This is a genomic window from Chromobacterium sp. LK11 (assembly GCF_001043705.1).
In the GTDB taxonomy this organism is placed as follows: Bacteria; Pseudomonadota; Gammaproteobacteria; order Burkholderiales; family Chromobacteriaceae; genus Chromobacterium; species Chromobacterium alkanivorans.
In genome coordinates this window covers 1-110786 of sequence record NZ_LDUR01000039.1, presented here as the reverse complement: position 1 = coordinate 110786, position 110786 = coordinate 1, and the positions used below count along the sequence as shown (strand labels likewise).

Here is a 110786-nt window from a genome sequence, read left to right as displayed (position 1 = left end):
GTGTTGCGCTGGCTGCTGCGCGACGACGCGCCCTTGCTGTTCCGGCCGCGGCTGGACACGCGGCAATGGCGCTGGGGCCTGGATTTCCTGCGCGAATGCCTGCCTGGGCGCAGCGAGCGCAATATGCGCCAGATGGTGGCGCTGGGCCTGTACAGCCGCGATACGCTGCGCGGTTTGCGCCAGGAGCTGGGCATAGACTACCAGCAGTTGCAGCGGGGCATCCTGACCCTGCTGTTCTCCGACGCCGAACTGGCCCAGGCCCGCGCGGGCTGCGCGCAGCTGCGAAAGCTGGGCGTGGAGAAAAGCCTGCTGACGCCGTTGCAGGCGCTGGAGCGGGAGCCGGCCCTGGCGCGCATCCTGCCCGAACTGAGCGGCGCCTGCTGGAGCCCGGACGACGAATCCGGCAATGTGCATCTGTTCACCGTCGCGCTGGCCCAGGCCTGCGCGCTGCGCGGGGTGGAGTTCCGCTTCCAGACCCGGATCAACGCCTTGGAGCGCGTGGACGACGCGGTGAGCGGGGTGTCGGTCACCACCGCCGACGGCGCGTACGAGCGCATCGAGGCCGACGCCTACGTATTGGCGCTGGGCGCTTATTCCCCGTTGCTGGCGGCGCAGGCCGGCTTGCGCCTGCCGGTGTATCCGGCCAAAGGCTATTCCGCCACGCTGCCGATTCTGGACGCCGCCGCCGCGCCGCTGACCAGCATTACCGACGAAGCCCACAAGGTGGTGGTGTCGCGGCTGGGCGACGAGCTGCGCATCGCCGGCACCGCCGAGCTGTCCGGCTATTCCACGCATTTGGAGCCGCGGCGTTGCGATTTGCTGCTGCAGCGCGGCCGCGCCTTGTTCGGCGACGCCTGCGACTGGGAGCGCGCGCGTTTCTGGAGCGGCCTGAGGCCGGCCACGCCGGGCAATGTGCCGCTGATCGGCCCCAGCCGGCTGCGGCGCTTGTATCTGAACACCGGTCACGGGACCTTGGGCTGGACCGAGGGCGCCGGTTCCGGCCGCGCGCTGGCGGAGATCGTCAACGGCGACACGCCGGCGCTGGATTTCGCGTTCTGCCGCGCTTGAGCGATAGGTTGAACTGAAGCGAGCCGATGCCCGGCGCATGGTAAAATCGCGCCGATTCGGATTCCCATCGTCCGCCGTCGGCGGGCCAAGCCATTCATTTCCAGGAAAAATCGTCATGCGTATCGGAACGCCGCAAAGTCGCAGTGCCGTCAGGGTGATGTTGTTGGGCAGCGGGGAGCTGGGCAAGGAGGTGGTAATCGCCTTGCAGCGGCTGGGCGTGGAAACCATCGCCGTGGACCGCTACGCCGGCGCGCCGGCGATGCAGGTGGCCCACGCCAGCCACGTGATCGACATGTCGGACGCCGCGGCCTTGCGCCGGCTGGTGGAGCAGCTGCGGCCGCATCTGATCGTGCCGGAGATCGAGGCCATCGCCACCGAAGAATTGCTGCGCATCGAGGCGGACGGCCTGGCCGAGGTGATTCCCACCGCGCGCGCCGCCCATCTGACGATGAACCGCGAAGGCATCCGCCGGCTGGCGGCGGAAGAGCTGGGCCTGCCCACTTCGCCGTACGCGTTCGCGTCCAGTCTGGAAGCGCTGCAAGCCGCCATCGACGACGGCATCGGCTACCCCTGCCTGGTGAAGCCGGTGATGTCGTCCAGCGGCAAGGGCCAGTCGCTGCTGCGCGGGCCGGAGGACGTGGCCAAGGCCTGGCAATACGCCGCCAGCAGCGGCCGGGTGGACAAGGGCAGGGTGATCGTCGAGGGCTTCATCGATTTCGATTACGAAATCACCCAGTTGACCGTGCGCGCGGCGGACGGCGCGGGCGGCATCGCCACGCATTTCTGCGCGCCGGTCGGCCATCTGCAGCGCAGCGGCGATTACGTGGAGAGCTGGCAGCCGCAGCCGATGAGCGAGCTGGCCTTGCTGCGCGCGCGCGAAGTGTCCAAGGCGGTGACCGACGCGCTGGGCGGCCGCGGCCTGTTCGGCGTCGAGCTGTTCGTCAAGGGCGATCAGGTATGGTTCTCCGAAGTGAGTCCGCGGCCGCACGACACCGGCCTGGTGACGCTGGCGACCCAGCGCTGGTCCGAGTTCGAACTGCACGCGCGCGCCATCCTGGGCCTGCCGGTGGACGCGACGATGTTCAGCGCCGGCGCGTCGGCGGTGATCTACGGCGGCCTGGACGAGGCCGGCATCGTTTTCGACGGCGTGGACGAGGCCCTGCGGGTGCCGGGCGCGGACCTGCGTCTGTTCGGCAAGCCGGAAAGTTATTTGAAGCGCCGCATGGGCGTGGCCCTGGCCACGGCGGAGACGGTGGAACAGGCTCGCGAGCGGGCCAGAACAGCGGCCGCGCTGGTGCGGCCGACGACGGGGAATGAAGCGTGAGCGATGAAGTGCGGGAAATGACGCCCTATCAATTATTGGGCGGCGAAGGCGTGGTGCGTTGGTTGAGCGACCGTTTTTACGACATCATGGACAGCGATCCGGCGGTCAAGCCGCTGCGCGACATGCATCCGCAGGACCTGGCCGGCTCGCGCCAGAAGCTGTTCATGTTCCTGTCCGGTTGGCTGGGCGGCCCGTCTTTATACATGGAGGCCTTCGGCCATCCGCGGCTGCGCATGCGCCATATGCCGTTCGCGGTGGACGAGGCGGCGCGCGATCAGTGGATGTCCTGCATGCGCCGCGCGGTGGACGAGCTGGTGGCCGAGGATTGGCTGAAGCAAAAGCTGATCGAGGCCTTCCACAACACCGCCGACTTCATGCGCAATCAATAAAAAACTTGCGGCCGGCGCGCCAATGTCCATGATGAGAGAAGGTTCTCGCATTTCATCCGGCGGAGATGGAGCGCATGGCATGCAAGCTGTTGATGTTGTGGCTGGGACTGGCGGTGTGCGCGGGCGCCATGGCGACGTGTTTGCCGCAAGCCTGGGCTTGCGCCTCTCCGGCCGACGCGGGGGCCAAAGCCCTTCCTCGGGACGTCGACAGGGACATCACCCTAGGCGGGCTGCGCTTTGAGCGCGAAGCGGTCAGCAACCGCCTGTCCTTGTCCCCGGTGCTGGACCTGAACAAGCAAGCGCAACTGTCCTTGCGTTTGACGCCCAAGCAGTTCGGCCTGCGCTTGAAAGTGAACACCGACTGAGACCGGGCGCAAGGCCCGGCGCCGCTTCAGCTCCCGGGCGGAGGCGGAATCGAATAGGTGCCGGTGACGTGGGCCACCGGCTCTTCCAGCCCCGCAGACAGCAGCAAGACTTCCCCCACCGCCAGCCGTTTGCCCAGCTTCAGGATGCGGCCTTCCGCGATCACGTCCGCCGGCGGCGGCTTGCGCAGGAAGTTGATGTTGAGGCTGGTGGTCACCGCCAGTTCCACTCGACCTATCATGCCCAGCACCACCGCGTACAGCGTGGCGTCGGCCAGCGCCATCAAGGCGGGCCCGGCTATGGTGCCGCCCGGCCGGATCAGGTCCGGGTTGAAATGCATGCGCAGCACCGCGCCGCCGTCGGCGATGGATTCGGTCCGGATGCCGAACAGGCGGACCAGGGGCAGCTCCTGATCGATCAGGCTCTGGAATTCCGGGACGGATAGGCGAGGCATGGGGCGCTCCGGCGCTGTGACCTTGACATCATCGAGCGCCGGGGCGCGGGCGTCAATGCCCGGCGGCTTGGGCTCAGCGCGGGCGGTGGCCGCGTTCGATCAGCACGCCGACGCGTTTGACGCCGGGCAGGATGCCCAGCTTGGTGACCGAGACGCGGGCCCAGGGCGCGCCGAAGTCCTCGCGGATCACCTTGGCGATGTATTCCGCCAGCGCCTCCAGCAGCAGGAAGTGCTGCTCCGACAGCGCCTTGCGCAGCCGCTCCACCACCACGCCGTAGTGTATGGTGTCGCCGATATTGTCGCTGTGACAGGGCGCTTCGCTGGGAATGCCGATTTCCAGGTCGATTTCAATGGTTTGCGGGGCTTTCCGCTCCCATTCGTAGACACCGATAATGGTGTCGGCGCGCACTTCGCGCAGGAATATGATGTCCATCAGTTTGTCTGGGAGTTGGGGTTTGCCGCCCGATACCGTAAAATCCGAAGCCTTCTATTCTAATGGATACACCATGACCACGACAGCTTTTGCCTTTGTTGTTGCGGCCTACCTGATCGGCTCGCTCTCTTTCGCGGTGATTGTCAGCAAGGCCATGGGCATGGCCGACCCGCGCAGTTACGGTTCCGGCAACCCCGGCGCCACCAATGTGCTGCGCAGCGGCAAGAAGCTGGCGGCGGCGCTGACCTTGCTCGGCGACGGGGTCAAGGGCTGGGTGGCGGTGGCGCTGACCGCCTGGTTCGGACCGCAGTACGGGCTGGGCGAGCAGGCGATCGCGATGTCGGCGCTGGCGGTGCTGATCGGCCACATGTGGCCGGTGTTCTTCGGCTTCAAGGGCGGCAAGGGCGTGGCCACCGCGGTGGGCGTGCTGCTGGGCTTCAGCCCGTGGCTGGCGCTGGCGGCGCTGGCCACCTGGCTGTTCGTCGCCTTCGTGCTGAAGATTTCCTCGCTGTCCGCCCTCATCGCCTGCGTGCTGACGCCGGTGTACGCCTATTTCATCGTCGGGCCGCAGAGCGTTTACTTCGGCAGCTGCATCGTCATCGCCATTCTGGTGGTGCATCGCCACAAGTCCAATCTGATCAAGCTCTTGACCGGTCAAGAGGACAAGATAGGCGGCAAGAGCTCGGACAAGAGCTCCTCCTGAGCTTGGCTCCGCCAATGAAAAGGCCGTCGCTTGCGACGGCTTTTTGTTTTGGCGCGGCTCGGATCAGCCGTCGGACAGCACCCGCAGGTGAGCGGCCACGCTGCGGCCCAGCGCAGACAGGTCGTAACCGCCTTCCAGCACCGAGACCACGCGGCCGTCGGCGTAGAGATCGGCGATCTGCATCAGGTGGCGGGTCACCCACTCGTAATCGGCCTCCACCAGCCCCAGCGAACCCATATCGTCTTCGCGGTGCGCGTCGAAGCCGGCGGAGATGAACAGGATCTGCGGCTGGAAGTCATGCAATAGCGGCAGCCAGACCGTCTCCACCGCTTCGCGGAACTCGCGGCCGCCGCTGCCTGCCTTCAGCGGCACATTGTGCATGTTGGGGCCCAGCGGCGCGTCGCCGCAATAGGGGTAGAACGGATGCTGGAAGACGGACACCATCAGCACCCTGGGATCGTCGCGCAGGATTTCCTCGGTGCCGTTGCCGTGATGGACGTCGAAGTCGATCACCGCCACCCGTTCGAACTGATAGTGGGACAGCGCGTGGGTGACGCCGATGGCCAGATTGTTGAAGAAACAGAAGCCCATCGCCTTGCCGCTTTCGGCGTGGTGGCCGGGCGGGCGCACCGCGCAGAAGGCGTTGGGCGCCTTGTCCTCGGCCACCAGCTCCACCGCCTTGACCACGGCGCCGGCGGCGCGCCGCGCGGCTTGCAGCGTGCCGGCGGACATCGCGGTGTCCGGGTCCACGCGAAAAGTGCCTATGCTGGGAGAGCAGGATTCCAGATATTCGAGATAGTGCGGCGGATGCACGCGCGCCAACTGCTGTTCGGTGACTTCCGGCGCTTCGATCTCCTGCAGCCCGTCCAGAATCTGCGAGGCCATCAGCTGGTCGCGGATGGCGATCAGGCGCTCCGGGCATTCCGGGTGGCCCACGCCCATATTGTGCTGCAGACACTCGGGGTGGGTGATGTAGGCGGTGAGCCCTGAGCGTTGCAAGCGATTTTTCAGCCAGGTCAACACGTGCGATTCCTTGTTGCGTACAATGGGCGCGGGATATGTGATATCGATAAATAGTGCGCGTAAGCGGGTGCAAATGCAATCTCTCTCCATTGCGTATCGTCAACTGAATCAGCTGATCCTGGGCAAGCCGCAGGCGATTCGCCTGGCCTTGACCTGCTTGATCGCCCGAGGCCATTTGCTGATCGAGGACGTGCCCGGCGTGGGCAAGACCACGTTGGCCCATGGTCTGGCCGGCGTGCTGGGCCTGGAATATCGTCGGGTGCAGTTCACCAGCGATCTGCTGCCCTCGGACATCCTCGGCGTCAACATCTACCAGCGCGACTCTTCTTCCTTCCACTTTCATCAAGGCCCGGTGTTTTCGCAGGTGCTGCTGGCCGACGAGATCAACCGCGCCTCGCCCAAGGTTCAGTCCGCCTTGCTGGAGGCGATGGAGGAGCGCCAGGTTTCGGTGGACGGCGCCACCTATCCCTTGCCCGAGCCCTTCTTCGTCATCGCCACCCAGAACCCGGCGGAACAGGCCGGCACCTTCCCCTTGCCGGAGTCGCAGCAGGACCGTTTCCTGATGCGCATCTCGCTGGGCTATCCGCCGCGCGAGGCCGAGCTGGCCTTGCTGCAGGGCGAGGACCGTCGCCAGTTGCTGGCCAAGCTGGTGCCGGCCTTGCGTCCCGGCGAATTGATCGCGCTGCAGCGCCAGGCCGCGCAGCTGACGGTCAGCCCGGCCTTGGCCGGCTATGTGCTGGCCTTGGTCGAGGCCACGCGCCGGGACAGCCGCTTCGCCTCGGGGCTGAGCCCGCGCGCCGGCCTGGCGCTGGCGGCGGCGGCGCGCGCCTGGGCCTTGCTGGAAGGGCGCGATCACGTGCTGCCGGAGGACGTGAAGGCGGTCTTCCCCAGCGTGGCCGGCCATCGCCTGCTCGGCGGCAACGGCGGCGACGCCGCCAGCGGGCTGCTCGCCCATGTTCCCATTCCTTGACCCGCGCCGCCGGCTGCGGCGATGGATGCTGCGCCGCGCGACGCCCCAGCCGCATTGCCGGCTGGAGCAAAACCGCATTTATCTGCTGCCCACCCGCTTCGGCCTGACGCTGGGCCTGGTGGCGCTGGCGGTGTGGATAGGCGCCTTGAACTACGACGTCAGCCTGGCCTACGCGCTGTCGTTTTGGGTGGCCGGCTTGCTGCTGGTGGCGGTGCTGCTGGCTTACCGCCAGTTGGCCGGCCTGCAGTTGCGCGCGCTGGACGCGGAGCCTGTCTTCGCCGGCGACGCCGCGCGTTTCCGCGTGTTGCTGCGGCATGAGGACGACGGCGAGCGTCAACTGAGCCTGGCGCTGGAAGACGGCGCGGAAACCCGGATTGACCGCCTGCCCGGCGGGGAGGAGTTCGAGCTGCTGCTGAGCGTTTGCGGCAGCCGGCGCGGCTATATGGCCTTGCCGGCCTGTCAGGTCTGGAGCGAGGCGCCGTTCGGTCTGGTGCGCGCCAGCGCCTGGGTCAGGCTGACGGCCCAGGCGCTGTTGTTTCCCGCGCCCTTGCAGGACGGCCAGCGCGGCCGCAGCCTGGGCGGCGGCGATCAGCCCAGCGATCAGCCGGGCGAGGAAGAGGACTTCTCCCATCTGGACGCGTATCGCGTCGGGGATTCGCCGCGCCGCATCGCCTGGAAGGTGCTGGCGCGCCGCGGCGCGCTGGTCAGCAAGCAATTCGCCGGGGAAGGGCGCGCCGGCTTGCTGGCTTTGGACTGGCAGGATTACGGCCGCGGCGGCGACGTGGAGCTCAAGCTGTCGCGTTTGGCCTGGCGCGTCGAGCAGTGCGAGCGCCTGCGTCAGCCTTATGTGTTGAAGCTGCCGACACGCAGCGTGGGCCCGCAGCCGCAGCAGCGCTTGTTGGCGCTGACGGCCTTGGCCTTGTACCTGGAGCGCGGCGATGAGCGTTCCTGAGCGCGGCAGGACCTGGCCGGCGCTGGCGGCGGTGGCCTTGAGCGCCGCGCCGCTATGGCTGCATCTGCCGTTCTGGCTGGTCGCCCTGGCCTTCGCCTTGTTGCTGGGCAAGGCGGTCCTGGTCTGGCGGGGCCGGGCGCCTCCGGCCTTCTGGTGGTTGCTGCCGCCCTTGCTCCTGGCCGCCTGGCTGTGCTGGCGCACGCTCGGCACCCTGGTGGGGCGCGAGGGCGGCGTCGGCATTTTACTGCTGCTGCTGGGCTTCAAGGCGCAGGAGTGCGCGCAGCAGCGGGACTGGCGGGTGTTGATCGCGCTGGGGGTGTTTCTGGCGGCCATGCCCTTGCTGTTCGATCAGTCGCCGGCGGCGGCGGTCTGGCTGGCTTTGAGCCTGTTGGCGCTGACCGGCGCGATGGCGGCGCTGGAGGGCGCGCCGTGGCGCGGCAGCCTGCGTTCGGCCGCGTCGGCGCTGGCCCTGGCGCTGCCCTTGATGCTGGTCTTGTTCGTGGTCATGCCGCGCTTGTCCGGTCCGCTGTGGAGCATGCCCAGCGAACCGGGCAGACAGGCGGTCAGCGGCTTGGGCGACAGTCTGGAGCCGGGCAGCGTCAGCCAGCTGATTTTGAGCCGGGAGCCGGCTTTTTCCGTGGTGTTCCCGCAGCGCTCGCCGCCGCGGGCGCAGATGTACTGGCGGGTCTTGCTGCTGGACCGTTTCGACGGCAGCCGCTGGAGCGGCGGCGAGACGCGCGGCGCGGCTGCGGAGGGCGTCAGCGGCGGCGACACGGTGGAGTATGCGATCACGCTGGAGCCGGACAAGGGGCGTTTGCCGGCGCTGGATGTGCCGCAGCTGGGCGAGGACGCGTCGCGATTGCGATACGGCATGGTGCTGCGCGGAGACGGCAAGGACAGGAGGACTCAGCGGTTTTACGCCGTCAGCCGGCTCGGCGCGAGCTATCGGGCGGCTTTGTCCGACGCCGAGCGCGCGTTTTACCTGCGCTTGCCGCCCGGCAATCCCCGCGCGCGCGCCTGGGCGCGGGAGCTGGCGGCGCGCGGGGAGGGCGCTTTCGCGCAGGCCGCCTTGCAGGCCTTCCAAAGCCAGGGCTTTCGCTACACGCTGAATCCGCCGCTGCTGGACCGGCAAGACGAGATCGATCAATTCCTGTTTTCCAGCCGGCAAGGCTTTTGCGAGCATTACGCGTCGGCATTGGCGTTCCTGGCGCGGGCCGCGGGCATGCCGGCGCGGATTGTCGTTGGCTATCAGGGCGGCGAATACAATCCGGTGGGGCGTTTCTGGCAGGTGAAGTCGTCCGACGCGCACGCCTGGGTCGAGATCTGGCTGGCGGAGAGCCGGCAATGGCTGCGCGTCGATCCCACCGGCGCGGTGGCGCCGTTGCGGCTGGCGGACGGCGCGGAGCAAAGCGTGCCGGCCTTGAGGGAGCGCGGGGTGGCGGGTTTGCCGCCGGCCTGGCTGCGCGATTTGCGCCAGAACTGGCAGGCGGCGGGCTTCGCCTGGCAGCAATGGGTGGTGGGCTACGACGCCGCGCGGCAGCGGAACGTGTTTCAACGCTTGGGGCTGGGCGAGAGCGTGAGCGCGGCCAGCGTGTTGCGGGCTTTGTTGGTCGGCGTCTTGCTGGCGGCCCTGCCCTTGGCTTGGTGGTGGCGGCGGGGCCGCGGGCGAGAGGAGCCGCTGACGCGGGGCTGGAGGCTGCTGTTGGCCGAGCTGCGTCGGCGCCGGATCGAGGCGGGCCCATGCGACGGGCCGTTGGAGCTGTTGCGCCGCGCCAAGCCGGGGCTGGCGGAGGCGGAATACCGGCAGTTGAAGGCGCTGGTGCAGGATTACGTGGCTTTGCGCTATCGCGCGCGCGAGGTGGACGCCGCCCGGCAGCGGGACTGGCTGCGCCGCAGCCGCCGTTTCCGGCTGGCGCGCAAATGACGAAGCCCCCGGGGGACCGGGGGCTGCTGGCGGCCGACGCTGCCGCGGCTTACAACAGGAAGTCCTTGGAGATGCCCTTGCGGCGCAGGATGCGGCGCAACTGCTCCAGGCCCTCGATCTGGATCTGGCGCACGCGTTCGCGGGTCAGGCTCAGCGCGGCGGCCAACTCCTCCAGCGTGCAGATCTCGTAGCCGTTCAGACCGTAGCGGCGCTCGATCACCAGTTTCTGCTTCTCGTTCAACTGGCCCAGCCATTCGTGGACGAAGTGCTCCAACTGGCTGTTGTGCAACTGGATTTCCGGCTCGTCATGCTGCTCGTCCGGGATGGACTCGCCGATCGACAGCATCGGGTCGATGTCCAGCGGCGCGTCCAGCGAGGCCATGCGCTCGTTGAGGTTCATCACCTTGCGCACATCGTCCACCGGCTTGCCCACCAGGTGGGCGATTTCGTCCAGCGTCGGCTCGCGGCCGATCTGGCTTTCCAGGTGGCGCGAAGCGCGCAGATAGACGTTGAGTTCCTTGATCACGTGCACCGGCAGGCGGATGGTGCGAGATTGGTTCATGATGGCGCGTTCTATGCTCTGGCGTATCCACCAGGTGGCATAGGTGGAGAAGCGGAAGCCGCGCTCCGGATCGAACTTCTCCAGCGCGTGCATCAGACCGATATTGCCTTCCTCGATCAGATCCAGCAGCGCCAGGCCGCGGTTGATGTAATGCTTGGCGATGTTCACCACCAGCCGCAGATTGTGCTCGATCATCTTCTGCCGCGCTTCGAACTCTCCAGCCACCACGCGGCGGGCCAGAGCCAGTTCTTCCTGCGGCGTCAGCAGGGCGTTGTTGCCGATATCGTTGAGGTAGATTTGGGTGACGTCGGCAACTTCTTCGTATACCGGCTGCGCTTCGCCGACTTCCTCTGCCTCCACTTCGGCAACGGCTTCCTCATTGCTTTCCTCGTCGAGAATTTCTTGCTCTTCGAGAATGTCGAGTTCGCTACTCATGTTCTACCCCCGTCTCTTTCTGATCCTGGACGGGGGCCCCGGCCGCCCGTCAGGACTTATGGTCAAGGTACTGCATCGGATCCACCGGCTTGCCGAGGCGGCGGATTTCAAAGTGCAGTTTCACTTGGTCGGCGTCGGAATTGCCCATTTCGGCAATCTTCTGCCCTCGCTTGACAGACTGGCCCTCCTTTACGAGCAACTGACTATTGTGGGCGTAGGCCGACAGGAAGGATTTATTGTGCTTGATGATGATCAGCTTGCCGTAGCCACGCAGGCCGGTGCCGCTGTACACCACTTTGCCGTCTCCCGCCGCCAACACCGGCTGGCCGCTGCGGCCGCTGATGTCTATGCCCTTGCTGCTATCGGAATAGCCCCGGATCATCTTGCCTTCGGTCGGCCACAGCCACGGCACCGCGTCTTCGTCCGTTTTCGCCGCCGGCTTGCTGGCCTCGGGCTTGCTGGACGGCGTCGCCGCCGGGGCTTCGGCCTTGGCCGGAGCGCTTGCCGCCGCCGGCGCGCCGGCGGAGCTGATCGGAGCTTGAGCGTTTTTGTTGTTGCCCGGTCCTCCCTCGCTCTGGGCGGACAGGGTTTTTGCTGCTTCTGCGCTGTAAGGCAGTTTCAGGGCTTTGGGGTAGGCCTTGACACCGCCAGCTTGGACAGTTGCGCTTTCCACCGGCGCGCTTGGCTGGGCCGGCGCGGCGGCCGCCGTCGGCTGACCGGCGCTGGTCGCCGCGGGGACGTCGTCGCCGGGCGGGGTCAAGCGCAATACTTGTCCTACTTTGATATTGTTGTCCGGCAGGTTGTTCCAGGCCGCGACATCCTTGTATTTCAGGCCGTTGTTCAGAGAGATGCGGAACAGGTTCTCCCCCGGCTGAACCACATGGGTCTTTTCTTTTGTTGTTGCGCCCGCCGCCGAGGCGGAGCCTATCGGCGCGGCGGACACTCCTCCGTTATCCTGGTACGGCGTGGTCACCGCCGCACTGTTGCCGGTGGTCGCGACGGGCGCCGAAGGCGGCGCGCTGCGGGTGACTGCCGGCGTTGCGCTTTCCACGGGGGCCGGCTGCTGGGCGATGCTGCTGCATCCGCTCAGGGCGATGCCGATCGAGGCCGTGAATATATATGCATAGCTGCAATGCATTTTTAGCATACTTTTGTTTTTTATAGTCTGTTTAAGTGATTTGATAAATTGTCGGACAAAGAAACTGTTGTGTTTTTGCAGTTTTAACTGCGTCCGGCAAGCAAGGGTACGAACTTCACCGGGTCCAGCCGGCTTTTCTGCAGGCCTTGCGCGGTTTTCTCTATCAGCCACAAGTACTGTTCCTCTTCGCCTATCGGCATGATCATGCGGCCGCCGTCGTTGAGTTGTTCGACCAGGGCCTGGGGAATGTTGCGCGCGGCGGCGGTCATGATGATGCCGTCGAAGGGCGCGGCCTCGGCCAGGCCGAAATGGCCGTCGCCGTGAACCAGGCGGGCGTGCACCAGCTTGGCGGCGCGCAAATTGCGTCTGGCTTTGTCAAGAATGGCGCCCAAGCGTTCAATGGAGTAGACCTCGGCTCCGGTCTTCAGCAGCACCGCTGTCTGGTAGCCGCAGCCGGTGCCGATCTCCAGCACCTTGCCCGGTTTCTTGCCATTCAACAGGATTTCCGTCATCCGCGCCACGGTGAAGGGCTGGGAGATGGTCTGGCCGTGTCCTATGGGCAGGGACACGTCGTCATAGGCGCGGGTGGCCAGCGCCTGGTCCACAAACAGATGACGCGGCACGTCCGACATCGCGGTCAGCACGCGCTCGTCGGCCACGCCGTTCTGGCGCAGGCGCTCGACCATGCGGCGTCGGGTGCGGTCGGAAAGCATGCCGTAGGCCGGCTGGCCCGGCGTCAGCTGTGGTGTAGCCATGTCTTGATTCCGTCTAGTTGGCCGTAGGCGGTTAAATCCAGCATCAGCGGCGTCACTGAAATGTCGTTGTTGGCCAGCGCGCCGAAGTCCGTGCCCGCGCCGGCGTCCTGCACATTGCCGACCGGTCCTACCCAGTATATCGTCTCGCCGCGCGGATTCTGAGACTTGATCACCGGCTGCGCGCAGTGGCGGCGGCCCAGGCGGGTAACGGTCAACTGGCCCAGCGCTTCCGGAGCGATGTCGGGCACGTTGACGTTGAGCAGCACCGGCTCGCGGAAGGGGTTGCGCTTGCAGCGTTCCACCAGTTGATCGACGACCAGGCCGGCGCTGGCGAAGTGCTGGCCGCTATAGCCGGCCAGCGACACCGCGATGGAGGGGATGCCCAGCATGAAGCCTTCGGTGGCGGCGGCCACGGTGCCGGAGTACAAGGTGTCGTCGCCCATATTGGGGCCGTGGTTGATGCCGCTGAACACCATGTCCGGCTTGAAGTCCAGCATGCCGGTCACGGCGAGGTGCACGCAGTCGGTGGGGGTGCCGTTGACGTAGTGGAAGCCGTTGGCGGCCTTGCGCACGGTCAGGGGGCGGTCCAGGGTCAGGGAGTTGCTGGCGCCGCTGCGGTCCCGCTCCGGCGCGACAACGACGACTTCGCCGTGGCGGGACAGGGTTTGCGCCAGCATGGCCAGTCCGGGAGCGAAATAACCGTCGTCGTTGCTGATGAGAAACTTCATGCTGTCTTTCTATTGTTCTTGCCGGCAAAGGTGGCCCGGCTGATTGTATCGCTCCAACGATGACGCGGAAAAGTCCGGCGTGGAAGAGGGACAAACAAAACCCGCCGGTGGGCGGGTTGGGGCAGGCGGTTCAGGCGTAATAACGCTGGCTGAATTCCAGCATGCGCTCGATCGGCAGCCGCGCCGCGTCCATCTGTTCCCGGCTCAGGTAGTCGATGTGCAAGCCCACGCCCTGCTGGGCGCGCTTGACCGCTTCTATGGTGTTCATCTTCATGTACGGACAGGAGTTGCACTGGCAGCCGGCGTAGATCGGCGCCTGGCGCAGATCCAGGTCCGGACGGGCCAGGCCCATGTTGTAGAGGATGCCGTCTTCGGTGGCGACGAAGATCACCGCGTCGGGGCTGCCGGAGAATTGCTTGACCCAGTTGAGCATGCCGGAGGTGGAGCCGACGTAGTCGGCCTTCTTCAGCACCGGCAGCGGGCTTTCCGGGTGGGCGATCAGGTATTTCTCCGCACCGGCGACCGCGAAGGCTTCGTCCAGCGCCGCCTCGTTGAATTTGTCGTGCACTTCGCACACCGCCGACCACAGCGGCATGTCGTAGCCGTACTGGTAGTTGAGGTAGCCGCCCATATTGCGGTCCGGCGAGAAGATCACTTTTTTGCCTTCGGCGTACAGGTGGGCAATGATGTCGTCGACATTGCGGCTGGTGACGATCCAGTCGGACAGCGCTTTGTGCTCGGCGCTGGAGTTGATGTAGGACACGTGCACGTGGTCCGGATGCTGCTTGCGCCATTTGGCCAGCGCGGCGACGTCGGTCTGGGTGACCAGCGAACAGGTGGAACCGGCGTCGGGCAGAATCACTTCCGCCTGCGGGTTGAGGATTTTCGCGGTTTCCGCCATGAAGCGCACGCCGGCGAAAACGATGATGTCGGCATTGGCTTCCTTGGCGTACAAAGAAAGCTCCAGGCTGTCGCCAACCTTGTCGGCCATTTGCTGGATTTCAGGCTGGGTGTAGTAATGGGCAAGCGTGACGACGCGTTTCGTCATGATGGATCGACTCCCGCCGCCATCCGACCTCTGTTGGTGCAAGGGCGCGTGGCGACTTTGTGCGGTGCAGTAAAGAGCTATTGCTAAACAGCAAAGATTAACAATATTGTAGTGTCCGCGCCAGTCCATTCTCGTTAGGCGCTTGCGGCGGAGCGGGACGCGATGGACTCGGCTTGCCGGAGGTCAAGATGACGTCAAGATTCAGTCTGCATGATGATGGCTCGGCGGGCGGCGAGCATGACGACGAGCACGATTACAATCATCCGCATCGCCACCCCCATGGCGGAGTGACGGGCGCGGCGGCGCGGGCCGCCAGCATGCGCGCCTTGCGCTGGGTGGCGCTGCTGACGATAGGCTTCGCCTGCGTGGAGGCGGTGGGCGGCTGGGCGACGGGCTCGCTGGCGCTGTTGTCCGACGCCGGCCACATGCTGACCGATTCCATGTCGCTGCTGCTGGCCTTGTGGGTGGCGCATATCGGCCGCCGTCCGGCGGACGAGTCGCATTCTTTCGGCCATGGCCGCGCGGAAGTGATAGGCGCCTTTCTGAACAGCTTGTTCATGTTTGGGGTCATCGTCTTCATCGCGGTGGAGGCGGTGCGGCGTTTGCTGGAGCCGCAAGCGGTCAACGGCCTGGGCGTGATGGGCATCGCGACGGCGGGTTTGCTGGTGAACGTGCTGGCCGTGTGGATTCTGAGCCGCGGCGCGCACAGCCTGAACAGCAAGGCGGCGCTGCTGCACGTGATGGGGGATTTGCTGGGCTCGCTGGCGGCGATCGCTTCCGGGGCCATCGTGTTTTGGACCGGCTGGACGCCGGCGGACCCGATCTTGTCCATGCTGGTGGCTTGCCTGATCCTGTCGTCGACTTGGCGGCTGCTGCGCAAATCGCTGGCGGTGTTGATGGAGGAGGTGCCGGCGGAGCTGGACTTCAACCGCATCGGTCGCGCCCTGGGCGGCATCGCCGGGGTCAGGTCGGTGCATGATCTGCATATCTGGACCATGGCCGCGGACCGCGTGGCCTTGTCCGCGCATTTGCAGCTGGGCGCGCCGCAGGATTGGCCGCGCATCCTGGCGGCCTGCCAGCGCATGTTGTCGCGCGAGTTCGGCATCGATCATGTGACTTTGCAGCCGGAGTGGCCGTTGCCGCCGCCGGCGGGGAAAACCGTGCCGGTTACCATTATTTCCGAGGATAAGCATCAATGAGGCCGCATTACCTGACTCCGTTGTTTTCGCCGCGCAGCGTCGCCGTGATAGGCGCCAGCGACACGCCGGGCTCGATCGGGCAAGCGGTGTTCGCCAATCTGCTGGCGGGCAACTTCCAGGGCAAGCTGTTTCCGGTCAACCTCAATCACAAGGTGGTGGCCGGGGTACCGGCGGTGGCCTCGGTGCGCCAGATCAGCGAGTCCGTGGACCTAGCGGTGGTGGTGACCGCCACCCGCACCTTGCCGGCGATCATGAAGGACTGCGGCAAGAAGGGCATCAAGGCGGTGCTGCTGGCCAAGGAGTTCGCCGACAGCGAGCAGCTGGAGCGGGAGATCATCAACGAGACGCTGTCGATCAGCCGCCATTTCGGCATCCGCATCCTCGGCCCCAACGTGCTGGGCCTGATGCGGCCGGTGGCCGGCTTCAACGCCAGCAACTACACCAGCAAGGTGAGGCCGGGCAATCTGGCGCTGGTGTCGCAGTCGTCTGCGCTGTGCACGGCGATGCTGGACTGGGCGGACAGCAAGGGCATAGGCTTTTCCAGCGTGATTTCGGTGGGCAACGCGCTGGACGTCGGCTTCGGCGAAATTCTGGATTACCTGGTGGCGGACAACTTCACCCAGGGCATTCTGTTGCATGTCCACCACATCCACGACGCGCGCCGCTTCATGTCGGCGCTGCGCGCCGCGGCGCGCACCAAGCCGGTGGTGGTGATCAAGTCCGGCCGCTACGAAGACGCGGTGACCGGCGTTACGCACTCAAGCAATCTGGTGGAAAGCGGCGACGTGTTCGACGCCGCGCTGGCGCGCGCCGGCGTGTTGCGGGTGGACACCATCGCCCAGTTGTTCACCGCGGCCAAGGTGCTGGCCGCCAATTACCGGGTGGGCGGCAAGCGGCTGGCCATCGTCACCAACGGCATCGGCCCCGGCGTGCTGGCCGCCGACAGCGCCTATTCCAACCGGGTGGAGCTGGCCAAGCTGTCCGAGCCCACGCTGGAGTTGCTGAATGGCGTGTTGCCGCGCAACTGGTCGCGCGGCAATCCGCTGGACATCATCGGCGACGCCAGCCCATCGCGTTTTCGCACCGCGGTGAAGGCCTGTCTGGACGACCCGAACGTGGACGGCGTGATGGTGGTCTTCACGCCGCAGGCCGGCACCGATCACCTGACCACCGCGCAGCTGATGATAGGTTTGCAGCGAGAGTCCAGCAAACCGCTGTTCCTGTCCTGGCTGGGCGACGCCAAGGTATCGGAAAGCCGCGAACTGTTTTCCAAGGCCAAGTGCGCGCATTTCCGCGCGCCGGAGTACGGCATCGAGGTGTTCCGCAATCTGGCGGCCTACCAGCGCAACCAGCAATTGCTGCTGCAGACGCCGGGGCCGCTGGAGGGCAAGCGCGCGGATCCGGACGTGGCCAAGGCGCGCAAGGTGATCGCCTCGGCCTTGAAGGAGGGCCGCGACATCCTGTCCGAGCGCGAATCCAAGGAGGTGCTGGCCGCCTTCCACATCCCGGTCAACCCCACCCGGCTGGCGCGAACCGCCAACGAGGCGGTCAAGCAGGCCGACAAGATAGGCTACCCGGTGGTGTTGAAGATCGATTCGCCGGACATCATTTATAAGTCCGACGTCGGCGGCGTGGAACTGAACATCAGCAACGAGGCGACGCTGCGCGAAGCCTTCGACGCCATCATCGGCCGCACCCGGCAGGCGCGGCCGGAGGCGCGCATAGACGGGGTGTCGGTGCAGCCTATGCGCAAGCGCCGTTTCGCTCGCGAAGTGATGGTGGGCGTCACCCACGACGAGGCCTTCGGGCCGGTGATCACCTTCGGCGCAGGCGGCATCGCGGTGGAGGTGATGCACGACCGCGCGCTGTCGCTGCCGCCGCTCAACGGCTATCTGGTGGCCAGCATGATCCGCCATACCCGCATCGGCCAATTGCTGGGCGCGTTCAAGAACCTGCCGGCGGTGGATCAGGACGAGCTGGAGGACGTGTTGCTGCATGTGTCGGAAATGGTGTGCGAGCTGCCCGAGCTGCGCGAGATGGACATCAATCCGCTGGTGGCCGACGAGCAGGGGGTGATCGCGCTGGACGCCCGCATCATCGTCCGGCCGCGGCGGCCGGATTTGAAGCGCTACGGCCATATGGCGATCATGCCTTACCCCAGCCACATGGTGGTGTGCGCCAAGCTGAACGACGGCACCAATGTGATGGTGCGGCCGGTGCGGCCGGAAGACGCGGACATGCAACAGGAGTTCGTGCGCAATCTGTCCGAGGAAAGCCGCTACAACCGCTACCTGTCCAGCATCAAGCAATTGTCGCAAAGCATGTTGGTGCGTTTCACCCAGCTGGATTACGACCGCGAAATGGCGCTGGCGATGACGCGTGAGCACAAGGACGGCGAGGAAATGCTGGCGGTGGCGCGCTTCATCACCGATCCGGACAACGAAGGCTGCGAGTTCGCGCTGGAGGTGGCCGACCGCTGGCAAGGCAAGGGCATAGGCTATCTTTTGATGAGCGCCTTGTTCGACGCGGCGCGGGAGCAGGGCCTGAAAGTGATGCGCGGCGAGGTGCTGGCCGGCAACAAGGGCATGCTGAAACTGATGCACAAGTTGGGCTTTTCCGTTGAGCCCCACCCGGAAGACCGGGCCCTGACCATGGTGTCCAAGAGCTTGTAACGACGGGCTTGACAGCCGTCTTGCATTAAGCGCTTGCAAGATAAGGGAAAACTGACCTAAAATCGTGGGCTTTTCTACATACCGTATTTATTCAAGGACAATCGACAATGGTAGTGATTCGTCTGGCACGTGGCGGCGCCAAGAACCGTCCGTTCTACAACATCGTGGTGACCGATTCCCGTAACCGTCGTGACGGTCGCTTCATCGAGCGCGTTGGCTTCTACAACCCGGTTGCCAACGAGAAGCAAGAGCGCGTTCGTTTCACCATGGACCGCCTGAACCACTGGGTAGGCGTTGGCGCTCAAGTTTCCGACGCCGTTGCCAAGCTGCTGAAAGAGCAGAAGGCCGCTGCCTAAGCGTTCGTTGACACATCAACTGACGGACTAGGCGCATGCGCAGCGAAGATCTCGTAGTGATGGGGTTTGTGCGTGGCGCCTTTGGTGTCAAGGGCTGGGTGAAAGTCCAGGCCGACACCGAATACGCTGACGGTCTGTTCGACTACCCGGTCTGGTGGCTGGGCAAGGAGAACGACTGGAAGCCGTACACATTTGAAAACGGCGCTCTCCAGCCCAAGGCGCTTGCCGCCAAGCTGGAAGGCGTGGAAGACCGCGACGCGGCCGAAGCCTTGCGCGGCATGCAGATCGCCGTGCCGCGCGCAGAGTTGCCGGCCGCCGAGGAAGGCGAATACTACTGGGCCGATCTGATCGGTCTGGAGGTCGTCAATCAGCAAGGCGAAGTGCTGGGCAAAGTCAGCGAATTGATGGAAACCGGCGCGCATGATCTGTTGGTGGTGCAGGGCGCGGACAGTCAGCGCATGATTCCCTTCGTGGATCAGTATGTGCTGGAAGTCCAGCTTGCCGAAGGCAAGATCCAGGTGGACTGGGGTCTGGACTACTGATGCAGATCGACGCGGTAACGCTGTTTCCGGAGATGTTCGATTCCATCGCCCGCTTTGGCGTCAGCCAGCGGGCGCTTGATTTGGGCATTTGGGGTTTTCAGGCCTGGAATCCTCGCGATTTCACGCATGACAACTATCGTCGGGTGGACGACCGGCCTTATGGCGGCGGCCCCGGCATGGTGATGCAGATCGAGCCCCTGGCGCAGTCGATCGCGGCGGCCAGGGCGAGGCAGGCGCAAGCCGGAGCCGAGCGCAGCCATGTGATTTATCTTTCGCCGCAAGGCCGTCCGCTGACGCACGCGAAAGCGGCGGAGCTGTCGCAACGAGCGGGCCTGATCCTGCTGTGCGGCCGCTACGAGGGCGTGGACGAGAGGTTGATCCAGCGCGAGGTCGACGAGGAAATCTCCATCGGCGACTACGTGCTGTCCGGCGGCGAGCTGCCGGCCATGGTGTTGATGGACGCGGTGGTGCGTTTGCTGCCCGGCGTCCTGAACGACGCGCAGTCGGCTTACGAAGATTCATTTGTGGACGGGCTTCTTGATTGTCCGCACTATACCCGACCCGAAGACTATCAGGGCATGCGGGTGCCGGACGTGTTGTTGTCCGGTAATCATGCGCTGATCGCTAAATGGCGGCTGAAACAGGCTCTGGGCAGGACGATGCAACGTCGCCCGGATTTGCTGCAAGGCCGTATTTTGACAAAACAGGAATCTCGGCTGCTGGCGGAGTACCAGCAGGAACAAGATCTCCAGAAAAACCAGGAGTAAATCATGGATCTGATCCAGAAACTCGAGCAAGAAGAAATCGCCCGCCTGGGCAAAACCCTGCCGGAATTCGCCCCGGGCGACACCATCGTCGTTCAGGTGAAGGTTAAGGAAGGCAACCGCGAACGTCTGCAGGCTTACGAAGGCGTGGTTATCGCCAAGAAAAACGCTGGCCTGAACAGCGCTTTCACCGTGCGCAAGATGTCCGCCGGCGAAGGCGTAGAGCGTACTTTCCAAACCTACTCCCCGCTGGTGGCTGCTGTTGAAGTGAAGCGCCGCGGCGACGTGCGTCGCGCCAAGCTGTACTACCTGCGCGGCCGTACCGGCAAATCCGCACGCATCAAGGAAAAACTGCCGGCTCGCAAGCAAGGCTAAGCCTTGTCGAGTCAGGCTTAGGCTTGATGACGGTTCAAAGCGCAAGGCGATGCCTTGCGCTTTTTTATTATCGGGACGCCGGAGGCGGACAATGGAATACAGCGCGGTGATCGATGCGCCGTTCGGGCAGCTGGGCATGCTGTGTCTCGACGGCGCGCTGGTGAATCTGGAGTTCCTGGCCGCACGGCGGGCCCTCAGGCCGCCGGCGCCGCGCAGCCTGGAGCAGGAGGTGGCGGAACAGCTGCGCGCTTATTTCCTCGATCCGCGCTTCGGCTTCAGCCTGCCTTATCGTCTGCTGGGCAGCGAGCACCAGCTGCGCGTCTGGCGCGAGATAGAACGGATTCCCTGCGGGAGGATGACGCGCTATCAGGATATCGCCACGGCGCTGGGCTCGTCGGCGCGGGCGGTGGGCAATGCCTGCGGCCGCAATCCGGTGCCCATCATCGTGCCTTGCCACCGCGTGGTGGCCCGCCGCAGCCTGGGCGGTTTCAACCGCTCATTGGGCCGGGAAACCGTGGATATCAAGCAGTGGCTGCTGGCGCATGAGTTCGGCTGCTGATTCGCGCCGATGCGCGCGCAAGGCGGCCGTTCCGCGCTTTTGACGCGTCGGCCGGGCCGACGAGGGAATGTTTTGCCGGCGAGGCGGACAAAGACTGAAGATTATTCAGTATGGGTGCGCCGCGCGGGCGGCGGCCTGACCGGCTATCAGCGGACGACGACAATGGATGCGAGCAGCGAAGAGATGAAGGCGGCCGAAGAGGCCATCGACGCGTTTTTGGACCAGCTATGGTTGAGCGACGGCTTGTCCAAGAACACCCTGGCCGCGTATCGGCGCGATCTGGGCAAGCTGGCCGCGCGTCTGGGCGACGACGGCGTGGGTTTGACGGAGGCCGGCCCGGAGCAGTTGGAGCAGGCGCTGTTGCTGGGGGTGGACCGCGAGAAGCCGGCGACCCGGGCGCGCATGGTGTCGGCGATGAAGCGCTTCTATCAATACCTGGCGCAGTCGGGCGTGCGCGGCGACGATCCCTGCGCGCGGCTGCGCGCGCCCAAGCAGGGGCCGCGCCTGCCCAAATCCCTGTCCGAGCGGCATGTGGAAGCCTTGCTGGAAGCGCCGGACGTGGGCACGCCGCTGGGCCTGCGCGACCGGGCGATGCTGGAGCTGCTCTACGCCAGCGGCTTGCGGGTGTCGGAGCTGGTGGGCCTGAGCTTGCAGCAGGTGAACCTGCTGGACGGCCTGGTCAAGACCATGGGCAAGGGCAATAAGGAAAGGCTGGTGCCCTTGGGCGAACTGGCGCAGGAGTGGCTGCAGCGCTATCTGGCCGAGGCGAGGCCGCTCTTGCTGGCGGGGGCGGTCTGCGATACGGTGTTCGTGACCCAGCGCAAGGCGGGCATGACGCGGCAAATGGCCTGGCATCTGATCTCGCAGTACGCCAAGCGGCAGGGCTTGCCGGCGGTGAGCCCGCATGTGCTGCGCCACGCCTTCGCCACCCATCTGGTCAACCACGGCGCCGATTTGCGCGTGGTGCAGCTGTTGCTGGGGCATTCGGACATCTCCACCACCCAGATCTACACCCATGTGGCGCGCGAGCGCTTGAAGCAGTTGCACGCCAAGCATCATCCGCGTGGTTGAGAGATGAAAAGAAAAACGCCCGCGTCAGCGGGCGTTGCGTATTGCGGAAGCAGGATCAGGCCGGTTCGGGCGTCAGCGCCTGGTGGTCGAACTGCAGTTCCACCTTGTCGTCCACCACGGTGACGGTGACCTCGCCGCCGGTGACCAGGCGGCCGAACAGCAACTCGTCGGCTAGCGCCTTGCGCAGCGTGTCCTGGATCAGACGCGCCATCGGGCGGGCGCCCATCAGCGGATCGAAGCCGTTCTTCGCCAGGTAGCGGCGCAGCTCGTCGGTGAAGTGGATGTCCACCCGCTTCTCCGCCAACTGCTGTTCCAGCTGCATCAGGAACTTGTCCACCACTTGCAGGATGATCTGCTCGTCCAGCATCTTGAACGGGATGATGGCGTCCAGGCGGTTGCGGAACTCCGGGCTGAACTGCTTCTTGATGTCGCCCATCTCGTCGCCGGCCGCCTTGGTCTGGGTGAAGCCCAGCGTCGGCTTGGACAAGGACTCCGCGCCCGCGTTGGTGGTCATGATGATCACCACGTTGCGGAAGTCCGCCTTGCGGCCGTTGTTGTCGGTCAGCGTGCCGTGGTCCATCACCTGCAGCAGCACGTTGTAGATGTCCGGATGCGCTTTTTCGATCTCATCCAGCAACACCACCGCGTACGGATGCTTGTTGACCGCCTCGGTCAGCTGGCCGCCCTGTTCGAAGCCGACGTAGCCCGGAGGCGCGCCGATCAGCCGCGACACCGCGTGGCGCTCCATGTATTCGGACATGTCGAAGCGGATCAGCTCCACGCCCAGGATGTAGGCCAGCTGGCGCGCCACCTCGGTCTTGCCGACGCCGGTGGGGCCGGAGAACAGGAAGGACCCGATCGGCTTTTGCGGATTGCCCAGGCCGGAACGCGTCATCTTGATGGCGCTGGCCAGCCCCTCGATGGCTTTCTCCTGGCCGAACACCACGTTTTTCAGATCGCGCTCCAGGTTCTTCAGCACGTTCTTGTCGTCGGACGACACGGTCTTGGGCGGAATGCGCGCGATCTTGGCGACGATGTCCTCGATCTCGGTCTTGTTGATCACCTTCTTCTGCTTGGACTTGGGCAGAATCTTCTGCGCGGCGCCGGCCTCGTCGATCACGTCGATGGCCTTGTCCGGCAGGTGGCGGTCGTTGATGAAGCGCGCCGACAGCTCCGCCGCGGTGGACAGCGCGGATTGGGTGTACTTGACGCCGTGGTGGGCCTCGAAGCGCGATTTCAGCCCCTTGAGGATTTCCACGGTCTGTTCCACCGTCGGCTCGTTGACGTCGATCTTCTGGAAACGACGCGACAGCGCGTTGTCTTTTTCGAAGATACTGCGGTATTCGTTGTAGGTGGTCGCCCCGATACAGCGCAGGCTGCCGTTGGACAGCGCCGGCTTCAGCAGGTTGGACGCGTCCAGCGTGCCGCCGGAGGCCGCGCCGGCGCCGATCAAGGTGTGGATCTCGTCGATGAACAGGATGGCGTTGCTGTCATCGGTCAATTGCTTGATCACCGCCTTCAGCCGCTGTTCGAAATCTCCGCGGTATTTGGTGCCGGCCAGCAGCGCGCCCATGTCCAGCGCGTAGACGGTGGACTTGGCCAGTATCTCCGGCACTTCGCCGTTGACGATGCGGCGCGCCAGGCCTTCGGCGATGGCGGTCTTGCCCACGCCGGCTTCGCCCACCAAGAGCGGGTTGTTCTTGCGGCGGCGGCACAGAATCTGCACGGTGCGCTCAAGCTCGGCCTCGCGGCCGATCAGCGGGTCTATCCTGCCGTCGCGCGCCTGTTGGTTGAGGTTCTGCGTGTAGTTTTCCAGCGCTCCGCCCGGACCGGAGGCCTGCTCCTCGCTCTCCGCTTCGCCGCTGTTGTCGCGGGGCTCCTGCGGCGGCTGCTGCGAGCGCTGCTTGGTGATCCCGTGCGAAATGAAATTCACCACGTCCAGCCGAGAAATGCCTTGCTGGTGCAGATAGTACACCGCGTGGGAATCCTTCTCGCCGAAGATGGCCACCAGGATGTTAGCCCCGGTCACCTCCTTCTTGCCGGAGGACTGCACGTGCAGGATCGCGCGCTGTATCACGCGCTGGAAGCCGAGTGTGGGTTGAGTTTCCACCTCCGCCTCTCCTGGCACGGTGGGGGTGTGCTCATCGATGAAATCTCCCAGCTGTTTTTTCAGCTGGTCGATATTGGCTCCACATGCGCGCAGTACTTCGGCGGCCGACGGGTTGTCGGTCATCGCGAGTAACAGATGCTCCACGCTGATGAACTCGTGGCGCTTGCGCCTTGCGTCCATGAACGCCATGTGCAGGCTTACTTCAAGCTCCTGGGCAATCATCAGTTTTCCTCCATAACGCACTGGAGCGGATGCTGGTGCGCTTTCGCATATTGCAACACCTGCTCGACCTTTGTTGCAGCCACGTCTTTGGTATAAACGCCACACACGCCGTGACCTTGCGTGTGGACTTGCAGCATGATGTGAGTGGCCTTTTCGCGGTTCATGTAGAAGAACTGCTGGAGGACCTGGATCACAAAATCCATCGGGGTAAAATCATCGTTCAATAACAAGACCTTATACATCGGGGGTGGGTTTTCCCTAACCCGGGACGCCTCTTGTATGGCATCGTCCTTGAACTGCGTAGACATGTCGGCTTTCGTGGAATCTGCGTCTTACTTCAATTTGGGTTCCCCAAGAGTTTTTTTCAAGGGGACTGGCACTTTTCCTCTACGACTTGACGATGGGCGGCGGGTTGCGTAGAAATGCAGCTGGTGCTTGGCTTAACTGTTTGGCATTTTTTTGCGCTAGGCAAGCCAGACAACTCTTATTAAGCTCTAAGTTGGTCGGCTTCACCAGCCTTTTTTTGCAAGGAAGTAAGAATGGCATTAGGTACCGTTAAGTGGTTCAATGACGCTAAAGGCTTTGGTTTCATTACTCCGGACGAAGGCGGCGAAGACTTGTTCGCTCACTTCTCGGCCATCAACATGCAAGGCTTCAAAACCCTGAAAGAAGGGCAACGTGTAAGCTTTGAAGTGGTGTCCGGTCCGAAGGGCAAGCAAGCGTCCAACATTCAGAACGCGTAATACCGGTTTGACTGTCTGTTTGCCGCAAGGCAAACAGCCCAGCTGATTGATGAAAAGCCCGCCATCCGGCGGGCTTTTGTTGTTGTCAGGCCGCTTGTTTGGCCGCCCTCGGCGCGGCCGCGCCGAACTGGCGCGCCAGCGCGATGAAGGTGAGCGCGCCCGCGGCGGCCAGCAGCAGCCAAGGCAGGCCGGCCTGATGCCGGCTTTGGGCCAAATCGTACAGCCAGCCGCCGGCGAGGAAGCCGCCGCCGCCGCCCAGGGCCAGCCCCAGCCGGCTGGCACCCATATAGCTGGCCCTGGCTTCCGGTCGGGCCAGGCTGGCCACCAGGGTTTCCCGCGCCGGCTCGGTGATGAGGGTGCCGAGAAAGAACGCCGCCAGGATGACGAAGGCGGCCAGCGGCTGCCGCACCGCGGCCATGCAGGCCAGGCTGAGGCTCATCAGCGCAATGCCGGCCAGCATCCTGGTCTCCAGGCGGAAATGACGCTCGCCCAGCCGCGCCAGCGGGTAGAGCAGGCTGAGCGACAGGGCGGTTTCCAGGCCGTACATCCAGCCGACGGCCTGGGCGGTGCCGGTCAGCTGCTTGATGGCGATGGGCAACAGCAGCATGATCTGCACGCTGAGCAGGTAGTAGCCGCTGAGGGTGAGCACCAGCTTCAGGAAGCGGCGGTCGTTCAGCACGATGCGGATGGACGCCAGCGCCGGCGCGCGCCGGGCGGCGACGCGATAATTCGGCAGCAGGCAGGCGTTTGCCGCCGCCGCCGCCAGAAACGCGACGGCGCCGCCCAGGCAGACCCAGCGGAAATCGAACTGCAGCAGCCAGGAGCCGAACAAGGCGCCGCCCACCGCGCCGGCGCTGTCCTGCATCATCAGCAGCGAGTAGAAGCGGTTGCGTTCGCGCGGCCGCGTCAATTTGGCCACCAGCGCGGAGCGCGGCGGATCGAACAGGGTGCCGCCCAGGCCGGAAAGCAGGCAGGACAGCCAGAGCTGCCACGGCGAGTCCGCCAGCGCCATGGCGGCGAAGCCGGCGGCGCGCAGCAGCATGCCGGCCACGATCAGCGGCTTGGCGCCGAAGCGGTCGGCCAAGGAGCCTCCGAACAAGCCGAGCCCTTGCTGGGTGAGCTGGCGCAAGCCCAGCCCAAATCCCACCGCGGCGGCGGTCCAGCCTAATTGATCGACGAAATGCAGGCTGATCAAGGGAAAGACCATGAAGAAACCGAATACCACGATCAGGTTGTCCAGCAGGATGAAGCCTTTGCCCAAGGTCCGGGCCCGCGCTAGCAATGCCATGAAATCTCCTTATTTTCATGTCATTTTAGGAGCGGTCCTGATATTCTGTAACTGACTAATCTGTAATAGTTAATATTGGATTTTCTTATGTCTATCGTCCTCTCCGATTTGCGCCTGCTGCTGGATATCGCCGAATTGGGCAGTTTTAGCCAGGCCGCGGCCAAGCGCGGCTGGTCGCAGCCGCAGGTCAGCCAGCGGGTGCAGGCGCTGGAGCAGGAATTGGGGACTTACCTGTTTCATCGCCATCGCCGTGGCGCGGAGCCCACAGCGGCCTGCCTGGCCTTTTTGCCATCGGCGCAGCAGGCGGCGTCGGCGCTGGAGCAGGGGCGGGAAATCCTGCAGGGCACGCCGGCCTTGCCCTGTCTGCGGCTGTCTTGCCTGCCCTCGCTGACCTCGGCGGTCTTTGGGCCTTTGCTGTTGGACCTGGCCGAGGCGCCGCTGGAAATCCGCTGCGACACCGATCACTCGCCGCTAATCATGCAGAACCTGTTGTCCGGCCTGGTGCAGGTGGGCTTTGTGCTGCGTTGCCCGGCGATGGCCGGCATTCAGATGGAAACGCTGTGGCGCTCTCCCATCGTGGCGGTGGCGGCGGCCGGGCATCCGCTGGCGGAGCGCCGGGAGCCGATATCGCTGGAGGAGGTGGCCGCCTACCGCATCGCCCCCCAGTACTGGGGCGTGGAGTGCGATGAGTTGATACGCCGGCTGCGGCTGGCGCGCACCGTGGCCCAGCCCATCCATGCGGTCCAGCCGGCGTCGGCGGCCAGGGAATTGGCGCTGCGCCACGGTTTCCTGTGTTTCATGCCGGAATTGTCGATTCAGTCCGATCTGGCCGACGGCGTTTTGCGACGGCTGAGCGTTGTCGACCTGCCGGCCTGGCACTGGGAGGTCACCATGGCCTGGCGAGCCGGCAAGCGCAGGGACGGGGGGAAGGAATTGGTGCTGGACGCCGCCCGGGCTTTGGCCGGGCGGTGGGCGTCAATGGCGTCCGGCTAGCGACTCGGCCGCACTTTGCGCCAGCTGGCTGTATTGCTGGCCGAATTCGGCCACCATCTGGCGCAATTTGGCGGTGTCGCGGGCGATGATGGTCTTGAGCAGGTTTTCCAGGAAGAGCTGGGTCTGATCCATCTGGCTCTTGCCGGCCCGCAGAATGGCGAACAGACAGCGCTGGGTCAGCGGCAGCAAGTCTTTCAGCGTGTGTTCCAGATAGCGGTTGCCGGCGTAGCGGTACAGGGTGTCGAGGAAATCGACGCCGTGCTCGTAAAAGCCGTGCAAATCGTCTTTGCGGTTGCAGTCGGCCAACTGGGTGGTGACTTCGAAGAAGTGGGCCAGATCGTCGTTCTGCCACGAGGTGGCGAGATTACAGACCGCTTGATCCAGCAACAGAAACCACAGCTCGAAGAAATGGCGCACATCCTGGCCGGTGATGCTGGATACCACCGCGCCGCGGCGCGGAAAAATCTCCACCAGATGGCGGCGTTGCAAAATCAATAAAGCTTCGCGCACGGACCCGCGGCTGACGTCCAGTTCCGACGCAATGCGCAACTCCTGGATGCGATCTCCTGCCTGCATCGTGCCTTGTATGATTTGTTTGCCCAGGTATTGGGCGATTTGTTCGGTCAGTGAGTCGTTCGCTTTGAACGTCATCTTGCTCTCCGGAATAGAATATTATTATTTTCCTATGTTTGATATGCGACGGCAATCAAACTGCAACGTTTGTCTGGCAGTAGTTTGTCCGACAGATTGTTGTTATCAAAACATTATCAGCGGTTTTGGCGCGGACTGTTGTCAACTTGCCGCACTAGACCTGCGTCCGGAAGGTTTTTCTTGCGCATTCATCATATCAATCGTACGATTAAAACGCTTGTTTGAAATGGCTGACACGAGAGGGGCTATCAAAATGGGCGAGAGGCGTCGGAGAGGCATTTCCGCCGCCTTGCGGACCCGGCCGGCGGCCGGCCCGCGCGGGAACAGCAGCCTCGCAGGCGACGAACGGCGCAAGTCGAACGCCGCCGCAAGCGGGCCGTCCCGCGAGGGCGTCGAAGCCGGCGCGGCGTTCGCGAACTTTAGCGGGTTGTGTCCGGTGTGGAACCGGGAGTGTGATTCAGGCCTTCGCCTTCGGCGAAGGCCTTTTTTCTTGCCGCTTATTCGGGACGGCGGCAGGCCATCAGATAGTTGACCGCTGTGTCGTCGCCCAGCGCATAGATGCGGGTCAGCGGGTTGTAGCTCATGCCGCGGACGGCGTCCAGTTCCAGACCTGCGTTGCGGGCCATGCGCGACAATTCCGAAGGCTTGAGGAAGCGCGCGTATTCGTGAGTGCCGCGCGGCAGCATGTTCAGCACGTATTCGGCGCCGACCACCGCCAGCAGATAGGACTTGGCGTTGCGGTTGAGCGTGGAGAAGAACACCCAGCCGCCGGGCTTGACCAGGCTGGCGCAGCTGCGCACCACGCTTTGCGGGTCCGGCACGTGCTCCAGCATTTCCATGCAGGTGACCACGTCGAAGCTGGCCGGCGCTTCCGCCGCCAGTTCCTCCACCGCCACGCAGCGGTAGTCCACCGTCACGCCGGACTCCAGGCTGTGCAATTGCGCCACTTTCAGCGATTTCTTGGCCAGGTCTATGCCGGTGACGGCGGCGCCGCGCGCGGCCATGCTCTCCGCCAGGATGCCGCCGCCGCAGCCCACGTCCAGCACTTGCTTGCCGGCGATGGCCGCGCGTTCGTCGATGAAGCCCAGGCGCAGCGGGTTGATTTCATGCAGCGGCTTGAATTCGCCGCTCATGTCCCACCACTTGTGCGCCAGCTGGCTGAATTTGTCGATTTCGGTTTCGTCTACATTGATCATGATTATTTCGCCAGGATGCGGTGACGCCAGTCTTCCGCGCGCGCCTTGAGCGCGGCTTCGTCCAGAGTCTTGAGTTGGCGTTGTTCCAATAGGGCCTGGCCTTTGACCCAGACGTGGCTGACTTGTTCGCGGCCGGCCGCGTAGACCACGTGGGAGATCGGATCGAAGGCCGGCGCGGTTTCGATGGCGGACAGGTCGATGGCGATCAGGTCGGCCTGCTTGCCGGCCTTGATCGAGCCGACCTTGTCGGCGATGCCCAGCGCGCGCGCGCCGTTCAGCGTGGCCATGCGGATGGCGGTGGCGGCCGGAACCGAGGTGGGGTCCAGCGTGCCCACTTTGGCCAGCAGCGCCGCCAGCCGGGTTTCCGCCAGCATGTCCAGCTTGTTGTTGGACGCGGCGCCGTCGGTGCCTATGCCCACTGCGATGCCGGCCTGCAGCATCTTGGGAATCGGGGCGATGCCGGAAGCCAGCTTCATATTGGACGAGGGATTGTGCGCGACCGACACGCCGTGCTTGGCGGCGATGTCGATTTCCTCGTCGTTCAAATGCACCATGTGGGCGGCGATCAGGCGCGGCGACAGCAGGCCCAGCTGTTGCAGGCGGGCCAGCGGGCGCTGGTGGCGTTCCTTGACGCTATTGCTCACTTCGTCCGCGGTTTCGTGGATGTGGCAATGGATCAGCATGTCTTCCTGCTCGGCCAGCGTCACCACCTTGGCGAAGGTGTCGTCCGACACGGTATAGGGCGCGTGCGGGGCCAGCGTGAAGGTGATCAGCTCTTCGCCCAGAAACTGGCGGCGCTCGGCCAGGGACTTGCTGATGTAGTCGTCGGCGTTGCTGGCGTAATTGGTGGGGAATTCCAGGATGGAACAGCCGACGAAGGTGCGCATGCCGGAGGCCAGGCCGGCGCGCGCCATCGCGCCGTGATAGAAATACATGTCGTTGATGGTGGTGGTGCCGCCGCGGATCATTTCCCCCATCGCCAGCAGCGCGCCGTCGAACACGAAGTCGTCGCGCACATGTTTGCCCTCGGCCGGCCAGATATGGTTGGTCAGCCAGTCCATCAGCGCCTTGTCGTCGGCCATGCCGCGCAACAGCGTCATCGCGGAGTGGCCGTGCAGATTGATCAGGCCCGGCATCAGCACGTGATTGGGCAATTCCACGCGTTGATCCGCCTCCAGCGCGCCGGCTTGGTCGGCTGGAATAATCGCGGCAATCCTGCCATCCTTCAAAGCAATGGCGTGGTTTTCCAGGATTTCGCCGTCTTCCTCGACGGTAATGATCCAGCGGGCGGAGATAATTTTGTCATAACGGGACTGGGACATGGGGCAATCCTGGCGCGATTTTGAAGTGTGGTGGATTGTAGGCCGAGGCTAAATGCAAGGCAATGACGGAGCGCGGGAAGCGGCGCCGGAGCGCGCCGGCGCAAGGCTTGCCGGAGCCGGGCTTGACAAGGCGATGACTAGTGAATATTCCAGCATTTTGCCGCGATTATCCGGTGTATACTTTTGAAAATATGAACAACTGACGCATGGGCTCAATTGCCTGCGGCTAATGGCGAGCGATAATAAACGCAAACATGGCACACCACGCTGACGATAAATCCACAGCCAGTACCGGCCTTTCCCTTAGGGCTGTTTTTCTCATCGCCGTGGTGCTGGGCTTGCTGATTCCCGCGTCCATCATCAGTTATCTGAGTTTCAATATTCAACGGGACGCGCTGACCGCCCAGTTGGAAACCGATCAAAAACGCCTGCTGGACATTGTCGCCCTGGGCATGCAGGAGCCCTTGTGGAACCTGAGCCGCCAGGCCGGCAACCCCTTGATCGCTTCGGTGATGGAGGACGCGAGGGTGGTTTCCATCCGCGTCACCGATACCCAGTCCAATCAGATTTTCCTGTCCTCGGTGCGCGCGGAACGCCGCATCGGCAGCGTGTCCTTCGTGGAAAAACCGGTGATCTACCGCGGCGAGGAAATCGGCCAGGTGACGCTGGAGTTCGACAACGAGCATCTGGCCATCGCGCTCAACAACCAGATCAAGAACATCCTGATGATTCTGGCGGCGCAGCTGGTGTTGTCCATCCTGCTGATCATGAGCATTCTGCATTCGCGCTTCCTCAGCCCGATGAAGGCCCTGACCGAGCAGGCGCGCTTGTTGGCCGAACTCAAGCTGGACCGGCCGTTCGAATGGCAGCGCCGCGACGAGATCGGCCATCTGGGCAAACATCTGGAATGGACCCGCGCCGAACTCAAGCGCCTGCTGGACGAGTTGCGCGCCAAGACGCTGGCGCTGGAGGCGGACATCTCCCGCCGCCGCGAGGTGGAGGACGCGCTGCGCCGCTCCGAGAACAAATACCGCGAGCTGTTCTGGTCCAATCTGGACGGCATCGTGATCAGCTCGCTGGACGGCCAGGTGATAGACGCCAACCCCGCCTTCCTCAATCTGATGTGCTACAGCCTGGACCAGCTCAAGCTGCAGAATTTCTGGACTCTGGTGGGGCCGGAGAGCGAGGCGCTGGAACGCTTCAATCTGGACAACAAGGTTTTGCGCTTCGGCTACTGCGACGAGTTCGAGGCCACCTACATCAACCGCTTCGGCAATCCGGTGCCGGTCAGCGTCAAGACCGTGGCGATGCGCGACGCTTTCGGCCGCATCAACGCGGTGTGGCGCATGGTGCGCGACATCTCCGAGAAGCGCGCGGCGGAGGAGAGGGTGCAACTGGCCGCCAAGGTGTTCGAGAACACCGTGGAAGGCATCATGATCACCGACGCCGACAAACGCATCCGCAGCGTCAACCGCGCCTTCACCGAAATCACCGGCTACACCCAGCACGAGGTGCTGGGCCAGAAGACCAGCGTGTTGTCCTCGGGCCGCCACGACCAGCCGTTTTACGAGCAGATGTGGCAGTCCATCGCCGATCACGGCTCCTGGCAGGGCGAGCTGTGGAACCGCCGCAAGAACGGCGAGGTGTTCCCGGAATGGCTGGCGATCAACGCGGTGCGCAACAGCCTGGGCGAAATCACCCATTACGTGGCCATCTTCAGCGATCTGACCGAACGCAAGGCGGCCGACGAGCGCATCCAGTTCCTCGCCCACTTCGACGTGCTGACCAGCCTGCCCAACCGCGTGCACATGCAGGACCGGGTGGAGCTGGCGATCCACAACGCCGGCCGCGACAACGAGCGGCTGGCGCTGTTGCTGCTGGACCTGGACCGCTTCAAGACCGTCAACGAATCGCTGGGCCACACCGCCGGCGACACCCTGCTGCAGGTGGCGGCGGACCGCATCAAGGGCGTGCTGGGGCCGGGCGAGATGCTGGCGCGCCAGGGCGGCGACGAATTCATCGTATTGCTGCCGGTGATTTCCGATCCCGGCGAGGCGGCGCTGGCGGCGGAGCGCATCCGCGACGCCTTCTCCGCGTCGATCGAGCTGCACAACCATGTGATCACCATCACGCCGTCCATCGGCATCAGCGTCTACCCGGACGACGGCCGCGACTACGAAACCCTGGTGCGCAACGCCGACGCGGCGATGTACCACGCCAAATCCTCGGGCCGCAACAGCTACAAGTTCTACACCGCCGACCTCAACGCCCGCGCGCGCGAAATCCTGGCGATCGAGAGCCAGCTGCGTTTCGCCTTGGAGCGCGAGGAATTCGTGCTGCATTACCAGCCGCAGGTGGAAATGGCCAGCGGCCGCATCATCGGCGCCGAGGCGCTGATCCGCTGGAACCACCCGTCGCTGGGCGTGCTGGGGCCGGTGCGCTTCATCGAGGTGGCGGAAGAGCGCGGCTTCATCGTGCAGATCGGCAACTGGGTGATAGGCGAGGCCACGCGCCAGCTGGCCGCCTGGCGCAGCCAGGGCCTGCCGGAACTGACCCTGGCCATCAATCTGTCCGCCTTGCAGTTCCGTCAGTCCGATCTGGCGGACCAGATCACCTCGGCGCTGGCCACCAACGGCCTGCCCGGCCACGCGCTGGACATCGAGGTGACCGAGAGCGTGGTGATGGAGGACGCGATGGCCACCATCCAGGCCATCGACAATATGAAGAACATGGGGCTGAAGCTGTCCATCGACGACTTCGGCACCGGCTATTCCAGCCTGTCCTATCTGAAGCGTTTCAAGGCGGACAAGCTGAAGATCGACCGTTCCTTCGTGCGCGACATCCCGCACGACGCCGACGACACCGCCATTGCCCGCGCCATCATCAATATGGCCAAGAACCTGAACATGAAGGTGGTGGCGGAAGGGGTGGAAACGATAGAGCAATGGCACTTCCTGCAACGCGAGGGCTGCGAGTACGTGCAAGGCTATCTGATCGCCCGGCCGCTGCCGGCGGACGAGTTCGTCAAACTGCTGGCGCAGGACAGCCTGTTGCCGCAGGAGTGAGCTGACCCAAGGGCTGGGCGGGAGCGCGCTGATGACTTTCAGGATTGGCGACGAGGCGGTGGATGTCGGCAAGGAGGTGCTGTCGCGCAGCCTGGACTTCGTGCCCATTCCCATCCTGATTTCGGAGTCCGACGCCAAGTTGGACCAGCCCGGCCGGCGCGTCCATCGCTATCTCAACCGCGCTTTCCTGCAACAGATAGGCTATACGCTGGAGCAGATGCCGGACATGGAGGCCTGGTTCCGGCTGGCTTATCCCGACCCGGCCTACCGCCTGGAGGTGGAGCAAAGCTGGCTGCAGGCGGTGAAGGACAGCCTGGCGCTGGGCCGCAATCTGGCGGAGATGACGGTGCGGGTCTGTTGTGCCGACGGCCGCTTGCGCTGGTTCATCGTCACCGCGCAGCTGCACGCCGACCTGCTGCCCAACTGGCACATCGTTACCTTTCGCGACGTGGACGACCTCAAGTGCATGATGGACGAGAACGCCCGGCTGTCGCGCACCGATTTTCTCACCGGACTGATCAACCGCCGCGAGGCGGTGCGCCAGCTGGAGTCCGCCTGGCTGCAATGGCTGCAGACGCGCCGGCCCTTCGCCGTGCTGCTGTGCGACATCGACCACTTCAAGCTGGTGAACGACCGCTTCGGCCACGACGGCGGCGACTACGTGCTGGTGGAGGCGGCGCGCCTGCTGCGCGAGGCGTTTCCGGATTTGCTCTGTTCGCGCTGGGGCGGGGAGGAGTTCCTGCTGCTGGCTCCGGACGCCGATGGGGCCGAGGCCGCGGTCTTGGCGGAGCGGGCTCGGCAGCGGCTCGCCGGCGCCCAGCTGCAGTGGCAGCAGCAGCCGGTGCCCCTGACGCTGAGCATAGGCCATGTCTGCGCGCAGCCGGGCCTGGAGGTGGAGGCTCTGCTGCAACGCGCGGACGCCGCCTTGTATCTGGCCAAGGCGGCGGGACGCAATTGCTGTCGGGCGGGCTGAGGCCGACGCGCCGTCAGCGGGCGTCCGGCGCGGGCCCGGCCATGGCCTGTCTCAGATAATCGATGAACACCCGCAGTTTCGCCGGCTGATGCAGGTGGTGCGGGTAATACAGGTAAAAGGCCTCCGCCGGCGGCATCCACTCGTCCAGCACCGTCACCAGGCCGCCGTCCGCCAGATGCGGCGTGGCCATCGCTTGCGGCAAATAGGCGAGCCCCAGCCCGTCCAGCGCGACGTGCAGCGCCGCTCCGGTGTCGTTGGCGGTCAGCGGCCCTTGCACCGCGACTTCGAACGGCCGTCCGGCGTCGACGAATTGCCAGCGGTAGATCTGGCCGCTGCTGGCGAAGCGATAGCGCAGGCAATCATGCTGCCGCAATTGGGCCGGATGCTCGGGCGCGCCGCGCGCCTGCAGATAGCGGGGGCTGGCGGCCACGCAAAAGCGGAGCGGGGCGCTGACCGCCACCGCCTGCATGTCTTGCTGCAGGCTCTCGCCAAAGCGCAGGCCGGCGTCCAGGCCGCGCTCCACGATGTCCACCAGCTGGTTGTTCACATCCAGTTCCAGCCGCAGCTGCGGATGAGCGCGCATGAAGCCGGGCAGCAGCGGATACAGCAGCAGGCTGGCGGCGATGTGGGGCAGGGTCAGCTTCAGCGTGCCGCTGACCTGGCCCTGCCATTGACGGGTGTCGTCCAGCGCGCCGTCCAATTGTTCCAGCAACGGCGTGATCCGAGCCAGCAGCGCCTGGCCGGCCTCGGTCAGTCCTACCTTGCGGGTGGTGCGGTTCAGCAGGCGCACGCCCAACTGGGCTTCCAGCTGACGCAGCGTCTGGCTCAGCGCCGAAGGCGTGATCTCTTGTTGAGCGGCGGCGCGGGTGAAGCTGCCGTGTTGGGCGATCAGACGGAAGGCTTGCAGCGCGTGCAGGGAATTTTGCGGCATTGTGAAGTTATTCTACGTAATGCATGCAGATTAAGCCCATTTTTCCCATTGAGGCAAGAGTCTATGCTGCAGGCATCTTAACCAACCACGAAAGATGGCAGGCATGAAACAACGTATCCTGGGCCGTAACGGCCCTTCCGTTTCCGCGCTGGGCTTGGGCTGCATGGGCATGAGCGCCTTCTACGGCGCGCATGACGACGCGGAATCGCTGCGCACGCTGAATCACGCGCTGGACCGCGGCGTCAATCTGCTGGACACCGCGGATATGTACGGTCCCTATCGCAATGAGGAGTTGTTGGCGCAAGTTTTGAAATCGCGCCGCCAGGAGGTGGTGCTGGCCACCAAGTTCGGCATCGTGATGGATTCGGCCAATCCCGCCGCGCGCGGCGTCAACGGCCGGCCCGAGTACGTACGCAGCAGCTGCGAGGGTAGTCTCAAGCGCTTGGGCGTCGACGTCATCGACCTTTACTACCTGCACCGCGTGGACCCGCAGGTGCCGATCGAAGAAACGGTGGGCGCGATGGCGGAGCTGGTGCGCGCCGGCAAGGTCCGCTATCTGGGCTTGTCCGAAGCCGCGCCCGAGACTCTGCGCCGCGCGCACGCCGTCCACCCCATCCACGCGCTGCAAAGCGAATACTCCTTGTGGACGCGGGATCCGGAACAAGAGGCGCTGGCCCTGTGCCGGGAACTGGGCGTCGGTTTCGTCGCCTACAGCCCGCTGGGCCGCGGCTTTCTGACCGGGGCGATCCGCAGCCCGGACGACTTCGACGCCGACGACTACCGGCGCGGCAATCCGCGCTTCCTCGGCGAGAATTTCCAACGCAACCTGGCGCTGGTGGACCGGGTGAAGGCCTTGGCCGAGGCCAAGGGCTGCTCGCCGGCGCAATTGGCGCTGGCCTGGGTGCTGGCGCGCGGCGATCACATCGTCGCCATTCCCGGCGCGCGCCGCATCCGCAATCTAGACGACAATCTGGGCGCGCTGGCGGTGGAGCTGAGCGCGGCGGAGCGGGCGGAGATCGACGCGCTGTTTCCGCCGGAGGCCGTCAGCGGCCTGCGCTACGCGGCTGAAGTGATGGCGACGGTGCAGCGCTGAGCGGGGCCCTAGCGGTCTCGCCGCCAGTCGCGGCGGTCGCGCTCATGGCCGCGGCCATGGTCGTGATCGTCGCCGCCGCGCCACTCGCGCCGATCATGTTCGCGCCAGTGCTCATGGCCGTGCCGGACCTGCTGGTAACGCGGCACATAGACTTGGCGGTACCACTCGTCGCGGACGAAGTAGACCGGGCGGCCGCAGGCGCCGTAGCGGCCGCAGTAGCGGCGCCAATCCTTCATGTGACCGGGCGGCACCCGCAGATACATCGGCGCCACCGATACCGGAGCGGGCTGGATGAGCACCGGTTGCGGATAGATCAGTTGCGGCGGCGGGAAGCCGCCAAGGGTGAGTTGGCCGTAGAAACCGGGTTGGCCGATGGCGATGGAGACGCCGGCCTGGGCCGGCATGGCGCAGAACCATGCCGAGGCGGTCAGCGCGGCGAATGCGAATAGGCGTTTCATGGCGAATGTCCTTTTGGTCGTACAAGCGAGTGTTGTACTGCCAATATCGTCCGGGACTATTGCGCATGCGCGAAGCTGCACGGCGGAATGATGTCTAATGTTGGCGGCAAGGGGGTTTGGCAAACAAAAGCAAAACTTTCCGGCCGCTCAGCCCTGGACCGGGCCGCAGACGAAATCCGCGTGGTTGATCTGGCTGAGCGCCGGGTTGACGTCGAAGATTCTGCCGCTCACCTCGCTTACGCCCAAGGCCTTCAGTCTGGCGCTATGCATGCGCAAATAGGCTTGCGCGCTTTCCTCGTCGGCAAACAGATAAACGCCGCCGGCTTCTTGCCGGTGCGGATTCTCCGTCCATATCTTCCAGATGAAGCCGGGTTCCTGATTGATGGAGGCCGCCAGCGCTTGCAGTTGCGCGCTCATGTCGTCGCCGAAGGGGCCGGGGTAGTCGAAGTGGACTTGTAGCAGTTTGGGCATGAAAGCGTTTCCTTGGGGATGAAGAACCCTATGGGGAGCGGGCCTGCACGGCTTGCGACGCCGGGCAGGGCGCCGCGTCGCGCATCGCCATGATACTCGCCTGGCGCGGGCGCGCTCTGGCCGAGATCAAGCAAGCGAGGGGGGACAGGGGGGCGGCCCGATCAGAATCGGCAGCGCTGTGGGCGGGGCTGTTTCGAAACGCGGCTTCGGCCTTGGCGCGGCCTTGAACGAGCGCGAATGAAAAAGCCGCTCGCGGTTGGCGAGCGGCTTCATCGTGCCGGAGGCGGGAGGCGCTTATTCCGGACGCATCTGCGGGAACAGGATGACGTCGCGGATGGACGGCGCGTCGGTCAGCAGCATCACCAGGCGGTCGATGCCGATGCCGCAACCGCCGGTCGGCGGCAGGCCGTATTCCATCGCGCGGATGTAGTCGGCGTCGTAATGCATCGCTTCGTCGTCGCCGGCGTCCTTTTGCGCCACCTGGGACAGGAAGCGCGCGGCCTGGTCTTCCGGATCGTTCAACTCGGAGTAGCCGTTGGCGTGCTCGCGGCCGACGATGAACAGTTCGAAGCGCTCGGTCAGGCCCGGCTTGCTGTCGGAGCCGCGCGCCAGCGGGGACACTTCCACCGGGTAGTCGATGATGAAGGTCGGGTTCCACAGCAGGCTCTCGGCGCACTCTTCAAACAGCGCCAGCTGCAGGCTGCCCAGGCCAGGCGCCGGCGGCAGCTTGCCGCCCAGACGCTTGATCTCGGAGGCCACCCAGGCCGCGTCGTCCAGTTGCGCGTCGGTGTATTGCGGGTTGTAGTGCTTGATCGCGCCGACGATGGTGAAGCGGTCGAAAGGCTTGCCCAGGTCCACTTCCTTGCCCTGATAGCTGACGGTGGTGGAGCCGCAGGACACCAGCGCGCATTCGCGGATGATGGTTTCGGTCATCTCCATCATGCGCTGGTAATCGCTGTAGGCCTCGTAGAACTCGATCATGGTGAACTCGGGGTTGTGGCGGGTGCTCATCCCCTCGTTGCGGAAGTTGCGGTTGATCTCGAACACGCGTTCCAGGCCGCCGACCACCAGGCGCTTCAGGTACAGCTCCGGCGCGATGCGCAGGTACAAGGGCATGTCCAGCGCATTGTGGTGGGTGACGAAAGGCTTGGCCGCGGCGCCGCCCGGGATCGGGTGCATCATCGGGGTTTCCACTTCCAGATAGCCTTCGCCCACCATCACGTCGCGCACCTTCTGGATGATCTTGGAGCGCTTGATGAAAGTCTGGCGGCTATCCTCGTTCATGATCAGGTCGGCGTAGCGCTGACGGTACTTGGTTTCCTGATCGGTGATGCCGTGGAATTTTTCCGGCAGCGGACGGATGTTCTTGGACAGCAGGCGCACTTCGCTGGCCTGCACCGTCAGCTCGCCGGTCTTGGTCTTGAACAGGGTGCCCTTGACGGCGACGATGTCGCCCAGGTCCCAGTGCTTGAACTCGGCGTGCGCGTTTTCGCCCACGCCGTCATTGGAGATATAGGCCTGGATGCGGCCGCTGCCGTCTTGCAGCGTGGCGAAACTGGCCTTGCCCATCACACGTTTCAACATCATGCGGCCGGCGACGGCAACCTCGATCTTCTCGGCTTCCAGCGCTTCTTTTTCCTTGCCGGCGTGCGCGTCCTGCAAGGCTTGCGCGAAGTGGCTGCGCTTGAAGTCGTTGGGGAAGGCGATGCGTTGTTCGCGGATGCTCTTCAGCTTCTGGCGGCGTTCCGCCATGATCTGGTTTTCGTCCTGGCTGGGCGATGCTTGCTCGTGTTCAGACATGTTCACTCCGTAATTCAATGCAATGGCTGTTGGCCGCCGCGCGGGCGGCCGGGTTAAGCGGGTTTTAGGCTCAGACGCCCTGTTTCAGGCTGGCTTCGATGAATCCGTCCAGGTCGCCGTCCATGACGCCCTTGATGTTGCCCACTTCGTAGCTGGTGCGCAGGTCCTTGATGCGGGACTGGTCGAAGACGTAGGAACGGATCTGGTGGCCCCAGCCCACATCGGTCTTGGTGTCTTCCAGCGCCTGCTTGGCCTCGTTGCGCTTTTTCAGTTCCAGCTCGTACAGCTTGGCGCGCAGCATCTGCATCGCTTCGTCGCGGTTGCGATGCTGGGAGCGGTCGTTCTGGCACTGCACCACGATCCCGGTGGGATTGTGGGTGATGCGCACGGCGGAGTCGGTCTTGTTGATGTGCTGACCGCCGGCGCCGGAGGCGCGGTAGGTGTCGACGCGCAAATCGGCCGGATTGATGTCGATCTCGAAGCTGTCGTCCACTTCCGGGTAGACGAAGACCGAGGAGAACGAGGTGTGGCGGCGCGCGTTGGAGTCGAACGGCGACACGCGCACCAGGCGATGCACGCCCACTTCCGAGCGCAGCAGGCCGTAGGCGTATTCGCCGCTGATCTTCAGCGTGGCGCTGGTGATGCCGGCCACTTCGCCTTCGGACTCTTCCAGCACTTCCACGCTGAAGCCCTTGCGCTCGGCGTAGCGGATGTACATGCGCAGCAGCATGCCGGCCCAGTCCTGAGCCTCGGTGCCACCGGCGCCGGCCTGGATGTCCAGGAAGCAGTTATTCGGGTCCATCGGGTCGTGGAACATCCGGCGGAATTCCAACTGCGCGAGCTTGGCTTCGGCGGTGTCCAGGTCGGCCTGCACGGCCAGGATGGTGTCGTCGTCGTTTTCGGCGCGGCCCATCTCGAACAATTCGGCGCTGTCGCTGACCATGGCGCCGATCTCGTCGATCACCAGCACCACGTCTTCCAGCTGTTTGCGCTCGCGGCCCAGCTCCTGGGCGCGCTTGGGGTCGTTCCAGATGTCCGGATCTTCGGTCAGGCGGGAAACTTCTTCCAGACGGTCTTTTTTACCGTCGTAGTCAAAGATACCCCCGGATGTCGGCGCTACGGGTGGCCAGGTCGTCGATCTTGGCCGCGATTTGGTTCAGTACTTCGACTTCAATCATGCTCAACTCCAAATGGCAGTCTGTTAAATATAGGCAGTCGGGAAATCGGGTCTTGATCAAAGACAAAAAAGCGCACCGTAAGGTGCGCTTTTGCTGAAAAGACTTGGGATGGATCAGCCAAACAGGTGAGCGATGGCGGCGCGCTCTTCTTCCAGTTCGGCCAGGGTGAAGTTCATCCGCTCGCGGCTGAACTCGTCGATTTCCAGACCTTGCACAATCTTGTATTCGCCATTTTCGCATACAACCGGGAAGCCGTACATCACGCCTTCCGGGATGCCGTAGGAGCCGTCGGACGGAATGCCCATGGTCACCCATTTGCCCTGGCTGCCCAGCACCCAGTCGTGGACGTGGTCGATGGCGGCGTTGGCGGCGGAGGCGGCGGAGGACAGGCCGCGCGCTTCGATGATGGCGGCGCCGCGCTTGCCCACGGTGGGCAGGAATACGTCGCGGTTCCAGGCTTCGTCGTTGATCATCGGCTTGACCGGCTGGCCGTCGATGCTGGCGAAGCGGTAGTCGGCGTACATGGTCGGCGAGTGGTTGCCCCATACCGCCAGCTTCTCGATGGCGGCCACCGGCTTGCCGGTTTTGGCGGCGATCTGGGACAGCGCGCGGTTGTGGTCAAGACGCAACATGGCGGTGAAGTTTTTCGGATTCAGGTCCGGAGCGGACTTCATCGCGATCCAGGCGTTGGTGTTGGCCGGGTTGCCCACCACCAGCACTTTCACGTCGCGGGCGGCGTGGTCGTTCAGCGCCTTGCCCTGCACGGTGAAGATGGCGCCGTTGGCTTCCAGCAGATCCTTGCGCTCCATGCCCTTGCTGCGCGGGCGGGCGCCCACCAGCAGCGCGACCTTGACGTCCTTGAAGGCCACGTTCGGGTCGTCGGTGGCGACCATGCCGGCCAACAGCGGGAAGGCGCAGTCTTCCAGTTCCATCATCACGCCCTTGAGGGCGGTTTGCGCTTGCGGCAGGTCCAGCAGTTGCAGGATGACCGGTTGATCCTTGCCGAGCATTTCGCCGCTGGCAATGCGGAACAGCAGACTGTAGCCGATCTGGCCGGCTGCGCCGGTGACGGCGACGCGAACGGGAGCTTTCATTGGCGGACTCTCCTTTGATGTATCCGATAATGACGATATGCAGATGTTGCTCTGCAGCATTGAATGCTTTTGTGCGGCTGAGTGTAACACGGAGTATAGCCAAAGTGGCGGGCTAATCCTCATCAGAAAAGCTGATGGCCCGGATAAAGTCTTGTATCTTATATAAGACTTGTATTTACGCTTGATTTGTTTGGTGATACAACAGAGAACATGACAGATCGACCGCTGCGTAGACAGCCGCTGTACAGCCAGATCAAGCAGCAGTTGCTGCGCCGGATCGGCGATGGCGAGTGGCAGGAGAACGATGCTTTGCCCAGCGAATGGGACTTGGCGGACGAACTGGGCGCCAGCCAGGGCACGGTGCGCAAGGCCTTGGGCGAACTGGTGGCGGACGGTCTTTTGTACCGAGCGCAGGGCAGGGGCACTTTCGTGGCGCCGGCGCCCAGCGAGTGGGGCGAGGGCCTGCTGCTGACGCCCGGACTGTTCAACGAGCAGCCGGACGATCTGGCGCGGGAGTTCCTCGGCATTTCGCGCGGCAACGCCAGCGACGACATGGCCGCGGCATTGCAATTGCGGCGCGCTGCGCCTTTATTGAGAGTTCGGCAGCTGTGGCGCTGGCACGGCATTCCGGTGGCGGTGGACGAGGCCTTCCTGCCGGCCGACGAATTCGAAGGACTGGACGCGCGCTGGCTGCGCGGCTCGTCCGGGGTGTACCAGGCGCTGCAGCAGCGTTTCGGCATCCGTTTGAAAGTATTGTGCGAGCAGTTCCGCGCGCTGATGTTGCCGCGCGAGGAAAGCGCGCTGCTCGGCGTCACCGGCATGGTGGCCGAGGCGCCGGCCTTGAGCCTGATCCGGATTTCCGGCTCGATGGAAGGGGTGCCGCTGGAGTGGCGGCAGCGTTACTGTCTGACGCACAATTGGGCTTACACCGCCCGCCGGGCTTGACGCGGCGGGCTTTTGACGTGACGTGGACGGCTGGGCCGGCGGCGAAAAACGGGCCGCGGCCAGCCAGTTTTGCTAGAATCCCCGGGTCATATTGCACCGCGATATTCCTGGTGCGGCATGAGCGGTAATGACGGGCATCCAGCCATAACAACAACGGAGCCCTTCAGGCGGGCGGCCTCTAAGCGGGCCGTCTGTTGTGTAACCTCTTGGTTCTAAAAACATCCAAGGAAGCCATATGCAGAAGCAACGACCAAAGCACCTGGATCTGGCCAAGATCAGACTGCCGATTCCCGGCATCGTCTCGATCTTGCACCGGATCAGCGGTGTTGCGCTGTTCTTTTCTCTCCCACTGTTGATTTACCTGTTGCACGGTTCGCTGAGCTCGGCCGAATCGTTCGAAACCTACCGCGCCGTGGTGGGCAACCCGCTGATGAAGCTGGTGTTGCTCGGCCTGTTGTGGGCGTACATGCACCACTTCTGTGCCGGTATCCGTTTCCTCTTCCTCGATATTCATAAAGGTCTCGAACTGCAGACCGCCCGCGCCACCGCCAAGACCGTCGTGGCCGTCAGCCTGGCGCTGACCGTGGTTCTGGGAGTTGCTCTATGGTAAATCGCAATGTCGTCGGCGCCGGCTATGGCCTGCGCGATTGGATCATGCAGCGCGTCACCGCGGTGATCATGTTGATCTACACCGTGGCTTTGGCTTTGTTCCTGTTGACCATGCCATCCGGCTACGAAGGCTGGAAGGCGTTCTTCGGCCAGTTCTGGGTGCAGTTGCTGACCCAGGTGAGCCTGATCGCCCTGTTCCTGCACGTATGGGTGGGCATCCGCGATCTGTGGATGGACTATGTGAAGCCGGCGGGCGTTCGCCTGGCGCTGCACGTGTTCACCATCGTCTGGCTGGTTTCCTGTTTTATCTATTCCGTTAAAGTGGTCTGGGGGCTGTAATGGGTATTCCTGTTCGTCATTTCGACGCCGTTATCGTTGGGGCAGGCGGAGCAGGCATGCGCGCGGCCTTGCAATTGTCCGAGGCCGGCCTGAAGACAGCGGTGCTGTCCAAGGTATTCCCGACCCGCTCCCACACCGTTGCCGCCCAGGGCGGCGTGTCCGCTTCTCTCGGCAACTCCGAGGAAGATCATTGGCACTGGCATATGTACGACACCGTCAAGGGGTCGGACTGGCTGGGCGACCAGGACGCCATCGAATTCATGTGCCGCGAAGCGCCCAAGGTGGTGGTGGAGCTGGAGCACTTCGGCATGCCGTTCGACCGCAACGCCGACGGCTCCATCTACCAGCGCCCGTTCGGCGGCCATATGTCGAATTTCGGCGAGAAGCCGGTGCGCCGCGCCTGCGCCGCCGCTGACCGCACCGGCCACGCGATGCTGCACGCGCTGTACCAGCGCAATGTGCGCGCCAACACCCATTTCTTCGTTGAATGGATGGCGCTGGACCTGATCCGCGACGCCGACGGCAATGTCCAGGGCGTGATCGCCATGGAAATGGAAACCTCGGAAATCGTCGTGTTCCAGGCCAAGGCCACCTTGTTCGCCACCGGCGGCGCCGGCCGCATCTTCTCCTCGTCGACCAATGCCTTCATCAATACCGGCGACGGCCTGGGCATGGCCGCCCGCGCCGGCATCCCGCTGGAAGACATGGAGTTCTGGCAGTTCCACCCGACCGGCGTGGCCGGCGCCGGCGTGCTGATCACCGAGGGCGTGCGCGGCGAAGGCGGCATTCTGCGCAATGCGCAGGGCGAGCGCTTCATGGAACGCTACGCGCCCAACGCCAAGGACCTGGCGTCCCGCGACGTGGTGTCGCGCGCGATGGTGACCGAGATCAACGAAGGCCGCGGCTGCGGTCCGAACAAGGATCACGTGCTGCTGGACATCACCCACCTGGATCCGGAAGTGATCATGTCCAAGCTGCCGGGCATCCGCGAGATTTCGATCAAGTTCGCCGGCGTGGACCCGATCAAGGCGCCGATCCCGGTGGTGCCGACTTGCCATTACCAGATGGGCGGCATTCCCACCAACTACCACGGCGAAGTGGTGGTGCACGGCGAAAAAGTGCAGGGCTTCTACGCGGCGGGCGAATGCGCGTGCGCGTCGGTGCACGGCGCCAACCGCCTGGGCACCAACTCGCTGCTGGACTTGCTGGTGTTCGGCAAGAGCTCGGCCAACTCCATGATCGAGTTCATCAAGCAGCAGCCGGAAGATCTGCCGGAACTGGCGCAGGCCGACGTCGAGCGCTCGCTGGCCCGCGTCGAGCGTCTGAACTCCCAGACCGGCGGCGTGCAGGTCAACGACGCGCGCGAGGCGATGCAGCGCACCATGCAGGCGCACTGCGGCGTGTTCCGCTTCAAGGACATGCTGGCCGAAGGCGTGGAGAAGATTCTGGAAGTGGAGAAACTGGTGCAGCGCACCGAGATCTCGGACAAGTCCAATGTCTTCAACACCGCCCGCATCGAAGCGCTGGAGCTGGAAAACCTGATCGAAGTGGCCAAGGCCACCATGATCTCGGCCAACGCCCGCACCGAATCGCGCGGCGCCCATGTGCGCGACGACGCCAAGGACACCGAGGAAACCCCGAACGGCCGCGACGACAAGAACTGGCTGAAGCACACGCTGTGGTATCGCGAAGCCAACCGTCTGGACTACAAGCCGGTCAACCTGAAGCCGCTGTCGGTCGACACGATCGCGCTGAAGACCCGCTCCTACTAAGGGTTCCATCAAGATGACTACCGAAACCGTCAAATTCCGCATCTACCGCTACAATCCGGAAACCGATGCCAAGCCGTACATGCAGGACATCAGCGTGGAGATGAGTTCCACCGAGCACAAGCTCTTGGACGCGCTGGTCAAGCTGAAGGTGAAGGACGACACGCTGAGCTTCCGCCGCTCCTGTCGCGAAGGCGTGTGCGGCTCCGACGCCATGAACATCAACGGCAAGAACGGGCTGGCCTGCCTGACCGACTTCCGCGACCTGAAACAGCCGATCGAGCTGCGTCCGCTGCCGGGTCTGCCGGTGATCCGCGATCTGATCGTGGACATGACCCAGTTCTTCAAGCAGTACCACTCGATCAAGCCTTACGTGATCAACGACACGCCGCCGCCGGAACGCGAGCGCAAGCAGTCGCCGGAAGACCGCAAGGAACTGGACGGCCTGTACGAGTGCATTCTGTGCGCGTGCTGCTCGACGTCCTGCCCGTCCTTCTGGTGGAACCCGGACAAGTTCGTCGGTCCGGCCGGCTTGTTGGCCGCCTACCGCTTCATCGCGGACACCCGCGACGAAGCGACCAAGGAGCGTCTGGACAACCTGGAAGACCCGTACCGCCTGTTCCGTTGCCACACCATCATGAACTGCGTGGACGTGTGTCCCAAGGGCCTGAACCCGACCAAGGCGATCGGCAAGATCAAGGACCTGATGGTCAAGCGTGCAGTATGACCGCCTACGATCCGATTGAACTCAAGCGGATCCGTTGGCGGTCTCGGCGGGGGCTGCTGGAGCTGGATCTGGTGCTGGAGAAGTTCTTCGCCGGCCCCTTCGACCAGCTGGCCCCGGCCGAGATAGAAGCTTATAGGCGGTTGCTGGATTTGCCCGATACCGATTTTCTGGACGTCGTCAGCGGCAAGGCCGACCTGGACGATCCGGAAGAGATGGCCATCGTGGCGATTCTCAGGTCGCTCTGACGGCTATGCATCACCCCAATTACAACGACCATAAACCGACTGGGAGTATTGCTGTGGAAACTAATCGCAAAGTAACGCTCACCTACAACGAGGGTAAGGAAACTCTGGATCTGCCGGTCCAGAGCGGCACTTTGGGGCCGGATGTCGTCGACATCCGCACCTTCTCCAAAACCGGCATGTTCACGTTTGACCCGGGCTTCCTGGCCACCGCCAGCTGCGAGTCCGGCATCACCTTCATCGACGGCGACCTGGGCCAGCTCTACTACCGCGGCTACCCGATCGAACAGCTCGCCGAGAAGAGCGATTACCTGGAAGTCTGCTACCTGCTGCTGAACGGCGAACTGCCGACCGCGGCCCAGCGCAAGGACTTCGAGCGCGGCATCATGCGTCACAACATGCTGCACGATCAGCTGATGAGCCTGTTCAAGGGCTTCCGTCGCGACGCGCATCCGATGGCGGTGATGGTGGGCGTGGTGGGCGCGCTGTCCGCCTTCTATCACGACTCGCTGGACATCTCCAATCCGGAGCATCGCCGCATTTCCGCGCACCGCCTGGTGGCCAAGCTGCCGACCATCGCCGCGCAAGCTTACCGCTACAACAAGGGCCTGCCGTTCTCCTACCCGAAAAACGGCCTGACCTACGCGGAAAACTTCCTGCACATGATGTTCTCCACCCCGTGCGAAGAGTACAAGGTGAACCCGGTGCTGGCGCGCGCGCTGGACCGCATCTTCACCCTGCACGCGGACCACGAGCAGAACGCCTCCACCTCCACCGTGCGTCTGGCCGGCTCCTCCGGCGCCAACCCCTTCGCCTGCATCGCCGCCGGCATCGCCTGCCTGTGGGGCCCGTCCCACGGCGGCGCCAACGAAGCCGTGCTGAAGATGCTGGACGAAATCGGCAGCGTGGAGAACGTGGCCGACTTCATGCAGGGCGTGAAGGACAAGCGCTACAAGCTGATGGGCTTCGGCCACCGCGTGTACAAGAACATGGACCCGCGCGCCTCCATCATGAAGCAGACCTGCGACGAAGTGCTGAACGAGCTGGGCCTGCACAACGATCCCAAGTTCAAGCTGGCGATGGAACTGGAAAAGATCGCGCTGTCCGATCCGTACTTCATCGAGCGCAAGCTGTACCCGAACGTGGACTTCTACTCCGGCATCGTGCTGTCGGCCATCGGCATCCCGGTGTCGATGTTCACCCCGATCTTCGCGCTGGCCCGCACCGTGGGCTGGATCGCCCACTGGAGCGAAATGATTTCCGACCCGGCGATGAAGATCGGCCGTCCGCGCCAGCTGTACACCGGCGCTCCCCGCCGCGATTTCATCCCGGTGGAGAAACGCAAGTAATCAGGAACGAGGGTTGGCTGGAGCAGGGCTTCAGTCAGCCTTTTTTTCCGGCCCGACGGCGGGCCGGGCGGCAGGGTCAGAATGTTATGGGAAGCACAACAACAAGTTTTTCCGATAGCGTTTTCCCCATGCAGCAACAGGGAGTTCGCGCCAGAGCGTAGCTGGCCGGATTCCGAACAGAAACGACAAAGGGTAGCCCCATGATGCAATCCATGTACAGCCATTCTTACCTGTTCGGTGGGAATGCACCGTTCATCGAGGAGCTGTACGAACAGTACCTCGCTGACGCCAACTCCGTTCCGAACGAGTGGCGCGACTATTTCGACAAGCTGGCGCAAGCGCCGGGCGCTGCCGAACGCGATGTGCCGCACATGCCGATCCAGGAATCCTTCATTCAGCTGGCCAAGAAGCCGGCCGCCGGCCAGCGCGCCGGCAGCGGAGCGGACTGGGACACCATGCAGAAGCAGGTGGGGGTGCTGAAACTGATTTCCGCCTACCGCGTGCTGGGCAGCCGTCAGGCCAATCTGGACCCGCTGAAGCGCATGGATCAGGAGCTGGTGCGCGAACTGGACCCGGCTACCCATGGTCTGACCGGCGCCGACATGGCGGTGCAATTCAACGCCGGCTCGCTGGTGGGCCCGCAGAAGATGCCGCTGTCCGATATCCTGGCGCGTTTGAAGCAGACCTACTGCGGCAATATCGGCGTCGAGTACATGCACATCACCAAGTCGGATGAAAAGCATTGGGTGCAAAAGCGCTTCGAGGGCGACCTGTCCACGCCGCATTACGACGCGGCCAAGAAGCAGCGCATCCTGAAGCAGATCACCGCGTCCGAGACGCTGGAACGTTATCTGCACACCAAATACGTCGGCCAGAAGCGCTTCTCGCTGGAAGGCGGCGAATCCGCCATCGCCGCGCTGGATCACCTGATCCAGAACGCCACCGGCCAGGGCGTGCAGGAACTGATCATCGGCATGGCCCACCGCGGCCGTCTGAACGTGCTGGTCAACACCCTGGGCAAGCTGCCGCGCGACCTGTTCGCCGAATTCGAAGGCAAGGCCGCCCAGCAAATGGCTTCCGGCGACGTGAAGTACCACATGGGCTTCTCGTCCGACATCCCGACCGCCGACGGCCCGATGCACGTGTCGCTGGCGTTCAACCCCTCGCACCTGGAAATCGTCAACCCGGTGGTGGAAGGCTCGGTGCGCGCGCGCCAGGAACGCCGCAAGGACGCGGAACGCAAGACCGCGGTGCCGGTATTGATCCACGGCGACTCCGCCTTCGGCGGCCTGGGCGTCAACCAGGGCACGTTCAACCTGTCGCAGACCCGCGGCTACGGCACCGGCGGCACCATCCACATCGTGATCAACAACCAGGTGGGCTTCACCACCTCGGACACTCGCGACATCCGCTCGACGATGTATTGCACCGACGTGGCCAAGATGATCGAAGCGCCGATCTTCCACGTCAACGGCGATGATCCGGAAGCCGTCTGCTACGTGATGCAGGCCGCGCTGGACTACCGGATGACCTTCAAGAAGGACGTGGTCATCGATCTGGTGTGCTATCGCAAACTGGGCCACAACGAGGGCGACGACCCGTTCCTGACCCAGCCGATGATGTACAAGAAGATCGCCAAGCACCAGGGCGTGCGCGCGATGTACGCCGAGCGTCTGGTGCAGGAAGGCGTGCTGAAGGCGGAAGAGGCCGACGCGCAGATCCAGGCCTACCGCGACGCGCTGGACAAGGGCGAGCACGTCGAGCAGACCGCGCTGACCAATTACAAGCGCGAGCACGCGCTGGACTTCAGCCAGTATCTGGGCACCCACTGGGCGCATCCGACCGACACCTCCTTGCCGCAGGCCGACATCCAGCGCCTGACCGACAAGTTCACTTCGCTGCCGGACGGCTTCAAGCTGCACCCGACGGTGCAGAAGGTGCTGGCCGCGCGCAAGGCGATGGCCGCCGGCGAGCAGAACGCGGACTGGGGCATGGCCGAGACCCTGGCTTACGCCAGCCTGGTGACCAACGGCTTCGGCGTGCGCCTGTCCGGCGAGGACTCCGGCCGCGGCACCTTCTCCCACCGTCATTCGGTCTTGCACGACCAAAACCGCGAGAGCTGGGACCAGGGCAGCTATGTTCCGCTGCGCAATATGTCCGACAACCAGGCCGATTTCCTGGTGATCGACTCCATCCTGAACGAAGAAGCGGTGCTGGCCTATGAATACGGCTATGCCTGTTCCGCTCCGGATCAGTTGGTGATCTGGGAAGCCCAGTTCGGCGACTTCGCCAACGGCGCCCAGGTGGCCATCGACCAGTTCATTTCCTCCGGCGAGACCAAGTGGGGCCGTCTGTGCGGTCTGACCACCATCCTGCCGCACGGCTACGACGGCCAGGGCCCGGAACACTCGTCCGCGCGCCTGGAGCGTTGGCTGCAACTGTGCGCCGAGCACAATATGCAGGTGGTGATGCCGTCCGAAGCCTCGCAGATGTTCCACATGCTGCGTCGCCAGGTGCTGCGTCCGTACCGCAAGCCGCTGGTGATCTTCCTGTCCAAGCGCCTGCTGCGCTTCAAGGACTCGATGAGCCCGATCGAAGCGTTCACCAGCGGCGGCTTCCGCCCGGTGATCGGCGACTCGGTGGTGCAGGACGCCAAGAAGGTCAAGCGCGTGCTGCTGTGCGCCGGCCAGGTGTATTACGACCTTGCCGCCGCCCGCAAGGAGCGCGGCCTGGACGACGATATCGCCATCGTCCGCATCGAGCAGCTCTACCCGTTCCCGACCGAGCAGGTGGCCGCCGAGCTGGCGCGCTTCCCGCAGGCGCGCGAGGTGATGTGGGTGCAGGAAGAGCCGCGCAACCAGGGCGCTTGGTACCAGATCCGCCACCGCCTGGAAGGCCTGCTGGGCGCCAAGCAGTCGCTGTCCTTCGCCGGCCGTCCGTCGTCCGCTTCCCCGGCCGTAGGCTATATGAGCAAACACGTCGCCCAACTCAAGGCTTTCGTTGAAGAAGCCATGTCGGTCGCCAAATAACCACTGAATGAGTTCGAGGCAGCCGGAGGGCTGCCTCTACATGGAGAAGAACATGCTGATTGAAGTCACCGTCCCGCAACTGCCCGAGTCCGTATCCGAAGCCACGCTGATGAGCTGGCACAAGAAGGTTGGCCAAGCCGTCAGCCGCGACGAGAACCTGATCGACCTGGAAACCGACAAGGTGGTGCTGGAACTGCCGGCGCCCCAGGCAGGCGTGATCGTTGAAATCATCGTAGAGGACGGCGCCACCGTGGTGTCCGGCCAGCTGATCGCCAAGATCGACACCGCCGCCAAGGCCGGCGACGTGGCCCCGGCAGCCGCGCCGGCTCCGGCAGCCGCTCCGGCGCCCGCCGCCGCCCCGGCAGGCGCCGCCGCCATGCCGTCCGCCGCCAAGCTGGCCGCCGAAACCGGCGTGGACCTGTCCAAAGTGGCCGGTTCCGGCCGCGACGGCCGCGTGCTGAAGGAAGACGTGCAGGCCGCCAAGCAAGCCGCCCCGGCCCAGGCCGGTCCGGTGCTGGCTCCGGCCGCCGCCGGCGCCGCGCTGTCCGCCACCCCGGCCGCGGTCAATGTCGCCGCCATCTTGTCCGACCGTCCGGAACAGAGCGTGCCGATGTCCCGTCTGCGCCAGCGCGTGGCCGAGCGCCTGATCCTGTCGCAGCAGACCAACGCCATCCTCACCACCTTCAATGAAGTGAACATGAAGCCGGTGATGGATCTGCGCGCCAAGTACAAGGACCGCTTCGAGAAAGAGCACGGCATCAAGCTGGGTTTCATGGGCTTCTTCGTCAAGGCCGTAGTCGCCGCGCTGAAGAAATACCCGATCGTCAACGCCTCGGTGGACGGCAACAACATCATCTACCACGGCTACTTCGACATCGGCGTGGCCGTGGGCAGCCCGCGCGGCCTGGTGGTGCCGGTGATCCGCAACGCCGACCAACTGAGCCTGGCCGACATCGAGAAGCAGATCTCCGAATTCGGCAAGCGCGCCCAGGAAGGCAAGCTGACCGTGGAAGAGCTGACCGGCGGCACCTACACCATCTCCAACGGCGGCACCTTCGGTTCGATGATGTCCACCCCCATCATCAACCCGCCGCAGTCCGCGATCCTGGGCATGCACGCCACCAAGGAGCGCGCCGTGGTTGAGAACGGTCAAGTGGTGGTGCGTCCGATGATGTATCTTGCCCAGTCCTACGACCACCGCATCATCGACGGCCGCGAAGCCGTGCTGAGCCTGGTGGCGATCAAGGACGCGATTGAAGATCCGGCCCGCCTGATCCTCGACTTGTAATCACCCGCGGCCGGGGGCACGCTCCCGGCCTGTCTTGCGATGAATGGAGCTTGAATGCAGTTGCCCGACTGGTTTTACGGAATCGCCGCCATCCTGGCCGGCGTGGCCATAGGCTGGCTGACCTGGAAAAAACGCCAAAACGGCGTTCGCGAAGACCTGTACAGCCTGATCGGCAAAAGCATTCTCTGTCTGTTCATGATCGCATTCGGCATTCTGCTGCTGAAGGTCGGCAAGTAGACCCGGCAGCCGGCGGGCCGCGCGCCCGCCACCGACAAAGGAAAACAAGATGAGCCAATCGTTTGATGTAGTGGTGATCGGCGGCGGCCCCGGCGGCTACGTAGCCGCCATCCGCGCCGCCCAGCTGGGCTTCAACACCGCCTGCGTGGACGCGTTCAAGAACCCGGAAGGCAAGGCGTCGCTGGGCGGCACCTGCCTGAACGTCGGTTGCATTCCGTCCAAGGCCTTGCTGCAGTCGTCGGAAAACTTCCACGCGGTGCAGCATGACTTCGCCAAGCACGGCATCAGCGTTTCCGGCGCCAAGATGGACGTGGCGCAGATGATTTCGCGCAAGACCGACATCATCACCAAGAACGCCGCCGGCATCAGCTTCCTGTTCAAGAAGAACAAGGTTGCCAACATCCACGGCCTGGCCGCCTTCAAGGGCCGCCAGGGCGAGAAGTGGGTGATCGAAGTCAGCGACGGCGGCAAGGTGGTGGACACCCTGGAAGCCGGCCACGTGATCGTGGCTACCGGCTCCAGCCCGCGCGCGCTGCCGGGCCTGGCCACCGACAACAAGCTGGTGCTGGACAATGAGGGCGCGCTGGCGCTGACGGACGTGCCCAAGCGCCTGGGCGTGATCGGCGCCGGCGTGATCGGTCTGGAAATGGGCTCGGTCTGGAAGCGTCTGGGCGCCGAGGTGACCATTCTGGAAGCGATGCCGACCTTCCTCGCCGCCGCCGACCAGCAGATCGCCAAGGAAGCGTTCAAGACGCTGACCAAGGACACCGGGCTGGACATCAAGCTGGGCGTCAAGATCGGCGAAGTCAAGGCCGGCAAGAAGAGCGTCACCGTCAACTACGAATTGAACGGCGAAGCGGTCAAGGCCGAGTTCGACAAGCTGATCGTCTCCATCGGCCGCGTGCCCAACACCCAAGGCCTGGGCGCCGAAGCGGTGGGCCTGCAGCTGGACGAGCGCGGCTTCGTGGCGGTGGACGATCACTGCCACACCAATCTGCCCAATGTCTGGGCGATCGGCGACGTGGTGCGCGGCCCGATGCTGGCGCACAAGGCGTCGGAAGAGGGCGTGGCCGTGGCCGAGCGCATCGCCGGCCAGAAGCCGCACGTGGACTTCGGCGTGATTCCTTGGGTGATCTACACTTCTCCGGAGATCGCCTGGGTCGGCAAGACCGAGGAGCAGCTCAAGGCCGAAGGCGTCGAGTACAAAAAGGGCTCTTCCGGCTTCGGCGCCAACGGCCGCGCGCTGGGCCTGGGCCAGGCGCAAGGCACGGTCAAGATCCTGGCCTGCGCCAAGACCGACCGCATCCTTGGCCTGCACATGATAGGTCCGATGGTGTCCGAGCTGGTCAGCGAGGGCGTGGTGTCGATGGAGTTCAAGGCCGCCAGCGAAGACCTGGCGCGCATTGTCCACGCCCACCCGTCCTTGTCGGAAGTGATACACGAAGCCGCCCTGGCCGCCGACAAGCGCGCTTTGCACGGTTGAGCGTTCGCCGGGTCGTGTACAATCGCGCACGGCCCGGCAAAACGGCTCCCTCGGGGGCCGGTTGACGGAGTATGCGGCGGCGGCGTTTAGCCTGGGGGGTAAGCGCCGCGCGCCAGATACATTCAAGGTTTACAAGCGACTCAAAGAAATAGGGGCGTCGGTTTCAGCCCGCCATCCATTTCTCCGAAAGGAAACCATAGATGAACCTGCACGAATACCAAGCGAAAGAGCTGCTGGCCAAGTACGGCCTGCCGGTGCAACAGGGCATTCTGGCCGCCACGCCGGAAGAAGCCGCTGCCGCTTATGACAAACTGGGCGGCAAGTTCGCCGTCGTCAAGGCCCAGGTGCATGCCGGCGGCCGCGGCAAGGCCGGTGGCGTGAAAGTGGTGAAAAGCCGCGAAGAAGCCGCCGAAGTGGCCAAGGGCCTGATCGGCAAGAACCTGGTGACCTACCAGACCGACGCCGCCGGCCAGCCGGTGAACAGCGTGCTGGTGTGCGAAGACATGTACCCGGTGCAGCGCGAGCTCTACCTGGGCGCCGTGGTTGACCGCGGCAGCCAGCGCGTGGTGTTCATGGTCTCCACCGAAGGCGGCGTGGAAATCGAGAAAGTGGCCGAGGAAACCCCGGAAAAGATCATCAAGATCGAGGTCGATCCGCTGGTGGGCATGCAGCCGTTCCAGGCTCGCGACGCCGCTTTCGCGCTGGAACTGAAGGGCGAGCAGGTTGCCGCCTTCACCAAGCTGATGCTGGGCTCCTACAAGGCCTTCGTCGAGAACGACTTCGCCCTGTTCGAAGTGAACCCGCTGGCGCTGCGCGAAAACGGCCAGCTGGCCTGCGTGGACGGCAAGATCAACCTGGACTCCAACGCCCTGTACCGCCACCCGGAACTGCTGGCGCAACGCGACAAGAGCCAGGAAAACGAACGCGAAGTGAAGGCTTCCGAGTTCGATCTGAACTATGTGGCGCTGGAAGGCAATATCGGCTGCATGGTGAACGGCGCCGGCCTGGCGATGGCCACCATGGACATCATCAAGCTGAAGGGCGGCCAGCCGGCCAACTTCCTGGACGTGGGCGGCGGCGCCACCAAGGAGCGCGTGATCGAAGCCTTCAAGCTGATCCTGGCCGACACCTCGGTGCAGGGCGTGCTGATCAACATCTTCGGCGGCATCGTGCGTTGCGACATGATCGCCGAAGCCATCATCGCCGCGGTGAAGGAAGTGAACGTGACCGTGCCGGTAGTGGTGCGTCTGGAAGGCAACAACGCCGAGCTGGGCGCCAAGATCCTGGACGACTCCGGTCTGAAACTGACTTCCGCCCAGGGTCTGAACGACGCTGCCGAGAAGATCGTCGCCGCCGTCAAGGCCGCTGCCTGAGACCCGCACTGAGCTGAGGAATACAAAATGAGCGTATTGGTAAACAAAGACACCAAAGTGCTGGTGCAAGGCTTCACCGGCAAGAACGGCACTTTCCACGCCGAGCAGGCGCTGAAAGTGGGCACCAAGGTCGTAGGCGGCGTGACCCCGGGCAAGGGCGGTTCCGAGCACCTGGGCCTGCCGGTGTTCAACACCATGAAGGACGCCGTGCGTCAGACCCAGGCCGACGCCTCGGTGATCTACGTGCCCGCAGCCTTCGCCAAGGACTCCATCCTGGAAGCCATCGACAGCGGCGTGAAGCTGATCGTCTGCATCACCGAAGGCGTGCCCACCCTGGACATGCTTTACGTGAAGAAGGCCGTCGACGAAGCCGGCATCCGCCTGATCGGCCCGAACTGCCCCGGCATCATCACCCCGGGCGAGTGCAAGATCGGCATCATGCCGTGGCACATCCACAACCCGGGCCGCATCGGCATCGTGTCCCGTTCCGGCACCCTGACCTATGAAGCCGTGGCGCAAACCACCGCTCTGGGCCTGGGCCAGTCCACTTGCATCGGCATCGGCGGCGACCCGATCCCGGGCACCAGCCACATCGACGCGCTGAAGCTGTTCCAGGATGATCCGGACACCGACGCCATCGTGATGATCGGCGAAATCGGCGGTTCCGCCGAGGAAGAGGCGGCCGAGTTCGCCAAGTCCTACGTGACCAAGCCGGTGGTCGGCTACATCGCCGGCGTGACCGCGCCGAAGGGCAAGCGCATGGGCCACGCGGGCGCCATCATCTCCGGCGGCAAGGGCACGGCGGAAGAGAAGTTCAAGGCCTTCGAGAAGGCCGGCATCGCCTACACCCGCAGCCCGGCGGAAATCGGCAAGACCATGTTCGAGTTGCTGAAAAGCAAGGGCATGATCTAAGAACCTGTTCACGATCTGCTGCGCTTGTTCTAGCTCGCGAGATCGTGGATGGATTCTAAGGCCGCATGCAAAACACCCCTGGTTGGCCAGGGGTGTTTTTTTATGCGCCGCCGTTCAGGCGTAGCGCGCGCAGACGCGGTCGAACGGCGGCCGGTAGCGCGGATCGACGTAGGGCGTCAGCAGATAGAGCAGGCTGCGACAGCCGTCTTTCACCATGCGCTCCAGCTCGCTGGGCGTGGCGGAGTGCTTGAGCGTGGTCACCCAGCCGGTCTGCACCATCTGAAAGTGCTGAACCAGGTGGGCCAGTTGCTTGTCGTCGCCCAGCAGCACCCCCTGTTCGCGCAGACGGGCGAACAACTGGGCCAGCCTGCCGGCCAACTGGCCGCGCGACAGCTGCTGGTGGTTTTCCGCCAGTTCCGGGTGCAGGTAGTACAGGCTGGGCATGCTCTTGGGCAGGAAGCGGAAGCTCCAGATGTGGCGCAGCGTTTTTTCCATCGCGCCCACCATCGCCTCGATCGAGTTGCTGTGCCGGAGCGCGGCGGACAGCTGTTCCGCCATGCCCTTGACGTAGCGCTGGTACAGCTCGCTGATGATCTCTTCCTTGTTGCGGAAGTGATAGTACAGCTTGCCGGTGCTGATGTTCATCCGCTCGGCGATATGGTTGGTGGTGATGACGCGTTCGCCCTCCTGATTGAACAGCTGCAGGCTGGCGTCGACGATGTTCTGAAAGGTTTGCGACCGGTTGCCGCTTTTACTCATCTTGGCCCCTTTCTGTCTAATAACCGGGCGCCGTCCATTGCCGTGACGGCGTCCAGGCGCCAGTATCGCTCAAATTGGGGTGCAATTGTCGTTGTTAGGGCAAATTGTCGACATTTTGTGACGCGAGAATCGGCAAAACCAGGTTTGCGGCCGCCCTGAATATTTGAAACGCATGATTGAGCTCTTAATTTGATTTAAAACATGCGCAAATATTTAAAGACATTGTTATTTTTAACAATGCATGACATCTCGTATGACGGATAATAACGCTTTTATCAGCAACGGCTTATCATGCGCTCCATCCGTCACAAGCTCACGCTGCTGACAGCGGTGTCCATTCTGGTCGCCACGCTCAGCATCACCATCACCGCCTGCCTGAACATCCGCGCCCACGCTTACCAAGAGGCGGAGCGCGAGATCAACCAGGTCGCCCAACTGCAGGGCGGCTTCGTGTCCGAATGGCTGTCGGTCCGCAGGAACCTGATCAGCGCCAGCCTCAGCCACGCCGACGACGCGCAGGTCAGCTACTATCTGCAGCAGCTGGCCAAGGGCGGCGGCTTCAACGTGATCTACGCCGGCAACGGCGTCACCGGCGACATGAAGTATTCGGTGCCGGGGCGTCCCAAGCCCAGCGCCGACTACCAGCCGGCGCAGCGGCCGTGGTTCCAGCAGTCCAAGGCCCAGGACGGCCTGATCGTCACCGATCCGTACAAGGACTCCGAGCCGGAAACCAAGGACAAGCTGGTGATCACCATCGCCGACAAGGTCAAGGGCCAGGACATCGTGGTGGGCGGCGACATCCTGATCGACAAGCTGGTCAAGTCGGTGCTGGACATCAAGCTGGCCGGCAAGGGCCACGCCTTCCTGCTGACCAAGCAGGGCAAGATCATCGCCTATCCCAAGCCGGGCAATGAGCTCAAGCCCATAGGCAGCGTGATTCCGGCCTTGGACGAGGCCGCGTTCGCCAGCCTGCTGCAAAGCGACCAGGCCAAGAGCGTGGACATCGACGGCGGCGCCTATATGGTGGCCTTGCGGCCTATCGCCGGCTCCGACTGGGTGATGGGCGTGGCCGCGGACGAGGAGGTGATTTCCTCCCAGGTCAACGGCATCATCTGGCTGATTGCCGGCGCCGTCGCCATCGTGCTGGCGGTGATGCTGACCTTCAGCTCTGCCTATCTGGGCCGCCTGCTCAAGGGCCTGTTCCAGGTGCGCGACGCGATGCGCGAAATCTCCCAGGGCGAAGGCGATCTGACCCGCCGCATCGAAGTGGCCGGCGAGGACGAGGTGGCGCAGACCGCGCAGGCCTTCAACCAGTTCGTGCAACGCCTGAACGGCATGTTCCGCGAATTGCGCGACGAGGCCGGACAACTGACTCAGGGCGTGATCGAAGTCAGCGGCGCGGTGAAGCGCCTGGCCGACGACTCCCACGTGCTGGCTGACATTTCCAGCTCCAACGCCGCGGCGATCGAGGAAGTGACGGTGAGCATCTCCCACATCGCCGACGCCACCCGCGAAACCGACAGCCTGGCGCGCAATACCGGCGAGCATTCGCGCGAAAGCGCCAACGACATGCAGCGCATCAGCAGCGAGATGTCGCGCACCAGCGAATCGGTGGGCGAGCTGTCCGGCCTGCTGGCGTCCTTGGAGCAGCGTTCGCAGGAGATTTCCAAGATCACCAACGTGATCCGCGACATCGCCGACCAGACCAATCTGTTGGCCTTGAACGCGGCGATCGAAGCCGCGCGCGCCGGCGAGCAGGGCCGCGGCTTCGCGGTGGTGGCCGACGAAGTGCGCAAGCTGGCCGAGCGCACCGGTCAGGCCACGGTGGAAATCAGTCAGATGGTGGAAAACATCCTGGGCGAAACCGGCAAGGCGGTGCAGAACATGAACAGCACCGTCGGCGCGGTGGACAATAGCGTGGAGTTGACCGCCCAGGCGCGCGCGCGCCTGACCGCGATCAGCGAGGCGATGCAGCAGGTGGTGGACAAGATCGGCGACGTGGCCCTGTCCACCAGCGAGCAGCACAACGCCACCACGGCGATGGCGCAGAGCACCGAGTCGATCAACAACCAGATCATCGATTCCGACTCCGCGCTGCAATCGGCGATGCAGACCCTGGGCGCCTTGAACGATCTGGCGCGCGGGATGCAAAGCACCTTCAACCGTTTCCGTCTGTAAACCAGCGGATTGTCCGCGCAGGGAAACTCTTGCGCGGCCCCATGGTCAGTCACACTGCGCCGGCTCCGTTCAGGGGCCGGCGTTTTGTTATGCTATGGATAGTGAAACGGGGATTGAAGGATTTCGGATGAAAAGACTGATGATGGTGTCGGCGTTGCTGCTGACCGCCTGCGGCACCTTTCCGACGCAGGAAGGCTATGCGCAGAAGGCTTACTACTGGCAGGGCCGCGACGTGAATCAATTGCTGGCGGAGTGGGGCGCGCCGCAGAAAACGCTGAAGATGCCGAACGGCAACATGCTCTACACCTACAGCAAGGAGTTCACCCAGCGCGAGCCGCTGCGCGAAAACCGCGTGTACGAGCCGGGCGCCAAGGTGACTTACAACGAGAACGGCCAGACCAAGACCATAGAAACGCCGGGACGCTGGGTCAATACCGGCATGATAGGCGGCGGCTCCACCCATTACAGCTGCACCACCAACTTCGTGGTCAATCCCAAGAGCCAGCTGGTGGAGACCGTCAGCTTCGAGGGCAACAACTGCGTGGCGGTGCCGCGGCAGTGAGTGCCGGCCCCGTCGTCGACGGGGCCGCGGGCAGATAGCGGCGGCCCGGAAGCGCCGGCAAGGCCGCGAGGGGGCGTTTATTGGCCGGGCAGCTTCCATTCGCCCTTGCTGCGGAACGGCACCCGGCCCATGCCGTTCAAGTCCTCCAGCGTGCCGTTCAACTGGTACTCCAGCTTGCCGCCGTTGCCGGCCTCCATCGCCTTGCCTATCTGCTTCAGCCAGCCGGCCAGCGAGGTGTGCAATTGCAGCGTGATCAGGCCCTCGCCCAGCGCCGGCACCGCGATGGCCTGATTGCTGACCCCGGTGGCCAGCTTCTCGCCGGCCACGTTCAGCTCCAGCGTCATGCCCTTGGCGTTCAAGGCCAGATTGTTGGGATTGCTGACCCGCAGGCTGACATCGAAGCTTTGTTCGAACAGCGTGGCCCGGCCGGGCTTGACGTCGGCGATGCTGACTTGGGGTTTCTGGTAGTTCAAGGCGGCGCAACCGCTCAGCAGCAGCGCGAACAGGGCGATGCCCAGATATCGTTTCATCTTCGGTTTTCCTTGAGTTGACTGGCTTTATTCCAAACCGCCCAGCACATCGCGCGTCACCGCCAGCCAGGCGCGCGCCGCGTGCGACAAGTATCCGTTCTTCTGCCAGATCAGCGCCAGATGCCAGACCAGCTTGGGTTCGGCTAGCGGGATCACGTCGTAGTCGGCGCGGTCCAGCCGTTCGACGATGGAGCGCGGCAGCAGGGTGACGCCCATATGGGCCGACACCAGTTCCACGATGAAGTCCCAATGCGCGCTGCGCCCCACCACGTGCAGCGGACGGCCCAGTTCGCGGAAGGCGTCGCTGACCCGGCGCGCCAGCGTGAAATCCTGGGGATAGAGCACGAAGGGCTGGTCGGCGATCTGTTCCAGCCGCACCACGCTCTGGCCCCGCCATGCCGAGCCGGCCGGCGCCACCAGGCATAAAGGGTCGCGCACCACGGCGAATTGATCGAAAGCCTGATTGTCCACCGGCAGCACCGCCACGCCGATTTCCAGCTCGCCGCTGCGCACGCTGCTCTCGATCGCCAGCGCGCCGTCTTCCACCATCTTCAGTTCGATCTGCGGATAGCGCTGACGGAAGCTGCTGACCACCGGCGCGAAGAAGGCCACGCCCACCATCGGCGGCAGGCCGACCACCAGTTCGCCGCGCTTGAGCGCAGACAGGTCGGACAGCTCGGTCTTCAACTGGTTCATCGCCGACAGCACGTCCAGGCCGCGCTCGTAAGTGGCGCGGCCGGCGTCGGTGAGGCGGAAGCTGCGGCCTTCGCGCAGGATCAGCGGGCAGGCCAATTCCTCCTCCAGCTGGCGCACCATCTTGCTGATGGTGGGCTGGGTCACGTAGAGGGCCTCGGCCGCCTTGGTGAAGCTTTGGCGTTTGACCACCTCGATGAAGTAGCGCAGCGCGCGGATGTCCATAGATGCCTTAGTCCGGGTCGTGCATTCCATATTGGAATGCGTGAAATAATTTTAATTCATTTTTTGAATGTATGCCGGCGCTCTATACTCGAAACACTCCCTGTGTTGTGTAGTGGCTCAATCATGGCAAACCCGAATCTTTCCGCATTCAAGCAAGTGGCGCTGACCATCGGTCAGGTGGCCTTGCTGAGCGTGGTGTGGATCGCGGCCAGCCAGTTGAGCAGCCATTTCCTGCCTGTGGTGCCTGCCGGCGTGCTGGGGATGTTCCTGGTGCTGGCGGCGCTCTGGCTGGGCTGGTTGCCGCTGGACTGGTGCCGCAGCGGCGCCCGCTGGTTGTTGGCCGAAATGCTGTTGTTCTTCATTCCCGCCGTGGTGGCGGTGATCCAGTACCCGGACGTGATCATGGCCGCCGGGCTGCGCATCGTCGCGGTGATCGTGCTGTCCACCTTGCTGGTGATGGCGGCGACCTCCTGGGTGGTGGACAAGTGTTACCGGCTGGAGGTGGCCCTGCGTTGGCATGGCCGCCAGAAACAGGTGAAGACGCATGGAGCATGAGATCGCACTGGCCAGTCTGCTGATTACCGTTGTTTTGTACGGACTGGTCAAAAAGTTTTATCTGAAGAAGCGCAACTGGTGGAGTGCCCCGATCCTGGCGGTGCCGCTGCTGGTGATTGCGCTGGTGGTGTTGGCCAAGGTGCCGTACCGGGTGTATTTCGAAGACACCCGCTGGCTGACCTGGATGCTGGGCCCGGCCACGGTGGCCTTCGCGGTGCCGATCTACGAGCACCGCGCGATGATACGCCGGCACTGGCTGTCGCTGAGCTGCGGCGTGCTGGTGGGCATGCCGGTGGCGGTGTTCAGCTCGATCTGGCTGGCGCGCCTGCTGGGCTTGTCCGAGCTGTTGCAGCGTAGCCTGGCGCCGAGATCGATCAGCACTCCGTTCGCGCTGGCGACGGCCTCCGGCATCGGCGCCTCGCCGGACCTGACCGCGGTGTTCGTGGTGATGACCGGGGTGTGCGGCATGCTGCTGGGCGAAGTGATGCTGGCCTGGATGCCGCTGCGCTCCAGCCTGGCGCGCGGGGCCTTGTTCGGCGCCGCCGCTCACGCGGCCGGCACCGCCAAGGCCAGCGAACTGGGCGCGGAAGAAGGCGTGGTGGCCAGCCTGACCATGATGCTGGGCGGTTTGGCGACGGTGTTCGCCGCGCCGCTGATAGGTTTGTTGTTGTAGTTTGTGTGTGTACTTGTTGTGACCGCATTCCCGTGGGGTGGCGTGCGGTGGTTTCTCCTCATCTCCCCAAACGAGCGTTGTTAGGGCCGACCCAGTGGGTTGGCCCATTTTTTTTGCCGCTCCGCCGGCGCGGGCGCGAAAAAGCCCGGCTGGAGCCGGGCCTGCAGGTCTGCCGCCGCTCAACCCATCTGCTGCGGCGTGATCATGATCTCCACGCGGCGGTTTTTCGCCTTGCCGCTGTCGCTGGCGTTGCTGGCCACCGGCTGGGCCGCGCCGTAGCCCATGGTGCGCACCCGCACCGAGTTGACGCCCTGGCCTTGCAGGTATTCGGTCACCGACTGGGCGCGCTTCTCCGACAGCGTCTGGTTGAAGGCGGCGGCGCCGGTGCTGTCGGTGTGGCCGGCCACGGTGATCGAAGTGTCCGGGAACTGCACCAGCACGCCGGCGATGTCGCCCAGCGGCTTTTGCGCCCTGGCGTTCAATTGATAGCCGTTGGTGGGGAAGGTGATGTTGTCGGGCAGGGACAGCTTGAGCTGGTCGCCGATGCGCTCGACCGCGATCTGGCTGTTCTTCAGCTTCTCGCGCAACTGTTTTTCCTGGTAATCCATATAGCCGCCGATGCCGGCGCCGATCGCGCCGCAGGCCAGCGCCGAATTGCGGGCGCCTTTGCCGCCATGGGTCAGCGCGCCCACCAGTCCGCAGGCGGCCGCGCCGCCCAGGCCGTAGAGCGCGGTCTTGCTGATCTCGGTCTGGCCGGTTTGCGGGTTGGTGGTGCAGGCGGACAGGGCCAGCGCGAACAGGGTCGCGGCGGCGGTGGCGGGCTTGAACAAACGGGTCATTGCTTCTCCATGGAATGTGGGTGGGGGTGGGGGTCCTGGCCGAAGGGCGTGTGGCAGACGCAAGGCTCGCCTTCGGACGCTTCCACCAGGGTTTGCAGAATGCCGCATTCCGCCACGGTGTGATGGTCGTGGCAGCGGTCGCGCAGCGCCAGCAGCTGTTGCTCCAGCAGGCGCAGGCTTTCCACTTGCTGATGAACCTTGCTGACCTGGCGGTCTATCAACTGGTTGATGTCGTCGCAGGCCAGCGAGGAGTCGGCCTTGAACGCGGCCAGTTGGCGGATGTCGGCCAGCGACATGCCCAGCGAGCGGCAGTGCAGGATGAAATTCAGTTCGCCCAATTGCTCGGCGTTGTAGCGGCGGTAGCCCGAGGCGCTGCGCAGCGGCGCGGACAACAGGCCCTCGCGTTCGTAATAACGGATGGTTTCCACTTCGCAGCCGGTCTGGCGCGCCAGTTCTCCAATCAGCATCTCAGTTCTCCCGCAAGGCGCCCGGCGACGGGCGGTGGCGGCGGTTCTCCGCCGGATGAGGAAATTTTAGCAAAAAAGCTTGACCTTGTAGCGACTATAGGGTTTGCAATGAGCCTATATCAATCCGACCAAGGGAGGCCACCATGTTCCATCCAGCGCAAAGACGGCGGCGCGGGTTCGCGCCGCACGCCGGCCACGCATCTTGCCGCGGCGGCGAGGGCAAGCCCGATCCGCGCCCGGCGGACGATTGCTGCGGAGGCAAACTGGAGGCGGCGTTGCCGGCTCAAGCGGCCGGACATGTCCACGAGCACGGCCATGATCATGGTCATGACCACGATCATGGCGGCAAGGCCTGCTCGGGCCACGATCACGACGCGGAGGCGCCGCGCGCGGTGTCCTTGGGCGAGGGCGGCCGGCAGCAGGCCAGGCTGCACATCCAGGCGATGGACTGCCCGACCGAGGCCAAGCTGATTGAAAAAGCCCTGGGCGGTATGACGGGAGTGGCCGCGCTGGAGTTCAATTTCATCGAACGCGTGCTGCTGGTGCGCCATGACCTGCCCAATCTGGACGGCGTTAAGCAGGCCATCGCCAAGGTGGGCATGAAGGCGGTGGAGCTGAGCGACGCCTCCGCGCCGGTGGAACAGCCCAAGGTTTCGCGTCGCAGCAACTGGTTGTTGGCGCTGTCCGGCCTGGCCGCGGCCGGCTCCGAAGGCGTGGCCTGGCTCAGCGGCGCGGATCAGGGCTGGGGCAGCGCGGCGCTGGCCTTGGCTTCCATTCTGCTGGGCGGCATCCCCACCTTGAAAAAGGGCTGGATCGCGCTGTCCACGCGCACGCTCAACATCCATTTCCTGATGTCGGTGGCGGTGATAGGCGCGATGCTGATCGGCCAGTGGCCGGAAGCGGCGATGGTGTTGTTCCTGTTCGCCATCGCCGAGCGGCTGGAAGCGATGTCGCTGGCGCGCGCCGGCGAGGCGGTCAAGGCCCTGATGTCGCTGGCGCCGGAAACCGCCTGGTTGCAAAGCGGCGGGGAATGGGTGGAGCGTCCGGCCGCCGAAGTGGCGCCGGGCAGCCGAGTGCGGGTGCGTCCGGGCGAGCGTGTGCCGCTGGACGGCCGCATCGAGCAAGGCCACAGCGCCTTCAACGAGGCGCCGATCACCGGCGAGAGCCTGCCGGTGGACAAGTCGCCGGGCGACGCGGTATTCGCCGGCAGCATCAACGGCAGCGGCGTGGTGGAAGTGCTGACCACGGCGGCGGCCAACGGCAGCGTGCTGGCGCGCATCATCGACACCGTGCGCAACGCCCAAGCCAGCAAGGCGCCGACGCAGCGTTTCATCGACCGCTTCGCCGAGGTCTACACCCCGGTGGTGCTGGCGGCCGCGCTGCTGTTCGCGGTGGCCACCCCCTTGCTGGGTTGGCTGAGCTGGGGCGAGGCGATCTACAACGCGCTGGTGATGCTGGTGATCGCCTGCCCGTGCGCGCTGGTGATCGCCACGCCGGTGACCGTGGTCAGCGCGCTGGCCTCCGCCGCCAAGCACGGCCTGCTGATCAAGGGCGGCGCGCCGCTGGAGATGGCGGCCCGGATAGACGCGGTGTGCTTCGACAAGACCGGCACCCTGACCGAGGGCGAGCCGCAGGTGACCGAGGTGGTGGCGCTGGCCGACGCGGATCAGGATCAACTGCTGCGCTGGGCCGCGGCCCTGGACGCGCATTCCACCCATCCGCTGGCCAAGGCGGTGTTGGCGGCGGCGAGCGCGCGCGGCCTGTCCTGGCCGGAGGCGGAACAAGTCAGCGAGCAGGCCGGACGCGGCGTCAGCGGCCTGGCCGACGGCCGGAAGCTGGCCTTGGGCAGCAGCCGGCTGGCGCGGGAGCAGGGCGCTTTGAGCGAGGGCCTGCGGGCCGAGCTGTCGCGCCTGGAGCTGGCCGGCCAGGGCGCGCTGGTGCTGCTGGAGGGCGAGCGCGCGCTGGGCGTGATCGCGGTGGCGGACCGGATTCGTCCGGAAGCGCCGGCGGCTTTGCGCCAGTTGGCCAAGCTGGGCGTGGCGACGGTGATGTTGAGCGGCGACAACCAGCAGGTGGCGCAGGCGGTGGCGGCGAAGACCGGCATCGTCGAAGCCCACGGCGGCCTGCTGCCGGAAGACAAGTTGGAGCGCATTGTTCGCTTGCAAGCCTCCGGCAAGACGGTGGCGATGGTGGGCGACGGCGTCAACGACGCGCCGGCGCTGGCCCGCGCCGACCTGGGCATCGCCATGGGCGCGGCCGGTTCCGACAGCGCGCAGGAAACCGCCGGCGTGGCGCTGATGGACGACAAGCTGGCCAAGCTGGCGGACTTGCTCAGCCACGCGCGGCGCACCTCGCGGGTGCTGAAGGTGAATATCGCGGTGGCGCTGCTGACCAAGCTGGTGTTTTTCGGCCTGGCCATGTTCGGCCTGGCCAGCTTGTGGATGGCGGTGTTCGCCGACGTGGGCACCAGCCTGGTGGTGATCGCCAACGGTCTGCGGCTGGCGCGCGGCGTGCGCAAGGCGGAGTGATAGAAACGGCGCCTGGTTCTCAGGGCCAGTTCAAAGTCTAGCGAGCAAGGGCGAGACAAGGCGTTGCGGCTGAGAAAGCGGAATGTACTCGTGGTGCATGCGTATTTCGAAGCCGTACTCACCGTGTCACGTTTCACGACGCGCAGCAGATTTTGAACAGCTTCTCAGGCGTAGGTATCGATCTTGGACCCCAGCCCCGGGCCTTGCCGCTCGGGGCTGTTGATTTGCTGCCGCGCCTGCAGCGGGCTCAGTCCCTGTTTGCCGGCCTGCTGCTGCATCAGTTCGATGCGGGCTTGTTGTTCCATCTGCGCCGCCGCGGCGGCCACCGCGCGGTCCTGGCCGGACGGGTCGGCCGGCGCCAGCGCCGCCCTTTGCACGGTCTGCGCGTTGGAAATGGTTTCCTGCGGCGTGCTGCCCCGCGCCAGGCGGATGCCGACCTCGCCGCCTATCGCGTACTGCTTGCCGTCCGGGCCTTGCTGATAGGTGTAGGTGGCGCCGCCGCCGGCCAGCGCGCCGCCGCTGGTCAGATGCGCCTGCTCGTGCTGGCGCACTTCGCTGTCTCTCGCCTTCAGCGCTTCCACTTGTTTCTGCTGCTGTTCGTCCAGCGGCTTGCCGTCGGCGCCTAGCGTGGCGTTGGGCCGGGCTTGCTCTTTCTGATCGGCGGCGCTTGAGCTTGAGTCGGCGGCCGGGGTTCCGGGCGCAGCGGCGGCCGCCGTCGGCGTCGCGGCGCTAGCCAGACTTTGCTGGCAGGCCGGACACTGGCAGTTGGCGCCATGGCTGGCCTGCAATGCGTAGCCGCCATAGCCTCCGTAGCTGGATATCCCGGAAATGCTCATGAATTCATTGCCTTAGCTTGATATTTCCAGTTTAGCCGCTATGCGGGGTTTTTGTCCAAAAGCGATTGCGCGAGCGGCGGGGGCGGAAATCTCGCTCGAAACTGTTTAAAACAAGTTTATGAGCGCAAAATACGCCGTTTCGAATCTTTGCGCGACCACGCGGAGCGCCGCGAGCGGCGGCGGACGGGGTCCGATTTTGGGAGTGAGGCATGGGGCAACAGGTGGATCAGGCGAGCCAGCGCGAACTGGTGATGTCGGTGTTGATGACGCCGGACATGGCCAATTTTTCCGGCAATGTCCACGGCGGGGTGTTGCTGAAGCTGCTGGACCAGGTGGCTTACGCCTGCGCCAGCCGTTACGCCGGCTGTTACGTGGTGACCTTGTCGGTGGATCAGGTGCTGTTCAAGCAGGCCATCCACGTCGGCGAACTGGTGACCTTTCTCGCCAGCGTCAATCACGTGGGGCGGACCTCGATGGAGGTGGGCATCAAGGTGGTGGCGGAAGACATTCAGAAGCGCACGGTGCGCCACACCAATAGCTGTTATTTCACCATGGTGGCGTTCGAGAACGGCAAGGCGGTGCCGGTGCCGCCGCTGACGCTGGAAACGACGGAGCAGCAACACCGTTTCCGCGACGCGGAAATCCGCAAGAAGATGCGGATGGAAACCGAGCAGCGCATGCGCCAGGCATCCCGCCAGGACGGCGCCGATGCCTGAGGCGGCGTTCACCTTATTGCATAGCGATCCGCGTTTCTATCTGTTGGACAAGGCGCCCGGCGTCAGCTTCCACCGCGACGGCGAGGAGGCCGGCCTGATGGAGGCCTTGCGCGCCGGCTTGGGCGACGAGGCGGTGTGGCCGGTGCATAGGCTGGACCGCATCACCTCCGGCCTGATCCTGGTGGCGCGTTCGGCCGAGACGGCGGCGCGGCTGGGCGAGGCCTTCGCCGGCCGCGAGATCGAGAAATATTACCTGGCGCTGTCCGACCGCAAGCCGGGCAAGAAGCAGGGCAGGGTGGCCGGAGACATGGCCAAGGGGCGCGGCGGCGCCTGGCGTTTGCTGAACAGCCAGCAGAACCCGGCGGTGACGCAGTTTTTCAGCTATTCGCTGCAGCCCGGCCTGCGTTTGTTCCTGCTGCGGCCGCGAAGCGGCAAGACGCATCAGTTGCGGGTGGCCTTGAAGTCGCAGTCGGCGCCGATACTGGGCGATCTGCTGTACGGCGGCACGCCGGCGGATCGTGGCTATCTGCACGCTTACGCGCTGCGTTTCGAACTGGAGGGCGAGCGCTTCTGCTTCGTCTGCCCGCCGAGCCGGGGCGAGGCCTTTTTGTCCGAGGCCTGCGGCGCGGCGCTGCAGCAGCTGGCGCGGCCGTGGGAGTTGAGCTGGCCGGCGGCGTGAGCAGCTAGGCTTGGCCGGGGCCCGGCTTTCAGGCCGCCATCGGCGCGGGAGCGGGCGCGGCCTTGTCGAAGCGCGCCACTTCCACGTCGTACTGGCCGCAAAGGTCGGCGAAGGCCTGGCTGCCGAGGAAGCGGTATTCCTTTTCCCGCGTCGCGGCAATCGGATCGTCCTTGTCGGCGGCCGGATGGCCGGGGTGGCACATGATCAGCCCGCGGTCAGGGGTGCGCGCTAGCCATTGCTGCATCAGTCCGGCGAAGTCGGCTTGCGGCGTCAACGAGTACATGCCGCCGAACCAGGGCGTGGTGCTGAAGCCCTGTTCGCGGGCGCCGTCGTCGAAGCCGGTGCTGACGCTGCGCAGCACCAGCGCCTTGAGCCGGTTGTCGCCGGGGTGGCCCAGGCGGTCCGGCGAGCGCAGATAAGGCAGCGGCTGCTCTTGCCAGCGCTGGGCGATGGCTTCGAACAGCGCGTCGCGAACCACCGGCAGCGCGTGCACATGCTGATGGCCGTCGATGAAGTCCGGCAAGCGGCCGTAATGCTGGCAGAACAGATCGATTTGCAGGACCGCGGCATCGCGCAGCATCGGGCGCGACAGCTGGCGCAGCTGGCTTTTCATCAGCCAATGCGACAGCGGGCGGACGTGTTCGCCAAAGGGATGGCTCAAATTGAAATGCAGGCCGATGTCGGCTTTGCCGTCGAAGGCTTTCAGTTCGGAAGCGCGGCTGGCCCAGCTGGGCGCCTGGCTCATCACGCTGGTGGCGGACAGGCGGCCGGCGGCCAGCAGTTCCAGAATGCCGGCGCTGATGGCGTCGGACTGGGCGAAGTCGTCGGCGCAGAGTGTCAGTCGTTTTGTCATGGGGGGTGTGACCGCGGCAAGCGGATAAAGTTTTATACCCGTTTGTGCTGGAAATTAAGGGGTTTTGTGTAGTTTTTGTGCCGTCGACGGGCCGCGGAAGGCCCACAGCTTGCTGAGCGCGAAGGTCAGCGCCGCCACGACGATCAGCACCAGCAACAGGGCGGCGCGGTAATTCAGCGGGGTGAAGCGCAGCAGCAGCGCGTACATCGCCTCGTTGACGACGAAGCTCAGGCAGGCGACGCCGAAGAAGCGCGGCAGCGCCTGGCGGTGAGGGATGTGCCGGGCCTGGAAGGTTTGTTGACGATGGCCCCAGTAGCTGACCTGGAAGGCGATCAGAAAACCCAGCACATTGGCGTGCAGCGGCGCCATGCCCAGCGGCACCAGCAGCCAGGCCACCACGCCGAAGTGAACCAGCATGGCGGAGACGCCGACCACGCCGAACCAGAACAATTCGCGGCTCATTCCGTCGCGTCCCCGGCGCCCGGCTGGCGGCGGCCGCTGATGCGGCTGACCAGATAGGTGGGGCGCTGCTTGACCTCGTCGAAAATGCGGCCGACGTATTCGCCGAGAATGCCGATGGACAGCAGCTGCACGCCGCCGAGGAAGCTGATCGCCACCGCCAGCGTCGGCCAGCCGCTGACCGGGTTGCCGAACAGCAGGGTGTGGGTCAGCTCCCAGGCGGCGTAGCCGATGGAGCACAGCGAAATCAGGCAGCCGATCACAGTCCAGATGCGCAGCGGCATATTGGAGAAGGCGGTGAGGCCGGTAATGCCCAGGTCCAGCAGCCGGCGGTAGTTGAAGCTGCTTTGACCGGCGCGGCGTTCCCGGGTCTGGGTAGGCATCGGCCGTTGGGTGAAGCCCACCCAGTGATACAAGCCCTTCATGAAGCGGTTGCGCTCCGGCATCTGGCGCAACGCTTCCACCACGCAGCGGTCCAGCACGCGGAAGTCCTGGGTGTCCGCCGGCATCTTGTGGCGGCTGCCGCTGTTGGCCAGCCGGTAGAAGACGCGGGTGAACAGGCGCTTGGCCAGCGGCTCGTCTTCGCGGCTGCTGCGCACGCTGTAGACCATGTCGTAGCCCTTGCGCCATTCCTGCAGGAACACCGGCACCATTTCCGGCGGGTGCTGGAAGTCGCTGTCTATCAGCACGGCGACGTCGCCCTGGACGTGGTCGACGCCGGCGGTGAGCGCGATCTCCTTGCCGAAGTTGCGGGACAGCTGGATCAGCGTCACCGGCAGTTCCGCCGCGTGGGTCAGCACCTGTTCCACGGTGTCGTCGCCGCTGCCGTCGTCCACCACCACCAGCTCATGGCGGTAGCCGGCGTCGTTCAGCAGCTGATGCAGGGTTTGCAGCATCGGCACGATGTTGGCGGATTCGTTGTAGGCCGGCACCACGCAGCTGACCAGCGGGTCGGCCGGGCGCTCCTTGGCGCGTTGGGCCAATAGATAGGGCGGCACAAAAGCCTCAGTCATGCTGGGCGTCCTCGCGTTGGGCCGGCTGCGCGCGCGCGGCGTCGCCGAGCAGCAGCACGGTGTCGTTCATGATCTGGAAGCGGCCCAGCGGGGCGAAGCGGGCGCGGACGTCGGCGGGCAGCCGCGCCAGCTCGTTCTCGTCGCTGACGATGAAGCTGCCGGGCTTGCCGGCCAGCCAGGCGCGCAGCTGCTGCGGGTCCTGAGTGGCGCGGGCGCGGCCGTGGGAATAGAACTCGGCGGAGAACTCGCGGCGGCCGGCCCAATAGACCAGGGCGCTGTCCTTGCTCGGGTTTTGCGCTTGCCAGGCGGCGATCACCTGCTTCTGAGTGCGCAGGTAGCGATTGCCGTCGTAGTGGTTGAAGGCCAGCAGCGCCAGCATCAACAGACCGCCGACCGCGGCGATCCACGGCAGCGCGCTGCGCTCGGCGCCGTCGGCGCGCGCGCGCCGCCACAGTTCGGCGAACAGCAGCGCGCAGCCCGGCAGCATGGGCAGCGAGTAGGGGAAGATGATGTTGCCGGACAGGGTGAAGAACAGCAGGGTCATCAGCGTCCACAGCGCCAGGTAGAGCAGCCAGCCGTCGTCGTCGCGGCAGAGCCGCGGCAATTTGGCGCCGTGGCGGAGCAGCCAGGCCAGCATGGCCAGGGACCAGGGGAAGATGGCCGCCAGCGCGTACAGCCAGATCATGCCGCGCGGCGTGGCGTGGGCGAAGCCGTATTTGTCGCCTTTCCAGCCGGCGTCCAGGAAGCGGCTGACGTGCTCGCCCATGATGAAGTAATCGAGGAAGCCCGGGGTGCGCAGCTCGGCCAGCGCGTACCAGGGCGCGGCGACGGCGAACATCAGCAGGGTGCCGCTGATCCACGGCAGCTTGCGCCACAGCGCCAGCCACTGCATGCGCAGCAACACCCAGAAGAAGATGGGCATGCCCACCAGCACGATGGCCAGCGGGCCCTTGGCCAGCAGGCCGAGGCCGAGGCCGACGAAGAAGACGTAGCCCCAGCCGCGGCTGCCGCGCGTCAGCGCGTGCCAGAAGGCGGCCTGGCTCAGCGTCACGCAGAACAGCAGCGCCGGGTCGGTCATCACCGTGCCGGCGGCGCCGAGGAAGAGCAGGCCGCTGGCCAGGATCAGCGCGGCGGCCATGGCGGCGTCGCCGCCGCTGCGCTTGCGCATCAGGTGGGCGCTGAGGCCCAGGGTGGCGACGGCCAGCAACAGCGAGGGCAGGCGCGCGGCGATTTCATTGACGCCGAACAGGCCCATGCCGGCGGCGGACAGCCAGCTGGACAAGGGCGGCTTGGCCCAGAACGGGATGCCGTAATCGTGCCACAGCGTCACCCAGTTGCCGGTTTCCAGCATCTTGCGGGCGATTTCGCCGTAGCGCGCCTCGGTGGTGTCGGTGAGCGGGATCGCCCACATGCCGACGAGGCGGAGCAGCAATAGCAGCAGCAGGACGACGACGGCGCCTTGCTGCCAGCGGGGGAGACTTGTTCTTTTCATTCGGGACGAAGGCCGTCGGCGCGCGCGGGCGCGGCGGCGAGTAAGGGCCGGGATCTGGAAGCCCCGTATGATAAAGCCTTTTCCCCGCTCTGTGTTGACCGGGGAAGGCGCAAAAAAAGCCGGCGTTCGCCGGCTTGCTGCGCGGCCGGGCAGGGCGCCCGGCCGGCGACGCTTGGCCTTATTGCAGGCCGTGCATCATTTTCTTCAGCTTGTAGGACAGCGCGAACAGCACCAGCGAGCTGACGCCGGCCATGGCCACGAACAGCATGAAGAAGTCGTGCAGATTGCTGATGGCGTAGCCGAGGAAGTGCGGCACCGGCTTGCTCGGGTCCGGGTACAGTTCCGACAGCGTGCCGGCGAACTTGTTGGCGGCGGCGTTGGACAGGAACCAGATGCCCATCATCAGGCCGGTGAAGCGGGCCGGGGACAGTTTCACCACCAGCGACAGGCCGATCGGGGACAGGCACAGCTCGCCGAAGGTGTGCAGCACGTAGAGGCTGACCAGCCACAGCATGCTGACCTTGACGCCCGGCTCCAGGCCTTCCACGCCGAAGGCGATCACCAGGTAGCCCAGCGCCAGGAAGAACAGGCCCAGCGCCATTTTCACCGGCGAGTTCGGCTCGCGGTTGTTGTGGCCCAGCTTGGTCCAGATGAGGGCGAAGATGGGGGCGAAGATCACCACCGAGATCGGGTTGATCGACTGGAAGTAAGACGCCGGCACGGTGAAGCCGAGCAGATTGCGATTGGTCTGCTCTTCGGCGAAGAAGGTCAGCGAGGCGCCGGCCTGCTCAAAGGCGGACCAGAAGAAGATCACGAAGGCGGACACGATCAGAATCACCGCCAGGCGTTCTTTTTCCACGCGGGTCAGCGGCGCGTGCACCACTTTCTCGCCGCTGTCGTGGTGACGCTTGGGCGCCATGCCGATGGGCTTGCCTTCCGGGGTCACCAGGTATTTGTTCTTGAACAGCGAGAACACGACCAGGCTCAGCAGCATGCCGAAGCCGGCGGCCATGAAGCCCCACTTGAAGTCGGCCGGATGGCCGGTGTCGCCCAGGGTGCCGCACACCAGCGGCGCGATCAGCGAGCCGGCGTTGATGCCCATGTAGAAGATGGTGAAGGCGGAGTCGACGCGCTTGTCGCCCTCAGGGTAGAGCTGGCCCACCATCGAGGAAATGTTCGGCTTGAACAGACCGTTGCCGGCGATCAGCATGCCCAGGCCGCCGTACAGCAGCCAGGAGGCGCTTTGCACATTGCTGTCGTGCAGCGAGCCGGAGAAGAACAGCATGAACTGGCCGATGGCCATGAGCACGCCGCCCACCAGAATGGAACGGCGGTTGCCCCAGTAGCGGTCGGCGATATAGCCGCCGATCAGCGGAGTCAAATAGACCAGGCCGGTGTAAGTGCCGTAGATGTCGGCGGCGTGAGCCTTGTCGAACATCAGGGCCTTGATCATGAACAGCACGAAAATGGCGCGCATGCCGTAATAGCTGAAGCGCTCCCACATTTCGGTCACAAAAAGCAGGTAGAGCCCTTTGGGATGCGAAGTGGTCGACATAGATTATTTCCTTGTGTGACTTGAGTGACACCACTTGAACGAGCAAGGTCGAGTGAGGGTGTTGTTTTAGTTTTTACTTGCCTTGGATTTTGTAGGCAATTTTTGATAATAACTAGTAAATGTTTGTATGTGAAAATTTTTTAATCTTTATTGCCATACAATCGGTATTTATAGAGTAAATGCGTCACTAACTGTCTTCATTTGGCATATTTATTTGTAAGCAAAATGACAGGGGCGCGTCGTGGCTTCGTATTTGGGCTATTGTCGAAAATCCCGTTGGGTGAAGGGTTTAAGCATGTTTGCGGGCGAACGGGCGCGCGCCGGACGCTTGGGGGCGCGGCGAGTCGGCGCTGAGGCAAAACAGCAACACTTGCCGGAGGGGCGGCGGGGGCGGGCAAAGAAAAAGCCCTGCGGGAAGCAGGGCCGGGAGGCGGAGCGTTTCGGCGTTTAGTTGCCGCCGACGGCGTCCAGCCGCAGCTGCGGATGTTCGGCGGCGCCGGCGCTCAGCACCTCGGTCTGGCGGCTGCTGTTGTAGCGCAGTTCGCCGTTCACGAAGATCTGGCCTTCCACCACGTAGCGGCCGTCGGGCTTGATCGCCTGCTTGTCGTAGCACAGCGAGAAGTCGGCCGGAATGCTGCGCGGCTTTTCCAGGATCTGTTCGGCCAGCAGTTGCGGCGGCGCGTCCTGGCGGCTTTGATCCAGTAGACGGACTTTGACCAGCACGTCCTTGGCCTGGGACAGCGTGGCGCTCTGTTGCGGCGCGATGGTGCCGCTGAGGTAGGCGGGCACGAAGCCGCCGGCGTGGGCGACGCTCAAGGCCAGGCTCAAGGCCAGCGCGGGCAGGGAAAGGGGCAGTCGTTTCATCATCAGTCCACCGGCTCCAGATTGGGGTGGCCGAGCGAGACGGTCTGGCCCTCGGCCGGCTTCCATTCGCCTTGCAGCCGCCATTGCTTGGCCTGGTCTTCCAGCAGGATATACCAGTGGTTGGCCTTGACCGGCACCGCCGGCAGCACGGCCTGGTAGAGGTTGGGGCCGGCCTGGCGCATTTCCACCTGCTGGTCGAAGTCGTCCTGGGCCGGATGCACCATGCGCATGGTGATGGCGGCGGGCAGCGCCACTTTGCTGGTGGTGATCAGCCGCAGCGTGCGCTGGTCCGAGCCCACCATCAGCTGCGCGCTCAAGCCCATATTGGAGGCTTGCTTGTCGCGGCGCAGCTCCATATTGATGGCCTTGCCCTTCTTGTAATAGTCGTCGGTGACCAGTCCGTCGTCGGTGCGGATCGCCGTGGCGAGGAACATCACGCCGACGATGACGGACACCAGCGGAATGCCGAACAGAATCCAGGGCCAGGGCTCGCGGTACCAGGGGCGCGGAGCGGAGTGGGTGTGCTGCATGTATTACTCTCCGATGAAGCTGGACTTCTCTTCCACTTGCAGGGAAGGGTGGTTGATGGACTGGATCAGGAAGCGGATTTCATGGCTGCCTTTGGTCGCGTACTGCGGATCGGCCTGCACGTGGACGGTGACGTCGGTGTTGCCGGTGGCGGCAACGGCGATGTCGCCGCGGTCGGCCTGCACTTTCAGGCCGGGCAAGCCCGATGCTGTGATCCTGAAATGCTGATTCTGTTCCGTAGTATTGATAATTTTAATGATATAGGTGTTTTCCAGCCAGCCGGCGTCGGTTTCGCGCACCAGCGAGGCGCGGTCGCGGATCACGTCCACCTTGAACGGTTTGCGCATCCACATGGAGCCGATGGCGGTGGCGATGACGACGGCGAGAACCAGGGTGTACAACACCACGCGCGGGCGCTTGAGCCGGGAGGCGATGGCTTTTTCCGGATATTTGCCTTCCAGCGCGTTCTCGGTGGTGTAGCGGATCAGGCCGCGCGGATAGGCCATTTTGTCCATCACCTCGTCGCAGGCGTCGATGCAGGCGGCGCAGCCTATGCACTCGTACTGCAGGCCGTTGCGGATGTCGATGCCCACCGGACAGACTTGCACGCAGATGCTGCAGTTGATGCAGGCGCCCAGGCCCTGTTCCTTCGGGTCGCTGCCTTTCTTGCGCGCGCCGCGCGGCTCGCCGCGTTTCTCGTCATAGGAGATGATCAGGGTGTCGGCGTCGAACATCACGCTCTGGAAGCGCGCGTACGGGCACATGTATTTGCACACCTGCTCGCGCATGAAGTTGGCCAGCAGATAGGTGAAGCCGGCGTAGAAGAACATCCAGAACGCTTCCCAGGGCCCGTAGTCGAAGCGCGGCGCGGCGGCGACCAGGTCGCGGATCGGCGTGAAATAGCCCACCAGGGTGAAGCCGGTCCACAGTGAAAACAGAATCATCAAGCCGTGCTTGGTGAACTTGAGGCGGAATTTGCGCAAGCTCATCGGCGACTTGTCCAGCTTGATGCGCTTGTTGCGGTCGCCTTCCACCCATTGCTCTATCCACAGCATGATTTCGGTGTAGACCGTCTGCGGACAGGAATAACCGCACCACAGCCGGCCGGCGATAGTGGTCCAGGTGAACAGGGCGAAGGCGCAGCACATCAGCAGCGCGGCCAGATAGACGAAGTCTTGCGGCCAGATGGTGAGGCCGAACAGGTAGAACTTGCGTTCGATCAGATCGAAATGCAGCGCCTGGCGTCCGTTCCAGCTCAGCCAGGGCAGGCCGAGGAAGACCAGTTGGGTGCCGATGACGAAGAGCACGCGCAGATTGTTGAACAGGCCTTTGACGGCGCGCGGATAGATCTTGGTATGCGACTCGTACAGAGAAACGGTCTCGGTGGCGTCGGGCTGCGGGCCGGCCTGGCGCGGCGGTTCTACCTTGATCGGGATTTCCTTGAGCGAATCGGACATGGGCGTTTCCTTCTCTGCGGATTTGGCCAAGGCCATGCGGGGCATGGACTTGGCGAAATGCGCGGCTGCGTCGGAGTGAAGATGTTATATAAAATCATATAACATCTTCGCGAAAGAATACTGCCCGCATCAGCGGGCAGTAGATCGGTACCGGTTTATTGCGGCGCTTTGGGGTTGTTGGACAAGCCCCAGACGTAAGCGGTCAACAGATGCACCTTGCCTTCACCTAGGAAGTCTTTCCAGGCCGGCATCTGGTTGTTGCGGCCGTTGGTGATGGTTTCGATGATGGTTTTCTCGCTGCCGCCGTACAGCCAGTTGTTGTCGGTCAGGTTGGGCGCGCCCAGCTGCGGGTTGCCCTTGCCGTCCGGACCGTGGCAGGCGATACAGACCGTGGCGAAGGTTTCCTTGCCGCGCGCGGCGCGCTCCGCGTCATGCTTGCGCTTGGACAGGGAGAGCACGTAGTTGGCCACGTCCTTGACCTTTTCCTCGCCGAACGCCGCGCCCCAGGCCGGCATCTGGCCGTGACGGCCTTCGGAGATGGTGGTGTGGATGGTCTTGATGTCGCCGCCCCACAGCCACTTGTTGTCGGTCAGGTTGGGGAAGCCCTTGGCGCCGCGGGCGTCGGAACCGTGGCATTGCACGCAGTAGGTCTGGAACAGGCGCTTGCCCATTTCCTGAGCCTTGGGGTCGGCGGCCACGGCCTTGACGTCCTGCTTCAGGAATTGGTCGTACAGCGGCTGATACTTGGCTTCCGCTTGCGCGCGCTCCTTCTTGTACTGGTCCACCGAGGTCCAGCCGAACACGCCCTTCCAGGTGCCGAGGCCCGGGTACAGGATCAGGTAGACCACGGCGAAGGCCAGGGTCACGTAGAACATCAGCATCCACCAGCGCGGCAGCGGGTGGTTGTACTCGGAGAGGTCGCCGTCCCACACGTGGCCGGTGATCTCAACCTGTTCGCCCTTTTGCACCTTGATCTTGGATTGCGAAAACACCAGATAGGTCAGCCAGACGAGGCCGCCCAGCACGATCGCGGTGATCCAGATGTTCCAGAATTCGCTCACGAAATCACTCATTTTTTTGCTCCGTTGGAAGCTTGGTCTTGTTCCGCTTCCTGCACCTTGTCGTCGTCGAGGAAGGGCAGGTTGGCCGCGTCCTCATACCGGTTCTTGGAGCGCTTGCTGTAGGCGATGCCCAGCACCACGATGAAGAATGCAAAGCACACTACCGTGAACAGCGAGCGTCCGATGGTTACCCAGTCCATGGCTTAACGAACGTTCTTCAAGGCAAGGCCCAGGCCTTGCAGGTAAGCGACCAGCACGTCCATTTCCGACTTGCCTTCCACCTGGGCCTTGGCCTCGGCGATGTCTTTGTCGGTATAGGGAACGCCCACCAGGCGCAGCGCCTTCATCTTGGTCGGCACGATGTCGGCGTCGGCCAGATTCTTGGCCAGCCACGGGAAGGCCGGCATATTGGACTCGGGAACCACGTCGCGCGGGTTGATCAGGTGCACGCGGTGCCATTCGTCGGAGTAGCGGGCGCCCACGCGGGCCAGGTCAGGACCGGTGCGCTTGGAGCCCCACAGGAAGGGGTGGTCGTACACCGACTCGCCGGCCACGGAGTAGTGGCCGTAGCGTTCGGTTTCGGCGCGGAACGGACGGATCATCTGGGTGTGGCAGGTGTGGCAGCCTTCGCGGATGTAGATGTCGCGGCCTGCCAGCTGCACGGCGGTGTAGGGCTTGACGCCCGCCACCGGCTGAGTGGTCGATTTCTGGAAGGCCAGCGGCAGGATTTCCACCAGGCCGGCCACGCTGACGACCAGCAGGGTGAACACGATCAGATAGCCGACGTGTTCTTCGATCAGTTTTTGTATCTTATCCATGATGTTTCCTTGCGCCTCAATGAGCGTGGGCGGTGATGGCCGGGATCTTGGCGTCTACGGCACGGCCCGCGGTTACGGTGCGGAAGGTGTTGTAGGCCATCAGGAACATGCCGAGCAGGTACAGGAAGCCGCCGAGCAGACGCACGAAGTGGTACGGATAGGTGGCCTTGACCGCCTCGACGAAGGCGTAGGTCAGGGTGCCGTCCGGGTTCAGCGCGCGCCACATCAGGCCCTGGGTCACGCCGGAAATCCACAGCGCGGCGATGTACAGCACCACGCCGACGGTGGCGAGCCAGAAGTGAGCCTCGACCAGCTTCAGGCTGATCATGGATTCGCGGCCGAACAGGCGCGGAATCAGGTAGTACATGGAACCGATGGTGATGAAGCCCACCCAGCCCAGCGCGCCGGAGTGCACGTGGCCGATGGTCCAGTCGGTGTAGTGGGACAAGGCGTTGACGGTCTTGATCGACATCATCGGGCCTTCGAAGGTGGACATGCCGTAGAAGGACAGCGACACCACCAGGAACTTCAGCACCGGGTCGGTGCGCAGCTTATGCCAGGCGCCCGACAGGGTCATGATGCCGTTGATCATGCCGCCCCAGCTCGGAGCCAGCAGCACCAGGGAGAACACCATGCCCACGGACTGGGTCCAGTCGGGCAGGCTGGTGTAGTGCAGGTGGTGAGGACCCGCCCACATATAGGTGAAGATCAGCGCCCAGAAGTGGACCACGGACAGGCGGTAGGAGTAAACCGGACGGCCGGCCTGTTTCGGGATGAAGTAGTACATCATGCCCAGGAAGGCGGCGGTCAGGAAGAAGCCCACGGCGTTGTGGCCGTACCACCATTGCACCATGGCGTCCACGGCGCCGGAGTAGGCGGAGTAGGATTTCCACAGCGACACCGGCACGAAGGCGGAGTTGACGATGTGCAGCAAGGCCACGGCCAGGATGAAGGCGCCGTAGAACCAGTTGGCCACGTAGATGTGCTTGACCTTGCGGATGGCGATGGTGCCGAAGAAAACGATGGCGTAAACAACCCAGATCACCGCGATCAGCAGTTTGATCGGCCATTCCAGTTCGGCGTATTCCTTGCTGGTGGTCAGGCCCAGCGGCAAGGTGATGGCGGCCAGCACGATCACCAGCTGCCAGCCCCAGAAGGTGAAGGCGGCGAGCTTGTCGGAGATCAGCCGGACGTTACAGGTACGCTGCACCACGTAGTAGGAGGTGGCGAACAGGCCGCAGCCGCCGAAGGCGAAGATGACCGCATTGGTGTGCAGCGGGCGCAGGCGGCCGAAGTGGAACCAGGGGCCGAAGTTCAATTCGGGCCAGACCAGTTGGGCCGCAATGATGACGCCCACCAACATGCCGACAATGCCCCACACGACGGTCATGATGGCAAATTGGCGCACCACCTTATAGTTATAAGTGGATTGCGTTTCCATTTAGGGTTTTCTCCAAGGTTGCTAACTCAGAACGTGACATATCTAATCGGCGGCTTGAAGTCCGGGATACTGTCCCCATCTGTACTGATGTGACTGTATCCAGACGAAGCCGCAGGGAAAACGATTTTTATTAAAATCAAGCGCTTGACCCAGATCGCAGCGGTACTGATGTCTGTATTAGCAGTTCATCCCGTATTGCGACAGCGCAATTTCCCCATTTAGTTAACCCGGCATTCTAAATCAATTACCCATATCGGGCCAGTTTGGACGGCCGGGGGATGTCGCTTTCCCATTTGTCTTTATTTATGTCTCAAGCGAGCGTGACAGTTCTTGCAAATACTGTTGCTACTGACCGAGATTGTATTGTCTGGCGGCCCAGCCTTCTTGACCTGGATCAAGATGTCATAAAACGCAGCGTTTCCCCGCGGCAAGTGCTAAAATCAGAAGGTTTTGCAACGATTGCAGGCAGATCATGACCGTTTCCGTCCGCTACACCCTATGTCCCTGCGCCCCGGAGGCGCATCTTTTCGAGGTCGTCCTGACCGTTTCCCGGCCCGCCAAGAATGGCCAGATTTTCTCGTTGCCGGCTTGGATTCCGGGCAGTTACATGATCCGGGAGTTCTCCAAGCATATTGTGGAGATTCGCGCGGAATCCGCGGGAAAAGCGGTTCAGCTGGTCCAGCTGACAAAAAACAGCTGGCAAGCCGCGCCAGTCAAGGGCGCGCTGGTTCTGCGCTATAAAGTTTATGCGTTTGATCTGTCGGTGCGCGGCGCCTATCTGGACGCTCAGCGCGGCTTCTACAACGGCACCAGCGTTTTCCTGGCGGTGGACGGCTATGAAAACGAGGCTTGCGCGGTGGACATCCTGCCGCCGGAGGGCAAGGCCTACGCCGACTGGAAAGTGGCGACCAGCCTGCCGACGCGCGGCGCGGACAAGAAAACCGGCTTCGGCGGCTACCAGGCCGCTTCCTACGACGAACTGATCGACCACCCGGTGGAACTGGGCGCCTTCGAGCGCGTCAGCTTCAAAGCCTGCGGCGTGCCGCACGAATTCGTCGTCTCCGGCCGCTTCCGCGCCGATCTCAAGCGTCTGGCGCGCGACGCCAAGAAAATCTGCGAATACCAGATCAAGCTGTTCGGAGAGCCGGCGCCGTTCGAGCGCTACGTGTTCATGCTCTTCGTCGGCAAGGACGTTTACGGCGGCCTGGAGCATCGCGCCTCCACCGCGCTGGTGGCCAACCGCGACGATCTGCCGCAGCAGGGCGTCGAGGAAATTGGCGACGGTTATTTGAAGCTGCTGGGCCTGATCAGCCACGAATATTTCCACAGCTGGAACGTCAAGCGGATGAAGCCGGCGGCGTTCACGCCCTACGACCTGAACCAGGAAGGCTATACCCGTTTGCTGTGGGCCTTCGAGGGCATCACCTCTTATTACGACGACCTGAGCCTGGTGCGCTGCGGCCTGATAGACGAGAAGCGCTATCTGGGCCTGCTGGCGGAAACCATCAGCGGCGTCGAGCGCGGCGCCGGCCGCTTGAAGCAGACGCTGGAGCAATCCAGTTTCGAAGCGTGGACCAAGTATTACCGGCAAGACGAAAACAGCCCCAACAGCATCGTCAGCTATTACACCAAGGGCGCGCTGGCCGCGCTGGCGCTGGACCTGACCATACGCCGCGACAGCCAGGGCCGTCAGTCGCTGGACGACGTGATGCGCGCGCTGTGGCGCAAATGGCTGGACGACGGCAAGGGCCTGGCCGAGGACGAGTGGGAAAGCCAGGCGCAGGCCGCCACCGGCCTGGACCTCAAGGCCTTCTTCGAGCGCGCGCTGCGCGGCGTCGAGCCCTTGCCGCTGGCCGAGCTGCTGGCGGGCCAGGGCGTTGAGCTGCGCTTCGAGCCGGCCGCCAACGCCGGCGATCGCGGCGGCCTGGCGCTGAGCGGCAAGCCGGCTCCGGCCAGCCTGGGCGTCAAGGCGGTGGCCGAGGCCCAGGGCGTGCGCGTGATCAACGTCTACGACGGCGGCGCGGCGCAGCGAGCCGGCCTGTCCGGCGGCGACGTGATCGTGGCCGTGGACAAGCTCAAGGCCGTGGACCTGGACAAGGCGCTGGCGCGTTACCAGCCGGGCGAAAAGCTGAAATTGCACTGGTTCCGCCGCGACGAACTGATCAGCGCGCAAGTGGAGCTGCAAGCCGCGCCGGCCGACGCCTGCCGCCTGCTGTTGCAGGACGGCGGCGCCCGCTGGCTGCGCCGCTAACATTCATCGGGACGGCGCCGCGTTCCGGCGCCGCCCCCCTCCAGCCAAGACCGGCGCAGCCGGCATCGAAGGAGACGTAGACATGGCTCAACAGCCGCAAGTCAAGTATCGCAACGATTACGCAGCCCCCGCTTTTCTGATCGACCGGGTCGATCTGAGCTTCGACATCGAAGACGACGCCACCCGCGTGCACGCGCGCCTGGTGGTGACCCGCAACGACAAGGCCGCGCGCCGGGACGATCTGGTGCTGGACGGCAGCGCCGCGCTGGTGGCGGTGACGCTGGACGGCGAACGCCTGGGCGAGGGCGGCTACGCGCTGGCCAACGAGCAACTGACCGTGCGCGGCGTGCCGGACAGCTTCATCCTGGAGGTGGAGACCGAGATCGACCCGGCTGCCAACACCAGCCTGATGGGCTTGTACGCGTCCAACGGCAATCTGTTCACCCAGTGCGAGCCGGAAGGCTTCCGCAAGATCACCTATTACCTGGACCGTCCCGACGTGATGGCCAAGTTCACCACCACCATCATGGCCGACAAGCACAAATTCCCGGTGCTGCTCTCCAACGGCAACAAGGTGGGCGAGGGCATGGTGGACAAGAAGCGCCACTGGGTGAAGTGGGTGGACCCGTACAAGAAGCCGTCCTATCTGTTCGCGCTGGTGGCGGGCAAGCTGACGGCGCTGAAGGACAAGTTCGTCACCATGCGCGGCCGCGAAGTGGCGCTGGAGATCTGGACCGAGCCGGCCGATCAGGACAAGACCCAGCACGCGATGGAGTCCTTGAAGCACTCGATGAAGTGGGACGAGCAGCGCTTCGGCCTGGAATACGACCTGGACATCTATATGATTGTCGCCGTCGGCGACTTCAATATGGGGGCGATGGAGAACAAGGGCCTCAACGTCTTCAACACCAAGTACGTGCTGGCGCGCAAGGACACCGCCACCGACGCCGACTTCCAGGGCGTGGAGCGGGTGATCGGCCACGAATACTTCCACAACTGGACCGGCAACCGCGTTACCTGCCGCGACTGGTTCCAGCTGTCGCTGAAAGAAGGCCTGACCGTGTTCCGCGACCAGGAGTTCGGCGCCGACATGAGCAGCCGCGCGGTCAAGCGCATCGAGGACGTCAAGGGCCTGCGCGCTCACCAGTTCCCGGAGGACGCGGGCCCCACCTCGCACCCTATCCGCCCGGACAGCTATATCGAGATGAACAACTTCTACACCATGACGGTGTATGAAAAAGGCGCGGAAGTGGTGCGCATGTATCACACCTTGCTGGGCGAGGCCGGCTTCCGCAAGGGCATGGACCTGTATTTCAAACGCCACGACGGCCAGGCGGTGACCTGCGACGACTTCCGCGCGGCGATGGCCGACGCCAACGACGTGGACCTGGGCCAGTTCGGCCTGTGGTACAGCCAGGCCGGCACCCCGGTGCTCAGCGTCGGCGGCCGTTACGACAGCGTGGCGCGGAGCTATACGCTGAACGTGCGCCAGTCCTGCCCGGCCACGCCGGGCCAGGAAGGGAAACAACCCTTCCACATCCCGCTGGCGCTGGGCCTGGTGGGCGCCGACGGCGCCGACCTGCCGCTGCAGCTGGAGGGCGAGGCCGAGGCGCAGGGCGGCACCCGGGTGCTGGACGTCAAGGCGGCGGAGCAGAGCTTCACCTTCGTCGGCGTGCCGGCCGAACCGGTGCCTTCGCTGTTGCGCGGCTTCTCCGCGCCGGTGAAGCTGGATTTCGATTGGCGCGACGACCAGCTGGCCTTCCTGATGGCCAACGACAGCGACAGCTTCAGCCGCTGGGAAGCCGGCCAGACCTTGGCCGAGCGCCTGTTCAAGCAGTTGTTGGCGACGCTGGCCGCAGGCGGCGAGCTGAAGCTGCCGGAGACCTTCGTCGCCGCCTTCCGCGCGGTGCTCAAGGACCATGTCGCCGATCCGGCGTTCAAGGCCCTGATGCTGGCCCTGCCGTCCGAGGCGGAAATCCTGGAGATGGTGGAGACGGCCGATCCGGCGAACATCCATCTGGTGCGCGACTTCGTGCTGGACGAACTGGCGCAGGCGCTGCGCGGCGAATGGCGCGAGGCGTACGAATTGAGCCAGACCCGCGATTACAAGCCGCAGGACGCCGGCAAGCGCGACCTGAAAAACCGCGCGCTGGCGATGCTGAACCGCCTGGACGACGCCTGGCCGGCGGAGGCCGCCGCCAAGCAGTGCCGGGAGGCGGACAATATGACCGACCAGATGGGCGCGATGCTGGCCTTGCGCGATCGCGACGGCGCCGAGCGCGACGATTGCTTCACCGCCTTCGCCGCCCGCTGGCAGGGCGACGCGCTGGTGATGGACAAGTTCTTCATGCTGGTGGCCAGCAGCCAGCTGCCGGGCACGCTGGAGCATGTGCAGGCGGCGATGCAGCATCCGGCCTTCACCTTGAAGAACCCCAACAAGGCGCGCGCGCTGATCGGCACCTTCGGCGCCAATATGGCCTTGTTCCACGCCGCCAACGGCAGCGGCTACCGCTTCCTCGCCGACCAGGTGCTGGCGCTGGACGCGATCAATCCACAAGTGGCCAGCCGCATCGTCAACGCCTTCCGCCGGCTGAAGAAGCTGGAGCCGGCGCGTCAGGCGCTGATGCGCGAGCAATTGCAGCGCCTGGCCGGACAGCAGCTGTCCAAGGACGTGTACGAGATCGTGTCCAAGATCTTGGAAGCTTGAGCCGCTTCGCGCTCAACACAAAGCCCCGGCGGAAACCGGGGCTTTTTTCATGGCCGGCGAGACTTACTCTACGCGCAGCCGCTGTCCGCCCTGGCCGCCCTGTTTCTTCGGCAGCGTCAGGCTGAGCACGCCGTTTTCGTACTTGGCGCTGGCCGCGTTGCGTTCGATCTCCGCCGGCAGCTGGAAGCTGCGCGACACCGCGCCGTAAAAACGCTCGCTGCGCAGTAGGCGTTCGTCCTTGCGCTCGCTGTCCGTCTGGCGCACTTCCGCCTTGATGGTGACCAGCGGGCCGTCCACTTCCACGTGGATATCCTCTTTGCCGACGCCGGGGATCTCCGCGTGAACGGTGAACTGGGTTTCGGATTCCTTGACGTCGATCTTGATCTGGCTGGGCAGCGGATCGCCGTGCAGCGGTTTGATGAAGAAGCCGGGGGTGAAGTCGCGGAACAGTTCGTCAAACAGGCTAACATTGCCGCGGGAAGGCAGGATGTTCATCTTACTCTCCTTTTTGATCAATGGTTTAGGTGTATAACGTGCCCTGTTGTCGATATAGGGACGCCGCGCCGATTCTCAAGCCCCCGCGAGGGAGGAATTCGGCGCGATTCACGCCGGCCAGTCCGATGGGACAGGCCGCAGCCACAGGCCGGCGAAATCGGTCCAGCCGTTTTCGCTCATTTGCAGGCCGGCCAGTTGCGGGCTGGCCTGATGGCCCTGGCGCTCATGCGACAGCGGCAGCACCCAGCCTTCCGCGCACAGCCAGTCGCCGATGGCGGCGTATCCGGCCATGCGCCGCCGGGTGTCCGCTTGGCGCTGGATGTCCCGCAACTGCGCGTTCAGCCGCGCCTGCGTCGCCGCGTCCAGTCCGCGCTGCAACGGTTGCCGGGTGCCCAGCCATTCGTGGCAGCTGTAGTCGCGGTCGTCGTGCAGCACCTCGCTGCACAGCATCAGATCGGCTTGCCGCCACCAGTTCTGATCGTGAAAGAAATCGCGTCGGCTGAGGGCGTGGATTTCCAGTTCGATGGACAGGCCGGCCAGCCGCTGACGGATGGCGGCGGCCAGCGGCGGGAAACTGGGCAGGTCGTAATGGAACAGGCGCAGGCGGGCGTGGTCGAGCCGGGGTCGACGCTCGGCTTGCGGCAAGGGATGGCGCCAGCCCGGCAGCAGGCCCGCCGCCGGCGTCTGCAAGGCGTCGTGGGCCTGAACCAGCGCGGGCTCCGCCAGCCAGCGCATCAGCGGCGCGCGCTCGCTCTCCGGCAGCGCCGGATTCAGCAGCAGATAGGTGCAGGCCGATTGCAGCGTGCCGTTGGCGTCGTCGCTGGCGTAGTCCAGGCGCAGATGGAAGTCCTGGCCGTCGTCGCCGGAGGGAATGAACCACAGTTCGATCTCGTCCAGCAGCGCCCGCTCACGGTAATGGGCGGCGAAGGCGGCCAGGCTCAGCCGCTGTTCGCTGTGACGCAGCGTCCGGAACGGTCCGCTGCCCACCGGCAGCCGGGCGAAATCGGCGCCGCGCCGCAGCGGGACGATGGAGCTGTTGGCGGTGGCCAGCCGCTGCGGCCACAGGAAATCGCCGTCGTCCAGGCGGCAGCTGAAGGACAGCGCGTCGTGGACCTCGACCGCGCTCAGGTGGCGGTATTGCCGCTGATAGGGATTGTCGGCCTCGCGCAGGCGCAGCAGGCTGGCGGCCGCGGCGTCGGCCTGCAAGGGCGAGCCGTCGTGGAACTGCAGGCCGGGGCGCAGCCAGAAGCGCCAGCGTCGAGCCTCGGCGTCGCTCTCCCAGTGGTGGGCCAGGCCGCCTTGCAGGCTTTGCAGCGCGCGGTCGAAGCGGCACAGGCGGTCGAATATCTGCCGCACCAGGTGGGATTCCAGCCGGCCGCTGACAGTGACCGGATCCAGGCTCAGCGGCGCATGCGGTATCGGAATGCGCAGACAGCGGCCCTGGGCGGCGCTGCCCAGGTATTGCGGCAGCGCGCTCAGCAGCTGCTCGCGCCGCTGCGGCGGCAATTGGGCGAAGGCCTGTTCCAGCTTGCCGTCGCGCAGCAAGTTCTGCAGGCGTTGCCACTCCGGCTGCTCCGGCGGGCAGAGCAGGTTGAGCCGCGATTTATGGCCGCGCCCCCGTCCGGGCTCCCAGTCCAGCCAGCCGCGGGCGCGCATCTTGGCCAGTTGCAGCCGGGCGTTGCGCTCGCTGCAGCTCCACAGCGCGCACAGCTCGGCCAGCCCCGGCTGGGCGGGCTGCCGGCCGGCGTAGGCCTGGTGCAGCGCCTGATATTGCTGTTCCAGTTTCATGCTCGTTCCCGATTGAGGCCTTGGTTAAAAGCGGAAGTCGTTTTTCGCGTTGGCATCCATTTTTACATTCCGCTTTTAGCAGGATACTGGGGACATTCCCTGTTTGCATAGGCGTTGGAGCGATGCGCGAAAAAGAAATCCAGGTGCGCTGGCTGTTGGCCGGTTCCTGCTTGTTGACGATGAGCCGGGCGGTGATCGCGCCCTTGCTGGTGCTGACCCTGGGACGGCAGCTGAGCTTGAACGGCGAGCAGACCGGCCTGTTGCTGGGCGGGGTCTTGCTGCTGTCCGCGTTGGTGGGCCTGTACGGCGGGCACTTGCTGGATCATTGGCCGCGACGGCCGGTGCTGCTGGGGGCTTCGGCGCTGATCGCGCTGAACTACCTGGTGCTGCCGCTGAGCCAGCAGCTGTGGTGGAGCGCGCTGGCCTTGGCGCTCAGCGAGATCGGCCAGGCGGTGCACGGCATCGCGATCAAGGCCATGATCAGCGACCTGCTGCCGCCGGAGCGGCGCGGCAAGGTCTTCTCGCTGCGCTACACCCTGGCCAATGTCGGCTGGGCGCTGGGACCGCTGTTGTGCAGCCTGCTGCTGGCCTGGGACGGCGATTGGCCGTTCTGGTGCGCGATCGCCTTGGCCGTTGCCGGTGGCCTGGCGACGCCGCGCGGCGCCGACGCCCCGCGCCGCGAGACCGGCGCGCCGGCGCCGGGTTTTCTGGCGACGCTCGGCCGTTTGCGGCAAGACCGGGTGTTGGTGTTGTTCACCCTTAGCTGCGCCTTGGCCAATCTGGTGTACGCGCGCTTTTCCAGCTATCTGCCGCTGTATCTGATGCAGTCGCTGCCGGAGGCGGAGGTGCTGCGCTGGATGTCGGCGTTGATCAGCTGCAACGCGGTCGGCGTGATCTTGCTGCAATACCCGCTGGGCCGGCGTATCGGCCAGGCCGGCTTGATGAAGGCCATCGGCGCCGGCTTTCTATTGCTGGGGCTGGGCGTCTTGGGCTTGGGCTGGGCGCCCGGCGGGCTGTGGGGCATGTGCGCGGCGATGCTGGTGTTCACCGTGGGCGAGATCGTGCTGGTGCCGGCCGAATATCTGTACATAGACGCGATTGCGCCGGAGGACTGCAAGGGCGTCTACTACGGCGCGCAGAACCTGGCCAGCCTGGGCGGGGCGCTGGGGCCTATGTTGGCCGGCTGGGTGCTGGCCCGCGCGTCCGGCGGGGCCTTGTTCGCGGCGATGGCGGGCTTGTGCGCGCTGGCCTGGTGGCTGGCGCTGCGCGGCGAGGCCTTGCGGCAGGCGCGCAGCGGCGGCGGTTGGCGGGCTTCGGCCTTGAAGGTCTGAGAGCCTGTTCAAGGTCTCGCGGGATCGTGAACCGGTTCTGCGGCGGGGCGGGCTTTCTCTTTGGCGGCTTTTTTGTCATGATCAAGCGCTTGTTTGAATTGTCGCGCAGACGACGAAGCAGACGCCGATACGAGGAGAACGCATGGAAAAGCGCCAGCAGGACCGCTTTGTCGCGGTGGGCGACGAGCAGCTGTATCTGAAACGCATTTATTGCCGAGAGGACGGCCCGCCGGTGTTGCTGCTGCACGGGGTGATGGCCAACGGCCGCACTTTCTACAGCGATTCCGGCCGAGGCTTGGCCCATTACCTGGCCGAGGCCGGCTGCGATGTGTTCGTCGCCGACCTGCGCGGACGCGGCCGCAGCCTGCCCAAGATCAGCCGCGCCTCGCGCCACGGGCAGACCGAGACCATCTGCGAGGACCTGCCGGCGCTGCACCGCCACATCCGCGAACTCAAGGGCGGCGCGCCCCTGCACTGGATGGCCCATTCCTGGGGCGGCGTGCACATGTCCAGCTGTCTGATCCGTTTTCCGGAGCTGGCGCAGCAAGTGGCCGGCCTGGTCTATTTCGGCAGCAAGCGCAGCGTGCGGGTGAGCAATCTGAACAAGCTGGTGGAAGTGGACTTCATGTGGAATATCGCCTCGCGGGCGTTGATCCGCCTGTTCGGCTATCTGCCGGCGCGGCGCATCCGGCTGGGCGCGGACGACGAAAGCGACAAGAGCCATCTGCAAAGCAAGCTGTGGGCGCAGCCCAAGCCGTGGGTGGACAGCGACGACGGCTTCGACTACGGCGCAGCCGCCAGCCGCGCGCGCTTGCCGCCGGCCTTGTACTTTGCCGCCGGCAACGATCCCTGCCGCGGCCACCCTGAGGACGTGCGCCGGTTTCGCGACGAATCCGGCCCGCATCTGTCGCGGCTGCATCTGCTGTCCCGGAGCGCCGGCCACCTGCACGACTACAACCATGTGTCATTATTGACCCACCCGGATGCCATCCGGGACCATTTCCCGCTGGTATTGGCATGGCTGCATGGGCGGCATGAGGAAGTCGTCGAAAATTACTGATAAACCGCATTCTCCTGGACGCGCGGCTGTGGTAGAAATCGCGGCTGGGAGAATGAACCATGACACAAGACTTTGAAGTTTCGCCCTATTTGCTGGGGCCCGTTATCGACAACCTTGCCGAACAGGGCTGGGTCGTGGACCGCAGCCTGTTCTCCGTCGAAGAGATCCGCCTGCTGCGCGAGGAATGCCTGGCCAACTGGCAGCAGGGCAAATTCCACGAGGCCGCCGTCGGGCGCGCCGCGCAGCAGAACCGCCGCAGCGAAATCCGTTCCGACTCGGTGCTGTGGCTGGAGCCGGAGCAGGCGGATTCCGCCGCGTCCTTGTATTTCTCCAAGCTGGACGCCGTCCGTCAGGCGGTCAATCAGGCCTTTTACATGGGCCTGGAGGATTTGGAGTCCCATTTCGCCGTGTATCCGCAGGGCGCATTCTATAAAAAACACCTGGACCGCTTCCGCGACGACGACGCGCGCGCGCTGACCGCGGTGCTCTATCTGAACGACGACTGGCCGGCGGACGCCGGCGGCGAGATGCGCCTGTACCTGGACGAGGACGGCGAACGCCATGTCGACGTCAGGCCGGAGGCCGGCACCCTGGCGCTGTTCCTGTCCGACCGCTTCTGGCACGAGGTGTTGCCGGCCGGCCGGCAGCGTTTGTCCATCACCGGCTGGTTTCGCCGCCGGATGGCGACGGCGGCCGGCTGGTAGTCCGACGGGTCGTGCTAGAATCTTCGCCAAGGATTCCGCATACAAAGGACAGTGAAGATGTCAGGCAATACCATGGGGTTGTTGTTCACGGTGACTTCCTTCGGCGAAAGCCACGGCCCGGCCATCGGCTGCGTGGTGGACGGCTGCCCGCCGGGGCTGGAGATCTGCGAAGCCGACATCCAGGCGGAGCTGGACCGGCGCAAGCCAGGCACCAGCCGCCACGTGACGCAGCGCCGCGAGCCGGACAGCGTTGAAATCCTGTCCGGCGTGTACGAGGGCAAGACCACCGGCACGCCGATCGCGCTGCTGATCCGCAACACCGATCAGCGCAGCAAGGACTACGGCAATATCGCCGACACCTTCCGTCCCGGCCACGCCGATTACTGCTATTGGCACAAATACGGCATCCGCGACCCGCGCGGCGGCGGCCGTTCCTCCGCCCGCGAAACCGCGGTGCGGGTGGCCGCCGGCGCCATCGCCAAGAAATGGCTGAGCGAACGCTATGGCATCGTCATCCGCGGCCACATGAGCCAGATCGGCGAAGTCGCCATCCCGTTCAAGGGCTGGGAGCACGTGTCCGGCAATCCCTTCTTCGCCGCCGACCCCGAGGTGGTGCCGCAGCTGGAAAGCTATATGGACAGCGTGCGCAAGAGCCTGGACTCCATCGGCGCGCGGCTGCGGGTGGTGGCCGAGAACGTGCCGGTGGGCTGGGGCGAGCCGGTGTTCGACCGGCTGGACGCCGACATCGCCCACGCGATGATGAGCATCAACGCGGTCAAGGGCGTGGAAATCGGCGCCGGCTTCGGCTGCGTGACCCAGCGCGGCAGCGAGCACGGCGACGAACTGACGCCGCAGGGCTTCGCCAGCAATCACGCCGGCGGCGTGCTGGGCGGCATTTCCACCGGCCAGGACATCGAAGTGTCCATCGCCATCAAGCCGACATCCTCCATCGCCCAGCCGCGCCGTTCCATCGACAAGCAGGGCCAGCCGCTGACGATGGAAACCCACGGCCGCCACGATCCCTGCGTCGGCATCCGCGCCACGCCTATCGCCGAGGCGATGCTGGCGCTGGTGTTGATCGACCACGCCTTGCGCCATCGAGCGCAATGCGGCGATGTTTCGGTAGATACTCCCAGAATTGCCGGCCGAATCGGCTAGACTGTAAACCGTAAGCCGGGACGACGCCGGCATATCCGGTAGGATGGAACATGCTGAAAAATCTGATCAGCGGCCTGACCGGCCGTATGAAGAAATCTTCGGACTCCTCCAGCGACGAACAGGTCGTGCCCGCGCCGTTCACCGAGCTGGCGCACGACTCGCCGGCCAGCCGGCAGCTGGAGAACGCGCCGCCGCTGGATTTGCCGCCCACCCTGGGCTTCGTCTCGCATCAGCCGGTGATGGACAGGCTGCAAAGGGTGGTGGCTTACGATTTCTTCGTGCGCCAGGGCAAGCGCAATATCGCCGCCGGCAAGCAGCAGGAATTCGACAGGCTGATGCTCAGCACGCTGCAGAATATGGACATTTTCCGCCTGCTGGCCTTCCGCCGCGCCTTTGTCCACATCTCCATCGACACCCTGGACGAGCCCATGCTGTCGAATATGCCGGCCAGCAGCGTGATCTTCGTGCTGGAGCCGTCGCAGACCGGCACGGTGTCCGAGGAGATGATCCGGCAGCTGGACGCGCTCAAGCAAAAAGCGATGCGCTTCGCGCTGGAGCCGGCCGCCTACGATCCGGGCAGCCTGCCGGCCCATCTGCAGAACGACTTGTTCAGCCGCATGGACTTCATGATCCTGGACTTCGACGCGCCGTCGGCCAAGGTGCTGGAGCCCATCCTGGATCAATTGCCCAAGCGCTATCCCACCGTGCGCTGGATGGCGCGCAACGTCGGCACCGCCGAGGATCTGGACGTCTGTCTGCGCGGGCCGGGACACAATCGCTTCGCCTTGTTCCACGGTCCTTTCATCGCCACCGTGCGCGCGCTGGAGGGCGGCAAGGTGGACGCCAGCCAGACCCGGGTGCTGCAAATCATGCGCATGTTGCGCGCCAACGCCGAGGCCGCCGAGATCGAGACCCAGTTCAAGCTGGACTCGGTGCTGTTGTTCAAGCTGCTGCGTTTCATGAATTCGCCGGTGCACGGCCTGTCGCGCAAGGTGCAGACCATAGAGGAAACCTTGCTGCTGCTGGGTCGGGAAACCTTGTTCAAGTGGTTGTCCATGCTGCTGTTCACCGCGCGCAAGGACGACGGCACCGCGGTGTCGCTGCTGGAAAAATCGCTGATCCGCGCCCGCCTGCTGGAACGGATGGGCAGTTACCGCGGCAACCGGGTGGAGGCCGAGCATCTTTTCCTGACCGGCATGTTCTCTATGCTGGACGTTTTGCTGGGCACGCCTTTCCCCGACGTGCTGGACCCGCTGGAGCTGGCCACGCCGGTGCGCGAGGCGGTGGTGGAACACCGCGGCATGTTCGCGCCCTTCCTGGCGATGGCGCTGGCTTGCGAACAGGGCGACAGCGAACAGATCGAGGCGCTGGCCAAGGTGCTGGATTTCGAAGTCGAGCTGGTCAACCAGTACTATATGGACGCGGCGGTGTGGGCGCAGGTGGTGTTGCGCGACAGCGAGGTGCACAACAATGTGGAGGCGGTCTGAGCGGGCCTTAGCCGTCGTCTCGAGACCGTGAACGAGGCCGCGCCCCAGGGCGCGGCCTCGTGCTGTCCGCCGGCTTATTGCGAGCCGCCGCTTTGGCCTTGATTCTGCGCGGGCGCGTCGTCGGCGCCCGGCGCCGCGCGGCGCTCTCCCGGCGGTTCGCCATGGGGCGCGCCGGAGGGCGCCTTGCCCGGCTCCGCGCCGTGTTGCGGGCCGCCCGGGGCATGGCCGCCGCCTTGCGGGCCGCCTCCAGGTCCTCCTCCGGCGGAACCGCTTCCGCCGCCTTCATGTCCGCCGCCGCCGGAACCGCCGCCGCCGCCATCATGTCCGCCGCCGCCAGAGCCGCCGCCGCCGCCGCCGGCCTGGCTGAACAGCGGGCCGTGGACAGGGGAGAAGGTCCACGCGGGCGCGGACAGCGAAGCGAGCGCGCAAACCAGCACGGCCAGCAAGCTCAGACGTTTCATCGGGCAGCCTCCTTGAGCGATGGCCGGCCCGTCGTGAAGGCGGCGCCGGCGCGGATGGGGTCGGAACCCTTCAGCATAGCCGCCAAAGCATGACGCCGCCGCCGACAGAGGAGAGCGGCCGGACTCAGCCGCCTTTCAGCCCCAGCGCGTAGCGTATCGCTTCGCGCTTCAGCGGGCCGGCGTGATTGGCCAGACGCATCCCCAGCTTGCGCGCCAGCCGCAGCGGGGCGATGTCGTTGCCGAAGCCGTAGCAGAAGGCGTCCATCGCGGTCTGCATCGCCAGATTGGCCGGCTTGCGCGCGCGCTGGTAGCGCAGCAGCGCGTCGACGGCGGCGAAATCCCTGCCCTGGGCCGCGGCTTCCAGAATCACTTCCGCCAGCTTGGCCGCGTCCTGGAAGCCCAGGTTCACGCCCTGGCCGGCCAGCGGGTGGATGGTGTGGGCGGCGTCGCCCACCAGGGCCACGCCGTCCTTGACGTAGCGCTGCGCGTGGCGGCGGGTCAGCGCGAAGCTGCCCTTGGCGACGATGCGGCGGATATTGCCCAGCTTGCGCGGGAAGGCGGCGTGAAAGGCCGCGGCCAGCTCCGCCTCGTCCAGCGCCAGCAGGCGCTGGACTTCCGGCGGGCGGTGATACCAGACCAAGGAGCCGTATTGCCCCGTCAGCGGCAAGAAGGCTTGCGGGCCGGTGGGAGTGAAGCGCTGCCAGGTGATGTCCTGCTGAGTTTGCTCCTGCTCGCAGCAAGCCACCAGCGCGTGCATGGGGTAATCCCAGCTGGTGACGCCGATGCCGGCGGCGTCGCGCACCGAGGAGCGCGCGCCGTCGGCGGCGACCAGCAGGCGGGCGCTCAATTGGCGGCCGTCTTCCAGTTCCACGCGCGAGGCCAGGGGCTGGTAGACGATGCGGCGGATCGCGGCCGGCGCCAGGTAGTCGATGTCCGGCTTGCGTTGCAGCGCCTGGGTGGCGGCCAGTTGCACCACCCGGTTCTCCACGATATGACCGAGCGCCGCTTCGCCGGCCTCCTCGGCGGTGAACAGCGTGCCGTCGGCTTCCTCTCCCTCCCACACCTGCATGCGCAGATAGGGCGCCGCGCGCATGCCCAGCACCGCGTCCCAGGCGCCGATGCCGGCCAGAAAGCGGGCCGAGGCGGGGCTGATCGCCGAAACCCGCAGATCCGGCGGCTGGGCCGCGTCGAACGGGGCGGGCGGCGTCTGCTCCAGCACCGCAATGCTCAGGCCGTGGCCGGACAGCGCGGCGGCCAGCGCCGAGCCCACCATACCGCCGCCGACGATGAGAATATCGCTGTATTGCATAAATCCCTTTCCAATCGTTTGCCCGCGCTTTTCGCCGAGCGCCGGGTCGCGCGCCAGCATAGCCCAGGGGCGGGGCCACGCGTCTTGGCCTGGATCAAGCCGTTTGCGGTTCCGCCGCCAGCAGCGCGCGCAGCCGCGGCACCACGTGCTGAACGAAGACTTCGTTCTTGCGCGGCAGCGGATGGCGGTAAGGATAGACCAGGAAGGCAGGCCAGCAGTCGTGGCTCCAGCCGGGCAGCACCGGCACCAGCTGGCCGGTGGCGAGAAAGCTGCTGGCCACGTAGTGGGGCAGCAGCGCCAGGCCGCAGCCGGCCACCGCGCCGGAAACCAGCGGCGAATACTGATTGCAGCTGAGCACCGGCCGCACCGGCATGCGCACGTAGACGCCGTCTTTCTCCAGCGCCCATTCCACCGCCTCGCTGGGCGCCTTGCTGGAGTCGTACAGCACGCGGTGCAGGCACAAGTCTTCCGGGTGTTCCAGCCTGGGGGCCTGCGCCAGGTAGCCGGGCGAGGCGTAGACGGTTTCGCGCATGAAGCCCAGCGGCTTGGCCACCAGTCCGTCGTCGTAGACATTGCGCGTGCGCACGCAGAAGTCCAGCCCTTCCGCCACCGGGTCCTGCAAGCGGTTCTCCACTTGAAGCTGCATTTCCAGGCCCGGGTACTGGTTGGACAGTTCGGACAGGATGGGCACTAGCAGGAACTGGGCGAAGGCGGACGCGGAGCTGATCACCAGCGGCCCTTCCACGCAATCCTGCACATTGCCCACGTCGCCGCGCACCCGGTCCAGCATCTCGCGCAGCTGGCGCGCGTGCACGGCCAGCCGTTGGCCGGCCTCGGTCAGCGCCACGCGTCGGGTGTTGCGCAGCACCAGCACCGCGCCCAGCTCCAGTTCCAGCTGCTTGACCAATTGGCTGACGCGGCTTTTGGCGCAGCCTAGCGCGTCGGCGGCCGCGGTGAAGCTGCCGTGGCGGGCCAGCGCGTCGAAGGCCAGCAACGCGTCCGGAGAGGGAGGGTGGTTTGTTTTCATTTCAGAACAGTGTGTGGGTATTTCACGGATTTTATTGTTTAGGCATGTAGATTAGCATGCTTGCGTGATCAATAGCAGAACAATTGGAGCGCATCATGGCATCGGGAGCCTGGAGGGGATGGAGCTGGTTCTGGGGGCGGCTGGGCCGCTGGTGGTGGCAGGGCATGCAAGCCCACGCGCGGCGCGCGCTGCGGGATGAAAGCGAGGCGCTGGAGCGGGCGCGCGCCGCGGCGGGCACCGGAGGGCGCTTGTGCGCGGAGCCGAGCGAATGCGGGCGGATCAAGCGGATGTTTCATTGAAAACGGTGGGCAGGCAGAGGAGTTTGGGATGAAGGATACGCGAGCGGTGGTGACCGGCTTTTTGAATGAAGTGCGCTCCGGACGCAATCCGGACGCGGCGGGCGATTATCTGGCGCCTAAGGTGCTGGCGCATCAATTGGTGGCGGAGTCGCCGCATACGCTGGAACGCAGCCCGGCCGATTACGCCGCGCATGTGCGCGAGTTTTTGCGCGACTACGGCGTCTTCGAGCTGCGGGTGGACGAGTTGCTGGTGGACGGGGACAAGGCGTACGCGCGCTGGACCCAGACGGGGCGCGATCTGGCCGGCCGCGACGGCCGTCCGCCCAGCGGCGCGCCTTTGCGCCAGATCGGCAGCGCCTGCTACCGGGTGGCGGATGGGCGCATCGTCGAGTATTGGATACAGAGCAGCTGAGCGGTCAGTGCCGTTAGCATGGTTTGTGCTGAAGTTTTAACTTATTGTCATTGATTTGTGTTAATTGCCGGTCTATTAATATCGACTTTCAGTTTTATCAAACATGGCCGATATTGCATAAATATAATGACGGCCAAGATGACAATAAGGAGCTGTAAATGGGGATGCTTGGACGCAAGCGCCGACTGGCGCTTTGTCTGCTGTTGTTGACGGCCCAGGCTTGGGCGGAAGAGGCGGCGCCGGCTGAGGGCTCTCAGCCCAAGACGGTGATCAAGCTGCCGTTGAAGTTGAAGCCGGCGGCGCCCGACGCCCATAAGGCGGAGCCGGCCAAGCCGGCCGCGCCGGCGGCGGAACACAAGACCGAGGCCAAGCCCGCCGCCAAGGCGGAAGCCAAGCCCGAGGCGAAACACGCGGAAGCCAAGCCGGCCGAGGCCAAGCCCGCTGAAGCCAAACACGCCGAAACCAAGCCGCCGGAGAAATTGGAGCCGGCGGTGAAGATGGCGCCGCCGCCGGCGGCCAAGAATTTGAGCGAGCCCAGCCCGGAAGTGCATGCGCCGGTGAAAAAGCGCCGCGTGGCCAAGCCCAAGCGCAAGGCGGCTCCGGCCGAGCATGGCGACGCGCACGCTGGCGCGCATCTCGCCTCCGAAGCCCAGCAAGTGCGCGGCGTGGTGGACGCCATCGTCGAAGCCAACGCCCGCTATATGAAGTCGCACGACAAGGCCTATTTCGAGCGATTCGCCGAGCATCAGAGCCCGCGCGCCACCGTGGTGACCTGCTCGGACTCCCGGGTGCAGACCAACGCCTTCCACGCCGACGCGGTCAACGATCTGTTCATGGTGCGCGACATCGGCAATCAACTGGCCACCGCCGAGGGCTCGGTGGAGTACGGGGTGAGGCATTTGCACACCCCCTTGCTGATCATCATCGGCCATGCCGCCTGCGGCGCGATCAAGGCCGCCTCCGGCGACTACGGCGCTTTGGAGCCGGCGATACGCAAAGAGCTGGCCACCATAGACATTCCCAAGGGCATAGACCCCACCAACGGCGCGCTGCTGAACGTCAACAACCAGGTGGAAACCGCGATCATGACCTACGCCGGCGAAGTGGAGGCCGGCAAGCTGGCGGTGCTGGGCGCGTTCTACGACTTCCGCAACGATCTGAAGCAAGGCTACGGCAAGCTGGTGATCACCAATCTGAACGGCGAGACCGATCCGGCCAAGATCCGCGAAATGAGCCGCGCCGGCCAGTTCTTCAAATACAGTTTCATGAAATAGCGGCGCGCCGCTTTTCGCTTCCCCATGGCCGCCGTCAGGCGGCCATTCTATTTGCGCGGCGTCGGCGCGGTAGCGTCGCCGCTACAGCCGAGGCGCGCTCTTTTTTCTTCACGATTCCGGTTCGGACTTTTTTTCTCCGCTTAATCCGTATTTGTTTGGCAATGCGCAAAAACGAATATCGTTTTTTCGCTTAGCATGGACTTATCGATGCCGCCGCTATGGTTTCGCGTTTGCGGGCGACAGGGTTTTTCTGCGTTGAAAGCGTATTGATGTAATGCGCTTGCTACAAAAAAGTTTTGTAGCGATGAGAATGCGTGGTGAATGGACAATAATATTGTCTCGATTTTATTTTCATAAATGAAAGTAAAATGTCACTAATAAGTCATTCTCTCGCCGCGACAGGTTTAACTGTTTGGGAGACTTGAAATGACCGTAGGCAATGAATTGGAACTGGACGCGCTGGTGGCGCGGGTGAAAAAAGCGCAGGCCGCGTTTGCCGGCTTCAGCCAGGAGCAGGTGGACCACATCTTCCGCTCGGCGGCGCTGGCCGCCGCGGACGCGCGGATACCGCTGGCCAAGATGGCGGTGGCGGAAACCGGCATGGGCGTGTTGGAGGACAAGGTGATCAAGAACCACTTCGCCTCCGAATACATCTACAACAAGTACAAGGACGACAAGACCTGCGGCGTGCTGGCCGAGGACGACACCTTCGGCACCATCACCATCGCCGAGCCGATAGGCCTGATCTGCGGCATCGTGCCCACCACCAACCCCACTTCCACCGCCATCTTCAAGGCGCTGATCTCGCTGAAGACGCGCAACGGCATCATTTTCTCGCCGCACCCGCGCGCCAAGCGTTCCACTTGCGAGGCGGCGCGGCTGGTGCTGCAGGCGGCGGTGGCGGCCGGCGCGCCGCCGGACATCATAGGCTGGATAGACGAGCCTTCGGTGGCGTTGTCCAATCAGCTGATGCATCACCCTGACCTCAATCTGATCCTGGCCACCGGCGGGCCGGGCATGGTGCGGGCGGCTTATTCCTCCGGCAAGCCGGCCATCGGCGTCGGCGCCGGCAACACCCCGGCGGTGATAGACGAGACCGCCGACATCAAGCGCGCCGTCGCCTCCATCCTGATGTCCAAGACCTTCGACAACGGCGTGGTCTGCGCGTCGGAGCAGTCCGTCATCATCGTCGACGAAATCTACGAGGCGGTGCGCGAGCGTTTCGCCAAGCACGGCGGCTGCATCCTGTCCAAGCGCGAAGCGGAAGCGGTGCGCAAGGTGATTCTGCAGGACGGCAGCCTCAACGCCGCCATCGTCGGCCAGAGCGCGGCCAAGATCGCCGCGATGGCCGGCATCGAAGCGCCGCCGGCCACCAAGGTGCTGATCGGCGAGGTCAGCGACCTGTCCGCCGCCGAAGCCTTCGCCCATGAAAAACTGTCGCCGACGCTGGCGATGTACCGCGCCAGCGACTTCATCGACGCCTGCGACAAGGCCGCCGCGCTGGTGGCGATGGGCGGCATCGGCCACACCTCGGCGCTGTACACCGATCAGGACTTGCAGGGCGAGCGCATCCGCTACTTCGGCGACAAGATGAAGACCGCGCGCATCCTGATCAACACGCCGTCCTCGCAAGGCGGCATCGGCGACCTCTACAACTTCAGCCTGGCGCCGTCGCTGACCCTGGGCTGCGGCTCCTGGGGCGGCAACTCTATCTCGGAGAACGTCGGCCCCAAACACCTGATCAACAAGAAGACCGTGGCCAAGAGGGCCGAGAACATGCTGTGGCATAAGCTGCCCAAATCGATTTACTTCCGCCGCGGCTGCCTGCCGGTGGCCTTGGAAGACCTGTCCGGCAAACGCCGCTGCCTGATCGTCACCGGCCAGTATCTGTTCGACAACGGCTTCGTCGACGAGCCTATCCGCCTGCTGAAGAAAATGGGCCTGGAGGTGGAGGTGTTCTTCGAGGTGCCGGCCGATCCGACGCTGGCGGTGGTGCGCAAGGGCGCGGACCTGGCCCACGCCTTCAAGCCGGACGTGATCATGGCCCTGGGCGGCGGTTCGCCCATGGACGCGGCCAAGATCATCTGGGTGATGTACGAACACCCGGAAGTGCATTTCGAAGACCTGGCACTGCGCTTCATGGACATCCGCAAGCGGATCTACCAGTTCCCGAAACTGGGACGCAAGGCGGAGCTGGTGGCGGTGCCCACCACCTCCGGCACCGGTTCGGAAGTGACGCCGTTCGCCGTGGTCACCGACGAGAACACCGGGGTCAAATACCCGATCGCCGACTACGAGCTGACGCCGAACATGGCCATCGTCGACGCCAATCTGGTGATGAACATGCCCAAGTCGCTGACCGCCTTCGGCGGCATCGACGCGGTGACCCACGCGTTGGAGGCCTATGCCTCGGTGATGGCCAACGAGTATTCGGACCCGCAGGCCTTGCAAGCCCTGAAGCTGCTCAAGGATTACCTGCCGTCCGCCTACCGCAACGGCGCCGGCGATCCCAAGGCGCGCGAGCAGGTGCACAACGCCGCCACCATCGCCGGCATCGCCTTCGCCAACGCCTTCCTCGGCGTCTGCCATTCGATGGCGCACAAGATAGGCGCGGAGTTCGGCCTGGCCCACGGCCTGGCCAACGCCTTGTTGATCAGCAATGTGATCCGTTACAACGCCGCCGACGTGCCGACCAAGCAGACCGCCTTCAGCCAGTACGACCGGCCCAAGAGCGTGGCGCGCTACGCCGAAATCGCCCGCCACCTGGGCCTGGAGGCCAGCCGCGACCACGAGCGGGTGGAGAAGCTGATCGAATGGGTGGACGAGCTCAAGCGCACGCTGGACATTCCGGCGTCCATCCAGGCCGCCGGCGTGGCCGAGGCGGACTTCCTGGCCAAGGTGGACCTGCTGGCGGAAGCCGCTTTCGACGATCAGTGCACCGGCGCCAACCCGCGCTATCCGCTGATCAGCGAACTGAAGCAGCTGCTGCTGGACAGCTATTACGGCCGCGCCTACAAGGAGAGCTGGGAACGCGAACCGGGCGCCGAAGCCAAGCCCGAGGCGCGTCCGGCCAAGGGCAAGCTCAAGGCGGTGTGAGCCCCGCCGCCGTCCGTCAAACCGCCGCGCGTCAGCCCGGCGGTTTTTTCACGGCGCGGCGGTCGGCTCAGTATTTGAAATAGCCTATGGTCTGCGCCAGCTCCACCGCCTGCTCGCTCATGCCGCGCGCGGTGGCGGTCAGTTGCTCCGACGCCGCGGCGTTGGCCTGCATCGAGCGGCTGATTTCGCTGACGCCCTGATTGATCCGCTCCACTCGCAGCGCCTGCTGGTTGGAGGACTGGTTGATTTCCTGCACGAAGCTGGCGGTGCTCTGTATCGACGGCAGCATCTGGTTGAACAGTTCGCCGGCGTGTTCGGCGCGGCGCACGCTGCTTTGCGTCAGCTGGCTGATTTCCTTGGCCGCCAGCTGGCTGCGCGCCGCCAGCTTGCGCACTTCGCCGGCCACCACCGCGAAGCCGCGGCCGTGCTCGCCGGCGCGCGCGGCCTCGATCGCCGCGTTCAGCGCCAGCAGATTGGTCTGATAGGCGATGTCGTCGATGATCAGCACCTTGTTGGCGATGTCCCACATCGCGGCTATGGTTTCGTCCACCGCTTGGCCGCCGGCCGCCGCGTGCCTGCTGCTGTCGCTGGCCATCTGGTCCGTGGTGCGGGCGTCGTCCCGGTTCTTCCACACGAAGGCGGAAATCTGCTCCAGGCTGGCGCTGTTCTTGTCGATGTTGTTGGCCTGTTCGGACGCTTGCTGGCTCAGCGTGTCCACCGCCTGGCTGATCTGGCGCGCGGCGTTGGCCAAGTCCGAGGAGAAGGCGTCGATGTGCGCCAGAATGCCGGCCAGCTTGGCCACCAGCCGGCGCGTGGATTCGGCCAGGTCGCCCAGCTCGTCCTGGCTGGCGTAGCGCGGCGGCGCGGTCAGATCGCCGTCGGCGATGGCGTGCAGCGCCTGGCTGACCTCGCGGATGGGTTGGTGCAGCAGGCGGCGCACCAGCAGGGACAGCACCAGGACGGTGAGCAGATCCAGCAGCAGGATTTCCGCCGTCACCCGCCACAGCACCGCGCGCAGCTTCTCGCGGATTTCTTCCGTGGACACTTGCAGGCTCAGCTTGCCCACGGTGCGCGCGGCCGAGCCGTCGTGAAAGACCACGGCGCGCTCGCGGGTCATGTCCGCGTCCTGAGCCGGCGCGCCGCCGCGCAGCAGCGAGCCGTCGGCCTCGCGGCGGTAGCCGGCGAAGGGCGCGCCGTTGGCGTCGCGGACGAAAACGCCGCGCAGCGCGCGCTTGCCCATTTCCGCCTCCAGCACTCGCAAGCCCTGGGCGCTGTCGAAATTCCACATCGGGCCGGCCAGATTGGCCGCCAGCCGCGCGCCGATCGCGGCGATTTCGCTGTCCAGCGCCTGGCGCAGTTCCTGTTGGGTGCGCCAGTAGTCCAGCGCGCCGAAGGCCGCCAGCAGGGCGGACATGATGAGCATGAAGGCCAGGTTGAGCTTCAGGCTGATGCTGTGGTGCCGCATGGGTGCATGCTCCCGGCTCGAGAAACCGATTCAACGCTTTATTGATAGCACCTGTCGGCTTGGGCCGGGTCCTTGTGTGGCGGCGCTTAAGCCCGGCGGAAGCGGCCGGACGGCGTCTGTCCGGCGCGGGGGCGGCGCCGCCGGCATAAAGCGCCGCATTTATGCCTTTTGCGCGTATCTATATTCTTAAACATGACATGACAAGGGTCTTGAGGTAATCTCCTGCCCCATGTGTTATGGGCCATAACGACAATCCCAAGCCATAACACCGGCGGCGGCGCCGCGAGAACCTGTTCAAAGTCTGCTGTGCTTCGTGGGACGTCACACGGTGAGTACTGCTTGGAAAGGCCATGTGCGTTATGCGCACTCCGCTTTCTCCGCCGTTCTCGCCTTGTCTCGCGCTTGCTCGCGAGACTTTAAACAGGCTCTAAGGCGTCAAGGCCACATCCCTTACGCAATACAAAGACAGTTAAAGGAGCAACTATGCAACCTGCTCAGGACACCCTGCATCGGGGACTGGAAGAGCGGCATATCAACCTCATGGCCTTGGGCGCCACCATCGGCGTCGGCCTGTTTCTGGGATCGGCCACCGCCATCAAGATGGCCGGACCCGCCATCATGCTGGCCTACGCGCTGGGCGGCTTCGCCATCTTCCTGATCATGCGCGCGCTGGGCGAAATGGCCATCCACAATCCGGTGGCCGGTTCCTTCAGCCGCTACGCGCTGGATTACCTCGGCCCCTTGGCCGGCTATCTGACCGGCTGGAACTACTGGTTCCTGTGGCTGGTCACCTGCATGGCGGAAATCACCGCCGTCGGCGTCTACATGGGCATCTGGTTCCCGGACGTGCCGGCCTGGTACTGGGCGCTGGCCGCGCTGGTGGCCATGGGCGGGGTCAACTTCATCGCGGTCAAGGCTTACGGCGAATTCGAGTTCTGGTTCGCGCTGATCAAGATCGTCACCATCGTGCTGATGATCATCGGCGGCCTGGGCATGATCGTGTTCGGCCTGGGCCACGGCGGCGTGGCCACCGGCATCTCCAATCTGTGGAGCCACGGCGGCTTCATGCCCAACGGCTTCAGCGGCGTGCTGATGTCGCTGCAAATGGTGATGTTCGCCTATCTGGGCGTGGAAATGCTGGGCCTGACCGCCGGCGAAGCCAAGAACCCGAAGAAAGCGCTGGCCCGCGCGGTGGATTCGGTGTTCTGGCGCATCCTGATCTTCTACATCGGCGCGCTGTTCGTGATCCTGGCCATTTACCCGTGGAACGAGCTGGGCACCCGCGGCAGCCCCTTCGTGCTGACTTTCGAGCAGCTGGGCATCCCGGCAGCCGCCGGCATCATCAACTTCGTGGTGCTCACCGCCGCGCTGTCCTCGTGCAACAGCGGCATCTTCAGCACCGGCCGCATGCTGTACAACCTGGCTCAGCAACAGCAGGCGCTGCCGGTGTTCGCCAAAGTGTCGCGCCATGGCGTGCCGGTGTTCGCCTTGCTGATGTCGGTGTTCGCGCTGCTGGTGGGCGTGCTGCTCAACTATCTGGCGCCCAAGGAAGTGTTCACCTGGCTGACGGCGATCTCCACCTTCGGCGCGATCTGGACCTGGGTGATCATTCTGCTGGCCCAACTGCGCTTCCGCCGCACCCTGAGCCGCGAGCAGCTGGCGGAGCTGGCCTACAAAATGCCGTTCTGGCCTTACGGTTCCTACATCGCCATGGGTTTCTTGATCCTGGTGGTGGGGCTGATGGCTTACTTCCCGGACACCCGCATCGCCTTGATCGTCGGCCCGGGCTGGCTGGCCTTCCTGGTGGTGGCCTACTATCTGCTGGGCTACAACAAGCGCAGCGCCGAGGAAGTGGCGCGGCTGGCGCAGAACGCCCGCTGAGTTGCCCGCCGGCAATGAAAAACCCGCTCGCAAGGAGCGGGTTTTTTTTGCGACTCAACGCGGCAGCCAGCTGCCGCGCAGCGAGTAATCGCCGGCCTGCGGCCGGGTGGGGCCGCTGAGCGGATGCGCCGGCGACGGCGCATGCTGCGCGCAGTCGCTTCGGCCGAAGCCGCGCGGCAACGGGTTGAAGCCAGGGCAGCCCGGCGGCGGGTTGGCGCCGACGCAATGCTGCATCCGCTCTCTTTGCGTCCGCTCCAGCAAACTGGGCGAGTTCAGCTCCGCTTTGACCGAAAAGTCCGGCCCGGCGTCCAGTTCCTTCAACTGCACCGCGCTTTTGAATTTGAGCGGCTTGTTCTTTTTGTCCGTCTGTTTCATCGACGGCTTGGCGCGCGCGTCCCACGGGTCTTTCAATGCGAAGTCGTAAGAAGGCAGGGGCGCCGCCGCCAGGCTTGCGCTCAAGGCGGCCAGCGACAGCAATAGGGCGTGTCTACACTGCATGATGAATCTTTGTCCTGCGGTGGCAATGCCGCTGGCGCCCGGCTGCTGCCAGGCAGGGAAGGGCGCGCGGAATGCTTCTTGTTGGGAGAATTGGCTGACGCGGCCATGGCCGCGGTGGCTGAGCGCCGCTCATCGAAACTTCAATGGGAGCGGGCGGATGCTTTTTATAACATCAAAGTTTTTCAGCTGGCAATAAGATGCAATGACAGGCGCGGCGACGCGCGGCTTAATCAATAGGTCGCGGCTTCGGCCATTCACACTCACGGAGATTTTCTATGGCGCATTATCTGGTGGAATTGTACAGCCCGAAACCGGCTTGGCTGGCCTTGAGTTTTCTGCACCGCACCGATTTTCTGGACCAGGTCAAAACCAATATCGAGGCGCTGCCCGGCCTGGGCATTCAATTGCTGACCTTGAGCCAGATCGCGGCCGACGCCGACCAGGCGGCGCCCTATCGTTTCCTGGGCGTTTGGAGCCTGCCTAATCACGAGGCCTGTGAGGCGATGCTGGCCGGCATCCGCGCCAGCGGTTGGTACGATTATTTCGATCACGTCAACGCGGCGGGCGCGGCCGGCGGCGTGGACGTGCATCTGGCGGATCTGCTGCAAGTCAAATAAGCGCTTCAGCAACCGTTGCGGACGGCAGCTTGAGCTGTCGTCCGCAAGGAGACGTCAATGGCGGCCGGCGGACAGCCGGCCGTTCCGCTTATAGTTCCCGCAGCACGCGCCACTCCACGAATTCGGCGGGCTCGCCGGTTTCCTTGGTCTCGAAAACCGCTGGAATGTGGAAGGGCTTGCCGGTGGCGACATTGATGCCGGCGATGGTGACGGTCATGCCTTCTTGCAGCGGGTTAGGCCGCTCGCCGCCAGCCACGGCCACCGACCATGTGCCGCCGGGCAGCAGGCCGGCGAAGGTGGCGATGCCCTTGCCGTTTTCAATCAGCGGAACAGACAGTGGTTCATTGGGCGGGATGTAAGCGCTGACCGACACGTCGTTCAGGTGGATCTGGTAAGCAATATCCTCATGGAGATCGGCGTCGTCGCGCACCTGCGGCCGCGGGCGCGGCTCAGGAATATTTGGCGGCGACGTAGCTGCGGCAGAAGCGGGCGGTCATGCCCGCGATCAGCGCGCTGGCGTCGTCGATATCGGTGAGCGCGCGCTTGGGCGGCGGGTTCTCCGACGCGCCGTGACGGGCGTAGATGCCCAGGATGCTGGTGTTGTTGCAGGCGGCGGTGAACAGGCTGAGCTGCTCCGGGTTGGCGAAGGCGTCGATGCCGGCGTCGATGTCCTTGGCGTAGTGTTTGACGCTGTCCAGTATCTTGTACAGCGTGCTCCAGGCCAGCACTTTTTCCAGCGTAGTGTTGGTGGAGATCAGCCCCAGCAGGAACAGCAGATCGCGCAGACAGGGGTCGTGCTTGGCCAGGTAGAGCAGATAGGACGGGTAGCGTTGGCGAGGATTCTCGTAGCGGGTGTGGATCTGGTCGATCCTGGGGGTGCGGCTGAACGGTTCTTCTTCGATCCGGTGGGCGCTGATGGGATAGCTGCAGCCGTTTTCGTAAGCGCTGAAGCCCAGAAACTGGACCGGCATGCTGCTGACGCTGCCGGCGGCGGCGCGCAAGGCGCCGTTGAGCAGCAGCTGCAGGCTGTAGAGACGTTGGGAAACGTGCTCGGGGTCGTCCAGCTCGTCGATATGGCGCGAATAGGCGTAGAACTGCATGCCGATGTGGTCGTTTTCGTAGCCCAGGTCGATGTCGTTGCCGAAGAAATTATGGGCGAGGTCGGGATAGTAGCCGCCGGCGGCGACGGTGATTTCCCATTTGTGTACTGGCGACATTATGGCTTCCAAGCCGTTAGGCTTTTTCGTTGTGATAAAGCTAGCTACCTAGCCTGAGCGGAGTGGTCGACATTTATACAGCATTTTAATGAGGTTTTCATATGGTAAGTGCGTTGTTTGTTGACTTGTTTGTCATGCGAATAAACACTCTGCAAGTGTTTTATCGTTAATTATGGCTGCTCATGTAGAGGCATTTATGGTGATCGATTTATTGAGCCAACCGCAAGCGTTGTCTTCTGTTGTGCGGGGTGGCCGAAAATTTCGGGTGGCAAGGCAAGAGGACATGGAGGCCATTTATTTATTAGGTTTGGATGCTTGGCAAGATGGTATGTCCATTGATCAGTATCTCCAAGCATGTAGGCAGTCGCCTAAATACAAAAAAGGGGTATGGCACGTTGCTGAGATCGCCTCTGGTGAGTTGGTGAGTGCTGTGATCAGCTATGTGTTACCACCCTTAGCAGATAGATCTGTGATTGGAGTAGGGTCATTGGCGACAGCGCAGGCCGTACGTGGGAGAGGATTGGCTAGTTTTGTGCTTGAGCAGGTGATGGAAGGATATGTTGTTAGTGGTCAGGCTGATATCTTTATGTTGTATGCAGAGATAGATTTCGAGTTTTACCAGCAGTTTGGCTTTATAAAATTGCCCATGGAATTGCAACATCGTAGTGATTCTGCTTGCATGGTGAAGTGTGCTGATTCGCTTTGGGATGCTGTTCTCGATAGTTTTTCATCGCGTCCTGTTGGGTATTTTTAATGCAAGAAATGGAGGGAGAAAGGTGATATTCATGAGTTGATTTCTTGTTTAATTTAAAGGAGAAGTATGATGAAAAAATATGGTAAGAAGAAGTTGGCCAGTGGTCTTGGTGTGATGTTGACGGCGTCTATCCCTGTGATGGCTCCGGCCAGCGCACTCAGTGTTGATTCGACCCTTCCTGTTGATGCGAAGCAGCAAACAATTGAGGCTCTCAAAAGGTTTGAGTCGGAAAAAGCTGCTGCAATGGCCTCTTTGTTGGACAAGCTGAAGGCCCAACAGGGAACACAGGGTGATGAGGGAAGGTTGTTTGAAAAATTGCAGATAGTAGCAGAGTCGACACTGTCTCGCGAAAGTAATACTGACATGGGGAATGCTGCAGTGTATTTGAAGCCTCAGCAGGCTCATCAGCAATGATGGGGTAATTCCTTAATTCTTGTGAATTAAAGCTCAATCTCTTGTGTTGAGATTGAGCTTTTTTCGATTTGTTATATTAAGGAGGAGATATGTCAGAAAGTTTGAGGCCAGTTTCTGTCTGTGCGTTCACTGATCAGTTGTCTCCTGAAGAACGATCGATTTTCAAGTCCTTGATATGTGAAAAAATTAGTGAGTATTTTGATGAAGCTAATAACTTGTCACTTCACGGGCTTGAGGAGGAAGATTCTTTTTTTCAAGTGGCCAGTATTATTCGTTACTTGACTCCATTTCATGAAGAGATTCCTATCAATGGTGTGGCCTATTATGGTAGGCCTCAGTGGATGAATGCCACACTTTTAATGAAATTACAAGCAGAAGCATTAGATCGCAAGTATCAGAAATTGGATCGAACTGATCACTTTTTGAGTTGTGGAGGACCCGTTGCAGATGCTCTTGCTATAAACAGTGAAATAGTGGATTTTGTTGCCTGTCACACAGGTAAAGTAGTACCTACCGGAATAGCTAGCTATTTGTATTATGATTTTGCAGGTGGTGGTATTAAGCCGCACGTGGATACTGAGGTATTCTCTATAAATATGATGTTGATGTTGCGTCATCAGGTGGCGAGTGAGGGTGAGTCTTCATCTACTGTGCTATTTCCACCGGGCCTACCTCCCGAATATTACAAGCTACAGGTGGGTGAGGTCATGTTGATGTATGGAAGCAGTACGATTCACACCCGCACTATGATCAATCTGAGTGAAGATATTCACTTACTAACCATCGGCTTTAATCGAAGGTAATTAGGAGGGAAAAGTAATGGGGGGGCTGGGAAGACTGTCGGATGACCTGAGCGAAGGTGAAGTTGATGCCTTGAAATACACATTGTCTTTATTGAGTGTAAAAGAGTTGTTTAATGGTTTTGAAATTGGAACAGAGCGAGAAGCGTTAAATAGGTTTTATGAGCCGTTGCGTTTGCTAGCAACGATACAACCGTTTTCGGAACGAGTGCCACCGTACGGTATTGTTTATCGAGGGAGGCCAGACTTCATGACGGATGCCTTGCTCGACAGTCTGAAGGAAGAGTCTGATGCTTGTCGAGTCTTGGCTGTACCTGCCACATTGGGCGAGTCTTCGCAGTATATCTATCAGCCAATAAGTGAGGACAATATCACAATAGCAGAGCAATTGGCTGCGTCGGATGTCATGCTGGCCTTGGTGCAACAATATGCTGGTGCTGCGTTGCCAAGCTTTATGACCAGCTATATCTATTACGATTGTGCTGGCCAATCTAGCCCGCCACATGTCGACAACGCTTTTACTGCTATCACAGTAATGTTGGGGCTGCGACATGAGTGTGAACGCGGGACTTTTGCATCCCGTAGCGTGGTGTATTGGCCGGACCAAAGCCGTTTGGACTATCAGTTGAAGCCGGGTGAGCTCTCTATTTTCTTTGGGGTGAGCACCTTGCATGGGCGCACACCGGTTGATCATGGTGAGAAGGTGCAATCGTTGCTGCTCAGCTTTAGGCCGCTTATCTGAATAAGCGCAGCAGGGGCAAGTTTGGCATGTGCATTAGCGGTTAGGCTAGATATCCCATGTAGTGAGGCTGGCAAAATAAGCAGGAGCGACGGAACAATATAGATTCCTGATCTTATCGCTAGAACAAGCTGGGCTGCGCGCCTTGCGGGTGGTCGATCACGGCCTCGGTGCTGCCTTCGGCCAGCAGCAGGCTGACGCGTTCGCGGTCGCGGAGTTCAGCCGGGGATTTGACCGCGGTGCCGTCCTGTTTTTGCACGATGGCGTAGCCGCGGGCCAGCACCGCTTCCGGATTGAGCGCCAGCAGGGTGGCCGCCAGGGTGTCCAGCTTCTGCGTCTGCCGGTTGAGCAGGTCCTGGCGCGCGCGTTGCAGCCGGGTTTGCAGCCGGTCCAGCGTTTGCGCGGTTTGGGCCAGGTCCGGGCGGCGGCGTTGCAGTTTGCTGTCCGCCAGCTGCAGCGCCCAGCGGCGTTGTTCGAACAGGCCGCTCAGCCGGTGCTGCAGCCGCTCTTGCTGGCGCTGCAGCGCCTCGCGCTGGCGTTGCAGCTTTTCGCCGGGATGGGCCAGCCGGCGCGCCAGATAGTCCAGTTGCTGCGACTTGTCGGTGAGCAGGCGGCCGAGCGCGCGCTCCAGACCGCGCTTGGCGGTTTCCAGCTGAGCGTTCAGGTGCTCGCGGCTGGGGGACACCAGTTCCGCGGCGGCGGTGGGCGTGGGCGCGCGCTTGTCGGCGACGAAGTCGCAGATGGTGAAGTCGGTTTCGTGGCCGACGCCGCTGACGGTGGGGATGGGGCTGGCCGCCACCGCGCGGGCGACGATTTCCTCGTTGAACGACCACAGGTCTTCGATGCTGCCGCCGCCGCGGCAGACGATGAGCACGTCCACCTCGCGCCGTTCGCCGGCGCGGCGGACGGCGTCGGCCACTTGCTGGGCGGAGCCTTCGCCCTGCACCTGGGCCGGGTAGAGAATCACCGGGATGCCGGGCATGCGCCGGCGCAGGGTGCTGACCACGTCGCGCAGCGCGGCGGCGGCGGGAGAGGTGACGATGCCGATGGCGGCTGGGTGCGCAGGCAAGGGGCGCTTGTTCGCGGGATTGAACAGGCCCTCGGCTTGCAGCTTGGCCTTGAGCTTTTCAAAGGCCTCGTACAGGCGGCCCAGGCCGGCGGAGCGCATCTGATCGACGTTGATCTGGAAGTCGCCGCGGGCCTCGTACAGGGTGACGGTGCCCTTGAGCTCCACCTGCATGCCTTCGGCCGGGCGGAAGGGCAGTTGCGACACCTTGCCGCGGAACATCACGCAACGGACCTGGGCGCCGCCGTCCTTCAAGGAGAAATAGGCGTGCCCGGACGCGGCCAGGGTGAGGTTGGAGATCTCTCCGCCTATCCACATCGGCGGCAGTCCGCTTTCCAGCAGATCGCGCACCATGCGGTTGAGGGAGGAGACGCTGATGACGTCGTTCTGGGGTGCGGTAAAAAACATGGTTGTCAAGTGATCCACAGCGTTGGGTGGAAAATATTTTCAGATAAAACGAGTTGCAACTTGGCTTGCGTAGCGTTTGATATCTCTAAAAAAATCAATAAAATCAATAACTTGATTGTTTTCTTATCCAGGGCGGACTCAGGCTCAAAACGGCTTGGCGCTTGGCTTGAGAGCATATTTGCACAGTTTTATCAACAAAGTTATCCACAGGGTTTTAGGTTTCAATCCTGTGACGCTAATTTTTCCTGTAAAAACAAGGGGCAAGGCTTTTTGCCTCAGAGTCGCTGTCCTCGTTTGTCTTGATATTGCTCAAGTAAGCGCTTTCTTCTTTCATCCGGGGCGGATGCCGACGGCTTGGTTTTGCCGGCCGGTTATGCCTTTGGATTGCAGGCGCCGAAGGAAAGATTCATGACCCGTCGCGAGATCGTGAACCTCTTCTTCAGAGCGGCTAACAACAATCAGTTTCACGGCTGAGGCAAGGCGGCGCAACGCAAGGTCGGACGTTTTGTTGGCCGCTCTTAAGAACGTGTTTACGATCTCGCGAGCAAAAGCGAGACAAGGCGAAAACGGCTGAGAAAGCGGAATGTACG

At 63.9% G+C, this 110786-nt stretch carries 107 protein-coding genes (1 of these 107 running past the window's edge); 58 read left to right on the top strand and 49 right to left on the bottom strand.

Annotation, left to right across the window (positions count from 1 at the left end):
- The 4 genes from VK98_RS19855 to VK98_RS19840 form a co-directional block, all read left to right on the top strand.
- Positions 1-1068: the 3' portion of a D-amino acid dehydrogenase gene (locus VK98_RS19855; RefSeq protein WP_048415684.1), read on the top strand. Its footprint begins 189 nt before the window's first position; 1068 of the gene's 1257 nt are visible here — the last part of the coding sequence; its start codon lies off the left edge, out of view; its stop codon occupies positions 1066-1068.
- Between the two features lie 115 nt (positions 1069-1183).
- Positions 1184-2392, top strand: a complete 1209-nt coding sequence (gene purT / locus VK98_RS19850) for a formate-dependent phosphoribosylglycinamide formyltransferase (RefSeq protein WP_048415683.1) — start codon at positions 1184-1186, stop codon at positions 2390-2392.
- Entirely contained in the window at positions 2389-2781 is a 393-nt protein-coding gene (locus VK98_RS19845; RefSeq protein ID WP_231589331.1) for a group II truncated hemoglobin, read from the top strand. Before purT ends, VK98_RS19845 begins: the two co-directional genes overlap by 4 nt.
- Positions 2782-2855: 74 nt before the next feature.
- On the top strand, positions 2856-3146 hold the full coding sequence (locus VK98_RS19840) for a hypothetical protein (RefSeq protein WP_156187979.1): 291 nt from the start codon (positions 2856-2858) through the stop codon (positions 3144-3146).
- Between the two features lie 26 nt (positions 3147-3172).
- On the opposite strand, the gene VK98_RS19835 is transcribed toward VK98_RS19840, so the two are convergent.
- Entirely contained in the window at positions 3173-3598 is a 426-nt protein-coding gene (locus VK98_RS19835; RefSeq protein WP_048415681.1) for a PaaI family thioesterase, read from the bottom strand.
- 73 nt (positions 3599-3671) lie between these two features.
- Positions 3672-4031 (bottom strand): dihydroneopterin aldolase, encoded by a 360-nt coding sequence (locus VK98_RS19830; protein ID WP_048415680.1) that lies wholly within the window; start codon positions 4029-4031, stop codon positions 3672-3674.
- A 73-nt stretch (positions 4032-4104) separates the two neighbouring features.
- Here VK98_RS19830 and plsY point away from each other — a divergent pair, with 73 nt between their 5' ends.
- Complete coding sequence (plsY, locus tag VK98_RS19825; protein ID WP_048415679.1) at positions 4105-4734, top strand: glycerol-3-phosphate 1-O-acyltransferase PlsY; 630 nt, start codon at positions 4105-4107, stop codon at positions 4732-4734.
- A 63-nt stretch (positions 4735-4797) separates the two neighbouring features.
- On the opposite strand, the gene VK98_RS19820 is transcribed toward plsY, so the two are convergent.
- Complete coding sequence (locus VK98_RS19820; RefSeq protein ID WP_231589330.1) at positions 4798-5757, bottom strand: histone deacetylase family protein; 960 nt, start codon at positions 5755-5757, stop codon at positions 4798-4800.
- Between the two features lie 73 nt (positions 5758-5830).
- Here VK98_RS19820 and VK98_RS19815 point away from each other — a divergent pair, with 73 nt between their 5' ends.
- The 3 genes from VK98_RS19815 to VK98_RS19805 are packed head-to-tail and all read left to right on the top strand — an operon-like array spanning position 5831 to position 9603.
- The gene (locus VK98_RS19815; RefSeq protein WP_048415678.1) at positions 5831-6727 is read left to right on the top strand and encodes a MoxR family ATPase; all 897 of its coding nucleotides are present in this window, start codon (positions 5831-5833) and stop codon (positions 6725-6727) included.
- Positions 6711-7679 carry a DUF58 domain-containing protein gene (locus VK98_RS19810; RefSeq protein ID WP_048415677.1) on the top strand — a complete coding sequence of 323 codons (969 nt, stop codon included), beginning with the start codon at positions 6711-6713 and terminating at the stop codon, positions 7677-7679. The genes VK98_RS19815 and VK98_RS19810 overlap by 17 nt, the downstream gene beginning before the upstream one ends.
- Positions 7666-9603 (top strand): DUF3488 and transglutaminase-like domain-containing protein, encoded by a 1938-nt coding sequence (locus VK98_RS19805; protein ID WP_048415676.1) that lies wholly within the window; start codon positions 7666-7668, stop codon positions 9601-9603. Before VK98_RS19810 ends, VK98_RS19805 begins: the two co-directional genes overlap by 14 nt.
- A 49-nt stretch (positions 9604-9652) precedes the next feature.
- Here the strand turns inward: VK98_RS19805 and rpoS are convergent, their stop codons facing one another.
- From rpoS to nadA, 5 genes are all read right to left on the bottom strand, one after another.
- Positions 9653-10600, bottom strand: a complete 948-nt coding sequence (rpoS, locus tag VK98_RS19800) for an RNA polymerase sigma factor RpoS (protein WP_019102885.1) — start codon at positions 10598-10600, stop codon at positions 9653-9655.
- A gap of 49 nt (positions 10601-10649) precedes the next feature.
- Positions 10650-11909, bottom strand: a complete 1260-nt coding sequence (locus VK98_RS19795; RefSeq protein WP_231589329.1) for a peptidoglycan DD-metalloendopeptidase family protein — start codon at positions 11907-11909, stop codon at positions 10650-10652.
- Positions 11822-12493 carry a protein-L-isoaspartate(D-aspartate) O-methyltransferase gene (locus VK98_RS19790; RefSeq protein ID WP_043632250.1) on the bottom strand — a complete coding sequence of 224 codons (672 nt, stop codon included), beginning with the start codon at positions 12491-12493 and terminating at the stop codon, positions 11822-11824. Before VK98_RS19790 ends, VK98_RS19795 begins: the two co-directional genes overlap by 88 nt.
- On the bottom strand, positions 12475-13221 hold the full coding sequence (gene surE / locus VK98_RS19785; RefSeq protein ID WP_048415674.1) for a 5'/3'-nucleotidase SurE: 747 nt from the start codon (positions 13219-13221) through the stop codon (positions 12475-12477). The genes VK98_RS19790 and surE overlap by 19 nt, the downstream gene beginning before the upstream one ends.
- A gap of 130 nt (positions 13222-13351) precedes the next feature.
- Positions 13352-14269 carry a quinolinate synthase NadA gene (gene nadA, locus VK98_RS19780; protein WP_048415673.1) on the bottom strand — a complete coding sequence of 306 codons (918 nt, stop codon included), beginning with the start codon at positions 14267-14269 and terminating at the stop codon, positions 13352-13354.
- 188 nt (positions 14270-14457) lie between these two features.
- Here nadA and VK98_RS19775 point away from each other — a divergent pair, with 188 nt between their 5' ends.
- From VK98_RS19775 to xerD, 8 genes are all read left to right on the top strand, one after another.
- Complete coding sequence (locus VK98_RS19775; RefSeq protein ID WP_048415715.1) at positions 14458-15468, top strand: cation diffusion facilitator family transporter; 1011 nt, start codon at positions 14458-14460, stop codon at positions 15466-15468.
- Positions 15465-18140, top strand: coding sequence for a bifunctional acetate--CoA ligase family protein/GNAT family N-acetyltransferase (locus VK98_RS19770; protein ID WP_048415672.1), 2676 nt, complete (start codon positions 15465-15467; stop codon positions 18138-18140). Before VK98_RS19775 ends, VK98_RS19770 begins: the two co-directional genes overlap by 4 nt.
- Positions 18141-18247: 107 nt before the next feature.
- On the top strand, positions 18248-18496 hold the full coding sequence (gene rpsP, locus VK98_RS19765) for a 30S ribosomal protein S16 (RefSeq protein WP_019102878.1): 249 nt from the start codon (positions 18248-18250) through the stop codon (positions 18494-18496).
- A gap of 35 nt (positions 18497-18531) precedes the next feature.
- On the top strand, positions 18532-19038 hold the full coding sequence (rimM, locus tag VK98_RS19760) for a ribosome maturation factor RimM (protein ID WP_048415671.1): 507 nt from the start codon (positions 18532-18534) through the stop codon (positions 19036-19038).
- Positions 19038-19805 carry a tRNA (guanosine(37)-N1)-methyltransferase TrmD gene (gene trmD, locus VK98_RS19755; protein ID WP_048415670.1) on the top strand — a complete coding sequence of 256 codons (768 nt, stop codon included), beginning with the start codon at positions 19038-19040 and terminating at the stop codon, positions 19803-19805. Before rimM ends, trmD begins: the two co-directional genes overlap by 1 nt.
- 3 nt (positions 19806-19808) lie before the next feature.
- On the top strand, positions 19809-20177 hold the full coding sequence (gene rplS / locus VK98_RS19750; RefSeq protein ID WP_048415669.1) for a 50S ribosomal protein L19: 369 nt from the start codon (positions 19809-19811) through the stop codon (positions 20175-20177).
- 91 nt (positions 20178-20268) lie between these two features.
- Entirely contained in the window at positions 20269-20736 is a 468-nt protein-coding gene (locus tag VK98_RS19745) for a methylated-DNA--[protein]-cysteine S-methyltransferase (protein ID WP_048415668.1), read from the top strand.
- Positions 20737-20898: 162 nt separating this feature from the next.
- Positions 20899-21807, top strand: a complete 909-nt coding sequence (xerD, locus tag VK98_RS19740) for a site-specific tyrosine recombinase XerD (RefSeq protein WP_369700248.1) — start codon at positions 20899-20901, stop codon at positions 21805-21807.
- Between the two features lie 55 nt (positions 21808-21862).
- On the opposite strand, the gene clpA is transcribed toward xerD, so the two are convergent.
- Positions 21863-24139: an ATP-dependent Clp protease ATP-binding subunit ClpA gene (clpA, locus tag VK98_RS19735; protein ID WP_048415667.1), complete on the bottom strand. Its 2277-nt coding sequence runs from the start codon at positions 24137-24139 to the stop codon at positions 21863-21865.
- Complete coding sequence (gene clpS, locus VK98_RS19730) at positions 24139-24447, bottom strand: ATP-dependent Clp protease adapter ClpS (RefSeq protein WP_019101854.1); 309 nt, start codon at positions 24445-24447, stop codon at positions 24139-24141. The genes clpA and clpS overlap by 1 nt, the downstream gene beginning before the upstream one ends.
- Positions 24448-24678: 231 nt before the next feature.
- Here clpS and VK98_RS19725 point away from each other — a divergent pair, with 231 nt between their 5' ends.
- Positions 24679-24882, top strand: a complete 204-nt coding sequence (locus tag VK98_RS19725) for a cold-shock protein (protein WP_019101271.1) — start codon at positions 24679-24681, stop codon at positions 24880-24882.
- 85 nt (positions 24883-24967) lie between these two features.
- Here VK98_RS19725 and mdtH read toward each other — a convergent pair whose 3' ends face one another.
- Positions 24968-26170, bottom strand: a complete 1203-nt coding sequence (mdtH, locus tag VK98_RS19720; protein ID WP_048415666.1) for a multidrug efflux MFS transporter MdtH — start codon at positions 26168-26170, stop codon at positions 24968-24970.
- 87 nt (positions 26171-26257) lie between these two features.
- Here mdtH and VK98_RS19715 point away from each other — a divergent pair, with 87 nt between their 5' ends.
- A complete protein-coding gene (locus tag VK98_RS19715; protein WP_048415665.1) occupies positions 26258-27163 on the top strand; it encodes a LysR family transcriptional regulator in 906 nt (301 codons plus the stop codon).
- Here VK98_RS19715 and VK98_RS19710 read toward each other — a convergent pair.
- From VK98_RS19710 to VK98_RS19700, 3 genes are all read right to left on the bottom strand, one after another.
- A complete protein-coding gene (locus tag VK98_RS19710) occupies positions 27146-27814 on the bottom strand; it encodes a GntR family transcriptional regulator (protein WP_048415664.1) in 669 nt (222 codons plus the stop codon). The genes VK98_RS19715 and VK98_RS19710 overlap by 18 nt on opposite strands.
- A gap of 497 nt (positions 27815-28311) precedes the next feature.
- Positions 28312-29010: a bifunctional 2-polyprenyl-6-hydroxyphenol methylase/3-demethylubiquinol 3-O-methyltransferase UbiG gene (gene ubiG, locus VK98_RS19705; RefSeq protein ID WP_048415663.1), complete on the bottom strand. Its 699-nt coding sequence runs from the start codon at positions 29008-29010 to the stop codon at positions 28312-28314.
- 2 nt (positions 29011-29012) lie between these two features.
- Positions 29013-30332, bottom strand: a complete 1320-nt coding sequence (locus VK98_RS19700) for a TRZ/ATZ family hydrolase (protein ID WP_048415662.1) — start codon at positions 30330-30332, stop codon at positions 29013-29015.
- A gap of 254 nt (positions 30333-30586) precedes the next feature.
- On the opposite strand from VK98_RS19700, the gene VK98_RS19695 reads away from it, so the two are divergent.
- Together VK98_RS19695 and VK98_RS19690 are read left to right on the top strand one after the other, a co-directional pair.
- A complete protein-coding gene (locus VK98_RS19695) occupies positions 30587-33397 on the top strand; it encodes a bifunctional diguanylate cyclase/phosphodiesterase (protein ID WP_048415661.1) in 2811 nt (936 codons plus the stop codon).
- Positions 33398-33428: 31 nt separating this feature from the next.
- A complete protein-coding gene (locus VK98_RS19690) occupies positions 33429-34370 on the top strand; it encodes a sensor domain-containing diguanylate cyclase (protein ID WP_048415660.1) in 942 nt (313 codons plus the stop codon).
- A 13-nt stretch (positions 34371-34383) separates the two neighbouring features.
- Here the strand turns inward: VK98_RS19690 and VK98_RS19685 are convergent, their stop codons facing one another.
- Entirely contained in the window at positions 34384-35301 is a 918-nt protein-coding gene (locus tag VK98_RS19685; protein ID WP_048415659.1) for a LysR family transcriptional regulator, read from the bottom strand.
- A gap of 103 nt (positions 35302-35404) precedes the next feature.
- Between VK98_RS19685 and VK98_RS19680 the strand changes: the two genes are divergently transcribed.
- Positions 35405-36394, top strand: a complete 990-nt coding sequence (locus tag VK98_RS19680; RefSeq protein ID WP_048415658.1) for an aldo/keto reductase — start codon at positions 35405-35407, stop codon at positions 36392-36394.
- An 8-nt stretch (positions 36395-36402) separates the two neighbouring features.
- On the opposite strand, the gene VK98_RS19675 is transcribed toward VK98_RS19680, so the two are convergent.
- From VK98_RS19675 to VK98_RS19655, 5 genes are all read right to left on the bottom strand, one after another.
- Entirely contained in the window at positions 36403-36852 is a 450-nt protein-coding gene (locus VK98_RS19675) for a hypothetical protein (protein WP_048415657.1), read from the bottom strand.
- 147 nt (positions 36853-36999) lie between these two features.
- Positions 37000-37323, bottom strand: a complete 324-nt coding sequence (locus VK98_RS19670; RefSeq protein ID WP_048415656.1) for a monooxygenase — start codon at positions 37321-37323, stop codon at positions 37000-37002.
- Positions 37324-37617: 294 nt separating this feature from the next.
- A complete protein-coding gene (gene lysS, locus VK98_RS19665; protein ID WP_048415713.1) occupies positions 37618-39123 on the bottom strand; it encodes a lysine--tRNA ligase in 1506 nt (501 codons plus the stop codon).
- Between the two features lie 70 nt (positions 39124-39193).
- A protein-coding gene (gene prfB, locus VK98_RS19660; protein ID WP_156187982.1) for a peptide chain release factor 2 occupies positions 39194-40298 on the bottom strand; the annotation gives its coding sequence in 2 pieces (ribosomal slippage) (positions 39194-40216 and positions 40218-40298; 1104 coding nt in all).
- Positions 40299-40414: 116 nt separating this feature from the next.
- Complete coding sequence (locus VK98_RS19655; protein ID WP_048415655.1) at positions 40415-41395, bottom strand: malate dehydrogenase; 981 nt, start codon at positions 41393-41395, stop codon at positions 40415-40417.
- A 210-nt stretch (positions 41396-41605) separates the two neighbouring features.
- On the opposite strand from VK98_RS19655, the gene VK98_RS19650 reads away from it, so the two are divergent.
- The 13 genes from VK98_RS19650 (at position 41606) to sucD (ending at position 55697) form a co-directional block, all read left to right on the top strand.
- Positions 41606-42340 (top strand): GntR family transcriptional regulator, encoded by a 735-nt coding sequence (locus VK98_RS19650; protein ID WP_048415654.1) that lies wholly within the window; start codon positions 41606-41608, stop codon positions 42338-42340.
- Between the two features lie 235 nt (positions 42341-42575).
- Positions 42576-42950 carry a succinate dehydrogenase, cytochrome b556 subunit gene (gene sdhC, locus VK98_RS19645; protein WP_019103264.1) on the top strand — a complete coding sequence of 125 codons (375 nt, stop codon included), beginning with the start codon at positions 42576-42578 and terminating at the stop codon, positions 42948-42950.
- Positions 42944-43288: a succinate dehydrogenase, hydrophobic membrane anchor protein gene (gene sdhD / locus VK98_RS19640; RefSeq protein WP_048415653.1), complete on the top strand. Its 345-nt coding sequence runs from the start codon at positions 42944-42946 to the stop codon at positions 43286-43288. Before sdhC ends, sdhD begins: the two co-directional genes overlap by 7 nt.
- A complete protein-coding gene (gene sdhA / locus VK98_RS19635) occupies positions 43288-45060 on the top strand; it encodes a succinate dehydrogenase flavoprotein subunit (protein ID WP_048415652.1) in 1773 nt (590 codons plus the stop codon). Before sdhD ends, sdhA begins: the two co-directional genes overlap by 1 nt.
- A 13-nt stretch (positions 45061-45073) precedes the next feature.
- Entirely contained in the window at positions 45074-45784 is a 711-nt protein-coding gene (locus VK98_RS19630) for a succinate dehydrogenase iron-sulfur subunit (protein ID WP_019103261.1), read from the top strand.
- A complete protein-coding gene (locus VK98_RS19625; protein ID WP_019103260.1) occupies positions 45781-46029 on the top strand; it encodes a succinate dehydrogenase assembly factor 2 in 249 nt (82 codons plus the stop codon). Before VK98_RS19630 ends, VK98_RS19625 begins: the two co-directional genes overlap by 4 nt.
- A gap of 53 nt (positions 46030-46082) precedes the next feature.
- Positions 46083-47375 carry a citrate synthase gene (gene gltA / locus VK98_RS19620; RefSeq protein WP_048415651.1) on the top strand — a complete coding sequence of 431 codons (1293 nt, stop codon included), beginning with the start codon at positions 46083-46085 and terminating at the stop codon, positions 47373-47375.
- Between the two features lie 200 nt (positions 47376-47575).
- Positions 47576-50404, top strand: coding sequence for a 2-oxoglutarate dehydrogenase E1 component (locus VK98_RS19615; RefSeq protein WP_048415650.1), 2829 nt, complete (start codon positions 47576-47578; stop codon positions 50402-50404).
- Between the two features lie 52 nt (positions 50405-50456).
- Positions 50457-51692 carry a 2-oxoglutarate dehydrogenase complex dihydrolipoyllysine-residue succinyltransferase gene (gene odhB, locus VK98_RS19610; RefSeq protein ID WP_048415711.1) on the top strand — a complete coding sequence of 412 codons (1236 nt, stop codon included), beginning with the start codon at positions 50457-50459 and terminating at the stop codon, positions 51690-51692.
- Between the two features lie 54 nt (positions 51693-51746).
- Positions 51747-51929 carry a hypothetical protein gene (locus VK98_RS19605; protein WP_019103256.1) on the top strand — a complete coding sequence of 61 codons (183 nt, stop codon included), beginning with the start codon at positions 51747-51749 and terminating at the stop codon, positions 51927-51929.
- A gap of 49 nt (positions 51930-51978) precedes the next feature.
- Positions 51979-53412 carry a dihydrolipoyl dehydrogenase gene (gene lpdA, locus VK98_RS19600; RefSeq protein WP_048415649.1) on the top strand — a complete coding sequence of 478 codons (1434 nt, stop codon included), beginning with the start codon at positions 51979-51981 and terminating at the stop codon, positions 53410-53412.
- A 200-nt stretch (positions 53413-53612) separates the two neighbouring features.
- Entirely contained in the window at positions 53613-54785 is a 1173-nt protein-coding gene (sucC, locus tag VK98_RS19595; RefSeq protein ID WP_048411387.1) for an ADP-forming succinate--CoA ligase subunit beta, read from the top strand.
- Between the two features lie 27 nt (positions 54786-54812).
- Entirely contained in the window at positions 54813-55697 is an 885-nt protein-coding gene (sucD, locus tag VK98_RS19590; protein ID WP_043592732.1) for a succinate--CoA ligase subunit alpha, read from the top strand.
- A gap of 114 nt (positions 55698-55811) precedes the next feature.
- Here the strand turns inward: sucD and VK98_RS22985 are convergent, their stop codons facing one another.
- Positions 55812-56456, bottom strand: a complete 645-nt coding sequence (locus tag VK98_RS22985) for a TetR/AcrR family transcriptional regulator (protein WP_053077497.1) — start codon at positions 56454-56456, stop codon at positions 55812-55814.
- A gap of 291 nt (positions 56457-56747) precedes the next feature.
- Here VK98_RS22985 and VK98_RS19580 point away from each other — a divergent pair, with 291 nt between their 5' ends.
- Together VK98_RS19580 and VK98_RS19575 are read left to right on the top strand one after the other, a co-directional pair.
- Positions 56748-58634, top strand: coding sequence for a methyl-accepting chemotaxis protein (locus VK98_RS19580; RefSeq protein WP_048415648.1), 1887 nt, complete (start codon positions 56748-56750; stop codon positions 58632-58634).
- A gap of 127 nt (positions 58635-58761) precedes the next feature.
- The gene (locus tag VK98_RS19575) at positions 58762-59196 is read left to right on the top strand and encodes a hypothetical protein (protein ID WP_081574618.1); all 435 of its coding nucleotides are present in this window, start codon (positions 58762-58764) and stop codon (positions 59194-59196) included.
- Positions 59197-59273: 77 nt separating this feature from the next.
- Here the strand turns inward: VK98_RS19575 and VK98_RS19570 are convergent, their stop codons facing one another.
- Both VK98_RS19570 and VK98_RS19565 read right to left on the bottom strand, forming a co-directional pair.
- Complete coding sequence (locus VK98_RS19570) at positions 59274-59726, bottom strand: LEA type 2 family protein (RefSeq protein ID WP_048415647.1); 453 nt, start codon at positions 59724-59726, stop codon at positions 59274-59276.
- Between the two features lie 27 nt (positions 59727-59753).
- Complete coding sequence (locus VK98_RS19565; RefSeq protein WP_048415646.1) at positions 59754-60644, bottom strand: LysR family transcriptional regulator; 891 nt, start codon at positions 60642-60644, stop codon at positions 59754-59756.
- 123 nt (positions 60645-60767) lie between these two features.
- Between VK98_RS19565 and VK98_RS19560 the strand changes: the two genes are divergently transcribed.
- Both VK98_RS19560 and VK98_RS19555 read left to right on the top strand, forming a co-directional pair.
- The gene (locus tag VK98_RS19560; RefSeq protein WP_048415645.1) at positions 60768-61199 is read left to right on the top strand and encodes a CidA/LrgA family protein; all 432 of its coding nucleotides are present in this window, start codon (positions 60768-60770) and stop codon (positions 61197-61199) included.
- Entirely contained in the window at positions 61189-61872 is a 684-nt protein-coding gene (locus VK98_RS19555; protein ID WP_048415644.1) for an LrgB family protein, read from the top strand. The genes VK98_RS19560 and VK98_RS19555 overlap by 11 nt, the downstream gene beginning before the upstream one ends.
- 179 nt (positions 61873-62051) lie before the next feature.
- On the opposite strand, the gene VK98_RS19550 is transcribed toward VK98_RS19555, so the two are convergent.
- Both VK98_RS19550 and VK98_RS19545 read right to left on the bottom strand, forming a co-directional pair.
- Complete coding sequence (locus VK98_RS19550) at positions 62052-62711, bottom strand: OmpA family protein (protein WP_048415643.1); 660 nt, start codon at positions 62709-62711, stop codon at positions 62052-62054.
- Positions 62708-63178, bottom strand: a complete 471-nt coding sequence (locus VK98_RS19545) for a Cd(II)/Pb(II)-responsive transcriptional regulator (RefSeq protein WP_048415642.1) — start codon at positions 63176-63178, stop codon at positions 62708-62710. Before VK98_RS19545 ends, VK98_RS19550 begins: the two co-directional genes overlap by 4 nt.
- 143 nt (positions 63179-63321) lie before the next feature.
- Here VK98_RS19545 and VK98_RS19540 point away from each other — a divergent pair, with 143 nt between their 5' ends.
- Complete coding sequence (locus VK98_RS19540) at positions 63322-65706, top strand: heavy metal translocating P-type ATPase (protein WP_082159143.1); 2385 nt, start codon at positions 63322-63324, stop codon at positions 65704-65706.
- A gap of 164 nt (positions 65707-65870) precedes the next feature.
- Here the strand turns inward: VK98_RS19540 and VK98_RS19535 are convergent, their stop codons facing one another.
- On the bottom strand, positions 65871-66542 hold the full coding sequence (locus tag VK98_RS19535) for a putative metalloprotease CJM1_0395 family protein (RefSeq protein ID WP_053077496.1): 672 nt from the start codon (positions 66540-66542) through the stop codon (positions 65871-65873).
- A gap of 209 nt (positions 66543-66751) precedes the next feature.
- On the opposite strand from VK98_RS19535, the gene VK98_RS19530 reads away from it, so the two are divergent.
- Together VK98_RS19530 and VK98_RS19525 are read left to right on the top strand one after the other, a co-directional pair.
- Complete coding sequence (locus VK98_RS19530) at positions 66752-67258, top strand: acyl-CoA thioesterase (RefSeq protein ID WP_048415641.1); 507 nt, start codon at positions 66752-66754, stop codon at positions 67256-67258.
- On the top strand, positions 67251-67937 hold the full coding sequence (locus tag VK98_RS19525) for a TIGR01621 family pseudouridine synthase (RefSeq protein WP_048415640.1): 687 nt from the start codon (positions 67251-67253) through the stop codon (positions 67935-67937). Before VK98_RS19530 ends, VK98_RS19525 begins: the two co-directional genes overlap by 8 nt.
- A 28-nt stretch (positions 67938-67965) precedes the next feature.
- Here VK98_RS19525 and VK98_RS19520 read toward each other — a convergent pair whose 3' ends face one another.
- The 12 genes from VK98_RS19520 to ccoN all read right to left on the bottom strand — a co-directional run bounded on the left by VK98_RS19520 (position 67966) and on the right by ccoN (position 79478).
- Positions 67966-68790, bottom strand: coding sequence for a ChbG/HpnK family deacetylase (locus VK98_RS19520; RefSeq protein ID WP_048415639.1), 825 nt, complete (start codon positions 68788-68790; stop codon positions 67966-67968).
- A gap of 54 nt (positions 68791-68844) precedes the next feature.
- Entirely contained in the window at positions 68845-69252 is a 408-nt protein-coding gene (locus tag VK98_RS19515; protein WP_048415638.1) for a GtrA family protein, read from the bottom strand.
- Positions 69249-70262, bottom strand: coding sequence for a glycosyltransferase family 2 protein (locus VK98_RS19510; protein WP_048415637.1), 1014 nt, complete (start codon positions 70260-70262; stop codon positions 69249-69251). The genes VK98_RS19515 and VK98_RS19510 overlap by 4 nt, the downstream gene beginning before the upstream one ends.
- Positions 70255-71754 (bottom strand): glycosyltransferase family 39 protein, encoded by a 1500-nt coding sequence (locus tag VK98_RS19505; RefSeq protein WP_048415636.1) that lies wholly within the window; start codon positions 71752-71754, stop codon positions 70255-70257. Before VK98_RS19505 ends, VK98_RS19510 begins: the two co-directional genes overlap by 8 nt.
- Before the next feature lie 178 nt (positions 71755-71932).
- On the bottom strand, positions 71933-73309 hold the full coding sequence (locus VK98_RS19500) for a peptide MFS transporter (protein ID WP_048415635.1): 1377 nt from the start codon (positions 73307-73309) through the stop codon (positions 71933-71935).
- A 447-nt stretch (positions 73310-73756) separates the two neighbouring features.
- Positions 73757-74173, bottom strand: a complete 417-nt coding sequence (locus VK98_RS19495) for a YbaY family lipoprotein (RefSeq protein WP_197083109.1) — start codon at positions 74171-74173, stop codon at positions 73757-73759.
- Between the two features lie 2 nt (positions 74174-74175).
- Positions 74176-74703, bottom strand: a complete 528-nt coding sequence (locus VK98_RS19490) for a FixH family protein (protein WP_048415634.1) — start codon at positions 74701-74703, stop codon at positions 74176-74178.
- A 3-nt stretch (positions 74704-74706) separates the two neighbouring features.
- Entirely contained in the window at positions 74707-76158 is a 1452-nt protein-coding gene (gene ccoG, locus VK98_RS19485; RefSeq protein WP_048415633.1) for a cytochrome c oxidase accessory protein CcoG, read from the bottom strand.
- A gap of 155 nt (positions 76159-76313) precedes the next feature.
- Positions 76314-77231, bottom strand: a complete 918-nt coding sequence (gene ccoP / locus VK98_RS19480) for a cytochrome-c oxidase, cbb3-type subunit III (RefSeq protein ID WP_048415632.1) — start codon at positions 77229-77231, stop codon at positions 76314-76316.
- Positions 77228-77419 (bottom strand): cbb3-type cytochrome c oxidase subunit 3, encoded by a 192-nt coding sequence (locus tag VK98_RS19475; protein ID WP_019102682.1) that lies wholly within the window; start codon positions 77417-77419, stop codon positions 77228-77230. Before VK98_RS19475 ends, ccoP begins: the two co-directional genes overlap by 4 nt.
- A gap of 3 nt (positions 77420-77422) precedes the next feature.
- On the bottom strand, positions 77423-78037 hold the full coding sequence (gene ccoO, locus VK98_RS19470) for a cytochrome-c oxidase, cbb3-type subunit II (RefSeq protein ID WP_019102681.1): 615 nt from the start codon (positions 78035-78037) through the stop codon (positions 77423-77425).
- A 16-nt stretch (positions 78038-78053) separates the two neighbouring features.
- Positions 78054-79478, bottom strand: coding sequence for a cytochrome-c oxidase, cbb3-type subunit I (gene ccoN / locus VK98_RS19465; protein WP_048415631.1), 1425 nt, complete (start codon positions 79476-79478; stop codon positions 78054-78056).
- A 472-nt stretch (positions 79479-79950) separates the two neighbouring features.
- Between ccoN and VK98_RS19460 the strand changes: the two genes are divergently transcribed.
- Positions 79951-81729 carry a M61 family metallopeptidase gene (locus VK98_RS19460; RefSeq protein WP_048415630.1) on the top strand — a complete coding sequence of 593 codons (1779 nt, stop codon included), beginning with the start codon at positions 79951-79953 and terminating at the stop codon, positions 81727-81729.
- Positions 81730-81811: 82 nt separating this feature from the next.
- Positions 81812-84436, top strand: a complete 2625-nt coding sequence (gene pepN, locus VK98_RS19455) for an aminopeptidase N (RefSeq protein ID WP_048415629.1) — start codon at positions 81812-81814, stop codon at positions 84434-84436.
- 63 nt (positions 84437-84499) lie between these two features.
- On the opposite strand, the gene VK98_RS19450 is transcribed toward pepN, so the two are convergent.
- Together VK98_RS19450 and VK98_RS19445 are read right to left on the bottom strand one after the other, a co-directional pair.
- Entirely contained in the window at positions 84500-84931 is a 432-nt protein-coding gene (locus tag VK98_RS19450; protein ID WP_048415628.1) for an Hsp20/alpha crystallin family protein, read from the bottom strand.
- A gap of 108 nt (positions 84932-85039) precedes the next feature.
- Complete coding sequence (locus VK98_RS19445) at positions 85040-86719, bottom strand: SgrR family transcriptional regulator (protein ID WP_048415627.1); 1680 nt, start codon at positions 86717-86719, stop codon at positions 85040-85042.
- Between the two features lie 122 nt (positions 86720-86841).
- Between VK98_RS19445 and VK98_RS19440 the strand changes: the two genes are divergently transcribed.
- The 5 genes from VK98_RS19440 (at position 86842) to VK98_RS19420 (ending at position 92459) form a co-directional block, all read left to right on the top strand.
- On the top strand, positions 86842-88050 hold the full coding sequence (locus tag VK98_RS19440) for an MFS transporter (protein WP_048415626.1): 1209 nt from the start codon (positions 86842-86844) through the stop codon (positions 88048-88050).
- A gap of 142 nt (positions 88051-88192) precedes the next feature.
- On the top strand, positions 88193-89110 hold the full coding sequence (locus VK98_RS19435; RefSeq protein WP_048415625.1) for an alpha/beta fold hydrolase: 918 nt from the start codon (positions 88193-88195) through the stop codon (positions 89108-89110).
- Between the two features lie 59 nt (positions 89111-89169).
- Entirely contained in the window at positions 89170-89814 is a 645-nt protein-coding gene (locus tag VK98_RS19430) for a 2OG-Fe(II) oxygenase (RefSeq protein ID WP_048415624.1), read from the top strand.
- A gap of 57 nt (positions 89815-89871) precedes the next feature.
- Positions 89872-90972 (top strand): chorismate synthase, encoded by a 1101-nt coding sequence (gene aroC / locus VK98_RS19425; protein ID WP_048415623.1) that lies wholly within the window; start codon positions 89872-89874, stop codon positions 90970-90972.
- Positions 90973-91022: 50 nt separating this feature from the next.
- Positions 91023-92459, top strand: coding sequence for an EAL and HDOD domain-containing protein (locus tag VK98_RS19420; protein ID WP_048415622.1), 1437 nt, complete (start codon positions 91023-91025; stop codon positions 92457-92459).
- A gap of 74 nt (positions 92460-92533) precedes the next feature.
- On the opposite strand, the gene VK98_RS23915 is transcribed toward VK98_RS19420, so the two are convergent.
- The 3 genes from VK98_RS23915 to VK98_RS19405 all read right to left on the bottom strand — a co-directional run bounded on the left by VK98_RS23915 (position 92534) and on the right by VK98_RS19405 (position 95256).
- Positions 92534-92920, bottom strand: coding sequence for a hypothetical protein (locus VK98_RS23915; protein ID WP_053077494.1), 387 nt, complete (start codon positions 92918-92920; stop codon positions 92534-92536).
- Between the two features lie 124 nt (positions 92921-93044).
- Positions 93045-94229, bottom strand: a complete 1185-nt coding sequence (locus VK98_RS19410) for an FAD-dependent monooxygenase (protein ID WP_048415621.1) — start codon at positions 94227-94229, stop codon at positions 93045-93047.
- A gap of 94 nt (positions 94230-94323) precedes the next feature.
- On the bottom strand, positions 94324-95256 hold the full coding sequence (locus tag VK98_RS19405) for a LysR family transcriptional regulator (protein ID WP_048415620.1): 933 nt from the start codon (positions 95254-95256) through the stop codon (positions 94324-94326).
- 95 nt (positions 95257-95351) lie between these two features.
- Between VK98_RS19405 and VK98_RS19400 the strand changes: the two genes are divergently transcribed.
- From VK98_RS19400 to adhE, 4 genes are all read left to right on the top strand, one after another.
- The gene (locus tag VK98_RS19400; protein WP_156187977.1) at positions 95352-95555 is read left to right on the top strand and encodes a hypothetical protein; all 204 of its coding nucleotides are present in this window, start codon (positions 95352-95354) and stop codon (positions 95553-95555) included.
- 28 nt (positions 95556-95583) lie between these two features.
- Entirely contained in the window at positions 95584-95967 is a 384-nt protein-coding gene (locus VK98_RS19395) for an ester cyclase (protein WP_048415618.1), read from the top strand.
- 158 nt (positions 95968-96125) lie between these two features.
- The gene (locus tag VK98_RS19390; protein ID WP_231589328.1) at positions 96126-97241 is read left to right on the top strand and encodes a carbonic anhydrase; all 1116 of its coding nucleotides are present in this window, start codon (positions 96126-96128) and stop codon (positions 97239-97241) included.
- A 426-nt stretch (positions 97242-97667) separates the two neighbouring features.
- On the top strand, positions 97668-100337 hold the full coding sequence (adhE, locus tag VK98_RS19385; RefSeq protein WP_048415617.1) for a bifunctional acetaldehyde-CoA/alcohol dehydrogenase: 2670 nt from the start codon (positions 97668-97670) through the stop codon (positions 100335-100337).
- A gap of 67 nt (positions 100338-100404) precedes the next feature.
- Here adhE and VK98_RS19380 read toward each other — a convergent pair whose 3' ends face one another.
- Positions 100405-101802 (bottom strand): methyl-accepting chemotaxis protein, encoded by a 1398-nt coding sequence (locus VK98_RS19380; protein WP_053077493.1) that lies wholly within the window; start codon positions 101800-101802, stop codon positions 100405-100407.
- 483 nt (positions 101803-102285) lie between these two features.
- On the opposite strand from VK98_RS19380, the gene VK98_RS19375 reads away from it, so the two are divergent.
- Entirely contained in the window at positions 102286-103683 is a 1398-nt protein-coding gene (locus VK98_RS19375; protein WP_048415616.1) for an amino acid permease, read from the top strand.
- Positions 103684-103737: 54 nt separating this feature from the next.
- Here VK98_RS19375 and VK98_RS19370 read toward each other — a convergent pair whose 3' ends face one another.
- Positions 103738-104181 (bottom strand): hypothetical protein, encoded by a 444-nt coding sequence (locus tag VK98_RS19370; protein ID WP_156187975.1) that lies wholly within the window; start codon positions 104179-104181, stop codon positions 103738-103740.
- 275 nt (positions 104182-104456) lie between these two features.
- Here VK98_RS19370 and VK98_RS19365 point away from each other — a divergent pair, with 275 nt between their 5' ends.
- Positions 104457-104798, top strand: coding sequence for a DUF6616 family protein (locus VK98_RS19365; protein WP_048415614.1), 342 nt, complete (start codon positions 104457-104459; stop codon positions 104796-104798).
- An 88-nt stretch (positions 104799-104886) separates the two neighbouring features.
- Here the strand turns inward: VK98_RS19365 and VK98_RS19360 are convergent, their stop codons facing one another.
- The gene (locus VK98_RS19360) at positions 104887-105228 is read right to left on the bottom strand and encodes a hypothetical protein (protein WP_048415613.1); all 342 of its coding nucleotides are present in this window, start codon (positions 105226-105228) and stop codon (positions 104887-104889) included.
- 19 nt (positions 105229-105247) lie between these two features.
- The gene (locus VK98_RS19355) at positions 105248-106015 is read right to left on the bottom strand and encodes a hypothetical protein (RefSeq protein ID WP_048415612.1); all 768 of its coding nucleotides are present in this window, start codon (positions 106013-106015) and stop codon (positions 105248-105250) included.
- Between the two features lie 196 nt (positions 106016-106211).
- Between VK98_RS19355 and VK98_RS23905 the strand changes: the two genes are divergently transcribed.
- From VK98_RS23905 to VK98_RS19345, 4 genes are all read left to right on the top strand, one after another.
- Positions 106212-106769 carry a GNAT family N-acetyltransferase gene (locus VK98_RS23905; RefSeq protein WP_156187973.1) on the top strand — a complete coding sequence of 186 codons (558 nt, stop codon included), beginning with the start codon at positions 106212-106214 and terminating at the stop codon, positions 106767-106769.
- A 66-nt stretch (positions 106770-106835) separates the two neighbouring features.
- The gene (locus VK98_RS19350) at positions 106836-107183 is read left to right on the top strand and encodes a hypothetical protein (protein WP_048415611.1); all 348 of its coding nucleotides are present in this window, start codon (positions 106836-106838) and stop codon (positions 107181-107183) included.
- Positions 107184-107272: 89 nt separating this feature from the next.
- Positions 107273-107986, top strand: a complete 714-nt coding sequence (locus VK98_RS23900) for a hypothetical protein (protein WP_156187970.1) — start codon at positions 107273-107275, stop codon at positions 107984-107986.
- A gap of 16 nt (positions 107987-108002) precedes the next feature.
- Entirely contained in the window at positions 108003-108725 is a 723-nt protein-coding gene (locus tag VK98_RS19345; protein ID WP_156187968.1) for a hypothetical protein, read from the top strand.
- Between the two features lie 118 nt (positions 108726-108843).
- On the opposite strand, the gene xseA is transcribed toward VK98_RS19345, so the two are convergent.
- Both xseA and VK98_RS24280 read right to left on the bottom strand, forming a co-directional pair.
- On the bottom strand, positions 108844-110196 hold the full coding sequence (xseA, locus tag VK98_RS19340; protein WP_048415609.1) for an exodeoxyribonuclease VII large subunit: 1353 nt from the start codon (positions 110194-110196) through the stop codon (positions 108844-108846).
- Positions 110197-110526: 330 nt separating this feature from the next.
- Positions 110527-110786 (bottom strand): hypothetical protein (locus VK98_RS24280; RefSeq protein ID WP_231589327.1); only part of this gene is annotated, 260 nt, incomplete at its 5' end.

What these genes read in the sequence shown, in the direction of transcription:
- purT (WP_048415683.1), top strand. Translation starts at nt 1,184, where the DNA reads ATGCGTATCGGAACGCCGCAAAGTCGCAGTGCCGTCAGGGTGATGTTG.
- VK98_RS19840 (WP_156187979.1), top strand. Translation starts at nt 2,856, where the DNA reads ATGGCATGCAAGCTGTTGATGTTGTGGCTGGGACTGGCGGTGTGCGCG.
- VK98_RS19835 (WP_048415681.1), bottom strand. Translation starts at nt 3,598, where the DNA reads ATGCCTCGCCTATCCGTCCCGGAATTCCAGAGCCTGATCGATCAGGAG.
- VK98_RS19830 (WP_048415680.1), bottom strand. Translation starts at nt 4,031, where the DNA reads ATGGACATCATATTCCTGCGCGAAGTGCGCGCCGACACCATTATCGGT.
- plsY (WP_048415679.1), top strand. Translation starts at nt 4,105, where the DNA reads ATGACCACGACAGCTTTTGCCTTTGTTGTTGCGGCCTACCTGATCGGC.
- VK98_RS19815 (WP_048415678.1), top strand. Translation starts at nt 5,831, where the DNA reads ATGCAATCTCTCTCCATTGCGTATCGTCAACTGAATCAGCTGATCCTG.
- VK98_RS19810 (WP_048415677.1), top strand. Translation starts at nt 6,711, where the DNA reads ATGTTCCCATTCCTTGACCCGCGCCGCCGGCTGCGGCGATGGATGCTG.
- VK98_RS19805 (WP_048415676.1), top strand. Translation starts at nt 7,666, where the DNA reads ATGAGCGTTCCTGAGCGCGGCAGGACCTGGCCGGCGCTGGCGGCGGTG.
- rpoS (WP_019102885.1), bottom strand. Translation starts at nt 10,600, where the DNA reads ATGAGTAGCGAACTCGACATTCTCGAAGAGCAAGAAATTCTCGACGAG.
- VK98_RS19790 (WP_043632250.1), bottom strand. Translation starts at nt 12,493, where the DNA reads ATGGCTACACCACAGCTGACGCCGGGCCAGCCGGCCTACGGCATGCTT.
- surE (WP_048415674.1), bottom strand. Translation starts at nt 13,221, where the DNA reads ATGAAGTTTCTCATCAGCAACGACGACGGTTATTTCGCTCCCGGACTG.
- nadA (WP_048415673.1), bottom strand. Translation starts at nt 14,269, where the DNA reads ATGACGAAACGCGTCGTCACGCTTGCCCATTACTACACCCAGCCTGAA.
- VK98_RS19775 (WP_048415715.1), top strand. Translation starts at nt 14,458, where the DNA reads ATGACGTCAAGATTCAGTCTGCATGATGATGGCTCGGCGGGCGGCGAG.
- VK98_RS19770 (WP_048415672.1), top strand. Translation starts at nt 15,465, where the DNA reads ATGAGGCCGCATTACCTGACTCCGTTGTTTTCGCCGCGCAGCGTCGCC.
- rpsP (WP_019102878.1), top strand. Translation starts at nt 18,248, where the DNA reads ATGGTAGTGATTCGTCTGGCACGTGGCGGCGCCAAGAACCGTCCGTTC.
- rimM (WP_048415671.1), top strand. Translation starts at nt 18,532, where the DNA reads ATGCGCAGCGAAGATCTCGTAGTGATGGGGTTTGTGCGTGGCGCCTTT.
- trmD (WP_048415670.1), top strand. Translation starts at nt 19,038, where the DNA reads ATGCAGATCGACGCGGTAACGCTGTTTCCGGAGATGTTCGATTCCATC.
- rplS (WP_048415669.1), top strand. Translation starts at nt 19,809, where the DNA reads ATGGATCTGATCCAGAAACTCGAGCAAGAAGAAATCGCCCGCCTGGGC.
- VK98_RS19745 (WP_048415668.1), top strand. Translation starts at nt 20,269, where the DNA reads ATGGAATACAGCGCGGTGATCGATGCGCCGTTCGGGCAGCTGGGCATG.
- xerD (WP_369700248.1), top strand. Translation starts at nt 20,899, where the DNA reads ATGGATGCGAGCAGCGAAGAGATGAAGGCGGCCGAAGAGGCCATCGAC.
- clpA (WP_048415667.1), bottom strand. Translation starts at nt 24,139, where the DNA reads ATGATTGCCCAGGAGCTTGAAGTAAGCCTGCACATGGCGTTCATGGAC.
- clpS (WP_019101854.1), bottom strand. Translation starts at nt 24,447, where the DNA reads ATGTCTACGCAGTTCAAGGACGATGCCATACAAGAGGCGTCCCGGGTT.
- VK98_RS19725 (WP_019101271.1), top strand. Translation starts at nt 24,679, where the DNA reads ATGGCATTAGGTACCGTTAAGTGGTTCAATGACGCTAAAGGCTTTGGT.
- mdtH (WP_048415666.1), bottom strand. Translation starts at nt 26,170, where the DNA reads ATGGCATTGCTAGCGCGGGCCCGGACCTTGGGCAAAGGCTTCATCCTG.
- VK98_RS19715 (WP_048415665.1), top strand. Translation starts at nt 26,258, where the DNA reads ATGTCTATCGTCCTCTCCGATTTGCGCCTGCTGCTGGATATCGCCGAA.
- VK98_RS19710 (WP_048415664.1), bottom strand. Translation starts at nt 27,814, where the DNA reads ATGACGTTCAAAGCGAACGACTCACTGACCGAACAAATCGCCCAATAC.
- ubiG (WP_048415663.1), bottom strand. Translation starts at nt 29,010, where the DNA reads ATGATCAATGTAGACGAAACCGAAATCGACAAATTCAGCCAGCTGGCG.
- VK98_RS19700 (WP_048415662.1), bottom strand. Translation starts at nt 30,332, where the DNA reads ATGTCCCAGTCCCGTTATGACAAAATTATCTCCGCCCGCTGGATCATT.
- VK98_RS19695 (WP_048415661.1), top strand. Translation starts at nt 30,587, where the DNA reads ATGGCACACCACGCTGACGATAAATCCACAGCCAGTACCGGCCTTTCC.
- VK98_RS19690 (WP_048415660.1), top strand. Translation starts at nt 33,429, where the DNA reads ATGACTTTCAGGATTGGCGACGAGGCGGTGGATGTCGGCAAGGAGGTG.
- VK98_RS19685 (WP_048415659.1), bottom strand. Translation starts at nt 35,301, where the DNA reads ATGCCGCAAAATTCCCTGCACGCGCTGCAAGCCTTCCGTCTGATCGCC.
- VK98_RS19680 (WP_048415658.1), top strand. Translation starts at nt 35,405, where the DNA reads ATGAAACAACGTATCCTGGGCCGTAACGGCCCTTCCGTTTCCGCGCTG.
- VK98_RS19675 (WP_048415657.1), bottom strand. Translation starts at nt 36,852, where the DNA reads ATGAAACGCCTATTCGCATTCGCCGCGCTGACCGCCTCGGCATGGTTC.
- VK98_RS19670 (WP_048415656.1), bottom strand. Translation starts at nt 37,323, where the DNA reads ATGCCCAAACTGCTACAAGTCCACTTCGACTACCCCGGCCCCTTCGGC.
- lysS (WP_048415713.1), bottom strand. Translation starts at nt 39,123, where the DNA reads ATGTCTGAACACGAGCAAGCATCGCCCAGCCAGGACGAAAACCAGATC.
- VK98_RS19655 (WP_048415655.1), bottom strand. Translation starts at nt 41,395, where the DNA reads ATGAAAGCTCCCGTTCGCGTCGCCGTCACCGGCGCAGCCGGCCAGATC.
- VK98_RS19650 (WP_048415654.1), top strand. Translation starts at nt 41,606, where the DNA reads ATGACAGATCGACCGCTGCGTAGACAGCCGCTGTACAGCCAGATCAAG.
- sdhC (WP_019103264.1), top strand. Translation starts at nt 42,576, where the DNA reads ATGCAGAAGCAACGACCAAAGCACCTGGATCTGGCCAAGATCAGACTG.
- sdhD (WP_048415653.1), top strand. Translation starts at nt 42,944, where the DNA reads ATGGTAAATCGCAATGTCGTCGGCGCCGGCTATGGCCTGCGCGATTGG.
- sdhA (WP_048415652.1), top strand. Translation starts at nt 43,288, where the DNA reads ATGGGTATTCCTGTTCGTCATTTCGACGCCGTTATCGTTGGGGCAGGC.
- VK98_RS19630 (WP_019103261.1), top strand. Translation starts at nt 45,074, where the DNA reads ATGACTACCGAAACCGTCAAATTCCGCATCTACCGCTACAATCCGGAA.
- VK98_RS19625 (WP_019103260.1), top strand. Translation starts at nt 45,781, where the DNA reads ATGACCGCCTACGATCCGATTGAACTCAAGCGGATCCGTTGGCGGTCT.
- VK98_RS19615 (WP_048415650.1), top strand. Translation starts at nt 47,576, where the DNA reads ATGATGCAATCCATGTACAGCCATTCTTACCTGTTCGGTGGGAATGCA.
- odhB (WP_048415711.1), top strand. Translation starts at nt 50,457, where the DNA reads ATGCTGATTGAAGTCACCGTCCCGCAACTGCCCGAGTCCGTATCCGAA.
- VK98_RS19605 (WP_019103256.1), top strand. Translation starts at nt 51,747, where the DNA reads ATGCAGTTGCCCGACTGGTTTTACGGAATCGCCGCCATCCTGGCCGGC.
- lpdA (WP_048415649.1), top strand. Translation starts at nt 51,979, where the DNA reads ATGAGCCAATCGTTTGATGTAGTGGTGATCGGCGGCGGCCCCGGCGGC.
- sucC (WP_048411387.1), top strand. Translation starts at nt 53,613, where the DNA reads ATGAACCTGCACGAATACCAAGCGAAAGAGCTGCTGGCCAAGTACGGC.
- sucD (WP_043592732.1), top strand. Translation starts at nt 54,813, where the DNA reads ATGAGCGTATTGGTAAACAAAGACACCAAAGTGCTGGTGCAAGGCTTC.
- VK98_RS22985 (WP_053077497.1), bottom strand. Translation starts at nt 56,456, where the DNA reads ATGAGTAAAAGCGGCAACCGGTCGCAAACCTTTCAGAACATCGTCGAC.
- VK98_RS19580 (WP_048415648.1), top strand. Translation starts at nt 56,748, where the DNA reads ATGCGCTCCATCCGTCACAAGCTCACGCTGCTGACAGCGGTGTCCATT.
- VK98_RS19575 (WP_081574618.1), top strand. Translation starts at nt 58,762, where the DNA reads ATGAAAAGACTGATGATGGTGTCGGCGTTGCTGCTGACCGCCTGCGGC.
- VK98_RS19570 (WP_048415647.1), bottom strand. Translation starts at nt 59,726, where the DNA reads ATGAAACGATATCTGGGCATCGCCCTGTTCGCGCTGCTGCTGAGCGGT.
- VK98_RS19565 (WP_048415646.1), bottom strand. Translation starts at nt 60,644, where the DNA reads ATGGACATCCGCGCGCTGCGCTACTTCATCGAGGTGGTCAAACGCCAA.
- VK98_RS19560 (WP_048415645.1), top strand. Translation starts at nt 60,768, where the DNA reads ATGGCAAACCCGAATCTTTCCGCATTCAAGCAAGTGGCGCTGACCATC.
- VK98_RS19555 (WP_048415644.1), top strand. Translation starts at nt 61,189, where the DNA reads ATGGAGCATGAGATCGCACTGGCCAGTCTGCTGATTACCGTTGTTTTG.
- VK98_RS19550 (WP_048415643.1), bottom strand. Translation starts at nt 62,711, where the DNA reads ATGACCCGTTTGTTCAAGCCCGCCACCGCCGCCGCGACCCTGTTCGCG.
- VK98_RS19545 (WP_048415642.1), bottom strand. Translation starts at nt 63,178, where the DNA reads ATGCTGATTGGAGAACTGGCGCGCCAGACCGGCTGCGAAGTGGAAACC.
- VK98_RS19540 (WP_082159143.1), top strand. Translation starts at nt 63,322, where the DNA reads ATGTTCCATCCAGCGCAAAGACGGCGGCGCGGGTTCGCGCCGCACGCC.
- VK98_RS19535 (WP_053077496.1), bottom strand. Translation starts at nt 66,542, where the DNA reads ATGAGCATTTCCGGGATATCCAGCTACGGAGGCTATGGCGGCTACGCA.
- VK98_RS19530 (WP_048415641.1), top strand. Translation starts at nt 66,752, where the DNA reads ATGGGGCAACAGGTGGATCAGGCGAGCCAGCGCGAACTGGTGATGTCG.
- VK98_RS19525 (WP_048415640.1), top strand. Translation starts at nt 67,251, where the DNA reads ATGCCTGAGGCGGCGTTCACCTTATTGCATAGCGATCCGCGTTTCTAT.
- VK98_RS19520 (WP_048415639.1), bottom strand. Translation starts at nt 68,790, where the DNA reads ATGACAAAACGACTGACACTCTGCGCCGACGACTTCGCCCAGTCCGAC.
- VK98_RS19515 (WP_048415638.1), bottom strand. Translation starts at nt 69,252, where the DNA reads ATGAGCCGCGAATTGTTCTGGTTCGGCGTGGTCGGCGTCTCCGCCATG.
- VK98_RS19510 (WP_048415637.1), bottom strand. Translation starts at nt 70,262, where the DNA reads ATGACTGAGGCTTTTGTGCCGCCCTATCTATTGGCCCAACGCGCCAAG.
- VK98_RS19505 (WP_048415636.1), bottom strand. Translation starts at nt 71,754, where the DNA reads ATGAAAAGAACAAGTCTCCCCCGCTGGCAGCAAGGCGCCGTCGTCGTC.
- VK98_RS19500 (WP_048415635.1), bottom strand. Translation starts at nt 73,309, where the DNA reads ATGTCGACCACTTCGCATCCCAAAGGGCTCTACCTGCTTTTTGTGACC.
- VK98_RS19495 (WP_197083109.1), bottom strand. Translation starts at nt 74,173, where the DNA reads ATGAAACGACTGCCCCTTTCCCTGCCCGCGCTGGCCTTGAGCCTGGCC.
- VK98_RS19490 (WP_048415634.1), bottom strand. Translation starts at nt 74,703, where the DNA reads ATGCAGCACACCCACTCCGCTCCGCGCCCCTGGTACCGCGAGCCCTGG.
- ccoG (WP_048415633.1), bottom strand. Translation starts at nt 76,158, where the DNA reads ATGTCCGATTCGCTCAAGGAAATCCCGATCAAGGTAGAACCGCCGCGC.
- ccoP (WP_048415632.1), bottom strand. Translation starts at nt 77,231, where the DNA reads ATGAGTGATTTCGTGAGCGAATTCTGGAACATCTGGATCACCGCGATC.
- VK98_RS19475 (WP_019102682.1), bottom strand. Translation starts at nt 77,419, where the DNA reads ATGGACTGGGTAACCATCGGACGCTCGCTGTTCACGGTAGTGTGCTTT.
- ccoO (WP_019102681.1), bottom strand. Translation starts at nt 78,037, where the DNA reads ATGGATAAGATACAAAAACTGATCGAAGAACACGTCGGCTATCTGATC.
- ccoN (WP_048415631.1), bottom strand. Translation starts at nt 79,478, where the DNA reads ATGGAAACGCAATCCACTTATAACTATAAGGTGGTGCGCCAATTTGCC.
- VK98_RS19460 (WP_048415630.1), top strand. Translation starts at nt 79,951, where the DNA reads ATGACCGTTTCCGTCCGCTACACCCTATGTCCCTGCGCCCCGGAGGCG.
- pepN (WP_048415629.1), top strand. Translation starts at nt 81,812, where the DNA reads ATGGCTCAACAGCCGCAAGTCAAGTATCGCAACGATTACGCAGCCCCC.
- VK98_RS19450 (WP_048415628.1), bottom strand. Translation starts at nt 84,931, where the DNA reads ATGAACATCCTGCCTTCCCGCGGCAATGTTAGCCTGTTTGACGAACTG.
- VK98_RS19445 (WP_048415627.1), bottom strand. Translation starts at nt 86,719, where the DNA reads ATGAAACTGGAACAGCAATATCAGGCGCTGCACCAGGCCTACGCCGGC.
- VK98_RS19440 (WP_048415626.1), top strand. Translation starts at nt 86,842, where the DNA reads ATGCGCGAAAAAGAAATCCAGGTGCGCTGGCTGTTGGCCGGTTCCTGC.
- VK98_RS19435 (WP_048415625.1), top strand. Translation starts at nt 88,193, where the DNA reads ATGGAAAAGCGCCAGCAGGACCGCTTTGTCGCGGTGGGCGACGAGCAG.
- VK98_RS19430 (WP_048415624.1), top strand. Translation starts at nt 89,170, where the DNA reads ATGACACAAGACTTTGAAGTTTCGCCCTATTTGCTGGGGCCCGTTATC.
- aroC (WP_048415623.1), top strand. Translation starts at nt 89,872, where the DNA reads ATGTCAGGCAATACCATGGGGTTGTTGTTCACGGTGACTTCCTTCGGC.
- VK98_RS19420 (WP_048415622.1), top strand. Translation starts at nt 91,023, where the DNA reads ATGCTGAAAAATCTGATCAGCGGCCTGACCGGCCGTATGAAGAAATCT.
- VK98_RS23915 (WP_053077494.1), bottom strand. Translation starts at nt 92,920, where the DNA reads ATGAAACGTCTGAGCTTGCTGGCCGTGCTGGTTTGCGCGCTCGCTTCG.
- VK98_RS19410 (WP_048415621.1), bottom strand. Translation starts at nt 94,229, where the DNA reads ATGCAATACAGCGATATTCTCATCGTCGGCGGCGGTATGGTGGGCTCG.
- VK98_RS19405 (WP_048415620.1), bottom strand. Translation starts at nt 95,256, where the DNA reads ATGAAAACAAACCACCCTCCCTCTCCGGACGCGTTGCTGGCCTTCGAC.
- VK98_RS19400 (WP_156187977.1), top strand. Translation starts at nt 95,352, where the DNA reads ATGGCATCGGGAGCCTGGAGGGGATGGAGCTGGTTCTGGGGGCGGCTG.
- VK98_RS19395 (WP_048415618.1), top strand. Translation starts at nt 95,584, where the DNA reads ATGAAGGATACGCGAGCGGTGGTGACCGGCTTTTTGAATGAAGTGCGC.
- VK98_RS19390 (WP_231589328.1), top strand. Translation starts at nt 96,126, where the DNA reads ATGGGGATGCTTGGACGCAAGCGCCGACTGGCGCTTTGTCTGCTGTTG.
- adhE (WP_048415617.1), top strand. Translation starts at nt 97,668, where the DNA reads ATGACCGTAGGCAATGAATTGGAACTGGACGCGCTGGTGGCGCGGGTG.
- VK98_RS19380 (WP_053077493.1), bottom strand. Translation starts at nt 101,802, where the DNA reads ATGCGGCACCACAGCATCAGCCTGAAGCTCAACCTGGCCTTCATGCTC.
- VK98_RS19375 (WP_048415616.1), top strand. Translation starts at nt 102,286, where the DNA reads ATGCAACCTGCTCAGGACACCCTGCATCGGGGACTGGAAGAGCGGCAT.
- VK98_RS19370 (WP_156187975.1), bottom strand. Translation starts at nt 104,181, where the DNA reads ATGCAGTGTAGACACGCCCTATTGCTGTCGCTGGCCGCCTTGAGCGCA.
- VK98_RS19365 (WP_048415614.1), top strand. Translation starts at nt 104,457, where the DNA reads ATGGCGCATTATCTGGTGGAATTGTACAGCCCGAAACCGGCTTGGCTG.
- VK98_RS19355 (WP_048415612.1), bottom strand. Translation starts at nt 106,015, where the DNA reads ATGTCGCCAGTACACAAATGGGAAATCACCGTCGCCGCCGGCGGCTAC.
- VK98_RS23905 (WP_156187973.1), top strand. Translation starts at nt 106,212, where the DNA reads ATGGTGATCGATTTATTGAGCCAACCGCAAGCGTTGTCTTCTGTTGTG.
- VK98_RS19350 (WP_048415611.1), top strand. Translation starts at nt 106,836, where the DNA reads ATGATGAAAAAATATGGTAAGAAGAAGTTGGCCAGTGGTCTTGGTGTG.
- VK98_RS23900 (WP_156187970.1), top strand. Translation starts at nt 107,273, where the DNA reads ATGTCAGAAAGTTTGAGGCCAGTTTCTGTCTGTGCGTTCACTGATCAG.
- VK98_RS19345 (WP_156187968.1), top strand. Translation starts at nt 108,003, where the DNA reads ATGGGGGGGCTGGGAAGACTGTCGGATGACCTGAGCGAAGGTGAAGTT.
- xseA (WP_048415609.1), bottom strand. Translation starts at nt 110,196, where the DNA reads ATGTTTTTTACCGCACCCCAGAACGACGTCATCAGCGTCTCCTCCCTC.